The 110,218-nt window shown below is 66.0% G+C and carries 118 protein-coding genes and 1 pseudogene (1 of these 119 running past the window's edge); 63 read left to right on the top strand and 56 right to left on the bottom strand.

Going from position 1 to position 110,218, the window contains the following annotated elements; all coding sequences use genetic code 11:
- Positions 1–134 precede the first annotated feature (134 nt).
- Genes K9B35_RS09485 through K9B35_RS09475 form a run of 3 tightly spaced genes read left to right on the top strand, consistent with a single transcriptional unit; the run spans position 135 to position 2,036 of the window.
- Complete coding sequence (locus tag K9B35_RS09485) at positions 135–584, top strand: tRNA (cytidine(34)-2'-O)-methyltransferase (RefSeq protein ID WP_224921706.1); 450 nt, start codon at positions 135–137, stop codon at positions 582–584.
- Positions 581–1,435 carry an oxygen-dependent coproporphyrinogen oxidase gene (gene hemF / locus K9B35_RS09480; RefSeq protein WP_224921579.1) on the top strand — a complete coding sequence of 285 codons (855 nt, stop codon included), beginning with the start codon at positions 581–583 and terminating at the stop codon, positions 1,433–1,435. Before K9B35_RS09485 ends, hemF begins: the two co-directional genes overlap by 4 nt.
- Before the next feature lies 1 nt (position 1,436).
- Positions 1,437–2,036: a GNAT family N-acetyltransferase gene (locus K9B35_RS09475; RefSeq protein WP_224921578.1), complete on the top strand. Its 600-nt coding sequence runs from the start codon at positions 1,437–1,439 to the stop codon at positions 2,034–2,036.
- On the opposite strand, the gene K9B35_RS09470 is transcribed toward K9B35_RS09475, so the two are convergent.
- Both K9B35_RS09470 and K9B35_RS09465 read right to left on the bottom strand, forming a co-directional pair.
- Entirely contained in the window at positions 2,000–2,734 is a 735-nt protein-coding gene (locus K9B35_RS09470) for a hypothetical protein (RefSeq protein WP_224921577.1), read from the bottom strand. The genes K9B35_RS09475 and K9B35_RS09470 overlap by 37 nt on opposite strands.
- Positions 2,731–3,546 carry a hypothetical protein gene (locus K9B35_RS09465; RefSeq protein WP_224921576.1) on the bottom strand — a complete coding sequence of 272 codons (816 nt, stop codon included), beginning with the start codon at positions 3,544–3,546 and terminating at the stop codon, positions 2,731–2,733. Before K9B35_RS09465 ends, K9B35_RS09470 begins: the two co-directional genes overlap by 4 nt.
- 101 nt (positions 3,547–3,647) lie before the next feature.
- Between K9B35_RS09465 and lipB the strand changes: the two genes are divergently transcribed.
- From lipB to K9B35_RS09450, 3 genes are all read left to right on the top strand, one after another.
- Complete coding sequence (lipB, locus tag K9B35_RS09460) at positions 3,648–4,322, top strand: lipoyl(octanoyl) transferase LipB (protein WP_224921575.1); 675 nt, start codon at positions 3,648–3,650, stop codon at positions 4,320–4,322.
- Between the two features lie 88 nt (positions 4,323–4,410).
- Positions 4,411–4,662 carry a hypothetical protein gene (locus K9B35_RS09455; protein ID WP_224921574.1) on the top strand — a complete coding sequence of 84 codons (252 nt, stop codon included), beginning with the start codon at positions 4,411–4,413 and terminating at the stop codon, positions 4,660–4,662.
- Positions 4,663–5,051: 389 nt separating this feature from the next.
- Positions 5,052–5,555 carry a hypothetical protein gene (locus K9B35_RS09450; RefSeq protein ID WP_224921573.1) on the top strand — a complete coding sequence of 168 codons (504 nt, stop codon included), beginning with the start codon at positions 5,052–5,054 and terminating at the stop codon, positions 5,553–5,555.
- A gap of 10 nt (positions 5,556–5,565) precedes the next feature.
- Here K9B35_RS09450 and queE read toward each other — a convergent pair whose 3' ends face one another.
- From queE to K9B35_RS09420, 6 genes are all read right to left on the bottom strand, one after another.
- A complete protein-coding gene (gene queE / locus K9B35_RS09445) occupies positions 5,566–6,198 on the bottom strand; it encodes a 7-carboxy-7-deazaguanine synthase (RefSeq protein WP_224921572.1) in 633 nt (210 codons plus the stop codon).
- 10 nt (positions 6,199–6,208) lie between these two features.
- Entirely contained in the window at positions 6,209–6,895 is a 687-nt protein-coding gene (queC, locus tag K9B35_RS09440; RefSeq protein WP_224921571.1) for a 7-cyano-7-deazaguanine synthase QueC, read from the bottom strand.
- A 54-nt stretch (positions 6,896–6,949) separates the two neighbouring features.
- Positions 6,950–7,351, bottom strand: a complete 402-nt coding sequence (locus tag K9B35_RS09435) for a DUF3617 domain-containing protein (RefSeq protein ID WP_224921570.1) — start codon at positions 7,349–7,351, stop codon at positions 6,950–6,952.
- Between the two features lie 50 nt (positions 7,352–7,401).
- Entirely contained in the window at positions 7,402–8,292 is an 891-nt protein-coding gene (locus tag K9B35_RS09430; RefSeq protein ID WP_224921569.1) for an Hsp33 family molecular chaperone HslO, read from the bottom strand.
- 159 nt (positions 8,293–8,451) lie between these two features.
- Positions 8,452–9,387, bottom strand: coding sequence for an ornithine carbamoyltransferase (gene argF, locus K9B35_RS09425; protein WP_224921568.1), 936 nt, complete (start codon positions 9,385–9,387; stop codon positions 8,452–8,454).
- Positions 9,388–9,443: 56 nt separating this feature from the next.
- Complete coding sequence (locus K9B35_RS09420) at positions 9,444–10,640, bottom strand: aspartate aminotransferase family protein (RefSeq protein WP_224921567.1); 1,197 nt, start codon at positions 10,638–10,640, stop codon at positions 9,444–9,446.
- 302 nt (positions 10,641–10,942) lie between these two features.
- On the opposite strand from K9B35_RS09420, the gene K9B35_RS09415 reads away from it, so the two are divergent.
- Positions 10,943–12,862: a sensor histidine kinase gene (locus K9B35_RS09415; RefSeq protein ID WP_224921566.1), complete on the top strand. Its 1,920-nt coding sequence runs from the start codon at positions 10,943–10,945 to the stop codon at positions 12,860–12,862.
- A 3-nt stretch (positions 12,863–12,865) separates the two neighbouring features.
- Here the strand turns inward: K9B35_RS09415 and K9B35_RS09410 are convergent, their stop codons facing one another.
- Complete coding sequence (locus tag K9B35_RS09410; protein ID WP_224921565.1) at positions 12,866–13,711, bottom strand: ABC transporter permease; 846 nt, start codon at positions 13,709–13,711, stop codon at positions 12,866–12,868.
- 63 nt (positions 13,712–13,774) lie between these two features.
- On the opposite strand from K9B35_RS09410, the gene K9B35_RS09405 reads away from it, so the two are divergent.
- The 3 genes from K9B35_RS09405 (at position 13,775) to K9B35_RS09395 (ending at position 16,398) form a co-directional block, all read left to right on the top strand.
- Complete coding sequence (locus tag K9B35_RS09405; RefSeq protein ID WP_224921564.1) at positions 13,775–14,467, top strand: GcrA family cell cycle regulator; 693 nt, start codon at positions 13,775–13,777, stop codon at positions 14,465–14,467.
- A gap of 72 nt (positions 14,468–14,539) precedes the next feature.
- Entirely contained in the window at positions 14,540–14,851 is a 312-nt protein-coding gene (locus tag K9B35_RS09400) for a hypothetical protein (protein WP_224921563.1), read from the top strand.
- Positions 14,848–16,398, top strand: coding sequence for a methyl-accepting chemotaxis protein (locus tag K9B35_RS09395; RefSeq protein ID WP_224921562.1), 1,551 nt, complete (start codon positions 14,848–14,850; stop codon positions 16,396–16,398). Before K9B35_RS09400 ends, K9B35_RS09395 begins: the two co-directional genes overlap by 4 nt.
- Before the next feature lie 67 nt (positions 16,399–16,465).
- On the opposite strand, the gene K9B35_RS09390 is transcribed toward K9B35_RS09395, so the two are convergent.
- Entirely contained in the window at positions 16,466–17,296 is an 831-nt protein-coding gene (locus K9B35_RS09390; RefSeq protein WP_224921561.1) for an outer membrane protein, read from the bottom strand.
- Between the two features lie 147 nt (positions 17,297–17,443).
- Between K9B35_RS09390 and parE the strand changes: the two genes are divergently transcribed.
- The 3 genes from parE to K9B35_RS09375 are packed head-to-tail and all read left to right on the top strand — an operon-like array spanning position 17,444 to position 22,676.
- The gene (gene parE, locus K9B35_RS09385; RefSeq protein ID WP_224921560.1) at positions 17,444–19,426 is read left to right on the top strand and encodes a DNA topoisomerase IV subunit B; all 1,983 of its coding nucleotides are present in this window, start codon (positions 17,444–17,446) and stop codon (positions 19,424–19,426) included.
- A gap of 54 nt (positions 19,427–19,480) precedes the next feature.
- The gene (locus K9B35_RS09380; protein WP_224921559.1) at positions 19,481–20,398 is read left to right on the top strand and encodes a hypothetical protein; all 918 of its coding nucleotides are present in this window, start codon (positions 19,481–19,483) and stop codon (positions 20,396–20,398) included.
- The gene (locus K9B35_RS09375; RefSeq protein ID WP_224921558.1) at positions 20,373–22,676 is read left to right on the top strand and encodes a hypothetical protein; all 2,304 of its coding nucleotides are present in this window, start codon (positions 20,373–20,375) and stop codon (positions 22,674–22,676) included. Before K9B35_RS09380 ends, K9B35_RS09375 begins: the two co-directional genes overlap by 26 nt.
- A 3-nt stretch (positions 22,677–22,679) precedes the next feature.
- Here the strand turns inward: K9B35_RS09375 and K9B35_RS09370 are convergent, their stop codons facing one another.
- From K9B35_RS09370 to K9B35_RS09355, 4 genes are read right to left on the bottom strand one after another with little or no spacing between them, the layout of a single operon-like run.
- Positions 22,680–23,216: a GNAT family N-acetyltransferase gene (locus K9B35_RS09370; protein ID WP_224921557.1), complete on the bottom strand. Its 537-nt coding sequence runs from the start codon at positions 23,214–23,216 to the stop codon at positions 22,680–22,682.
- On the bottom strand, positions 23,213–24,007 hold the full coding sequence (locus K9B35_RS09365) for a LysR family transcriptional regulator (protein ID WP_224921556.1): 795 nt from the start codon (positions 24,005–24,007) through the stop codon (positions 23,213–23,215). The genes K9B35_RS09370 and K9B35_RS09365 overlap by 4 nt, the downstream gene beginning before the upstream one ends.
- Positions 24,008–24,010: 3 nt before the next feature.
- The gene (gene apaG, locus K9B35_RS09360) at positions 24,011–24,409 is read right to left on the bottom strand and encodes a Co2+/Mg2+ efflux protein ApaG (RefSeq protein WP_224921555.1); all 399 of its coding nucleotides are present in this window, start codon (positions 24,407–24,409) and stop codon (positions 24,011–24,013) included.
- Complete coding sequence (locus tag K9B35_RS09355) at positions 24,406–25,614, bottom strand: trans-sulfuration enzyme family protein (protein WP_224921554.1); 1,209 nt, start codon at positions 25,612–25,614, stop codon at positions 24,406–24,408. The genes apaG and K9B35_RS09355 overlap by 4 nt, the downstream gene beginning before the upstream one ends.
- An 82-nt stretch (positions 25,615–25,696) precedes the next feature.
- On the opposite strand from K9B35_RS09355, the gene K9B35_RS09350 reads away from it, so the two are divergent.
- On the top strand, positions 25,697–26,935 hold the full coding sequence (locus K9B35_RS09350) for a glycosyltransferase family 39 protein (RefSeq protein WP_224921553.1): 1,239 nt from the start codon (positions 25,697–25,699) through the stop codon (positions 26,933–26,935).
- On the opposite strand, the gene K9B35_RS09345 is transcribed toward K9B35_RS09350, so the two are convergent.
- The 7 genes from K9B35_RS09345 to K9B35_RS09315 all read right to left on the bottom strand — a co-directional run bounded on the left by K9B35_RS09345 (position 26,932) and on the right by K9B35_RS09315 (position 33,305).
- A complete protein-coding gene (locus K9B35_RS09345) occupies positions 26,932–27,870 on the bottom strand; it encodes a TraB/GumN family protein (RefSeq protein ID WP_224921552.1) in 939 nt (312 codons plus the stop codon). The two genes, K9B35_RS09350 and K9B35_RS09345, sit on opposite strands and share 4 nt — an antisense overlap.
- Positions 27,871–27,912: 42 nt before the next feature.
- Positions 27,913–29,004: a glycosyltransferase family 2 protein gene (locus K9B35_RS09340; RefSeq protein WP_224921705.1), complete on the bottom strand. Its 1,092-nt coding sequence runs from the start codon at positions 29,002–29,004 to the stop codon at positions 27,913–27,915.
- An 8-nt stretch (positions 29,005–29,012) separates the two neighbouring features.
- A complete protein-coding gene (gene leuB / locus K9B35_RS09335; protein WP_224921551.1) occupies positions 29,013–30,059 on the bottom strand; it encodes a 3-isopropylmalate dehydrogenase in 1,047 nt (348 codons plus the stop codon).
- Between the two features lie 49 nt (positions 30,060–30,108).
- On the bottom strand, positions 30,109–30,840 hold the full coding sequence (gene recO, locus K9B35_RS09330; RefSeq protein WP_224921550.1) for a DNA repair protein RecO: 732 nt from the start codon (positions 30,838–30,840) through the stop codon (positions 30,109–30,111).
- Between the two features lie 9 nt (positions 30,841–30,849).
- Complete coding sequence (locus tag K9B35_RS09325) at positions 30,850–31,770, bottom strand: GNAT family N-acetyltransferase (protein ID WP_224921549.1); 921 nt, start codon at positions 31,768–31,770, stop codon at positions 30,850–30,852.
- Positions 31,767–32,720 (bottom strand): polysaccharide deacetylase, encoded by a 954-nt coding sequence (locus tag K9B35_RS09320; protein ID WP_224921548.1) that lies wholly within the window; start codon positions 32,718–32,720, stop codon positions 31,767–31,769. Before K9B35_RS09320 ends, K9B35_RS09325 begins: the two co-directional genes overlap by 4 nt.
- A 264-nt stretch (positions 32,721–32,984) precedes the next feature.
- Positions 32,985–33,305 carry a hypothetical protein gene (locus K9B35_RS09315; protein ID WP_224921704.1) on the bottom strand — a complete coding sequence of 107 codons (321 nt, stop codon included), beginning with the start codon at positions 33,303–33,305 and terminating at the stop codon, positions 32,985–32,987.
- Positions 33,306–33,481: 176 nt separating this feature from the next.
- Here K9B35_RS09315 and K9B35_RS09310 point away from each other — a divergent pair, with 176 nt between their 5' ends.
- The gene (locus tag K9B35_RS09310) at positions 33,482–34,321 is read left to right on the top strand and encodes a 23S rRNA (adenine(2030)-N(6))-methyltransferase RlmJ (protein ID WP_224921547.1); all 840 of its coding nucleotides are present in this window, start codon (positions 33,482–33,484) and stop codon (positions 34,319–34,321) included.
- A gap of 127 nt (positions 34,322–34,448) precedes the next feature.
- Here K9B35_RS09310 and K9B35_RS09305 read toward each other — a convergent pair whose 3' ends face one another.
- Complete coding sequence (locus K9B35_RS09305; RefSeq protein ID WP_224921546.1) at positions 34,449–37,247, bottom strand: DUF3857 domain-containing protein; 2,799 nt, start codon at positions 37,245–37,247, stop codon at positions 34,449–34,451.
- A gap of 169 nt (positions 37,248–37,416) precedes the next feature.
- On the opposite strand from K9B35_RS09305, the gene K9B35_RS09300 reads away from it, so the two are divergent.
- Positions 37,417–38,646 carry a DUF2254 domain-containing protein gene (locus tag K9B35_RS09300; protein ID WP_263622445.1) on the top strand — a complete coding sequence of 410 codons (1,230 nt, stop codon included), beginning with the start codon at positions 37,417–37,419 and terminating at the stop codon, positions 38,644–38,646.
- Between the two features lie 49 nt (positions 38,647–38,695).
- On the opposite strand, the pseudogene K9B35_RS09290 reads toward K9B35_RS09300, so the two are convergent.
- The 3 genes and pseudogenes from K9B35_RS09290 to uvrC form a co-directional block, all read right to left on the bottom strand.
- Positions 38,696–38,772 (bottom strand): annotated as a pseudogene (locus tag K9B35_RS09290).
- A 50-nt stretch (positions 38,773–38,822) separates the two neighbouring features.
- Positions 38,823–39,167 carry a hypothetical protein gene (locus K9B35_RS09285; protein ID WP_224921545.1) on the bottom strand — a complete coding sequence of 115 codons (345 nt, stop codon included), beginning with the start codon at positions 39,165–39,167 and terminating at the stop codon, positions 38,823–38,825.
- A gap of 115 nt (positions 39,168–39,282) precedes the next feature.
- Positions 39,283–41,202, bottom strand: a complete 1,920-nt coding sequence (gene uvrC, locus K9B35_RS09280; RefSeq protein WP_224921544.1) for an excinuclease ABC subunit UvrC — start codon at positions 41,200–41,202, stop codon at positions 39,283–39,285.
- Positions 41,203–41,285: 83 nt separating this feature from the next.
- On the opposite strand from uvrC, the gene K9B35_RS09275 reads away from it, so the two are divergent.
- Both K9B35_RS09275 and K9B35_RS09270 read left to right on the top strand, forming a co-directional pair.
- The gene (locus tag K9B35_RS09275; protein WP_224921543.1) at positions 41,286–42,458 is read left to right on the top strand and encodes a rhomboid family intramembrane serine protease; all 1,173 of its coding nucleotides are present in this window, start codon (positions 41,286–41,288) and stop codon (positions 42,456–42,458) included.
- 66 nt (positions 42,459–42,524) lie between these two features.
- On the top strand, positions 42,525–43,844 hold the full coding sequence (locus tag K9B35_RS09270) for an amidohydrolase (RefSeq protein WP_224921542.1): 1,320 nt from the start codon (positions 42,525–42,527) through the stop codon (positions 43,842–43,844).
- Between the two features lie 179 nt (positions 43,845–44,023).
- On the opposite strand, the gene K9B35_RS09265 is transcribed toward K9B35_RS09270, so the two are convergent.
- The 5 genes from K9B35_RS09265 to K9B35_RS09245 form a co-directional block, all read right to left on the bottom strand.
- Entirely contained in the window at positions 44,024–44,560 is a 537-nt protein-coding gene (locus tag K9B35_RS09265; RefSeq protein ID WP_412103454.1) for a hypothetical protein, read from the bottom strand.
- A 10-nt stretch (positions 44,561–44,570) separates the two neighbouring features.
- A complete protein-coding gene (locus tag K9B35_RS09260) occupies positions 44,571–45,062 on the bottom strand; it encodes an ATPase (RefSeq protein ID WP_224921540.1) in 492 nt (163 codons plus the stop codon).
- A gap of 64 nt (positions 45,063–45,126) precedes the next feature.
- The gene (locus K9B35_RS09255) at positions 45,127–45,354 is read right to left on the bottom strand and encodes a F0F1 ATP synthase subunit C (protein ID WP_224921539.1); all 228 of its coding nucleotides are present in this window, start codon (positions 45,352–45,354) and stop codon (positions 45,127–45,129) included.
- Between the two features lie 45 nt (positions 45,355–45,399).
- The gene (locus K9B35_RS09250; protein ID WP_224921703.1) at positions 45,400–46,164 is read right to left on the bottom strand and encodes a F0F1 ATP synthase subunit A; all 765 of its coding nucleotides are present in this window, start codon (positions 46,162–46,164) and stop codon (positions 45,400–45,402) included.
- 63 nt (positions 46,165–46,227) lie between these two features.
- Positions 46,228–46,545 (bottom strand): AtpZ/AtpI family protein, encoded by a 318-nt coding sequence (locus K9B35_RS09245; RefSeq protein ID WP_224921538.1) that lies wholly within the window; start codon positions 46,543–46,545, stop codon positions 46,228–46,230.
- Positions 46,546–46,749: 204 nt separating this feature from the next.
- Between K9B35_RS09245 and radC the strand changes: the two genes are divergently transcribed.
- A complete protein-coding gene (radC, locus tag K9B35_RS09240; RefSeq protein WP_224921537.1) occupies positions 46,750–47,439 on the top strand; it encodes a RadC family protein in 690 nt (229 codons plus the stop codon).
- Between the two features lie 238 nt (positions 47,440–47,677).
- Here the strand turns inward: radC and K9B35_RS09235 are convergent, their stop codons facing one another.
- Complete coding sequence (locus K9B35_RS09235; RefSeq protein WP_224921536.1) at positions 47,678–48,181, bottom strand: EF-hand domain-containing protein; 504 nt, start codon at positions 48,179–48,181, stop codon at positions 47,678–47,680.
- 296 nt (positions 48,182–48,477) lie between these two features.
- Between K9B35_RS09235 and purB the strand changes: the two genes are divergently transcribed.
- Genes purB through K9B35_RS09220 form a run of 3 tightly spaced genes read left to right on the top strand, consistent with a single transcriptional unit; the run spans position 48,478 to position 51,040 of the window.
- Positions 48,478–49,791: an adenylosuccinate lyase gene (gene purB, locus K9B35_RS09230; protein WP_224921535.1), complete on the top strand. Its 1,314-nt coding sequence runs from the start codon at positions 48,478–48,480 to the stop codon at positions 49,789–49,791.
- 27 nt (positions 49,792–49,818) lie between these two features.
- Positions 49,819–50,421 carry a hypothetical protein gene (locus K9B35_RS09225; protein WP_224921534.1) on the top strand — a complete coding sequence of 201 codons (603 nt, stop codon included), beginning with the start codon at positions 49,819–49,821 and terminating at the stop codon, positions 50,419–50,421.
- 16 nt (positions 50,422–50,437) lie between these two features.
- Positions 50,438–51,040, top strand: coding sequence for a DUF4126 domain-containing protein (locus tag K9B35_RS09220; RefSeq protein WP_224921533.1), 603 nt, complete (start codon positions 50,438–50,440; stop codon positions 51,038–51,040).
- A 142-nt stretch (positions 51,041–51,182) separates the two neighbouring features.
- Here the strand turns inward: K9B35_RS09220 and K9B35_RS09215 are convergent, their stop codons facing one another.
- Entirely contained in the window at positions 51,183–51,908 is a 726-nt protein-coding gene (locus K9B35_RS09215; RefSeq protein ID WP_224921532.1) for a dienelactone hydrolase family protein, read from the bottom strand.
- Between the two features lie 68 nt (positions 51,909–51,976).
- On the opposite strand from K9B35_RS09215, the gene gpmA reads away from it, so the two are divergent.
- On the top strand, positions 51,977–52,663 hold the full coding sequence (gpmA, locus tag K9B35_RS09210) for a 2,3-diphosphoglycerate-dependent phosphoglycerate mutase (RefSeq protein WP_224921531.1): 687 nt from the start codon (positions 51,977–51,979) through the stop codon (positions 52,661–52,663).
- 125 nt (positions 52,664–52,788) lie between these two features.
- Here gpmA and K9B35_RS09205 read toward each other — a convergent pair whose 3' ends face one another.
- Positions 52,789–53,214, bottom strand: coding sequence for an OsmC family protein (locus tag K9B35_RS09205; RefSeq protein ID WP_224921530.1), 426 nt, complete (start codon positions 53,212–53,214; stop codon positions 52,789–52,791).
- A gap of 142 nt (positions 53,215–53,356) precedes the next feature.
- Between K9B35_RS09205 and K9B35_RS09200 the strand changes: the two genes are divergently transcribed.
- The 3 genes from K9B35_RS09200 (at position 53,357) to K9B35_RS09190 (ending at position 56,312) form a co-directional block, all read left to right on the top strand.
- Positions 53,357–54,454: a sensor histidine kinase gene (locus K9B35_RS09200; RefSeq protein WP_224921529.1), complete on the top strand. Its 1,098-nt coding sequence runs from the start codon at positions 53,357–53,359 to the stop codon at positions 54,452–54,454.
- Between the two features lie 102 nt (positions 54,455–54,556).
- Positions 54,557–55,357 carry a LytR/AlgR family response regulator transcription factor gene (locus K9B35_RS09195; RefSeq protein ID WP_224921528.1) on the top strand — a complete coding sequence of 267 codons (801 nt, stop codon included), beginning with the start codon at positions 54,557–54,559 and terminating at the stop codon, positions 55,355–55,357.
- A 208-nt stretch (positions 55,358–55,565) separates the two neighbouring features.
- Complete coding sequence (locus tag K9B35_RS09190) at positions 55,566–56,312, top strand: isocitrate lyase/phosphoenolpyruvate mutase family protein (RefSeq protein ID WP_224921527.1); 747 nt, start codon at positions 55,566–55,568, stop codon at positions 56,310–56,312.
- Positions 56,313–56,434: 122 nt separating this feature from the next.
- On the opposite strand, the gene K9B35_RS09185 is transcribed toward K9B35_RS09190, so the two are convergent.
- On the bottom strand, positions 56,435–56,719 hold the full coding sequence (locus K9B35_RS09185) for a DUF3297 family protein (RefSeq protein ID WP_224921526.1): 285 nt from the start codon (positions 56,717–56,719) through the stop codon (positions 56,435–56,437).
- Positions 56,720–56,786: 67 nt separating this feature from the next.
- Positions 56,787–57,155, bottom strand: a complete 369-nt coding sequence (locus K9B35_RS09180; protein WP_224921525.1) for a hypothetical protein — start codon at positions 57,153–57,155, stop codon at positions 56,787–56,789.
- Between the two features lie 177 nt (positions 57,156–57,332).
- On the opposite strand from K9B35_RS09180, the gene K9B35_RS09175 reads away from it, so the two are divergent.
- From K9B35_RS09175 to K9B35_RS09115, 13 genes are all read left to right on the top strand, one after another.
- Positions 57,333–57,734 carry an EVE domain-containing protein gene (locus K9B35_RS09175; protein WP_224921524.1) on the top strand — a complete coding sequence of 134 codons (402 nt, stop codon included), beginning with the start codon at positions 57,333–57,335 and terminating at the stop codon, positions 57,732–57,734.
- Between the two features lie 232 nt (positions 57,735–57,966).
- The gene (gene ybgC, locus K9B35_RS09170; RefSeq protein ID WP_263622444.1) at positions 57,967–58,434 is read left to right on the top strand and encodes a tol-pal system-associated acyl-CoA thioesterase; all 468 of its coding nucleotides are present in this window, start codon (positions 57,967–57,969) and stop codon (positions 58,432–58,434) included.
- A gap of 7 nt (positions 58,435–58,441) precedes the next feature.
- Positions 58,442–59,155 carry a protein TolQ gene (gene tolQ / locus K9B35_RS09165; protein ID WP_224921523.1) on the top strand — a complete coding sequence of 238 codons (714 nt, stop codon included), beginning with the start codon at positions 58,442–58,444 and terminating at the stop codon, positions 59,153–59,155.
- Positions 59,155–59,589: a protein TolR gene (gene tolR, locus K9B35_RS09160; protein ID WP_224921522.1), complete on the top strand. Its 435-nt coding sequence runs from the start codon at positions 59,155–59,157 to the stop codon at positions 59,587–59,589. Before tolQ ends, tolR begins: the two co-directional genes overlap by 1 nt.
- A complete protein-coding gene (locus K9B35_RS09155) occupies positions 59,589–60,404 on the top strand; it encodes a cell envelope biogenesis protein TolA (protein WP_224921521.1) in 816 nt (271 codons plus the stop codon). Before tolR ends, K9B35_RS09155 begins: the two co-directional genes overlap by 1 nt.
- Entirely contained in the window at positions 60,405–61,778 is a 1,374-nt protein-coding gene (gene tolB, locus K9B35_RS09150) for a Tol-Pal system beta propeller repeat protein TolB (protein WP_224921520.1), read from the top strand.
- A gap of 86 nt (positions 61,779–61,864) precedes the next feature.
- Positions 61,865–62,380, top strand: a complete 516-nt coding sequence (pal, locus tag K9B35_RS09145) for a peptidoglycan-associated lipoprotein Pal (protein ID WP_224921519.1) — start codon at positions 61,865–61,867, stop codon at positions 62,378–62,380.
- Positions 62,381–62,494: 114 nt separating this feature from the next.
- A complete protein-coding gene (locus tag K9B35_RS09140; protein ID WP_224921518.1) occupies positions 62,495–62,893 on the top strand; it encodes a hypothetical protein in 399 nt (132 codons plus the stop codon).
- Between the two features lie 84 nt (positions 62,894–62,977).
- Positions 62,978–63,277 carry a hypothetical protein gene (locus tag K9B35_RS09135; RefSeq protein WP_224921517.1) on the top strand — a complete coding sequence of 100 codons (300 nt, stop codon included), beginning with the start codon at positions 62,978–62,980 and terminating at the stop codon, positions 63,275–63,277.
- Positions 63,278–63,379: 102 nt separating this feature from the next.
- Positions 63,380–64,273, top strand: a complete 894-nt coding sequence (locus K9B35_RS09130; RefSeq protein WP_224921516.1) for an SPFH domain-containing protein — start codon at positions 63,380–63,382, stop codon at positions 64,271–64,273.
- Positions 64,274–64,289: 16 nt separating this feature from the next.
- On the top strand, positions 64,290–64,496 hold the full coding sequence (locus K9B35_RS09125) for a toxin-antitoxin system HicB family antitoxin (RefSeq protein WP_224921515.1): 207 nt from the start codon (positions 64,290–64,292) through the stop codon (positions 64,494–64,496).
- 106 nt (positions 64,497–64,602) lie between these two features.
- A complete protein-coding gene (locus tag K9B35_RS09120) occupies positions 64,603–64,818 on the top strand; it encodes a PF20097 family protein (RefSeq protein ID WP_224921514.1) in 216 nt (71 codons plus the stop codon).
- Positions 64,819–64,933: 115 nt separating this feature from the next.
- Complete coding sequence (locus K9B35_RS09115) at positions 64,934–65,206, top strand: hypothetical protein (protein ID WP_224921513.1); 273 nt, start codon at positions 64,934–64,936, stop codon at positions 65,204–65,206.
- Positions 65,207–65,209: 3 nt separating this feature from the next.
- Here the strand turns inward: K9B35_RS09115 and K9B35_RS09110 are convergent, their stop codons facing one another.
- The 4 genes from K9B35_RS09110 to K9B35_RS09095 are packed head-to-tail and all read right to left on the bottom strand — an operon-like array spanning position 65,210 to position 69,483.
- A complete protein-coding gene (locus K9B35_RS09110) occupies positions 65,210–66,082 on the bottom strand; it encodes a S1/P1 nuclease (protein WP_224921512.1) in 873 nt (290 codons plus the stop codon).
- A 10-nt stretch (positions 66,083–66,092) separates the two neighbouring features.
- Complete coding sequence (locus K9B35_RS09105) at positions 66,093–67,079, bottom strand: isoaspartyl peptidase/L-asparaginase family protein (RefSeq protein WP_412103453.1); 987 nt, start codon at positions 67,077–67,079, stop codon at positions 66,093–66,095.
- Positions 67,076–68,275 carry an acyltransferase family protein gene (locus tag K9B35_RS09100; RefSeq protein WP_318245964.1) on the bottom strand — a complete coding sequence of 400 codons (1,200 nt, stop codon included), beginning with the start codon at positions 68,273–68,275 and terminating at the stop codon, positions 67,076–67,078. The genes K9B35_RS09105 and K9B35_RS09100 overlap by 4 nt, the downstream gene beginning before the upstream one ends.
- Positions 68,276–68,286: 11 nt before the next feature.
- Positions 68,287–69,483, bottom strand: a complete 1,197-nt coding sequence (locus K9B35_RS09095) for an acyltransferase family protein (RefSeq protein ID WP_224921511.1) — start codon at positions 69,481–69,483, stop codon at positions 68,287–68,289.
- Between the two features lie 51 nt (positions 69,484–69,534).
- Between K9B35_RS09095 and K9B35_RS09090 the strand changes: the two genes are divergently transcribed.
- The 8 genes from K9B35_RS09090 (at position 69,535) to K9B35_RS09055 (ending at position 74,389) form a co-directional block, all read left to right on the top strand.
- On the top strand, positions 69,535–70,584 hold the full coding sequence (locus K9B35_RS09090; RefSeq protein ID WP_224921510.1) for a DUF3089 domain-containing protein: 1,050 nt from the start codon (positions 69,535–69,537) through the stop codon (positions 70,582–70,584).
- Between the two features lie 32 nt (positions 70,585–70,616).
- A complete protein-coding gene (ispG, locus tag K9B35_RS09085; RefSeq protein WP_224921509.1) occupies positions 70,617–71,741 on the top strand; it encodes a flavodoxin-dependent (E)-4-hydroxy-3-methylbut-2-enyl-diphosphate synthase in 1,125 nt (374 codons plus the stop codon).
- A 26-nt stretch (positions 71,742–71,767) separates the two neighbouring features.
- Positions 71,768–72,121, top strand: a complete 354-nt coding sequence (locus K9B35_RS09080; protein ID WP_224921508.1) for a hypothetical protein — start codon at positions 71,768–71,770, stop codon at positions 72,119–72,121.
- A gap of 71 nt (positions 72,122–72,192) precedes the next feature.
- The gene (locus tag K9B35_RS09075) at positions 72,193–72,366 is read left to right on the top strand and encodes an antitoxin (RefSeq protein ID WP_224921507.1); all 174 of its coding nucleotides are present in this window, start codon (positions 72,193–72,195) and stop codon (positions 72,364–72,366) included.
- Positions 72,306–72,629, top strand: a complete 324-nt coding sequence (locus K9B35_RS09070; protein ID WP_224921506.1) for a type II toxin-antitoxin system RelE/ParE family toxin — start codon at positions 72,306–72,308, stop codon at positions 72,627–72,629. Before K9B35_RS09075 ends, K9B35_RS09070 begins: the two co-directional genes overlap by 61 nt.
- A gap of 47 nt (positions 72,630–72,676) precedes the next feature.
- Positions 72,677–73,573: a DMT family transporter gene (locus K9B35_RS09065; RefSeq protein ID WP_224921505.1), complete on the top strand. Its 897-nt coding sequence runs from the start codon at positions 72,677–72,679 to the stop codon at positions 73,571–73,573.
- Complete coding sequence (locus K9B35_RS09060) at positions 73,570–74,049, top strand: GNAT family N-acetyltransferase (RefSeq protein WP_224921504.1); 480 nt, start codon at positions 73,570–73,572, stop codon at positions 74,047–74,049. The genes K9B35_RS09065 and K9B35_RS09060 overlap by 4 nt, the downstream gene beginning before the upstream one ends.
- A complete protein-coding gene (locus K9B35_RS09055) occupies positions 74,039–74,389 on the top strand; it encodes a TfoX/Sxy family protein (RefSeq protein ID WP_224921503.1) in 351 nt (116 codons plus the stop codon). Before K9B35_RS09060 ends, K9B35_RS09055 begins: the two co-directional genes overlap by 11 nt.
- A 6-nt stretch (positions 74,390–74,395) precedes the next feature.
- Here the strand turns inward: K9B35_RS09055 and K9B35_RS09050 are convergent, their stop codons facing one another.
- Positions 74,396–75,283, bottom strand: a complete 888-nt coding sequence (locus K9B35_RS09050) for an AraC family transcriptional regulator (RefSeq protein WP_224921502.1) — start codon at positions 75,281–75,283, stop codon at positions 74,396–74,398.
- A 151-nt stretch (positions 75,284–75,434) separates the two neighbouring features.
- Between K9B35_RS09050 and K9B35_RS09045 the strand changes: the two genes are divergently transcribed.
- Positions 75,435–76,163 carry an SDR family oxidoreductase gene (locus tag K9B35_RS09045; RefSeq protein WP_224921501.1) on the top strand — a complete coding sequence of 243 codons (729 nt, stop codon included), beginning with the start codon at positions 75,435–75,437 and terminating at the stop codon, positions 76,161–76,163.
- Between the two features lie 66 nt (positions 76,164–76,229).
- Here the strand turns inward: K9B35_RS09045 and ppa are convergent, their stop codons facing one another.
- Both ppa and K9B35_RS09035 read right to left on the bottom strand, forming a co-directional pair.
- Positions 76,230–76,781, bottom strand: a complete 552-nt coding sequence (ppa, locus tag K9B35_RS09040) for an inorganic diphosphatase (protein ID WP_224921500.1) — start codon at positions 76,779–76,781, stop codon at positions 76,230–76,232.
- A gap of 41 nt (positions 76,782–76,822) precedes the next feature.
- Entirely contained in the window at positions 76,823–78,727 is a 1,905-nt protein-coding gene (locus K9B35_RS09035) for a M61 family metallopeptidase (protein WP_224921499.1), read from the bottom strand.
- 124 nt (positions 78,728–78,851) lie between these two features.
- On the opposite strand from K9B35_RS09035, the gene K9B35_RS09030 reads away from it, so the two are divergent.
- Positions 78,852–80,180, top strand: coding sequence for a methyltransferase family protein (locus tag K9B35_RS09030; protein WP_224921498.1), 1,329 nt, complete (start codon positions 78,852–78,854; stop codon positions 80,178–80,180).
- Here the strand turns inward: K9B35_RS09030 and K9B35_RS09025 are convergent.
- Complete coding sequence (locus K9B35_RS09025) at positions 80,177–80,650, bottom strand: hypothetical protein (protein ID WP_224921497.1); 474 nt, start codon at positions 80,648–80,650, stop codon at positions 80,177–80,179. The two genes, K9B35_RS09030 and K9B35_RS09025, sit on opposite strands and share 4 nt — an antisense overlap.
- 93 nt (positions 80,651–80,743) lie before the next feature.
- Positions 80,744–81,793 (bottom strand): DUF2332 domain-containing protein, encoded by a 1,050-nt coding sequence (locus tag K9B35_RS09020; protein WP_224921496.1) that lies wholly within the window; start codon positions 81,791–81,793, stop codon positions 80,744–80,746.
- Positions 81,794–81,852: 59 nt separating this feature from the next.
- Here K9B35_RS09020 and hisG point away from each other — a divergent pair, with 59 nt between their 5' ends.
- From hisG to nusB, 3 genes are all read left to right on the top strand, one after another.
- Positions 81,853–82,527, top strand: a complete 675-nt coding sequence (hisG, locus tag K9B35_RS09015) for an ATP phosphoribosyltransferase (RefSeq protein WP_224921495.1) — start codon at positions 81,853–81,855, stop codon at positions 82,525–82,527.
- Entirely contained in the window at positions 82,524–83,807 is a 1,284-nt protein-coding gene (hisD, locus tag K9B35_RS09010; RefSeq protein WP_224921494.1) for a histidinol dehydrogenase, read from the top strand. The genes hisG and hisD overlap by 4 nt, the downstream gene beginning before the upstream one ends.
- 90 nt (positions 83,808–83,897) lie before the next feature.
- Entirely contained in the window at positions 83,898–84,359 is a 462-nt protein-coding gene (gene nusB / locus K9B35_RS09005) for a transcription antitermination factor NusB (protein ID WP_224921493.1), read from the top strand.
- A 121-nt stretch (positions 84,360–84,480) separates the two neighbouring features.
- Here nusB and K9B35_RS09000 read toward each other — a convergent pair whose 3' ends face one another.
- Positions 84,481–86,214 carry a bifunctional metallophosphatase/5'-nucleotidase gene (locus tag K9B35_RS09000; protein WP_224921492.1) on the bottom strand — a complete coding sequence of 578 codons (1,734 nt, stop codon included), beginning with the start codon at positions 86,212–86,214 and terminating at the stop codon, positions 84,481–84,483.
- Positions 86,215–86,405: 191 nt separating this feature from the next.
- On the bottom strand, positions 86,406–87,689 hold the full coding sequence (gene murA, locus K9B35_RS08995) for a UDP-N-acetylglucosamine 1-carboxyvinyltransferase (protein WP_224921491.1): 1,284 nt from the start codon (positions 87,687–87,689) through the stop codon (positions 86,406–86,408).
- A 124-nt stretch (positions 87,690–87,813) separates the two neighbouring features.
- On the opposite strand from murA, the gene K9B35_RS08990 reads away from it, so the two are divergent.
- The gene (locus K9B35_RS08990; protein WP_224921490.1) at positions 87,814–88,548 is read left to right on the top strand and encodes a Crp/Fnr family transcriptional regulator; all 735 of its coding nucleotides are present in this window, start codon (positions 87,814–87,816) and stop codon (positions 88,546–88,548) included.
- A gap of 153 nt (positions 88,549–88,701) precedes the next feature.
- Positions 88,702–89,172 carry a protein tyrosine phosphatase family protein gene (locus tag K9B35_RS08985; protein WP_224921489.1) on the top strand — a complete coding sequence of 157 codons (471 nt, stop codon included), beginning with the start codon at positions 88,702–88,704 and terminating at the stop codon, positions 89,170–89,172.
- A gap of 41 nt (positions 89,173–89,213) precedes the next feature.
- Here the strand turns inward: K9B35_RS08985 and clpS are convergent, their stop codons facing one another.
- From clpS to K9B35_RS08970, 3 genes are all read right to left on the bottom strand, one after another.
- Positions 89,214–89,540, bottom strand: coding sequence for an ATP-dependent Clp protease adapter ClpS (gene clpS / locus K9B35_RS08980; RefSeq protein ID WP_224921699.1), 327 nt, complete (start codon positions 89,538–89,540; stop codon positions 89,214–89,216).
- Between the two features lie 288 nt (positions 89,541–89,828).
- The gene (locus K9B35_RS08975) at positions 89,829–90,563 is read right to left on the bottom strand and encodes a phasin family protein (RefSeq protein WP_224921488.1); all 735 of its coding nucleotides are present in this window, start codon (positions 90,561–90,563) and stop codon (positions 89,829–89,831) included.
- Between the two features lie 90 nt (positions 90,564–90,653).
- Entirely contained in the window at positions 90,654–92,330 is a 1,677-nt protein-coding gene (locus K9B35_RS08970; protein WP_412103460.1) for a PHA/PHB synthase family protein, read from the bottom strand.
- Between the two features lie 284 nt (positions 92,331–92,614).
- Between K9B35_RS08970 and K9B35_RS08965 the strand changes: the two genes are divergently transcribed.
- Positions 92,615–93,820 carry an LL-diaminopimelate aminotransferase gene (locus tag K9B35_RS08965; RefSeq protein ID WP_224921487.1) on the top strand — a complete coding sequence of 402 codons (1,206 nt, stop codon included), beginning with the start codon at positions 92,615–92,617 and terminating at the stop codon, positions 93,818–93,820.
- A gap of 57 nt (positions 93,821–93,877) precedes the next feature.
- Here the strand turns inward: K9B35_RS08965 and K9B35_RS08960 are convergent, their stop codons facing one another.
- Positions 93,878–94,462: an outer membrane beta-barrel protein gene (locus tag K9B35_RS08960; RefSeq protein WP_224921486.1), complete on the bottom strand. Its 585-nt coding sequence runs from the start codon at positions 94,460–94,462 to the stop codon at positions 93,878–93,880.
- A 169-nt stretch (positions 94,463–94,631) separates the two neighbouring features.
- Here K9B35_RS08960 and K9B35_RS08955 point away from each other — a divergent pair, with 169 nt between their 5' ends.
- Together K9B35_RS08955 and K9B35_RS08950 are read left to right on the top strand one after the other, a co-directional pair.
- The gene (locus K9B35_RS08955) at positions 94,632–95,048 is read left to right on the top strand and encodes an acyl-CoA thioesterase (protein WP_224921485.1); all 417 of its coding nucleotides are present in this window, start codon (positions 94,632–94,634) and stop codon (positions 95,046–95,048) included.
- Positions 95,049–95,109: 61 nt separating this feature from the next.
- The gene (locus tag K9B35_RS08950) at positions 95,110–96,885 is read left to right on the top strand and encodes a sensor domain-containing diguanylate cyclase (RefSeq protein WP_224921484.1); all 1,776 of its coding nucleotides are present in this window, start codon (positions 95,110–95,112) and stop codon (positions 96,883–96,885) included.
- Here K9B35_RS08950 and K9B35_RS08945 read toward each other — a convergent pair whose 3' ends face one another.
- The gene (locus K9B35_RS08945) at positions 96,886–97,380 is read right to left on the bottom strand and encodes a winged helix-turn-helix transcriptional regulator (RefSeq protein WP_224921483.1); all 495 of its coding nucleotides are present in this window, start codon (positions 97,378–97,380) and stop codon (positions 96,886–96,888) included.
- A 145-nt stretch (positions 97,381–97,525) separates the two neighbouring features.
- Here K9B35_RS08945 and K9B35_RS08940 point away from each other — a divergent pair, with 145 nt between their 5' ends.
- The 5 genes from K9B35_RS08940 to K9B35_RS08920 all read left to right on the top strand — a co-directional run bounded on the left by K9B35_RS08940 (position 97,526) and on the right by K9B35_RS08920 (position 103,739).
- Positions 97,526–97,831: a CC_3452 family protein gene (locus K9B35_RS08940; RefSeq protein ID WP_224921482.1), complete on the top strand. Its 306-nt coding sequence runs from the start codon at positions 97,526–97,528 to the stop codon at positions 97,829–97,831.
- 111 nt (positions 97,832–97,942) lie between these two features.
- Positions 97,943–100,030 (top strand): RelA/SpoT family protein, encoded by a 2,088-nt coding sequence (locus K9B35_RS08935; protein WP_224921481.1) that lies wholly within the window; start codon positions 97,943–97,945, stop codon positions 100,028–100,030.
- Positions 100,031–100,095: 65 nt separating this feature from the next.
- Positions 100,096–101,175, top strand: coding sequence for a glycosyltransferase family 2 protein (locus K9B35_RS08930; RefSeq protein WP_224921480.1), 1,080 nt, complete (start codon positions 100,096–100,098; stop codon positions 101,173–101,175).
- Positions 101,176–101,240: 65 nt separating this feature from the next.
- Entirely contained in the window at positions 101,241–102,608 is a 1,368-nt protein-coding gene (gene dacB, locus K9B35_RS08925; protein ID WP_224921479.1) for a D-alanyl-D-alanine carboxypeptidase/D-alanyl-D-alanine-endopeptidase, read from the top strand.
- A gap of 30 nt (positions 102,609–102,638) precedes the next feature.
- A complete protein-coding gene (locus K9B35_RS08920) occupies positions 102,639–103,739 on the top strand; it encodes a tetratricopeptide repeat protein (RefSeq protein WP_224921478.1) in 1,101 nt (366 codons plus the stop codon).
- On the opposite strand, the gene K9B35_RS08915 is transcribed toward K9B35_RS08920, so the two are convergent.
- Both K9B35_RS08915 and K9B35_RS08910 read right to left on the bottom strand, forming a co-directional pair.
- A complete protein-coding gene (locus K9B35_RS08915; RefSeq protein ID WP_224921477.1) occupies positions 103,714–104,442 on the bottom strand; it encodes a class I SAM-dependent methyltransferase in 729 nt (242 codons plus the stop codon). The two genes, K9B35_RS08920 and K9B35_RS08915, sit on opposite strands and share 26 nt — an antisense overlap.
- A gap of 3 nt (positions 104,443–104,445) precedes the next feature.
- A complete protein-coding gene (locus K9B35_RS08910) occupies positions 104,446–104,826 on the bottom strand; it encodes a GtrA family protein (RefSeq protein WP_224921476.1) in 381 nt (126 codons plus the stop codon).
- Positions 104,827–104,933: 107 nt separating this feature from the next.
- On the opposite strand from K9B35_RS08910, the gene K9B35_RS08905 reads away from it, so the two are divergent.
- Positions 104,934–106,736 (top strand): AcrB/AcrD/AcrF family protein, encoded by a 1,803-nt coding sequence (locus tag K9B35_RS08905; protein ID WP_224921475.1) that lies wholly within the window; start codon positions 104,934–104,936, stop codon positions 106,734–106,736.
- A gap of 60 nt (positions 106,737–106,796) precedes the next feature.
- Here the strand turns inward: K9B35_RS08905 and K9B35_RS08900 are convergent, their stop codons facing one another.
- The 3 genes from K9B35_RS08900 to galE all read right to left on the bottom strand — a co-directional run.
- Positions 106,797–109,304, bottom strand: coding sequence for a TonB-dependent receptor domain-containing protein (locus K9B35_RS08900; protein ID WP_224921474.1), 2,508 nt, complete (start codon positions 109,302–109,304; stop codon positions 106,797–106,799).
- 207 nt (positions 109,305–109,511) lie between these two features.
- On the bottom strand, positions 109,512–110,135 hold the full coding sequence (locus K9B35_RS08895; protein WP_224921473.1) for a MarC family protein: 624 nt from the start codon (positions 110,133–110,135) through the stop codon (positions 109,512–109,514).
- On the bottom strand, positions 110,132–110,218 hold the end of the coding sequence (gene galE, locus K9B35_RS08890; RefSeq protein ID WP_224921472.1) for a UDP-glucose 4-epimerase GalE. 915 nt of this gene lie beyond the right edge of the window; only the last 87 of its 1,002 coding nucleotides appear in the window; the start codon falls outside the window, past its right edge — the gene reads right to left on this strand; its stop codon occupies positions 110,132–110,134. The genes K9B35_RS08895 and galE overlap by 4 nt, the downstream gene beginning before the upstream one ends.

Genomic DNA, 110,218 nt, shown 5'->3' with positions numbered 1-110,218 from the left:
GCGCGAACGCCACGCCCAGCCCCCCGGATTGCCCCCGGTGGCTGGCGGGCCTGATAGACGGCGCGGGGCGACTTTGCCAACCGCCTTTTTGACTGGGTTGTGACGGGCGCATGCCCTGCACTATCGGGGACATCATGCGCATCGCTCTGTTCCAACCCTGTATCGCCGGAAATGTCGGCGCAGTCCTGCGCATCGGCGCGTGTTTCGATACCGCGATCGACCTGATCGAGCCGATGGGATTCGCGTGGGACGACAAGCGCGTCGCGCGCGCCGGCATGGACTATATCGACCATGTCCGCGTCACCCGGCACCGCGGCTGGGACGCGTTCCTGACCACCGTGACCAGCCGCATCGTGCTGTTCACGACAAAAGGCGCGGGCCGGTTCGACGAGGCCAAGTTCCGCTCGGACGACATCCTGCTGTTCGGGTCGGAGGATGCCGGCGTTCCGGATCACGTCCATGACCGTGCCGACCTGCGCGTCAAAATCCCGATGAAGCCGGCGATGCGGTCCTTGAACCTGTCCGTATCCGCGGGCATCGCGCTGTCCGAAGCGCTCCGGCAAACCAAAGGTTATCCGCAATGATCGAACTCGACACCCAGCAGCAGCGCGCCCGCGCGTGGTTCGAACAGCTGCGCGACGCGATCTGCGCCGAGTTCGAGGCGATCGAGCGTGAGGCCGGGTCGGATGCGGCGTTCGACTATATCGCGTGGGACCGCACCGATCCGTCGGGCGAGCCGGGCGGTGGCGGTGTGCGCGGGGTGATGAAGGGGAAGGTGTTCGAAAAGGTCGGCGTCAACGTCTCGACCGTCGGCGGCACGTTCGAGGGCGATTTCGCCAAGTCGATCCACGGCGCGGGCGAGGACCCCCGCTTCTTCGCCACCGGGATCAGTCTGGTCGCGCACATGGCCAACCCGCATGTCCCCGCCGTCCACATGAACACACGCTTCCTGGTGACGACGAAGCGCTGGTTTGGCGGCGGCGCAGATTTGAACCCGCCGCTCCCCTATGATGAAGACACAGTGGACTTCCATGCACGTTTGAAGGCGGCATGTGACGCGCATGACCCACAGCATTATCCGCGATTCAAGGCGTGGGCCGACGACTATTTCTACATCCCCCACCGCAATGTCCATCGCGGCGTCGGCGGCATCTTCTACGACCACCTGGAAAGCGAAGACAGTTCGGCATGGGAGGCGAATTTCGCCTTCACCCAGGATGTCGGGCGCGCGTTCCTCGACATCTTCCCCGCGATCGTCCGGCGGCGGATGGCAACGCCGTTCACCGATGCCGACAAGGCCCAGATGCTCGAATGGCGCGGGCGCTACGCCGAATTCAATCTGGTCTATGACCGGGGCACGCTGTTCGGCCTTAAGACCGGCGGCAATATCGACGCAATCCTGATGAGCCTCCCCCCGCTGGCAACCTGGAGCTGAAATGGGCCTCCTCCCAGTAAAGCCCGGCGAGGTGGCGGCAATCGTCACCAGCCTCGAAATGCGCGAGCGGCCCCGGCCCCGGCCGATGCCCGAATCGCCGCTGCGGCTGGTGCGGTGGGAGGCACCCAGCCCCGACAAGTACCGAACCTTGTTCGCGCGGGTGGGCTCGCCCTGGCTGTGGTTCTCGCGGCTGGTGATGGAGGAGGCGCGGCTGACCGCGATCATCCATGACCCGCGACTCGAGATTTTCGCGGTGGTCGATCGTCAGGGGATCGAGGTCGGCATGCTCGAACTCGATTTCCGTGAGGCCGCGACGTGCGAGCTATCGTTCGTGGGGCTGGTGCCCGAACTGACCGGCGCAGGGCATGGCCGCTGGCTGATGGCGCAGGCGCTGATGCGGGCATGGCGCCCCGATGTGACGCGGGTGTGGGTGCACACCTGCACGCTCGACCATCCCAAGGCGCTGGGCTTTTATCGCGCGTCGGGCTTCGTGCCGTTTACCCGGGCGATCGAGACCTTTGCCGATCCGCGCGTCACCGGGCATCTGCCCCGCGACGCCGCCCCTCACATCCCGCTGATCGACCCGCCCAACCGCCGATAGGCGGCGATCCGTACCAACGTGAAGAAGGCGTAGGCCGCCGCCCCCGCCGCCGCGACCGGCACGAGCAGAACGGCATAGATCAGCGTCCCGCCGCCGAACGCGGCCGCCAGTAGTTGGATCAGAATCACCAGCGCGAAGATTGCGGCGAAGATCACGATCCCGACGCCAAAGCCGAGCAGCGCCAGCCACCAGCCATGACCAGCACTGAGGCGAAACCCGCGCTCAATCGCGCCAAGCACGCCGCGCTCCGGCTCCGCAACATAGGCAGGTCCCATCATCCAGGTGCGCCCGAAAATATAGACGCCGGGCAGGATGAACAGCGCGAAGCCCAGCTGAAGGATCGCGCCATTAGCCATGGCGAGAAGCACCCAGGGGAGCAGCCGAAGCCCGCTCGCGCGCAGCAACTCGCCCACGCTCTTTCCGCGCTGGAGATAGAGGTTGAGCAGCATCAGCGTGCCGAATTCGAGCGTCAGCGAGATCGCGACGACGGCAATGATGTTCGCGCGATAGAATGCCGTGACCGCTCCACGAATATCTTCGGGCGCAGCGTCAGGGGCGATCACGATCGTCGTCGACAGATACGCGATGGCGAGGATCGGGAGCAGCAGGAACATCCCGACGATCGGCACCATCAGGTCGCGATCGGTACGCCACAATATCGCGGCGTCCGCCAAAACGCCGCGGAATGAGAAGCTCATGCCGCCGCAGCCGCCTCATGCCGCGCCAGCAGCGCGATGTAGAGCTTGGCGAGGAACGCGGTGCCGAGCACCGTGAAGCCTGTCGAGACCGCGCCGCCGACGATGGTCGTCAGGACCGAGGCGAGCGAGATGCCCTCCTCGCCGCGCCCGGCGACCAGATACATGACCGCGCCGAACGCGGTGGTCGCGGCGAGGTTGGCGACGATCGAGACGATTGCGTACAGGATCAGTACTCCGACGATCTTGAGCGCGACGCCGCGCGTCAGCCGCCACGACCGCGCGATGGCACCGATCGCCAGCCGGTCCCCGACAACCGACGGAATGACCACCGCCAGGCGTGCAAAGACCCAGATCGCGAGGACAAGGATCACCATGAAGTAGAGGAACACCCACACGGCGACACTGGGGGGGATATCGGGCATCGCGCTGCCCTGCAGCGAGGTCATATCGACCCCGCCGACCGCCAGCATGACGCCGACGGGGATCATCAGCGCGACCACGACGACGACCATGACGATCATCAGCAGCAGCGCGGCGGGGAAGCGGCGGGTGGCTACCCGGCTCGCCTGATGTCCCTGCGCAGGGTCGATCGCAAGCGCGGTCACGGCCAACTGCCCCCAGAAGCTGATCATCGCGAGGACGAACACGCCAAGGCCAAGCACCATGGCGGTTCCAGGCGTGGCGTTCTGCTGCAGCCCCGAAAGGTTGGCCGAGATGGTGGAGGGAACGAAGATCGCCAGCAGCGCGATCGGCAGCAAGCTGCCGAGATTGTCGCTCAGAAACTCTGCCGTCCGATCCCAGACGCTACCCATACTGACCATAGACACTGTCCCCCTCGGCCGCAGCGTTAGCCGATCCACGCGCGTGATGCCACATGCTTGCGCTGGGGCGCGCGGCATCGCATCTGGCGGCAATGGAACTGGTCGAAGGCATCGAATGGCGCGTGTCCGAAGGGCGCGTCCCCTACCCGCAAGCGTTGGCGGAAATGGAGGCGCGCGTCGCCGCGATTCAGGCGGGTGAGGCGCGCGAGCAGATCTGGCTGCTGGAGCATCCGCCGGTGTACACTGCGGGCACCAGCGCCGACCCGGCGGAGCTGATCGACCCACGTTTTCCGGTGTTCGCCACCGGGCGTGGCGGGCGCTACACCTATCACGGGCCGGGGCAGCGCATCGGCTATGCGATGCTAGACCTGTCGCGGCGCAACAAGGACGTGCGCTGCTACGTCCACGCGGTCGAAGGCTGGGTGATCGCGGCGCTAGGCGAACTGGGCATCAACGCGTTCCGCGCCGAGGGACGAATCGGCATCTGGACGCGCGATGGCGGCGAAGATGCAAAGATCGGCGCGATCGGCGTGCGCGTGCGGCGCTGGGTGACGATGCATGGTTTTGCGGTGAACCTTGACCCCGACCTGGCCGATTTCGGCGGGATCGTCCCCTGCGGCCTGCCGGAATTTCCGGTGACGAGCGCGGCGCAGCTTGGAAAATCCATCTCGCCTGCAACCTTTGACGCGGCCCTGGCGTTTGGGTTTCCTGCCTTTCTTAATTCCGTGGGAGGAGCGTGCGCGCGCTTGCCCAACAGCGGGGCTTGAGGGCGTGGCGCGAAGCGTTTAGTATCTGACGTGGCGCGGGGATTTTGCGGTATGCCGCCCCCGCTTTTTATCTAGGGAGCCCAATTTTATGCGTGCACTTTTCACCAAGGCCGTTTCCGTTTCGATGGTCGCCAGCGCAGCGCTGCTCGTTTCGGCGTGCGGCGGCACCACTGAGAACACCACCGACAACACGACGGTCATGGACGCGAACACCACCGATGCAGGCATGATCGACGGCACCGTCAGCGACAACATGACCATGGTCGATGGCGCCACCGGCAACGACACCGGCATGGCCGGCGACATGATGGCGAACGACACCATGGGCAACGGCATGTAATCTGCCGATCGGCAATTGCGTGTTTGAAGGGGCCGTCCGGGCGACCGGGCGGCCCTTTTGCATAGGTTGCAGCACATGGCGTCCCGCCTGTCCCACGGCAGGGCGCGGCCCCTTGCGCCGCCGCAACGACTCCGTGCCAAAAACCACTTGGGCGCGGCGGCAAAACTCCGTAACCCAACCCGGACAGGGTTCGAGAGGGTTGGTTGATGTTCGTTTCGCGTCTGGTTTTCTCGGCTGCCTTGGGTGGCGCGATGTTCGCAGCGGCACCGGCATCCGCACAATTTTATTTTAAGGCCCCGGAAATCGGCGCGCCGCGGATCACGGGTGCGGAAACCGGCATGCTCGCCTCGCCATTGCCAGGCGCGACGCCAGCTGAATTGCGGGCGGCGATGGTTTGGAACCTGCGCGCCGCGCTCAACGTCGCCGCGCTGCAGTGCCAGTTTGGCCCAACGCTGCTGACCCTGCCGAATTACAACACGATCCTGCGCGACCATAAGGTCGAGCTGAACAACTCCTACACCGTGCTGACCAAATATTTTGCGCGGACGCACAAGACGCCCAGGGCAGCCCAGACCGCGCTCGATCAATACGGCACGCGCGTCTATTCGAGCTATTCGGCGGTGCATGCGCAGCTGACCTTCTGCCAGACCGCCGACACGGTCTCGAACGCAGCGGTGTTCACCCCGCGCGGCAATTTTGGCGAACTCGCGGCCGACCAGCTGCCGGTAATCCGCAACAGCCTGGTGCGCTGGGGCGAGCAGCAATTCCCGATGCGCTACCCGCTCGCGGCGCAGTTCACCTATCCGGAGTTCGCGAACGAGGATTGCTGGGACAAGGGCGGCTACGTTCCTGCACGCTGCGCACCCGGTGCGAAGAAGAGGAAGCGGCGCTAAGCCGAATCGGTTAGCGAAGCCCCAGCGTCTTGTGCGCCTGAAGCGTCAGGCGCCAGCGTGGGCGCTCCAGCGCGAAATCGACCGCCGCCTGAATGTTGGCGGCGGCACTGGCATCGTCCATCGGCTGGATCAGAAAATGGGCAAAGTCCCATTGCTCGATCTCCGCGACATCGTTCCCCGGCTGCGGCCACACCAGCTTGAGTTCGTCGCCGTGGCGCTGGACCACTTCGCTGCCCGCCTTGGGGCTGATGCAGATCCAGTCGATGCCGGGATGCACCGGCAGCGTGCCATTGCTCTCGATCGCGATGCGAAAGCCGCGCGCGTGCAATGCTTCGACCAGCGCGTCGTCGACCTGAAGCATCGGCTCGCCCCCGGTCAGCACGACGAAGCGCCGCTCCGCCCCTGCCCCCCAGAAACCGACCACTGCATCCGCCAGCGCATCGGCATCGGCGAATTTACCGCCGCCCAGACCATCGGTGCCCACAAACTGGGTGTCACAAAATTTGCAGATCGCCGTCGCACGATCCTGCTCGCGGCCCGACCATAAATTGCACCCGGCGAAGCGGACGAACACTGCGCGCGCGCCAGCATTCACCCCCTCCCCCTGGAGGGTCAGGAACATTTCCTTGACCGCATAGCTCATGACGATGCCCTCAGACCGCTACCGCATAGCGGGTCGGATCGGGGATCCCCGCCTCCTCAAAGCCCTTGGCGCGCAGGCGACAGCTGTCGCAGCGACCACAATGCACCCCACCCGGCGCGGGGTCGTAGCACGACCAACTGAGCCCGAGGTTGAGACCAAGCTCGGTGCCCTTGCGCACGATGTCGGCCTTGCTCATCGCGACGAGCGGCGCCTGAATGCGGAACGGATGCCCCTCGACCCCCGCCTTGGTGGCGAGTTCGGCAAGCTTTTCGAACCCGTCGATAAATTCCGGGCGGCAATCGGGATAGCCCGAATAATCGAGCGCATTGACGCCGAGATACAGGTCGCGCGCGCCCATCGCCTCGGCCCAGCCGAGCGCGAGGCTGAGGAAAATCGTGTTGCGCGCGGGGACATAGGTGACCGGGATGTCCGGCCCGACGCCGTCCTTGGGCACGTCGATATCGGCGGTCAGCGCCGACCCACCGAACAGCGAGAGGTCAAGCGGCAGGACGATGTGCCGCTCCGCCCCCAAAACGGCAGCGATCCGCCGCGCCGCGGCCAGTTCGACCTGATGGCGCTGGTTATAGTCGATCGAGAGTGCAAGCAGGCGGTGCCCGTCGGCACGCGCACAGGCAGCAGAAACATAGGAGTCGAGTCCGCCCGACACGAGGGCGACGGCATAGCTGGCTTCGGTCATCCGCTCTGCGCTACCGCCTTTGCCGCGGTGCGGCAAGGAAGCGGAATGCCCCGATCAGCGGCAGGGGCCGGTCCGGCGCCCCTCATATTCGAACGAGAAGGGCAAGCCACGGCTGATCCCCTGGCTTTCCAGCCGGATCAGACGGGGTGTCTCGACCACGACGCGGGTCGCGCCGTTGCCGATCCCGGGACAGCTATAGGTGATCCGCCCGCCCAGCGATCCATCCTCGACCACGAAGCGCGTGCACGCCGCGCCGCGATGGTGCAGCTGGAGCAGCATCTGAGGGTCGGTGACGCAGATGCTGCGCGACGATCCGTCGGCGGCCCGCAGCGTCCACTCGCCACGCTCGATCTTGCCCAGCGCGGTAAGACCGTTGTCGGCACGCATCGCTGCGCTCCCGGCAGCGAGGGGAGAAAGCAGCGCGACGGTAGTCGCAAGGGCGCGAAGCATTTTCATTTCATCGCTCCTCTAGCACGTTTCACCTGTCAATTCGCTGACGATTTCGGTCACGCAAAGCTGTCGAGCGCGATCGGGAATTTCTTTGCACAAAATGCGCAATCGACCGTGATGAACCCGTCTTCAGCCATGTCGGCGCGATCCTCGACCGGGAATTTGGCCAGCACCGATCCGATATAGTCGGGATCACAGCGACAGCCGCGGGCAAGATCGCCGCCGGACTGGACGCGCACCTCATCCTCGTTGAACAGCCGCCACAACAGGGTCTCGAGCGACGTCGCCGCATCGGCCAGTTCATCCTCGCCCAGCGTGCTCGCCAGCGCCTCGACATGCTCCCATTCGGCATGAACCTCGCGCGCGTGGAGCCGTTCGCCGCCTTCCTCGCCCTCGGGAAGGTGCTGGAGGAACAGGCCGCCGCCGATGCACTTGCCCGCCGCATCGTGGCCGACGCCGAGCCGCACCAAGGTCGGGATCTGCTCCGACTGGTCGAAATAATTCTCCGCCGCCTCGGCCAGCGAGCCGCCGTCGAGCGGGACAATGCCCTGATAGCGCTCGCCAGTCGTCGCCTGGTCGAAGGTCATCGCCAGATAGCCCTGGTTGAACAGCGCGTAGAGCGAGGGGCTGCTGCCGAGTTCCGCGAGCCGGTCGGCATCGTACTGGACATAGCCGCGCAGCTCACCGCCCTTATAGTCGCACACCATCAGGCTGACGATTCCGCCCTGTGCCTGCGCCTGCAGCGTCAGCTGCCCGCCGGCGTCCTTGAGCGTCGAGCCGAGCAATGCGGTAAGGGTCAGCGCCTCCGCCAGCAGGCGCTCGATCGGCGCGGGATAAGCGTGCGCGGCGAGGATTTCGCCCAGCACCGGACCCAGCCGCGCGATCCGCCCGCGCGCATGGCGCTGGGGAATCGTGAAGTTGAGCGTGCGGTCGAGGTCGGTGGTCATGGCAAAACATCCGTTTGGCCCCGGACCTGATCCGGGGTTGTCGAAGCCCATCGCCCCTTCGCGCCCGTTCGGAAGAAGAGGGAACCGCCCTTCGACAAGCTCAGGGCAAACGGGGTTCGGGGAGCAGCGCAGATAGGGATTCGCGATCCTCCCTTCAACTCACCCGATCGGGCTGCCGATCTGCCCGAAGCACCAGCGCAGCACCGCTTTCTGCCCGTGCAGGCGGTTCTCCGCCTCCGGCCAGATCAGCGATTGCGGGCCGTCGATGACCTCCGGCGTCACCTCCTCACCGCGATGCGCGGGGAGGCAGTGGAGGAACTTCGCGTCGGGCTTGGCCTTCGCCATCAGCGCGGCATCGACCTGATAGGGGGCGAGCGCGGCGAGCTTTGCCTCGGCGTGAAGCTGGCCCATCGAGATCCAGGTGTCGGTGACGATGATATCGGCCCCCGCCACCGCTTCGGCGGGATCGTTGACGCAGGTTGCGCGCCCCTTGCCCAGCGCCATTGCCGCGTCGGGGAGCGAAAAGCTCTGCGGGCATGCAGCGACGACGTCGAAGTGCATCAGCCCCGCCGCCTCGACGATCGAGGCAAGGACGTTGTTGCCATCACCAAGCCAGGCAACCTTGAGGCCGGGCAGCGCCTTGCCATTCTCCAGGATCGTCTGGAGATCGGCGACGATCTGGCACGGATGGCTGTCGTCGGTCAGGCCGTTGATCACCGGAACGGTCGCGTATTCGGCCATTTCGAGCAGCTTGGCGTGGTCGTCGGTGCGGACCATGATCGCGTCGCAATAGCCCGACAGGACGCGCGCGGTGTCGGCCACCGTCTCACCGCGGCCGAGCTGGCTGGTCGCGGCGTCGAGCACGATCGCGCTGCCACCCAGCTGACGAATCGCCATTTCGAAGCTGACGCGGGTGCGGGTCGAGCTTTTCTCGAACACCATCGCCAGCGTGTGGCCGGCGAGCGGGGCGTCGCGATCGACCATCCCCTTGGGCAGCCCGGCGCGGGCCGCCTTGCGCTCGATCGCTTCGGACAGGATCGCTGCGAGGCCGTCAGGACCAGCATCACTCAGCGACAGGAAATTGCGGTAGGTCATTTCAGTTTCCCCCTACGGCCAGGGTTGCTCCCCCAGCGCGCCGGGGGAGCAATTGGCTACGCCGCCTCCGGCATCTTGTAGCTGTGCGCGCCCGCGCTCAGCTTCTCGACCGCCTCGGCGACATGGCTGTCGTCGATAATCAGCGGCGGCAGGACGCGGAACACATTCTCACCCGCCGCGACGGTCAGCAGGCCGTGATGGTCGCGCAGATGCGCCACGAAGTCGCGCGCAACCGCCGGTTCCTTCATCTTGATGCCGAGCATCAGACCCTTGCCGCGAATTTCCTCGAATAGATGGTCGTGGTTGGGGATCATCTGCTCGAACGCCGCGCGCAGCCGATCGCCCATCGCGGTGACATGATCGAGGAAGCCAGGCTCCAGCATCACGTCGAGCACCGCCATGCCCGCCGCCATCGCCAGCGGATTGCCGCCATAGGTCGAGCCATGCGTGCCGAACACCATGCCCTTCGCCGCTTCCTCGGTGGCGAGGCACGCGCCGAGCGGGAAGCCGTTCCCGATCCCCTTGGCGACGGTCATGATGTCGGGGGTAATGCCGTAATGTTCATACGCCCACATCTTGCCAGTGCGGCCATAGCCGCACTGGATTTCGTCGAGGATCAGCAACAGACCGTGTTCGTCGCACGCATTGCGCAGGCCTTGGATGAACTCGGTCTTGCCCGCGGTCATCCCGCCCTCACCCTGCACGGTTTCGACCATGAACCCGGCGGTGGTGTCGTCGATCAGGGCGAGTGCCGCGTCGAGGTCGTTGAACGGGGCATAGTCAAAGCCGGGCAGCAAAGGCTCAAAGCCGTCGCGCATCTTTGCCTGATTGGTCGCCGAAATCGCGCCCATCGTCCGCCCGTGAAAGGCATTGTGGAACGTGATGATCTTGGTCCGCTGCGGGTTGCCGCTGACATAGTGGTAGCGGCGCGCGGTCTTGATCGCGCACTCGATCGCCTCGGCGCCCGAATTGGTGAAGAACAGCGTGTCGGCAAAGCTCGTTTCGACGATGCGTGCGGCAAGCGCCTCGCCCTGCGGCGATCCGTAGAGGTTGGACACGTGCATCAGCGTCGCGACCTGATCCTGCACCGACTTGATGAAGGTCGGGTGGCTGTGCCCCAGCGCGTTCACCGCGATCCCGGCGGCGAAATCGAGATATCGCTCGCCACGTTCGCCAATCAGGTAGCAGCCTTCGCCTCGCACCGGACGCACACCGCACCGTGGGTAAACGGGCATGAGCGGGGTGATCGACACGGGCAGCCTCCTTCAGAAAAGAAAAGGGCGGCCCATCTGCGAACCGCCCTCCCCGAACCCTAGGATTTCGTCCCCGGGGCGTCAACATCATGACGCGACCCGGCGTACTCGCCCCGCCCTTGGCGCAAACCGCTAATGACTTGTCTCGCCACGCGCCGTAAATGAACAGAAACGCGCGACGCAAGCGCGCCGGTAGCGGGCGAAATGCGTCGGGCGAATGGAGAGAAGGGCGGACGCCCGGTCGCGTCCGGCCAAACGCGTGAGGTGTCGATGCGCAGGATCGTCCGGGAATACAGCGCCTGATGCAGCAGCGCCCCCGGATTTCATTGGCACTCGCCTTCGCGATCGGGGCAACGCTGCTTCCGTTCGCGATCCTGGTCGGGTGGTCGTTCGATATCGCGCTCCTCCGCGGGCTCGGCGCGCCGTCGCGTCCGATCCATCCGATGACCGCCTTTTGCTTTCTTTTGATGGCGAGCGCGGGAATTCTCAGTTTGATCGGCTTGCGCCGGCAGGCTCAGGCACTTTTGATTTTTCCGCTTGTTTACCTCCTACTGATCCTGCTTCAGCATCTCAGCGGGCTGGATAGCGGAATCTCGCGCATGCTGTTCGCCGAGACGATGGCGTCGTCAACCGCGCTTCAGCGACCGATCACCCCACTGGGCGCAGTCGCAGTACTTGCCGCGCTGCTGGCCGCGCTTTTCCTGCGAACTTCCAGCTCTTCGATGGCACGCGCGTGGGTCGGACAGGTTACCGGAATCGCGGTCGCGGCGACTCTCCTCCTCCTGACCTTCACCGTTGCCACGCAGTTCAGCGCGGGCGCGCGCTTCATCGGCGTGGCGGCGGCATCGGCCGTCCCCATTCTGCTGTTGTGCGCGTCCATCCTCGCTTCGCTTGAGATGGTGCGGAGCATTCCACACCAGCATACACCGTGGGACACCCTGCAGCGGATCCAGCCACTGATCATTGTGTGCTCGGTCGTACCGGCGCTTGTCCTGATCGGTCTGCGTCAGCGCGCGGTGCTGTCGGATGCCGAACTGTATTTTCTGATCGCCATGGCCAATCTGGTGGTGCTCGCCGCATTGCTTTCCTACGTCACCCACCGGGCGAGCCGTCAGAACCGGATGCTCGCAGGGGGGGAGGCCAAGCTGCACTCGATCCTCGGCACCGCGCCCGACGCGCTGATCATCACCGGCGACGATCTCGTGATCCGCACCTACAGCGCATCGACGCCGTTGATGTGGCGGTGCGGCGACATCCAGCTGGCGGGCAAATCGCTTCACACCCTGTTCGAGGCGCCGATCGACACGTTCGAGACGCTGGTTCGCACCCCGAGCGGCACGCATGGCGGCGCGACCATTACCACCGGCCGACGCTCTGACGACACCAGCTTTCCGGCCGAGCTGAGACTTGGCATCGCCGAACAGGAGGGCGAGCGCGTCTGCGTTGCCTTCGTACGTGATCTGTCGGAGCGGATGTCGATGGAGGACCAGCTCAACGGCCTGAGCTTCCAGCTGATGCACCTGTCGCGGCAGAACGCGATGGGCGAGCTGGCAGGCGATATCGCGCACGAGATCAACCAGCCGCTGACCGCCGCCACCAACTATGCCTCGACCGCCGCCTATGTGCTCGAGCAGCGCGGCGACACCGACAAGGCGCGGGAGCACCTCAAGGAAGTCAGCACCCAGCTGCTCCGCGCCGGGGGGATCATCAGCCGACTGCGCGCTTTCCTGGCCAATCGCGAGATCGAATTGCGGCGCGAGCCGTTGGAAGCAGTGGTGCAGGACGCCGTCAATCTGGTGCGGATCGGTTCGCGCCGGGTGGCGGGACGGCTGACGGTCGACATCCCGCACGATACCCCACCAGTCTATGTCGATCGCATCCAGATCCAGCAGGTGCTGGTCAATCTGCTGCGCAATTCGTTCGAGGCGTGCGACGAATCGGGGCGCGACGCCCGGATCGACATCGCCGCGCGACCGGCGGGGGATCACCTGATCGAAATCGAGGTTTCCGACAATGGCGCGGGCCTGCCCGAGGGCTTTGCCGAGCGGCTGGGCCAGCGTTTTTCATCGACCAAGGGCGAGACGGGCCTTGGCATCGGACTCAACATATCGAAGCGGATTGTCGAGGCGCATGGCGGCACGCTGGTCGCCGAAAACCGCCAGCCGCATGGCGCAGTGTTCCGCTTTACCGTCCCGGCGCTTGGCGACCTTCCCCAGCTTTAGGGTCTAGCTTTTGATCTTCCAGCCCGAACGCAGCAGCGCGTAGCAGGCGAGCGCCAGAGCGATGTCGAGCGCGAGGATCACCGCGCTGCCCACCAAGATCGGCGAGTCGGCGACGCCGAGGAAGCCGTAGCGAAAGCCGGAGATGATGTAGAAGAACGGGTTGGCGTGGCTGATCGCCTGAAACAGCGGCGACAACCGATCGACCGAATAGAAGGTGCCCGAAAGCAGGGCGAGCGGGGCGACCACAAAATTGGTCACTGCGGCAGCATGATCGAACTTCTCCGCCCAGATCGACGTGAGCACGCCCATCAGCGCCAGGAACAGCGATCCCAAGAACCCGAACCACAGGATCGCCCAGAAATGCGCCGGAGTGACGCTGACGCCGGGCCACAGCGCCATCGCCAGCCACACTGCAGCGCCGACGCAAAAGGCACGGGTCACTGCGCCGCCGCACAACGCCGCGAGCAATTCGCCCGTCGAAAGCGGCGGCATCAGATAATCGACGATCGTCCCCTGAATCTTGCCGACCAGCAGCGAGAAGCTGGCATTGGCGAACGCATTCTGGAGCATGCCCATCACAATCAGCCCCGGCGCGAGGAAGTTGGCAAAGGGAATCGCTGTGTCGCCGAGCGTCACGGTGCGCCCGCCACCACCCAAAGCGACGGTAAATACCACGAGGAATAACAGCGTCGTAACCGCCGGCGCCCACACCGTCTGGAGCTGCACCTTGAAGAAACGGCGCACCTCCTTCACATAGAGGGTCCACAGCCCGCCCCAATTCACGTTACGGATTACCGGAACGCCGGGGCCGGCGATCATGCTTTCGGGCGGCGGGGACTGGTCGGTCATGCAAAGGCCGGTTAATCGCTGCGGCCACACCCGGCAACGGGATTGATTCTTTAGGGACGACAAATGAGCTGGACCGACGAACGGATCGAGACGCTGCGCAAGATGTGGGACAGCGGCCTGACCGCGACGCAGATTGCCGAGGAATTGGGCGGAGTGAGCCGCAATGCCGTGATTGGCAAGGCGCATCGCCTGGGCCTCGCCTCGCGCCCGTCGCCGGTCAAGGCGAACACGGCTGAGGCCAAGGCGGCCCCGGCTCCGGTCGCAGCGCCAGCGCCAAAGCCCGCTCCGGCAGCGCCCGCACCCGCGCCGCGCGCTGCTGCACCCGTCGCCGCCCCGCCGCCAGCCCCCGCCCCGGTCGTCGACGACGAGGACGCGGACGAGGATGAGGCGCCCGCCCCTACCCCGGCTCCGCGCGAAGGCCCGGTGCTGCGTTCGGTCGGTCCCGGCGGCTTCATCCGTCAGAATCCCGGCGAACAGGCCCCGCCGATCGCCCCTGCCCCGCCGCGCCGCCTGGTTCCCGCCAAGCCGAGCAAGGAGATCGAGGGCAAGACCACGTTGCTCGACCTCAACGATCGCATCTGCAAATGGCCGCTGGGCCATCCGGGCGAGCCTGATTTCCACTTCTGTGGCGAGAAGGTGAACCCCGGTTTTCCCTATTGCGTCGGCCATTGCGGTCACGCCTATCAGGCACAGCTGCCGCGTCGTGATCGTCGCCCGCCGCCGCCGATGCCCTATGGTGGCCCGCGCGTCCGTTAAGGCGCGAAAGCGGCTGAACCCTCAATCCGGGTAAACGGTCGCTTAACCACAAAGGCGTAGGTCGGATGCATCATGTATGCTTCCCCCCTGCACCGTCATGGCGCCATCATCAGTCAAGCCAGCCTGGTTCTGGCTGGCGTCGCCACCCTCGCGCTGTGGCCGCCGCGTGAGGGGCCGATGGTCCTGATCGCGCTGGATGGTCGCGATGCCGGTCGGCTGGTCGGGCCGGCGCTGGACGCGGGCGCAGTGCTGGCCGGACGTGGTCCGATGCCCAACATGATCATCGTCGATGGCGTTCGCGCGCGACTCGCGCCGCTTGCCTGGCGCGGCGTCATCGCGCTCGCCGCTCCGCGCGGCCTGTGCGGCCCGGTGAGCGCGGCATGACCCTCAGCGATATCACTTTGCTGCGTCAGCGCGGCGCGACCGTTCTGGTCACCGCCAGCTGGATCAACACCGCCGCCGTCCTGCTGATCAGCCTGATCGCGTCGAGTGACCGGCTGTTCCCGCTCGCCCTGATCGGCATCGCCGCAAACGTGCTTCCGACGCTGGTGGTGCGCCGCCATCGCGTCGATGCGCAGGCGCGACTCGTGATCGCCTCGCTCGCCGCAGTTCAGCCCGCGCTCGTGGTCTATGCGCTGAGCGGTCATGCCTGGCAGATGGACGGGCACATGTATTTCTTCGTCGCACTCGCCGCGCTGACGGTTCTGTGTGACGCGCGCGCGATCCTGTTCGCCTCCGCGCTGATCGCCGTCCATCACCTCGTTCTGCAATATGCCGCCCCGGCCTGGGTCTTCACCGGCGCGGGCGATCTGGGGCGGGTGCTGTTCCATGCGTTGGCGGTGGTGCTGCAGGCGTCGGTGCTGGTCTATCTGACGCAGACCATCCGCACGCTGCTGACCCGCAATGCAGAGGCCCGCGCGCTGAGCGAACAGGCCGCCGCCACCGCCGAGCAGCGGCGCGTTGAGGCCGAAGCCGCGATGCGCGCGGCGGCCGATGCGGCGCGCCGCGAAAGCCAGGAACGCGCCGCACGCGAATCGCTGGCGCGCGAGGCCGAGGCGCAGCGACGCGAGGCCGAAGCCGCGCGGCGCGAAGACCATCGCCGCCTCGCCGAAAGCTTTCAGCAGTCGATGAGCGGGATCATCGCGACGGTCGGTACTGCGGCCACCGAACTCGATCACCTCGCGGGATCGCTCAACGGCGTCGCCCGCCGCGCAAGCCGCGAATCGGGCGAGACGGCGGCAAGCGCCAGCCAGACCTCTGGCGCTGCAGAGACGCTGGCGATCCGCCTGCACGACCTATCCACATCGATCACCGCGATCGCCGCCAGCGCGGATCAGCAGGCACAGCGCAGCGACGACGCCAGCAGCATCTCCGATGGTGGCCGCGGCGCGGTGGTCGCGCTGACGCAGCGTTCGCAAACCATCACCAGCTTTGCCGAATCGATCCACGAGATCGCGACGCGCACCAATTTGCTGGCGCTCAACGCCACGATCGAGGCCTCGCGCGCGGGCGAAGCGGGGCGCGGCTTTGCGGTCGTCGCGCATGAAGTGAAGCAGCTGGCCGGGGAAGCCGCGCGCGCGACCGGCGAAATCCGCCATCTCGCCGATTCGATGCATGGCGGCGCAGAAGTCGCGCAGGACGCACTGTCGGAGATTACCGCGATGGTCGGTGATCTCGCCACTGCGGCCGAGGCGATCCGCGCCGCAGTGGATGCCCAGCGCGAAACAGCAACGGCGATCGATCGGTCGGCGCGCGATACCGCGACGGGTGCGGCCTTCATGGCCGAGCGGGTGCGGGGTGTCGCGGCGATGGCCGGCGAGACCGAGCAGCTGTCCGACCGCGTCGCTGCGGCCGCTGGCGCCTTGTCGCGCACGGCGCGCGCGCTCGATGACTCGACCCGGGGGTTCCTGACGAAGCTGGACGCCGCTTAGATCCCGACGCGAAAAGGGCCGGCGGATTGCTCCGCCGACCCTTCGCTCGCCCGCTCGGGACGCGCTATTAGAAGCGGAACGCCGCCGTTGCGCGCAGCGCGTGGAAGTCGAACTTCTCGCTGCGGCGGAAATCCACGCCGCCCGCCAGCACGAACGGGTTGGTCGCACCCGCCGTGCCGGTACCGACTTCGACACGCGAGTCGCTGTCGTCGTAGCGGCTGTAGAGATACTCCAGGCCGATCGAGAAGTTGCGGCCGAGCTTCTGCTCGACGCCGCCGCCCGCCTGCCAGCCCCAGACCATGTCATCGTCGGTCAGCGTGAAGCTGTTCGCGGTGTTGCTGCTGCTGAAGCTGTTGTCGATCTTGGCATAAGCGCCACCGCCGGTCGCGTAGAACAGCGTGCTCTCGCCCGCGACCATACCGGCGCGCAGACGAAGCGCCGCGTTCCAGTCGAGCTCACGGGTCATAGTGTAAAAGGCCGGGGTGGTGCTGAACGCGCTGACGCTATCGCGCGCTTCGGTCTTGCCGAATTCAGCGACCGCACCGAGCACGAACTTGCCCATCTGCTTGTCGAAGCCGATGCGACCGTAATATTCGATGTCGTCCTTGTCGTTCGCGCATGCGATGTTCGCGCTCGACGTCGCGGCGCCATTGCAGAAGCCCGGCGAAAATGCGTCGGCGCTCGCCGGCGGTGCAGTGGTGACCGTGTCGCCGAACGTCCCGTTGCGGCCCGCGTCGAACTCGATCCGCTCCCCGATATCGTTGTTCTGAACGGTGTAACCAAACGATCCGCCGACATAGACGCCGTCAAAGGCAGGCTCGCCGTCCTGGGCCATGGCCGGGGCAGCAATCAGGGTCAGGGCGGCCGCACCGGCCCCCAGCAGGGTACGCATACGCATCTACAGGATACTCCATTTGTGAACTTGCCGGGGCTTAACGAGGCAAACCGCGCTTCTTTCCCGACCCGTTCCAAATTTCCGGGATCATGTTGCCGTGCAGCAACACCCGCGCTTGCCCCGGAGCATGGGGAGGACTAGCCAGAACAAATGTCATCCGATCTTTTCCAGTCCGGTTCAGCCACTCCCTCCAACAGCTACGACGCCGCCTCGATCGAGGTGCTGGAGGGGCTCGAACCCGTCCGCCGCCGGCCGGGCATGTATATCGGCGGCACCGACGAGCGCGCGCTGCACCACCTCGCCGCGGAGATCATCGACAATGCGATGGATGAGGCGGTCGCGGGCCATGCCAGCCGGATCGAAGTGACGCTGGACGCCGGCAACCGGCTGACCGTCGTCGACAATGGTCGCGGCATCCCGACCGATCCGCATCCCAAATTCCCCGACAAGTCGGCGCTCGAGGTGATCTTCTCGACGCTGCACGCGGGCGGCAAGTTTTCGGGCAAGGCCTATGCGACCTCGGGCGGGTTGCACGGCGTGGGCAGCAGCGTGGTCAATGCGCTGTCGACCGACATGGTGGTTGAGGTGGCGCGCGACCGCCAGCTCTATCGCCAGCGCTTTAGCCAGGGGCAGACGCTGGGACCGATCGAGGCGGTCGGCGCGGCGCCCAACCGGCGCGGCACCAGCGTTGCGTTTACGCCGGATACCGAGATTTTCGGCGAGATGCAGTTCAAGCCCGCGCGGCTCTACAAGCTCGCCCGGTCCAAGGCCTATCTGTTCGCGGGCGTCGAAATCCGCTGGAAATGCGCGCCTGAGCTGATTTCCGACGACACCCCGGCGGAGGCGGTGTTCCAGTTCCCCGGCGGGCTTGCCGACCACCTCAAGGAACAGCTCGGCGCGCGCGAGGGCGCGACGGCGGAGTTCTTCGCGGGGCGGCAGGACTTTCCCGGCGAAGCGCAGGGCAGCGTCGAATGGGCGGTCGCGTGGCCGTTGTGGAGCGATGGCAGCTATAGCTGGTACTGCAACACCATCCCGACCCCCGATGGCGGCAGCCACGAACAGGGGCTGCGGCAGGCGCTGGTGCGCGGCATCCGCGCGTTCGGCGAGCTGGTCGGGCAGAAAAAGGCCAAGGACATCACCGCCGACGACATCATGGTCGGGTCGGAGCTGATGCTGTCGGTGTTCATCCGCGACCCGCAATTCCAGAGCCAGACCAAGGATCGCCTGACCTCGCCCGAGGCGACGGGGATGGTCGAAAAGGCGGTCCGCGACCATTTCGATCACTTCCTCACCGACAAGATGGAGCGCGGCAAGGCGCTGCTCAACTACGTGCTGGAGCGGATGGACGACCGCCTGCGCCGCAAGCAGGAGCGCGAGGTCAAGCGCAAGACCGCGACTTCGGGCCGCAAGCTGCGTCTGCCGGGCAAGCTGACCGACTGTTCCGCCGACGATCCCGCCGGCACTGAATTGTTCATCGTCGAGGGCGACAGCGCAGGCGGCAGCGCCAAGCAGGCGCGCGACCGCAAGACGCAGGCGATCCTGCCGATCCGCGGCAAGATCCTCAACGTCGCGTCGGCGACCAGCGCCAAGATCGGCGCGAACAGCGAGATCGCCGACCTGACGCTCGCGTTAGGCTGTGGCACGCGCAAGGACTGCCAGCCGGACAATCTGCGCTACGAACGCATCGTCATCATGACCGACGCCGATGTCGACGGCGCGCATATCGCGACGCTGCTGATGACCTTCTTCTTCCAGGAGATGCCCGACATCGTGCGGCGCGGGCACCTCTATCTCGCCCAGCCGCCGCTCTACCGCCTGACCGCCGGTGCCAAGAGTCTCTATGCCCGCGACGACGCGCACCGCGCCGAGATCGAGGCGGGGCCGTTCAAGGGGCGCAAGGTCGAGGTGTCGCGCTTCAAGGGCCTCGGCGAAATGAACCCGGGCCAGCTGCGCGAGACGACGATGGACCCCAAGACGCGCAGCATGCTGCGCATCACCCTGCCGCAGGAATATGAGGAGCGCGCAGGCGTCAAGGATCTGGTCGATCGGCTGATGGGCACCAACCCGGCGCATCGCTTCGCCTTTATCCAGGAAAATGCCGCGCGGCTGGACGAGGAAGCGATCGACGCCTGACATGGGCCGGTCCTGCCATTGCGGGGCGGGGCGGCGCGTGACAAGAATGACGGCATGAGCCTGTCCACGCCCGTCGCCGATCTTTCATGGACCTGGGACGACGGGGTCCGCGTCAGCGCGACCAGCGACCCGCATTCGCCGGTGCTGCGCCGGTTTTTCGACGGCTATGACCGCGCCTTCATCTTGCCCGATGAGCGTGAGGAGTTTGACGGGTTCGTCCAGTGCCTCGCGCTCAATGAAACGCACCGCAACGCCTATGGCCGCCGCCATTGCGAAGTGGCCATGGCGTTCGAGGATGCCGACGGCGTGCTGCTCGGCGGTGCGAACTTCCTCGCCGCCACTACCGCAGGCGACGCCCCTGCCCCTGCGACAGTCGCGCTCAACTATGTCTATGTCGAAGCGGCCGCGCGCGGGCGCGGGCTGCTGCGCCGCATCCTCGCCGATGTCCGCCGCACCGCGCTGAGCGTGCTGGACCTCGATCCGGACGGCCCCGCGCCGGTGCTGTTCATCGAACAGAATGACCCGCTGCGCCTGACCGCTGAAGCCTATGCTGCGGACAGCGACCATTCGGGACTGGATCAGGTCGATCGTCTCGCCATCTGGGCGCGGATCGGGGCGCGGGTGGTCGATTTCCCCTATGTTCAGCCAGCGCTGTCGGCCGAGCAGCATCCCGATGACGGGCTGATCTACGCCGCGATCAGCTATCCGGGCGACGCCGTTCCCGCAGCGCTGCTGCGCGATCATTTGCAGAGCTTCTTCGGGATTTCGGTGCTCAAGGGCGAAGCGGAGGCCCCCGGCGGGCCAGCGGCGCAGCAGCTGGATGCACTCGCCGCCCGCGCCGATCCGGTCGCGCTGCTGCCGATGGCACCGGCGCTCGCCCGGCTGGCGGCGACGCCGCGCCCCGATTTCGACTTTTTCCGCGATCTCGCACGGGAGGCTTGCAGACATGGCGACCAGGGGACGGGAGCATAAGCCCGGCAGCTATGACGCCGCGGTTCCGGGGACGATCTACTGGACCCTGTCGCTCTATATCGAGCCCGACCGGGTCGCCCAGGCGCTCGGCCGCAAGGCTGTCGAGCACCTCCCGTCTTCGGTGTTCCGCCGCGCGCAGATGCGCCACCTCCCCTCGCTCGCTTTGCGCAATGCGATCGATCCGCTGTTCAACGACATCGCCGACCGTGAGACGCAGGGTGAGGTACAGGAATATCTGCTCGCCACCACCGCTGCGCAGTGCAACGACCTCGAAGACGCCGCCGCGCTGATCCGGCAGAGCGAGCCGCTCACATTCAAGGTCGAGAAGAGCACGACCTGGATGACCGAGGGGGTAACGTTCGAAGCGCATCCCCCCGCGCTCGACGATCCGCGCCGCGTCGGGCTGCGCACCTTCTGGGTCTCGCACAACAACGGTGCGCTCACCTATCACCTGTCGTTCAACCACCATTATGCGGAAGTTTTCGACGAGAACGGCGTCGCGCGGTCGGGCTATGATCCATCGACCTATTATTTCCTGTCGCTGCTGCAAAAGCTGGCCGCGCCCAAGGAATATGCGCTCAAGCCCGAACTGCTGACCGCGCTGATCGAGACCGCTGATCCCTATGTCGATGTGTTCAGCGACACGCCGCTCGGCATCGACCCGCTCGATACGCTCAAGGTCGAAGATGCGGACGGCAGCGCGGCACGCTTCTGGCCGTTCGTTCAGAAGCGCCTCACGCGCGACGCACGAGCCCTCTTTCCGCGACTCGCGCGCGAATTGGATATCCCTGCGCCGGCACACGGGTTCGAGACCGGCCTTGTCGACATGGTCCCGTTCATCGAGGTGCCGGGGCTGAAGGTGCCCAAGTCGCGCTTCATGTTCGTCGTGCACGACGAGCGGTTGTTCGACCGGTTGATGCCGCTCGACGCCGCCGGACTCGCCTCGGTCCCGCGCAAATCGATGGTCCGCGATGGATGCTATGCGCCCTACCAGAAGCAGATCAGCGACCTGACCGCGCCCGATGCCAAGGGATTGCCGCCCCGCCGCGTTCACCTTGGCGAACCGACGGAGGAACAGGAGAAGAAAGAGGTCGATCCGCGCGATCGCGTGGCGGCCGATTTCTGGAACTGGGCCACAAAGCGGGCCGAATATGACGCGATGCTCGCCGCCGGTGGATTTGCGCGCGCCCCAGCCGAAGGCGCGAAAAAGGTGCGGGGTGCGCCGCCCCATGTCTTGCTGAAGCCCAACGATCATGACGGCCTGAAAAAGGCGATGCGCGAAGGCACCTGTGTCCAGCTGCTCAATGCGAAACACGAACCGCTGGCGACCCCGATCCGCCACCATGTGCCGGCGTTCGAGCTGAATCGCGCCGACTGTCTCGACTATCTGTTTCTCGCCGGGTTCAACCAGAACATCATCGACTTCATGAACCAGGACACGTCGGAGATCCTGGACAGCATCGACCCGATCTATCCCGACAGCGACGAACAGTCGGACGAGCGCTTCTTCGTCCGCTACGCCAACCACCGCGCGATGATCACCTATGTCCCGCGCAGCCGCAGCCTTGAGATCGGCAACGATTACATCGGCACCTGCCCCTACGCGTTCCTGATCCACCTGCTGGCACTGCACAACGAGTTCCTTGCGCGCGCGCATGAGGAACGCAGCATGGCGCGGATCGAACGGATCACGGCAATGACCGCCGGACGCCCTCCGCGCAACAGCGCGGCCCTGGAGGCGTTACAGGACCGCGAGAAGATCGACCCCGACGATGCCGGCGACCCGACCGAATTGTTGATCAATCGGGCCAAGCTCGCCGAGTTCGAGGACTATGAGCGGTTCCGCTACGCCAACCCGTTCCGCTACGATACCGAGCGCGATGTCTTCGCCAAGCTGCAGGATCTGCGCGGTACCAATCGCAAACAGGCAGCGCTGACCACCGCGATCGCCAGCCTGGAGGATCACGCCAGCGACCTGCGCCGCCGCCGCCAGCAGCGCGCCGATCAGGAGAGCGCCCGCCGCGACCTGCGGATCAACCTGTTGCTGGGCGGCATGGGCATCTTTGGCGCGGGTCAGATGATCTATTGGATCGGGGAGAAGGCGGCTGGGGAGGACACTGCGCCCAAATCGCTGCTGTTTTCAACGGCGGCGGACAAGCAGGTCGGCACCGCGATCATGGGCAGCGTCGAGGTCGCGATGGCGATCGCGCTGGCACTGTTCGTGCCGCTGCTGATCTGGATTCTGGTGGACGCCATTCGCGCCTCAACCCGGCGCTGATCGTCAGCCGCGCGTCGCCCATTCGTCGCGCAACAGGCCGTAGATGATCGTGTCGCGGACGCCGATATGGGTTTCCCATTCGGCGCGCAGATGGCCTTCGACCTTGAAACCCAACCGCTCGAGCAAGCCCCGCGACGCGGCATTGTCCGGGTCGACATCCGCGAACACGCGGCGCTGGCCTTCGTCGTGGAAGAGCAGGTCGATCACCCGCGCTACGGCCTCATGCGCAATCCCGGACCCCCAATGATCACGCGCCAGAATATAGCCGATCTCGTTCACTCCGGGGCGACGTCGTATCACCGTCACCCAACCGATCGCCGGAGCGGCCTCGCCAAGCGTGATCGCCCAGCTGCGCATGTCATCGGGATCGGGCGCATAGGTCAGGTAAGCGCGGGTCTCGGCAACATCGCGATGGGGTGCGCTGGACCACCAGCGCATCAGCGGGGCGTCCGACAAAACCGGGAACATCGCCTCGGCATCATCGGGGACGATCCCCCGCAGCCTGAGCCGCGCGGTTTCAAGCACGGGAAGCGCAGTCACGCCTCCGCCAGCGCCTCGACCAGCGTCTTCACCTTTTTCTGCCGCCACTGCGGCAGCGGCGCGACCAGCCAATAGCCAAGGCGCGAGGGGATCGGATCGCCGACCACTGCGACCCGGCCCGCTTCGATATCGGCGCGCGCGAGCAGTTCGGGCACGGTCGCGCGACCCAGCCCTTCGGCTGCGGCGTCGAGCGCGAGTCCGGCATCGCCGACCTTGACCAACGCCGCGCCATCTTCCGCGACGCAGCCCGGCCAGCCGATCGGCGTTTCACCGCGTCCGCCGGGCTTGGCGACAGTGACCATCCCGTCACTCTCCAGCGCCTCGCCCTCATGCTCGCCGGGACCTTCGCCCCAGCGGATGGCGAGGTCGAGATTGGCCTCGGTAAAGTCGATCGCCTCGTCCGCTGCGATCAGCACGAAGCGCAGTTCGGGGTCGGCGCGCGCGATTTCGGCGAGGCGCGGCATCAGCCATTTTTCGGTCAGGTCGCGCGGCGCGGCGATGGTCAGCGACTTGGACGACTGCCCCGCCTGCATCGCGCGCACCGATTCCTCGAACTGAAGGAAACCGGCGCGCAGCGCATCGAGCCCGGCATGCGCCTCGGGCGTCAGCTCCAGCCCCTTGGTCGTGCGGCGGAACAGTACGACGCCCAGCGTATCCTCAAGCGCGCGAATCTGCTGGCCGACCGCCGCCGGGGTCACCGCCAGCTCGTCCGCCGCGCGGGTGAAGGACAGATGCCGCGCCGCCGCGTCGAGCACGCGCAGGCCGTTGAGGGGGAGATGGGTGCGCTTCATGCCTTACTCCGCCACCGCCGGCGCACGCAGCGCGAAGCGGGGGATCGCGACGTCGAATTCATGGCCGTCGGCGCCGACCATCACATAGCTGCCCTCCATCCAGCCGGTGGGCGTGGTCAACGGGCAGCCGGAGACATAGTCATAGCTCGATCCGGGTGCGATCATCGGCTGTTCGCCGACGACGCCCTCGCCCTCGACCATATGCTGGCTGCCGCGCCCGTCGGTGATCGTCCAGCGGCGCGAGAGCAGCTGCACCGCCTGGTGCGCGTCGTTTTCGATGCGGATATGATAGGCCCAGAACCAGCGGCCGCGGCCGGGTTCGGATTGATCGGACAGGTAGCTGACCGACACGCGCACCGTGATGTCGCGGGTGACCGCCTCCTGGCCGAACAGCGCCTTCATAGACCAACCGCCGCCAGCGCCTGATCGAGGTCGGCGATCACGTCGTCGGCATCCTCAAGCCCCACATTGAGCCGAAGCATCCCTTCGCGCACGCCCATCAGCAGCCGCTGTTCTTCGGCGACGCCGCTGTGCGTGGTGGAGGCGGGGTGAGTCATCAACGACCGGGAATCGCCGATATTGTTCGAAATGTCGATGAGGCCGAGCGCGTCGAGCAGCCCGTGCGCCTGAGTGCGCCCGCCATCGAGTTCGAACGAGAAGATCGGGCCGACCGCTGCCATCTGGCTCATCGCCAGCGCGTGCTGCGGATGGCTGGGCAGGCCGGGATAGTTGACCAGCGGCACGCGGCCTTCAAGGAAGCGCGCGACCTTCATCGCATTCTCGCTCTGGCGGCGGATGCGCAGGTCGAGCGTCTCCAGCCCCTTGAGCACCACCCAGGCATTGAACGCGCTCAGCGTCGGCCCGGTGTTGCGGTGGAAGGGCAGCAGCGTGTTGGTGATGAACTCCTCGGTGCCGCAGATCGCGCCCGCGAGCACGCGGCCCTGCCCGTCCATCATCTTGGTCGCGCTATAGGCGACCACGTCTGCGCCGAACTCCATCGGCCGCTGCAGCGCGGGTGTGGCGAAGGCGTTGTCGACCACGGTCGTGATGCCCCGTTCGCGTGCGATGTCACACACGGCTTTGAGGTCGACGATGTCCATCGTCGGGTTGGCCGGGGTTTCGAAGAAGAACACCTTGGTATTCGGGCGGATTGCGTCGACGAATTGCTGGGGATCACGCGCGTCGACCACCGTCGTCTCGATCCCGAAGCGCGGCATCAGCGTGTCGGTCAGCCAGCGGCACGATCCGAACGCAGCGCGCCCGCCGACGAGATGGTCGCCCGCCGACAGCTGGCACAGCAACGCCGCGGTCATGGCCGCCATGCCGGATGCGGTCGCGCGGCACGCCTCGGCCCCTTCGAGCAGCGCGATGCGATGTTCGAGCATCTCGACCGTCGGGTTCTGCAGCCGCGAATAGGTCATGCCCTGCTGCTCGCCGGCGAAGCGCGCGGCGGCGTCCCCGGCACAGTCATAGGCATAGCCCGAGGTGAGGAAGAGCGCTTCGCTCGTCTCCCCCCATTCGCTGCGCGCGGTCCCACCGCGCACCGCGAGCGTTGCGGGCTTCCAGTTGCGGGTGATGCTGCGATCTTGTCCGGTGCGGCGCTTCATGGCTTCCCTCTAGAAGCGGATGGCGCGCGGGCGCAAGCGCAACGGGTGACGCAGGCGCGAAGCTCAGCTATCGACTCGCCCAATGCTCGACCGTCTCGAACAGCGCCCCGTCCTGCTCGGCCTGCTTCTCGCGGTCGTTGCGCAGATCCTGTTCGCCATCGGCGTCGAGCGCCCGAGCATCCTGTTGTTCGACGAAGTGCACTACGTCACCGCCGCTCGGGTGCTGCTCGACTTCACGCACATCACCAATCCCGAACATCCGATGCTGGGCAAGTCGCTGATTGCGTTGGGCATTCATCTGATCGGCGATAATGCGCTGGGGTGGCGGCTGTTTTCGACGCTGTTCGGCAGCGCGACGATCGCCGGGGTCTATTCCTTTACGCTGTTGCTGACCCGCGCGACCCGGCCGGCGCTGTTCGCCGCGATCTTTGCGATGCTGGGGCAGATGGTGTTCGTGCAGGCGCGGATCGGGATGCTCGACATATTCATGGGCGGGTTTCTGGTCTGGGCCGGGGTCGCCTTCCTCGCCGCAATGCGCGCCGAGTCGAGGCGGGCTTGGGGCTATTGGCTCGGGTGCGCGGTGCTGTTCGGGGCGGCGGTCGGGGTGAAGTGGGCGGCGGTGCCCTATGTCGCACTGGCCGGAGTCGCCTTTCTCTGGCTGCGGCACCGTGACCGCGCACGCTTCGGGGGGATGCACTGGCTGCCCGCGCTTGCCGTGATGGGCGTGGTCAGCATCGCCACCTACTTCGCGACCTTCGCCCCCGCCTTTTTCTACGCCACCAACCCGATGACGCTGGCGCGGCTGATCCCGTTCCAGTTCGAGATGCTGGCGCTGCAGACGCAGGTGCTGGCGGCGCATAACTACCAGTCGAGCTGGTGGACCTGGCCGCTGATGCTGCGCCCGATCTGGTATTTCTATGAGCCGGATCAGGGGGCAATGCGCGGGGTGCTGCTGATCGGTAATCCGGCGATCCTGTGGACCGGCCTTGTAGCGGTCGCGGCGTGCTGGTGGGCGGGATTGCGGGACAAGGCGGGCGCGCCGCTTGCCGCCGCGATCCTGTGGACGTTCTCGCTCGGGGTGTGGGCGGTGATCCCCAAGTCGCTTGGGTTCTTTTATTACTATTATCTGCCCAGCATCATCCTGTGCGCGGTGCTGGCGGTCGCCTTCCACCATTGGCGCGACGTACTGAAGCGCCGCGACGAGTGGCTGCTGCTCCCCGCGGTCGGGCTATTCGCCTATTTCTACCCGATCATCGCGGCGCAGGATTTGACGAGCACGCGGGCGTTTACGCGCTGGATGTGGCTGCCCGGCTGGGCCTAACGCCAGCGCGGTCCGCTGATGTCCAGGCCGCGCGCCTTGAGCTGGTCGAGCACCCCGCCCTCCTCCGCCAGCACCCGGATCGGCACAACCGCAAGCGTCACGCCCGGCTGGGCGACCGCCTCATCGAGCGCGACGACCCACTGCCCGCGCAATTCCGCCCCGAGATTAGTGTCGGTCCAGGGCCAGCAGCGGCCCAACGCCGTCTCCAGCGGGTTCGCCATCACCGCAGGGACGTCGTAGCCGGTCCAGGCCTTGCCGCGCGCAAGCACGATCTCGGGGCCGACCTCTGCCGCTGTCATCGCAGCGTCGAGGCATGGGATATGCGTTTCCGGTGATGCGGCGAACAGATTGTCGAGCATGTCCTCGCCGCGCACTTCGCCGACCGGTCGGGTGGGGATGTCGCCGCGCCGCGCCGCCTTGCGCACGACATCGGTCGCATCGTCCCCCGTGTCCTTGCTGAACGCCAGCCGGCGCGAGAGCAGGTCGAACGACGTGATCAGGAAATTGCGCCGATCATAGTCCTGTTCGTAACGCGCCTCGATCGCGCGCAACCGCGCCAGCCGCTGCGCGTCGAGATAGTCGGCGGCGACGCGCCCGTCGGGCAACTTGGTCAGCTTTCCGCCCGAAAAGATCAGCCGCAGGATGTCGCCCGGCGACACCTTGGCCTTGGTACCGAGGATGATGCGCTGTGCGCCGCCGGCCGCTTTTTCCAGCCGGTCGGGATACCAGGGCGTTGCTTTGGGGACATTGCGCATCTCGCCTACGACCAGCACGACCCCGGCGGGAGTCCGAACGGTCCACATCGGCGCGCCGGAGTTGCGGGCGGTGACGACCACCTCCTCGGTCGCGTCAGGCGCAGCCTCCTGCGCGGCAACGGGACAGGCAATGCTCGCCGAGAGCGCGAGGGCGAAAAGAAGCAGGCGCGAACGGTTCATCACCGCAGCTTCACCGGCAATCAAAGCGTCAATAAGGCAGCGTCAGTACCGCCCCCATACGAAGCGCGAGGACAGCGCGAAGTTCCACACCGCCGCGACCGCGATTCCCGCGAGTGCGGAAGGTGCCCATTGCGCCTGCTGAACATCGTGCAGGAACGCCGCCACGCCGATATTCGCCACCGCGCCGACCGAGCAGACGATGCAGAAACCGATCCAGCCATCGAGCAGCGGCCTGAACCCCTTCAACCGCGCGTCGCGATAGGTGAGCGCGTTGTTGAGGAAGAAGTTGAACGTCATCGCGATCATCGTCGCGACGATCGTGCCCGTGAGGAAGCTGTACCCGAACAGGCGGAAGAGCAGCCACAAGGCCGCAAAATGGACCCCCGCGCCGATCGCGCCGATCGCGGAGAACATCACGAACCGCACCGGCACCACCCGCCCGAACATGCGGTCGTAGAGCGCGATCAGGAACTCCATCGCCACGACATGGTCGAGCTTGCTCTCCCCGATCTGGCGCGTGCGGAACACATAGGGAAGTTCGACGAACTTCAACGCGCGCGGGCTGGCGGTCAGGATGTCGAGCAGGATCTTGAACCCGATTGCTGACAAATGCGGGATGATGCCGCGCACCACATCGCTGCGGACCATGAAGAAGCCGCTCATCGGATCACTGAGATCGGCCTTGAGCACCTTGCGCGAGATGCGGGTTGCGAGTTCCGACTTGGCGACGCGGTCGCGGTCCCATTCGCCGGTGCCGCCACCCTCGACGAAGCGCGAACCAATCGCGACGTCGACGCTGTCGTCGGCCAGCAGCGCCTCAAGCATTTTGGGGAGCAGCGTCTCGTCATGCTGCATGTCGCCATCGATCACTGCGACAAACGGGGCAGCGGTGGCGCACATGCCCTCGATCGTCGCCGAGGACAGGCCGCGTCGGCCGATCCGCTGCACGACCCGGACGCGCGGGTCGCTGCGACCGATCGTGCGGGCAACGTCGGCGGTGCCATCGGGGCTGTTGTCGTCGACAAAGATCACTTCCCAGCGCCGCCCGGCCAGCGCCGTGTCGAGCGCCGCGACCATCACGGGCACGTTGCGTGCCTCATTGAAGGTCGGGACGACGACCGCCAGTTCGAGCATCGCCGCGTTCACGCCAGCGCCTGCACCACGGCATCGCCCATCGCTTGCGTGGACAGCATGCCGCCCAGATCCGCAGTACGCGCACCGCTGGTCAGCGCCGCAGTTACCGCCGCCTCGATCCGGTCAGCCGCCTCCGCGAGCCCAAGCGAATAGCGCAGCAGCATCGCGGCCGAGAGGATCGTCGCGCAGGGGTTGGCCTTGCCCTGCCCGGCGATGTCGGGCGCGCTGCCGTGGATCGGTTCGTACAGCCCCTTCCCGCTGCCATCGAGCGAGGCGGAGGGGAGCATGCCGATCGACCCGGCGCACATGCTCGCCTGATCCGAGAGGATGTCGCCGAACAGATTGCCGGTGACGATCACGTCGAACTGGCCGGGGTTGCGCACCAGCTGCATCGCGGCGTTGTCGACATACATGTGGCTGAGCGCGATGTCGGGATAGTCCGCGGCGACCTCGATCACCACGTCGCGCCACAGCTGCGAGGTTTCGAGAACATTGGCCTTGTCGACCGAGCAGAGCTTGCCACGGCGGGCGCGCGCGGTTTCGAACCCGACCCGGGCAATGCGGACGACCTCATCCTCATTATAAGACATGACGTCATAGCCTTCGCGGCGGCCCGATGCGGTGGTGCGCATCCCCTTTTCGCCGAAATAGACGTCGCCATTGAGTTCGCGGACGATCACCATGTCGATCGCACCGGCAACTTCGGGGCGCAGCGCGGAGGCGTCCTCAAGCCCTGGGAAGAGCGTCGCGGGGCGGAGATTGGCGAACAGGCCGAGTTCCTTGCGCAGCCCGAGGATCGCCTGTTCGGGGCGCAGATGCCGTTCCAGCGCGTCGCAGCGCGGATCGCCGACTGCGCCGAACAGGATCGCGTCGGCGCGCTTGGCCAGATCGAGCGTTGCGGGCGGCAGTGGATGGCCGCTGTCGAAATAGGCCGCGCCGCCGACCGGTGCTTCCTCAAAGGTCAGGCCGAGATCGAGGGCGTCGAGGACGCGGCGTGCCTCTGCGGTCACTTCAGGGCCGATCCCGTCGCCGGGAAGGATTGCGATCAACGGCATGACTACTCCACCTGCTCAGGGTGCAGGCCCCTTGCCGTGCTGCGCCGCGTCACGCAACCGCCCTGTTGATGCGGTCGACCAGCCGGGACCGGGCGGCGAGGATTTCGGCGGCGCGGCCGGACAGCAGGTCGCGGTCGAGGAAATGGCCGGTGAGGCGGAGGCCGTCGAGGATGTCGTCCCACTCCGCTGCGCCACCCTGTCGCAGGAAGGGGGGCAAGCGGAACAGCCGAGCTTCATAGCCGGCGGCGGCGGCGGTGCTGACGGCCATGCCGCTTTTCGGGCTGACGAACGCCAGATCCTCAGTCGCTCCGCTGGCGGCGCACTGGTCGAGGTCGAGGCCGAAACCGAGCAGGGCGAGCAGCAGCAATTCGTAGCGGACCATCGCCACCGCCCAGCCCCGCGCCGCCGGGGCGGCTTCGATGGCGTCGAGCAGGCCGCCCAATGCCGCATGGAGCTGCGGATAGGGCTGCCCCTCCGGCAGGGCCGCGGCGGTCAGCGCGGTGGCCCAGTCGATCGCGGCGGCGGGCAGCGGTTCGCGGAACAGGGGGGCACGGCTGTGCACCAGTTCCGCCACCAGAGCGGGCAGCTGATCCTCGGTCCGGGCGCGCCAGTCGCCGAGGATGATATTGCCCGGCTGGAGCACAGGGCGGTGTTGCCGCGACCTTCCACCCCGGACATAGCCGGCCAGCAACCCCGCTTCGGCGGTCAGCGCCCGGACGATCGCGCCGCTTTCGCCATGCGGGCGGATCGCGACGATGATGGCGGGGGCACGCAGATGCATGCCCTGCCCTTATCCCCGGCGCAGCTTCTTGGACAGCTTCTCCAGCCCCACCGCGTCCACCAGCGCCTTGCCGCCGGCCACCGTCTTGTTGAACCCGCCGAGTGCCGCTGTCGTCACGCGGTTCGTCAGGCTGGGGCGCAGCAGCAGCAGATCGACGCACGGCACCCCGCCGGTCGCGTATTGGCGCTTATGCTGGCCGTCGCCTTCGGTGAAATCGAACCGCGCAAACCGGCCCTCGTCGAACAGGTCGCGGAACGCTTCCACTTGCAGCACCGCGCCGGGGGACAAGTCGTTGAAGGCCGGATCATGGCCGACATATTCGTAAACCAATGTCTCGCCATGCGCGGGGCAGTAGAGATAGGCGGCGGGCTCTCCGGCGATGAACAGCAGCCAGGCGCGGACATTATCCGCCGCCGCCGCAGTCAGCATTCCCCGGATGAACTCGGGACTGGCAGGAAGCCCCTCCCCCATCAGCTTTTCCTGATAGGTGCGCAGCGCGATGCGGCGGGCGATGTCGTGGAACGCCTCCAGCTCCGTCGGCGTGCGATAGCTGCGAATGTCGAGATCGCCGCCGGAGACCTGTGCGATCTTCTTCGCCTTGCGCTTGGCCCCCTGTCGCGCATTGCCCGACAGGCTGGCCATATAGGCGTCGAACCCGCCGGTCAGGTCGGCATAGTAACGCGTATATTTCTGACGGACGAAGCCGATCATCTTGCCCGAGGCATAGACCATCGCCTCCAGCCGATCCTCGGGCAGCGAGGTCACGACATAGCCATGCGCCTCACGCGGCAAGGGCGGCAACACGGGGAGACGGCCTTCGCGCGCTTCATCGAGGCTGAGCGGCACGCGGACCATGTCGCGCTGCACCGCCATCAACGTCCGCGCGCCGATGCGGAAATTGAGCGGGGTGGGACGCGCGGTCGCGGTCATGCGGCGCGCTCCGCCACCAGATTCGACCAGAGCTGCTGCGCCTGGCGCATGCGGGTGCGGATCAGGCTGGGGCCGAGGGGCACATCGTCCTGCCCCAGCGGCAGATGATTGAGATCGGCGAAATGCACCGTCTCCATGCCGCCGCGCCGTTCGGCCAGCATCGCACAGAGCGCGTCGAAGCGGGCGACATGCACCGCATTGGGGCGGGTGCCGGCGCGGTTCGCCAGCTCGAACCCATGGCTGACGATCGTCACCGCCGCATGGCCCGCCGCCACCGCATGGTCGAGCGCGTCGCGCATCTCGGCGGTCGACAGCGCACAGATTTGGAAATGGCGGAGATGGCCGCGCACATCCTCAATCAGCGTCACCGGCACTTCGATCACGCCGCGATGTTCGACCGGGGCGATCTGACGCGGGGCGAGGCCGATCGCGCTGGGCCAGGGATGTTCGGAGCCATTATGGCTGCTGTCATAGCGGATGCCGAGTTCGGCCAATGCGGCGAGCGTGTCGTCGCTGGCGCTGTAGCTGCCCGAGCGGAAGGCGATTGGGCGCGGCGCGCCGGCGGCGACGAGCAGGTCGGACGCGGCGGCGATCAGGTCGCGCTGTTCGGCGAAGGTGAAGTCGATCAGCTCGAACGAGGCGGCGGCGCTGCGATCCTCGTCCCGCGCGGCGGCCCAATTGGGGTGGAGGTGCAGCTGAACCTCCTGCCCCGCCTCCAGAATCGCATCGACCACGCGGCGGATCGGATCGAGGCCATGCGCCACCGCCGGCATCGGATCGACGAAGAAGGTCGCTTTGAGCCCATGCTCGGCAAAGCGGCGCAACTGATAGCCAATGCCGACCCCGGCCGGCTCCAGCGACCGCTCCGCGATCTCACCAATCGGCAGCCCGGCGGCGTGGTGCCGCCACATCAATTCGGTATCGACCGTCAGGAAAACGCGCGTGGGCATGGCTGCGGCCTAACCGACGGGGGTGAAGAAATCGCAAAATGCGGGCGGCATTGGTGAACGGACGCGTTCAGTATGCTGACAATTCTGACAAAAAACGCCGTATGTGAGCGAGCCGCCTGACACTTCCGCGCGATGCTGGCGTGCGGGGGAGGCGGGGCGATGGGCATGACGGGAGTGTAATGAGTCGCGGGCTTGTAGGACAGCCCCCGGAGGTGGCGCTGCGTTTCGGACTCAGAAAGCCTTCACCTCGCAGCGCCAGCCACCTCAATTGCCTTCGGCGTCGACCATGAAGGTCACTGGTTTTCCCCGCGTCTCCGGCTCCCATCCCGCCGACAGCGCGGCGCGGACGCAGCGCGAAATCGTCGCGTCGTCGAGCTGGAGGCGACCGGGCGGCAACCCCTTCATCAGCCGCTTGGGTGGGGGAAATTCCACCAACGCCTCGCGCCGGGCATCGCGCTGTTGCAGGGAGATGGTCATGCCCCGCCACCCTTCGTCATCGGATAGATGCGGTTCGCGTTGCAGGTGCCAATCGTAGAGGGTGCCATCGACCTGAACGGCACCGCCTTTGTTTTGAGATTTCGACATAGGCGCGGCTCTTAGCATGACCGATCCGGCCAGGCCTAGCGGGCGGGCGAGAATGTGCAGCCGCTGGTTGCCGCCGAGCGCGAAAGCTGATTTGAGGCTGTGGTCAACCGGGCTGCGGCGGCTTTGGCTCGGTTGGTAGCGTGTACAGAGGCAACGCGGCAGGTTTTGGATTTTCAATGAATTATCGCCACTCCTTCCACGCCGGCAACAGCGCCGATGTGGTGAAGCACAGCCTGTTGATCGCGCTGGTCCGGGCCTTGCAGCTGAAAGAGGGCGCACTGACCCTGATCGACACCCATGCCGGGTGCGGGCTGTACGACCTTGGCGGCGATCAGGCGCAGCGCACCGGCGAGGCAGCGCAGGGGGTGGTGCGGGTCTTTGCCGATGCGAACCCGTTGCTGGACGATTACCGCGCGGCAGTGCGGGCGGTGAATGTCGGGGAGGAGCCGCAACTCTATCCCGGATCGCCGCAGTTCCTGGCGCAGCAGCTGCGCCCGCAGGACGCGCTGATCCTCAACGAAAAGCATCCCGAGGACGCCGGCGAACTGCGTCGCGTGATGCGCGGGTCGCCTGCGGCCGTGCATGAGCGCGATGCCTATGAATTGTGGCTGGCGATGCTGCCGACCCGAACGCCGCGCGGCGTGGTGGTGGTCGATCCGCCCTATGAGCAGACCGACGAGCGCGCCCGGATCACCGCCACCCTGGCGGCGGCGCACCGCAAATGGGCGCATGGCGTGACGGTCATCTGGTATCCGCTGAAGGACCGCGTGACGCATCAGCAGTGGAAGAACAAGCTGCGGAACCTGCGCATCCCGAAATTCCTGGTCGTCGAGCATTGGCTGTACGATGCCGACCAGCCGGGCATCTATAACGGGGCGGGCCTGTTCATCGTCAATCCGCCCTATGCCTTCACGCAGGAATTGCCGCCGCTGTTGGAAGCGCTCCGCGCGACACTCGCGCCGGACGGGCATCGGGGCGTGATCACAGCGGACTGGTTGGAAGCCGACGGTCGGTAGGCGACCGCAGCCATTTGCGGCGTCGCGCCCGCCTCACTGGCGGGGGGCGCTTGGGGATTGTGAGAGGCGGCGGAAGAAGAAGAAGACCCTCCCCAACCCCTCCCGCGAGCGGGAGGGGCTAGAAGCGTTACGGTTTGATCCCCCATTTGCCGAAGCGGGTATCGACCTGGGGGTCCATCATCCGCGCGGCGACGATGTCGGACTCCGATCCCGCCTCGCCGCGCGCCTTGCGGATCACCCCGCGCATGAACAGGCTGGCGGTCATTTCCGGCTGAGCGTCCAGCGCGGCGTTGAGGTCGCTCAGCGCCTCGTCGGTGCGGTCGAGGCGGAAATAGACCATCGCACGGCTGTCGAGCGCCGGAGCCGGACTGTCCATCAGCTCGATCGCGCGGGTGCAGTCGCGCAGTGCGGTGTCGAGCGCGACCTTGCGCGTACCCTTCAGCCAGCAGCGCTCGTTGAGCAATGCCGCGTTGCCGGGATGCGCCACGACCGCGGCGTCCAGCACCGCCAGCGCCTCGTCCACCTGCCCGCTTTGCGCCAGCAGGTCGGCCTGGATCGCCAGATAGCTTGGCTTTTCCTTGCCACCCGCGTCGATGTGGAGCTGGACCATTTCCAGCGCCTTGTCGTACTCGCCCTTCTCGCCGCGCAGGGTGATCGCGGTGCGGATCGCGTCGCCCGAACCGGGATCGAGTTCAGCGGCGGCATCGGCATCGGCAATCGCCTTGTCGAGCTGTCCCATCGCCTGATGCGCGCTTGCGCGCCGCAGATAGGAAACGACCGTCGGCGACAATGTGATCGCCTTGTCGAGGTCACGGACTGCAGCGGCGTTGTCGAAGACGCGCTCATGATACCAGGCGCGGTTGAAATAGCCGTCGGATTCGGACGGATCGGCGGCGACCGCCTGATCATAGACCGCCTGAATCTTCTTGAGCCCGCCAGACTTGCGCGCAGCAGCCACGTCCTGCCAGCGCTGCGGATAGGCGGCCGGCGCGACCGCGCGCAGCAGCCGGGTCTTGGCCTGCGCCAGTTCGCGCCGGGCCGCGCCGATCTCGGCGGGAGCAACCTCTTCGCCGGTGACGATGGTGCGATCCTCGACCGTGACGACATTCCCCGCCAGCGTGGCGCGGCGCGTGACCAGTCGGCCTGCCAGCTTTTCCGGCAATGTCTCGTCGCCTTCAAAGGTGAAACCCGCACCGCCCGCCGGGAGGCGATAGCTGGTGCGGATCCGCGCGTGCATCGCATCGCCGGTGGCGACTGGCAGCTCCCGCCATGCCGGACGACTGCGATCGGGTTCGAACCCGATTGCCGCCACCGCATTGTCGATTCCGGTTTTGTAACGCTCGCTCTCGCGTTCCCATCCCGGATAGGCGACCCCCGATGCGGTCACCACCACGGTCCCGGCCGCGTCGTCGAAGCTGAGGTCGCGCCGGGTATAGGTGCCGGTGTTGACATATTCGCCGACCAGGCGGGAGATCATCTTCTCCGTTTCCGCCTTGCCCAGCGCGGCTGAGGCACCGCGGACGATCTGCACCACCTGTCCGCGCATCGTCACCTTCAGCGTGAACGGCGCGGGCAGGTGGATGCTGGCGGTCTGGTCGATATCCAGTTCGGCATCGACATCGGGCCGCGCGCGGGGACGCAGCGGAAGCGCGATCAGCCCCGCCCCTTCCGTCCGCAGCGGGAGCACATGGCGGAAGGGCGGCGTGTTGCCGAGATCGGCCATCCGGTCGCCGCTCGACGTTCCATCGAGCCACAGGCTCTCGGTGCCGATCTGCACGCGCACGATGACATGGTCGAACGCCGCCGGCATTGGCAGGCGCGTGGGGACCAGATCGCCGAGCCGGCTGTGCACCAGCACCGCCTCTGCCTCGACCCCCAGTTCATGCAGGATCGCGAGCAGGATCAGCGTCTTGGCCTTGCAGTCGCCATAGCGCAGCGACCAGGTTTCGGCGGGTGATTGCGGGACATAATTGCCCTGCGCCATGCCGTTGAACAGGTACCGGACCTTGTCCTGCACCAGTTGCAGCGCGGCGGCGGTGCGGGCGCGGGGATCAGCCGAGGCGGACGCAATCGCCGCGACTTCCTTCGCCAGCGCGCTGCCCGGCGCGATCAGCCCCTTGGTCGCATAGAGCGGGGCCATGGTCTTCGCGACCGCACCCCAATCGGCATAGCTGGTTGCGTCGAGAAAGGTCATCGGCTGGAACCGCGCGGGCGCATCGCGCGGCATTTCGGGCGGCTTGGCGATCGGCAGCGCGATCTCAAGCTCGCGGTCGCCCCCGGCCGTCGCCACCGGGCCGGGCTTCACCCAGTCGGCATAAGCGCGCCAGTTGACCTTGGCCGCTGCGGGCCAGACCAGCCGGGCGCGACCGAAGCGCACCTGCATCGGCTGGGCGAACAGCGGCAGGCTGCCTTGCACCTTTCCGCCCAATGTCGGATCCTTGCGCGTGGTCGAATAGCGCAGCCGCAGGACATCGCCCACCCGCAGCCCTTCGACCGGCATGGTCGCGGTGAGCATGCCGTCGAGCTGCATCTGCTCCAGCTTCTGCTCGCGGCGCAGCACCGACAGTTCCTTGCCCCCCGCGAGGAGGTCGATCGTCTCGCCGCCACGCAGAATCTGGGCGCTATGGACGATCAGGTCGCCATGATCGGGGTTCCACGGCATCTGGACGGTTCCCGCCTGAGCCAGGATCTGGGCCGAGGCGATGCGCGTCGCGGTCTCGACATAATGCCATACCTGTCCGTCGGCGAGCCGCTGCTGGTGATCCATGACCAGGAATATCGGCGCGTCATCCGCAAGCTTCGCCATGTCGATCGGCGGGGCTGGCTTCACCCAGCCCGGCGCGGCGGCGTAGAGCGGCTTGTCACCCGCCCAGGCAGGCGCGGCGCTGGCGAGCAAAATGCCCAGGAACACGGACTTACGGAACATGGACAACCCCCGGTGTTTCCAAGCGAACCTAACGGCTCGCGATCCGGGGGCAAGCGCGATCACCTGAAATGATAAAATGCCTGCACCCGCCGCCGCCTTCCCCGGAACCTCCCCCGCCCCGACGGGTTGGTCGCCCCATGATCGTTACGAATCCGGTTCGGTCCGCGCAATGAGTCGCTGGGCGTGGGTGTGGCGCGTGGTGTCGCGGCGGCTGTGGTTTCGCGCGGCGGCGTTTTCGCTGGCGGCGGTGGTGCTGGCGTTGCTGGCGCCGCTGGTTGCGCCGCTGGTCCCGGTTACGCTGGGGGCGAAGATCGGGGCGGATGCGGTCGACAATATTCTGGGCATCATCGCGTCTAGCATGTTGGCGGTGACGACCTTTTCGTTGACCGCGATGGTGTCGGCCTATGGCGCGGCGACGTCGAGCGTCACGCCGCGCGCGGTGGCGTTGCTGGTCGAGGATTCGACGTCGCAGAATGCGCTGTCGACCTTTCTGGGCGCGTTTCTGTTCGCGATTGTCGGGATCATCGCGCTGTCGACCGGATTTTACGGCCAGCAGGGGCGCGTGCTGTTGTTCGTGGGCACGATCGCGCTGATCGGGGTGATCGTCGTCACGCTGCTGCGGTGGATCCAGCATATCGCGCTGCTCGGGCGGGTGCATGACACGATCATGCGGGTCGAGCGCGCCGGGGTCGCGGCGGTGGAGCGGATGCAGCATCGGCCGCGCATTGCCGGGCTGGCGGTGCCGCCGCTGCCGGACGGGGCGCGGGCGGTGCGCTGTGCCGGGCGGATCGGCTATGTCACCAATATCGATGCCGCCGAGCTGGGCGAGGTGATGGCGGGGTGCGGCGGGACGGTGCAGCTGGCGGTGCTGCCCGGGAGCTTTGTCGATTCCGGCCGGGTGGTCGCATGGGTGGTCGGCGGCGATGCGGGGGTGGACGCGCGCATCGCCGAGGCGATCACGGTCGAGCGCGACCGCAGTTACGACGATGACCCCCGCTTTGGCCTGATCGTGCTGTCGGAGATTGCGTCGCGGGCGCTGTCGCCGGCGGTCAATGATCCGGGGACGGCGATTGCGGTGCTGGGCGCGCAGTTGCGGGTGTTCGACAAGATGGCGCGGGTCGAGGGGCAGCCGGCCGATGACCGCGTGGTGTTCCCGGCGCTGGAGATCGAGAAGCTGGTGGTCGATGCGTGCCGCGCGATCGGACGCGACGGTGCGGGGACGGTAGAGGTCGCAGTGAAGCTGCAAAAGACGCTGGCGGCGCTGGCGGCGGTTGCGCCCGACTGGGCGGCGGCGGCGCGGCATGCGGCGGAGGACGCGAAGGCGCGGGCACGCGCGGCGCTGACGACGGATGAAGAGCGGCTGGCGGTGGTGCGGGCGTTTGAGGATTGGCCGGATTAGGGGGTGGTTGGGGGAGCGGTGTGGACGCCTTCGAAGTCAGTTCAGTCATCGCCAGCGGCGGGGCTTGAACCCGCACCTGCGAGAGGATCGCTGTAGCGATACGTCTACCAATTCCGTCACGCTGGCGAGGCGACGAGTAGCATCTTGCCCGTGTTATAACGACCCCTTGCTCACCTTCAGTTCTCGACCACTCTGTAGTTCGGATGGCCGTCAAACCGCGAGACAAACGCTTCGAAGTCGAGATCGCTTGTTTTTAGAACTGTGAGGTTTTGTAGTGCCGCATGGATGGTCGCGTAGACATAATGCTCTGCCGAGCCGATCACTTGATCGAGCATTCCCTCAAAGTGGCTCGAACTCACCCATTCCTCAACGCGGCTGCGAGCGTCATTCAAACCCCGCATGTTGCAACCGCCGCCGATGTGAAACGACTTCACTCCCGGGGTGATCTCATTCGGCCACTGAGCAACTACAACGTCAAAAGCTTCGCGGAGCACGCTTCGAGGCACATCTAGGACACGCATTCTTCGTTCTCCTTTGGAAGCGGATAGCATACACCGGAACGGCAGCTAAGCACCCAGCAACCAACACCAAGTTCGCCGCTCCGAAAGCGGCCCCTTGCCCATTCACGACCCAATCTCACCGCGAATGATAGAAATCATACACCTGCTGCGCCACCGCCGCGCTCACGCCGGGGGCCTTCTGTAGATCCTCCAAACTCGCCCCGCGCACCGCCTTGGCCGTACCGAAGTGCATCAGCAGCGCTTTCTTGCGCGCCGGGCCGATGCCGGGGACGTCGTCGAGCGGGCTGGCGCCGATCGCCTTGGCGCGCTTGGCGCGGTGCGCGCCGATGGCGAAGCGGTGGACTTCGTCGCGGAGCTTCTGGATGTGGAACAATGCCGGCGCGTTGGTCGGGAGCATGCGTTCGCTGCCGTCCATCAGGTGGAAGACTTCGCGGCCTTCGCGGCCGTGGTGCGGGCCTTTGGCGACGCCGACCATGCACACATCCTCGATCCCCAATTCCTCGAGCACGGCGCGGGCGGCGCTGAGCTGGCCCTTGCCGCCGTCGATCAGTACGAGGTCGGGCCAGATGCCCTTGTCGCGGTCGGGGTCTTCCTCCTGCGCGCGGGCGAAGCGGCGGGTGAAGACTTCGCGCATCATCGCGAAATCGTCGTTGGTGGCGGCGCTCTTGATGTTGAACTTGCGATACTGGCCGGTGCGGAACCCCTCTGGCCCGGCAACGATCATCGCGCCGACGGCGTGCGCACCCTGAATATGGCTGTTGTCATAGACTTCGATGCGGTCGGGCGGTTCGGGCAGGGCGAAGAGGTCGGCGATGTCGCGCAGGATCTTTGCCTGCGTCGTCGATTCGGCCATGCGGCGGTCGAGCGCCTCGATCGCGTTGCGCTTCGCCTGATCGAGCAGGCGGCGGCGCGTCCCACGCTGCGGCATGCCGATCGCGACCTTGCGCCCGGCGCGTTCGGCGAGCGCTTCGGAGAGCAATTTGAGATCGTCGAGGTTGCGGTCGACGAAGATGGTGCGCGGCGGGGGCACTTCCTCATAGAATTGCATGAGGAACTGGGTGAACACCTCATCCTCCGGCACATCGGCGGTGTGCGCGGGGAAGAAGGCGCGGTGGCCCCAATTCTGGCCGCCGCGGATAAAGAAGGCCTGGATGCCGATCTGGCCCTGTTTGGCGGCCATGGCGAAGATGTCGGCGTCGCCGATCCCCTCGGCATTGATCGCCTGTGACCCCTGGATGAAGGTGAGCGCCTTCAATCGGTCGCGCAGGATCGCGGCGAGTTCGAAGTCGAGATTTTCGGCGGCGGCCTGCATCTGCTCGCCCAGTTTCGCCTGAACCTTGGTCGATTTGCCCATGAGGAAGTCGCGGGAATCGGACACGAGTTCGGCATAGCCGGCCTTGTCGATGCGATCGACGCACGGGGCCGAGCAGCGGCGGATCTGGTAGAGCAGGCACGGGCGGTCGCGGGTGTTGAAGAAGCTGTCGGTGCAGCTGCGCAGGAGGAAGAGTTTCTGGAGCGCGTTGAGCGTCTTGCGCACCTGACCCGCGCCCGCAAACGGGCCGAAATAGTCGCCCTTGGCCCGGCGCGCACCGCGATGCAGCTGGACGCGGGGGAAGGCGTGGTCGCCGCGCAGGAGAATATAGGGGAACGACTTATCGTCGCGCAGCAGGACATTGTAGGGCGGACGGAAGCGCTTGATCAGCTGCGCTTCGAGGAGGAGCGCCTCGGCCTCGTTATTGGTGGTGACGACGGTCATCGACCGCGTCTGCGCGATCATGCGGCGCAGGCGATTGGATAGCTTGGCCGGTTGCGTGTAGTTGGCGACGCGGTTTTTGAGCGCGCGGGCCTTGCCGACATAGAGCACGTCGCCGCGCGCATCCTGCATGCGATAGACGCCGGGGCGGACCGGCAGCGTCGCGAGCACGTTGCGGATCGCGGCGACACCGGCGTCGAGGTCAGGCGTCTCCGACCCGCGCACGGCATAGGTGGCGGAGTCTTCGTTGAAGCGGTTGGGGGAATTGGGGTCGCTGGTCACCGGGGGGATGTAGGGAGTCCGGCGCTCCGGTCAAAGCGGAACCACGCTTGCCAAGCCCTCAGCGGCGCGACACACCATAGGCTATGCAGGGGCCGCATACCGAGCTGACAATTCGTTCCCGCTATGGATGGCTGCGGGATCTGATCCCGATCTACAGCCTGTTTCAGCTGGTCCCCAATCTCGCTGCGATCATCCTGATCCTGTGGCTGTATGACTGGCAGGCGCTGGTCACGAAGGACACGGTGCTGCCGCTGGTGGTCGGCTGGGTGCTGCAGTTCATGGCTCGACCGAGCGAGATGACCGTTTCGCATGCCGAAGCGGCGTGGGTCGAAGCGGCGCTTGATGACCAGGAGTTTTACGAGAAATCCGACACGGACGGGCGCTGGTGGCGCACCGGGCAGGATTGGTGGCAGCGCTGGCCGCACCAGTTTGTCACGCTGATACCGGGCGACCGGGTGACACTGGTCGCCCCGCGCGACGTGATGGAAGCGATCCGAAACGCGCTTGAGCTTATGGAGGAGCAGGGCGATTCATGGTTCCAGGGCGATCGTCCGTTCGCTCTGCAGCCGCCCGAGCCCGCGCCGCTGCACTGGACCGCACATGTTCCGGCCTTTGCGATCGGCGCAGCGAGCGTGCTCACGGCGGTCTGGCTGATCGCGACCCGCGGCCTGGACGGCATTGTCGATTGGGGGCTGTCCGCCGCCGCGCTGTCACAAGGTCGGTTCGAGACCATCTTTCTGCACATGTTCACGCATGGAGGCCTCTTGCATCTGGTGATGAACCTGTCGGTATTGGCGGCGATCGGCGGCATGCTGACGGTGCGGCTGGGGCCACCGCCTTTGGCTTGGCTGCGCTTTTTGCTGCTGTTCGTGTTCAGCGCTCTGGCCGGGGCAGCCCTGTTTCTGACGCTTCATCCGACGGGGACCGTGCCGATGGTGGGTGCGTCGGGGGGCATTTACGGCCTTGTTGCGCTATTGTTGCGCACACGCCCTGAGGGGGGACCGGTGCTCGCCATCCGATCGCGGACGATCCGGCGCAGCGGCTGGGCATTGGTCAAGGAGAATGCGTTCCTGTTCCTGCTGCTGGCGTTGATGTCATGGGTTGGCGATGCCACGATCGGATTGGCGTGGGAGGCGCATTTGGGCGGATTTCTGTTCGGACTGCTCGTCGGACCGTGGTTCCTGCCACGCGAAACCGGTGCCGAGGGCGATGGGGCCGCTGAACCGATGCCGCAGTCGCTATCCGCAGCCGGGTGAGCACGGCCCTTTCCAACGAATGCGCGTCTGACTACCCTCTGCTCAAACGCCTTTGGGGGATCCATCATGCGCCTGCTCACCGCCCTGCTCGCTTCGTCGCTGATCGCCGCGCCTGTGCTGGCGGAGCCGGACTTCGCGCCGGCGGTGGAGGCGGATTATGCGGCGCATCTGGAGGCGCTGTTCGTCGATTTCCACAAGAATCCCGAGCTGTCGTACAAGGAGAGCCGGACCGCTGCGATCATGGCGAAGGAGCTGCGTGCGGTCGGTGGGATCGTGGTGACCGAGAAGGTTGGCGGGACTGGCGTCGTGGGCGTGATGAAGAATGGCGATGGGCCGACCATCCTGCTGCGCGCCGATATGGACGGGTTGCCGCTGAAGGAGGATAGCGGGCTGGCCTATGCCTCAACCGTGACGCAGGAGGATATCGACGGCGTGGTGAAGCCGGTGATGCATGCATGCGGGCATGACGTGCACATCACGTCGCTGATCGGCACCGCGCGGCAGCTGGCGAAGCTCAAGAACCGGTGGAAGGGCACGGTGGTGTTCGTGGTGCAGCCGGCCGAGGAGCGGATCGGCGGCGCGCGCAAGATGATGGAGGACGGGCTCTATACCCGATTCCCCAAGCCCGATTATGCGGTGGCGTTCCATGTCACATCGGGCTTTCCGACCGGCAAGATCGGGCTGGAGCCGGGGATCAGCTCATCCTCCTCGGACAGCGTCGACATCACCGTGCACGGCATCGGCACCCATGGCGCTGCGCCGCATATGGGCAAGGACCCGATCGTGATGGGATCGCAGATCGTGATGGCGCTGCAGACGCTGGTGAGCCGCGAGATCGCGCCGTTGAAGCCCGGCGTGGTCACCGTTGGCGCGTTCCATTCGGGGTTCAAGCACAACATCATCAGCGATAAGGCCGAGCTGCAGCTGACGGTGCGGTCGGATGACGAGGATACGCGCAAGAAGCTGCTCGACGGGATCAAGCGGATCGCGACCAATGTCGGGCGGATGAACGGGCTGCCCGAGGATAAATTGCCGGTGGTGCGGGTCGGGTTCGAGTCGACCCCGGTGACGCTGAACGACCCGGCGCTGACGACGCGGGTGCGCGGGGCGTTTACCAAGGCGTTCGGCGCGGACATCCTCAAGACCGAACCGCGCGAGAGCATGGGGGCGGAGGATTTCGCCTATTTCATCGAGCAGAAGCTGGGCGTGCCGGGAGCCTATTTCGTGGTCGGCGGAACACCGCAGGCCGAGCTGGATGCGGCCAAGCGCGGTGAGAAGACGCTGCCCGCGCACCATTCGCCGTTCTTTAAGGTCGAGGCGAAGCCGGCGGTGACGCTGGGGACGACGGCGATGACGGTGGCGGTGCTGGATTTGTTGGGGAAGTAGCCAATCTCGTCCCCCGGACGTGTTCCGGGGTCCACTCCGACGCACCCGCGACGTGCGCGCCTCGTGCGCCGCGCTTGCCGCACAGTGGACCCCGGCACGGGGGCCGGGGTGACGATGAACAAGAAAAGGGGCGCCGGTCTTGTGACCGACGCCCCTTTTTCTTGTCCGGAACCCGCAGCTCAGTTGAGGCGCGAGAGGCCGGCGATCGTCTGGTTGACCAGTGCCTTGTCGGCGCTGGCGTCGTGCTTTTGCGCGATGATCGCACCGGCGGCCTTGGTCGCGGCTTCGGCGGCCGTGGCGCGGACCTGGTCGAGGGCGGTGCGCTCGGCAGCGGCGATCTTGTCCTCCGCCATCTTGGTGCGGCGGCGGATCAGGTCTTCGGCATCGGCCTTGGCCTTGACCAGCAGCGCCTGCGCCTCCTCGTCGGCATGGGCAACCATGGCGGCCGCCTCCTGCTCGACATTGGCAAGCTTGCGCGCATATTCCTCACGCAGCGCCTCAGCCTCGGCGCGAAGCTGGTTGGCTTCGTCCAGACGCGTGCGGATCGCCGCGATCTGCTTGTCGAGCATGCCGCCGATCGCCGACGGCACCTTCTTCCACACCACGATCAGGATCAGGCCGAGCATCGCCAGGCCGACCCACATCGTCGCGTCGATCCCGAACACCGCCGGCTTGGCGTGGTATACCTCGGCCGGGGCCGCGGTTCCTGCGGTCACTTGTGCTACCTCAGCCATTGAGCGCTGCCTTCACTGCCTGGCCGGCTTCCGCCGACGTGACGCTGACGCCCGACAGGCGGGCGACGATGTCGCGGGCGGCATCGGTCGCAACCGATTCGATCTCGCCGGCAGCGGCGGCACTGGCCTCCGCGATCCGGGCTTCGGCCGCGGTGACACGACCCTCGATCTCGGCATTGGCCGATGCCAGTGCGGCGTCGGTCTGGGCCTGCCCCTGCGCACGTGCCTCAGCGAGGCGCTTGCGCGCGGCTTCACGCGCAGCATTTTCCTGCGCGCGCCAGGTCTCTTCGGCCTGATCGGCCGCCGAGCGCGCCGCTTCCGCAGCGGCAAGGTCGTCCGCAACCGACTTGTCGCGCGCATCCATCGTGCCGGAAACCTTGGGCAAGATGCCCAGGCCGACGATCACGAAGGTGAGCCCGAAGGTCAGCAGCAGCCAAAAGATCTGCGACGCATAGGTCGCCGCGACTTGTTCGATCTGGGGCATTGGTCCGTCCTCTCGCGGTCCGTCCTCAAGTCCGCCCCGCGCGACGCGCAGGGCGGGAGAGACTTCAGGCGACGAAGATCAGCAGCACCGCCACGACGAACGCGAGCAGGCCGAGAAGCTCGGCAGCCGCGAAGCCGATGAACATGTTGCCCTGCTGGCTGGCAGCCGCACCCGGATTGCGCAGTGCGCCCTGAAGGAACGCCGAGAAGACGTTGCCCACGCCAAGCGCTGCAAGGCCAGCACCGATCGCCGCGAGACCGGCGCCGAGCAGCTTGATCGAATCTGCTTCCATTTGAATTACTCCTTCGAAAAATCAGTCGTTGGTTGGAAAGAATTCTCAGTGATGATCGTGCAGATGCACCGCGTCGTTGATGTACAGCGACGTGAGCAGCGCGAACACATAGGCCTGGACGCCAGCGACCAGGATCTCGAGCGCCGAGACGCCGAGCATCAGCGCGAAGCTGGGCACGCCGACCAGCAGGCCGAGACCCGCGCCGGCATTGGCCGAATTGATGATGAAGCCCGCCAGCACCTTGAGCAGGATATGGCCGGCGGTCATCGCGACGAACAGTCGCAGCGCAAGGCTGAACGGGCGGACCATGAACGAGACGAACTCGATCGGCGCCACGAGGAACAGCACGGGCAGCGGCGTACCCTTGGGCACGAACAGCGAGAAGAAGCGCAGGCCATGCCGGGCAAAGCCGACGACGAGGACGATCGAGAAGGACAGGATCGCCAGCACGCCGGTCACGGTGAAGTGGCTGGTCGCGGTGAACGGATGCACGCCGGGGACGACGCCAAACGGCAGCAGGCCGATGACGTTGGCGAACAAGATGAACATGAACAGCGAGAAGACATAAGGCAGGAACTTGCGCCCCTCATGCCCGATATTCGCCTTGAGCAGGTTGTCGATGAAGCCGGTGAAGCCTTCAACCGCCATCTGCCAGCGGCCCGGAACCACCTCACGCTTCATGCCGCCGAGCATGAACACCCACAGCGCGACGGCGGCGATCGCCATCCACAGCGCACTGTTGGTGAAGGCGATCGTCTGATTGCCGATGGTGAACATGTCGGCAATCGACGTCACCTCGAACTGGTGCATCGGATCGATCTTGCCTGCTTCTTCAGCCACGCCCGTTTCCCATGTAACGCAAGCGCCCGAAAGTCACTTCGAGCGCTGGTTCGAAATCCTGATGATGTTCCTGAACGCGCTGACGATGCCTAGGGCAAGCAGCGTGAGCAGGAGCCATGGCGAGGTTCCCAGGAACCGATCGAGCACCCACCCGATCAGCGCCCCCCCAACCATTCCTCCGATCAGCTCGGCGAGGACGCGGTTGCCCATGCGATAATCACGATCGCCGGCCTGTTGCCCCTCGCCCCGCCGATCCGCCTCTTCGGATTTCGCCCGCGCCAGCCGCTCATTGAGCGAAGTGATGCGGGCATCCTCCTTGAGGGGGTCCGGTCCGGGCTCGTTCTCGGTCATTTCGCTTCCTCCGCCAGTCAGATACCAGGGCGAAACGCATGGGCCGAGCGGCGAGCCCGCCAAGGCACGCGCGCTTTAGAAAGGGGGGTGCCCCGAGTCAACCGCGGTGCAACATTGTTGCAATCCTCACATTGACCCTTCCCGCCACGGGGAGGATTATTTGCGCCCCTTCCCCGCCCTGGCCTCTGCCGCTAGGCTCCTCTTATGGGGGACGGCGGCGAAGCGATTACCGATGGAACCGGGCATCGCGCGCGGTTGCGGTCGCGGCTGCTCGCCGATGCCGACGGGCTGCTTGACCATGAGCTGGTCGAGTATCTGCTGACGCTCGCGATTCCGCGGCGGGATACCAAGCCGCTGGCCAAGGCGTTGCTGCACCAGTTCGGTGGCATTGCCGGGCTGCTGACCGCCGACGCAGCGGCGATCGCACGCGTGCCGGGGATGGGTGAGACCTCGGCCGCCGCGCTCAAGATCGCGCATGCCGCCGCGTTGCGGCTGTTAAAGAGTGAGGTGGCGGCGCGACCGATCCTGTCGAACTGGCAGGCGCTGCTGGATTATCTGCGCGCGGACATGGCGCATCATGTGATCGAGCGCGTGCGGGTGCTGCATCTTAATAGCCGCAACATGCTGATCCGCGACGAATTGATGCAGGAAGGGTCGGTGGACGAGGCGCCGGTCTATGTCCGCGAAGTCATCCGCCGCGCGATCGACCTTGGATCGACCGCGATCATTCTGGTGCACAATCATCCAAGCGGTGATCCGAGCCCGAGCCGGGCGGATATCGAGCTGACGCGCAATATTGTCGAGGCGGGCAAGCGGCTGGGGATTGCGGTGCATGACCATATTGTCATCGGCACCGGTGGGCATGTCAGCCTGCGTGCGCAGGGGTTGATGTAGGTCCGACCGGATTTTGCCTACCATCGTCACCCCCGCGAAAGCGGGCGCCCATCTCCGGGACTGTCCACTCGCCTCACCGGTGCGTTGCGCCGATCGTGCAGGAGATGGGCCCCCGCTTTCGCGGGGGGTGACGGCTTTGGTCGCTTCTACCCACGCCAGAACCAAAACGGCCGCCGAAGCGTACTCCGGCGGCCGGGGGACGGGCGTGATGCGGAACGCCCGTCCGGGGAGACCTTGTTTACGAAGCCGCAGCGGGCGTCAGGAAAGTCTTGAGCTCGTCCTTGCTCACGCCGCCCGACTTGTCGCCGTCCGCCGAGGCGAGTGCCTTGGCGATCCACTCCTGATCAGCCGTCGATTCGCCGGTGAAGGCGGGTTCGCTCGCCGAACGCAGTGCGACCATCCACGCGCCGAACTCCTCCTGCTTCAGGCTGCCATCGGCGTCCGCGTCATAAGTCGGGAAGCCCTGATCGACGATCTGCGCGATCTGGACCGCATTTGCGGGCTGCTGCGCGGGCTGGGTGGCCTGCGCCTGCTCCATGGCCTGCGGCTCAGGAGTCGGCGTGGGTGTGGGGGTCGGAGCCGGGGTCGGGGTTGCTTCCGGCATCGGCTGAGTATCCGGCTGCGGCGCGGGTGCGGGCACTTCCTGCGGCACCGGTTCAGTGCTTTCAGTCGGAGCCGGCTGCTCCTGTGCCGGCGGGGTCTGCTGTCCCGGCATGTCCTGCGCAAGTGCAGGAGCAGACATTGCAACAGCGCTGGCGAGAAGGATAGATTTCAACATAATCATTCTCCAATCATCTCGAGTAAAACTACTAATGCAGCGAACCACTTCATTCGATGCGTGTGATGATTGAACGCGTTGTATATTTATCACGTTCCCTGATAAAATTCTTAGACAATCGACTTGTCGGCAAAGTTCATCATTTCACCCCTGTTCGGTGCCGTTAGTGCGACGAAACGAGTGGAACAGCGCCGCGTAGCCGGGTTTGCCGCGCCGCCGGGGCTTTGCTAGGGGCGCCGCGTCCCACGAAAGGCTTCTCTATGGTCCCCCGCTATTCCCGCCCCGCCATGACCGCGATCTGGTCGCCCGAAACCCGCTTTGGCATCTGGTTCGAGATCGAGGCGCACGCGACGGAGAAGCTGGGCGAGCTGGGCGTGGTGCCCGAATCGGCGGCGAAGGCGCTGTGGGACTGGTGGGCGACCAACCCGACCATCGACGTCGCCGCGATCGACGCGATCGAGGCGGTGACCAAGCATGACGTGATCGCGTTCCTGACCTGGGTCGCGGAGAATATCGGCGACGAAGCGCGCTTCATGCATCAGGGGATGACGTCGAGCGACGTGCTCGACACCTGCCTCGCGGTGCAGCTGACGCGTGCGTCGGACATCCTGCTGGACGATCTCGACCAGTTGCTCGCGGTGCTCAAGCGTCGCGCCTATGAGCACAAGTTGACCCCGACGATCGGGCGCAGCCATGGCATTCATGCCGAGCCGGTGACGTTCGGGCTGAAGCTTGCCGAAGCCTATGCCGAGTTCAAGCGCTGCAAGGCGCGGCTGATCGCCGCGCGGGCGGACATTGCGACCTGTGCGATTTCGGGCGCGGTCGGCACCTTTGCCAATATCGATCCGCGCGTCGAGCAGCATGTCGCCGACAAGCTCGGTCTCGCGGTCGAACCGGTGTCCACGCAGGTGATCCCGCGCGACCGCCATGCGATGTTCTTTGCGACGCTGGGTGTCATCGCCAGCTCGATCGAGCGACTCGCGGTCGAGGTGCGCCATCTGCAGCGCACGGAAGTGCTGGAGGCGGAGGAATATTTCTCGCCGGGGCAGAAGGGTTCGTCGGCGATGCCGCACAAGCGCAACCCGGTGCTGACCGAAAACCTCACCGGCCTCGCCCGCATGGTCCGCGCAGCGGTGATCCCGGCGATGGAAAATGTCGCCTTGTGGCACGAGCGCGACATCAGCCACTCGTCGGTCGAGCGCTATATCGGCCCGGACGCGACGATCACGCTGGACTTCGCGCTCGCGCGGCTGACCGGGGTGATCGACAAGCTTCTGGTGTACCCGGCGCGGATGCAGAAGAATCTCGATCGCATGGGCGGGCTCGTCCACTCGCAGCGCGTGCTGCTCGCGCTGACCCAGGCGGGAGTGAGCCGCGAGGACAGCTATCGGCTGGTCCAGCGCAACGCGATGAAGGTGTGGGAAAGCGACGGCGAGCTGTCGCTGCTCGAACTGCTCAAGGGTGATGAAGAGGTTACCGCCGCACTGTCGCCGCAGCAGATCGAGGAGAAGTTCGACCTCGACTATCATTTCAAGTCGGTCGATACCATTTTCGAACGGGTATTCGCGGATTGACGGCACGCCTCCGGGTGTGTCAGTCGAATGACACACCATGGAGGCGTGAAGATGGCCAAGGCGAAGGACGCGACGAAGGCGAAGAAGAGCAAGGCCGCCAAGGCGCCGAAGACGGGCAAGGCAGCCAAGCTGCCCAAGACCGTCGCCGGGATCGAACTGCCCAAGGAGCTGCGTGAGCAGGGCGCCAAGCTGCTCGAGCTGACCAAGCATCCGCTGGTCGCCGACATCGTCGCGGCCGGACTGGTCGCGCTGGCTGGCAATGTGCGGAAAAAGGCGGCGGATGCGCAGGCGGCTGCGGCCCCTGCTCCTGCTGCGGCGGATGCGCCGAAGTCTTCGGGGATGGACGATTTCGCGAAGACGGCATCCTCGCTCGCCAGCCTGATCGCGGCGCGCGCGGCGGAGAAGATTACGGCGAAGCTGACGGGGGAGAAGGCGCCGGAGGCTCCGGCGGCCCCGGTCGCGGAGGCGGCGCCTGCACCGGCGAAGAAGCCCGCTGCGCCGAAGAAAGCGGCGACGGTGAAGAAACCGACCGCCGCCAAGCCGGCCGCTGCCAAGAAGCCTGCCGCCGCGAAAGCGCCCGCCAAGCCGCGCGCACCCCGCGCCGCGAAGCCCAAGACTCCGCCGGCCTGACGCCGGACGCGCTGCGATGGGGGCAGTCGAGATCATCGGGCTGGCGGCGTCGGTCAGCCTGCTCGCGGGCTGGCGGCTGTATCTCTGCGTCTTCGCGGTCGGGCTGGCGATGCAGACCGGCTGGGTCGAATTGCCGCACCAGCTCAAGGCACTCGACGTCCTCGCCAACCCGTGGCTGATCGGCATCGCGGGAGTGGGCGCGGTTGCGGAGTTCTTCGCGGACAAGGTGATGTGGGTCGATTCGGTGTGGGACACGATCCACACCGCGATCCGCCCGATCGGCGGCGCGCTGCTCGCGCTCGCCATCGTCGATCCGACCGATCCGGCATGGCAGATCGCGGCGCTGCTGCTCGGCGGCGGCGGCGCGTTACTGACGCACGGCGCGAAGGCTGGCGCGCGGGCTGCGGTGAATGTCAGTCCCGAGCCGGTGAGCAACGTCGTCGTCTCGACCGGCGAGGATATCCTGACCGGCGGGCTGCTGTTCCTTGCGCTGGCCAATCCGGTGGCGGCCGTGGTGATTGCGGTGCTGATCGTGTGCGCGACGGTGGTGACGCTGGTGCTGCTGCGGCGAGTGTTGCGGAGGCTGGTCGGGCGGAAAGCGCGCGCCGCGTCGAGCTGAATTATCCTCCCCCGCAAGGGGGAGGTGGCGCCGGAGGCGACGGAGGGGGCGGATGGCTGTGTCCTCTCGGCTCAGGCCGATACCCTTCCTCCCCCTCCGTCAGCTGCGCTGACACCTCCCCCTTGCGGGGGAGGATGATTGGTCAGTCGAACACCTCTTCCAAAAACGCCGTCATCGCCGCCCAGCTGCGACGGTCGGCGGTGGCGTTATAGCCGAAACCGGGGCGGGTTGAGCCTTTCTGGCTCGGGTCGGTGAAGCCGTGCCCTGCCCCGCCATATCCGTGCAGCTGCCAGTCCGCCCCCGCTGCGGTCAGCTCGGCGGCGAGCGCGGTCACTGCCGCGGGCGGGGCGAGTGGGTCGTCCCAGCCGTGGCAGATCAGCAGCTTTGCCCGGATCGGCGTCGGGTAATCATAGCCGGGCAGGTCGAAGATGCCGTGGAAAGCGACGACGCCGCGCACGCCGCCGTCCGCGCGGGCGAGGTCGATGACCGACTTGCCGCCGAAGCAATAGCCGATCGCGGCGGTCCGGGCCGCGTCGACCTGGGGCAGCGCGTGGAGCGCGGCGAGGCTGGCGAGCAGGCGGTCGCGCAGCAGCGGGCGATCGGCGTTGAGCGCGTTCATGTAGACCGCCGGATCGGGCGATTCGCGGGTGGTGCGCTTGCCCTCGCCATAGAGGTCGGCGACGAGCGCGACATAGCCGAGCGCCGCGATCCGTTCGGCGGTGACGCGATCCTGTTCCTTTTCGCCCAACACATTGGGGACGATCAGCACGCCGGGACGCGGGCCGGGCGCGGTGCTGTCGAACGCGGCGACGCCCTCGAACGGGCCGCCGGGGCCGTCATAGATGATGGTCTGTCTTTCGATTGCCATGGCCATCCTCCGTTGCCCTGTCAGCCCTATCCGCTAAGGACGCGGACAAAGTCCTGCAAGGAGGTCCCATGCCCACGCTCGTCCTGATCCGCCACGGCCAGTCGTCCTGGAATCTGGAAAACCGTTTCACCGGATGGTGGGACGTCGATCTGACCGAACAGGGCGTCAAGGAAGCCTGGGCGGCCGGCGAGCTGATGCGCGACAAGGGTCTCGACTTCGACATGACCTATACCAGCTTTCAGAGCCGGGCGATCAAGACGCTCAACCTGGCGCTGGAGGCGATGGGGCGGCTGTGGCTGCCGACCGAGAAGAGCTGGAAGCTCAACGAGCGCCACTATGGCGGGCTGACCGGGCTCGACAAGGCGGAGACCGCGGCGCTGCACGGCGACGATCAGGTCAAGATCTGGCGCCGCAGCTTCGACATTCCGCCCCCGCTGCCCGAGGAAGGGTCGCCATGGGATCTCGCCAAGGACCTGCGGTACAAGGGTATCCCGATCCCGCAGACCGAGAGCCTGAAGGACACGATCGCGCGGGTGCTGCCCTATTGGGAAGAGCGGATCGCGCCGGACCTGCGTGCGGGCAAGCGCGTGCTGATCGCCGCGCACGGCAATTCGCTGCGTGCGCTGGTCAAGCATCTGTCGGGGATTTCGGATGCGGATATTGCATCGCTGGAGATTCCGACGGGGCAGCCGATCGTGTATGAGCTGGCGGATGATCTGACGGCGACGGATCGGTATTATTTGAGCGAGCGGTGAAACGAAAAAATCGTCACCCCGGACTTGTTCCGGGGTCCACCGAGACGCAAGCGCGGCGCTAGAGCCTCTTGCTTCGCGCACGCCGCACAGTGGCCCCCGGCACAAGGCCGGGGTGACGATGGTAATCAGTTCAGCTTGTGCGCCAGGCTGACTTCGGCGGTCATCAGCTTGGACACCGGGCAGTTCTTCTTCGCTTCGTCGGCGAGGTCGGCGAACTGGTCGGGGTCGATGCCGGGTACGGTGGCCTCCAGCGTCAGGTCGGAGCGGGTGATGGTGAAGCCGCCATCCTTCTGCTCCAGCTTGATCGCAGCCTTGGTCTCGAGCGTGCCTTCGCTGAAGCCTGCCTTGGCCAGCGCGAAGCTGAGCGCCATGGTGAAGCAGCCGGCATGGGCGGCGGCGATCAGCTCCTCGGGATTGGTGCCCGGTTCATCCTCGAACCGCGTGTTGAAGCCGTAAAACTGGTCGGTGAGCACGCCGGACTGGGTCGTGATCGCGCCCTTCCCTTCCTTGCCGAAGCCGGAATAGCGGGCGGTAGCGGTGCGGGTCGTCATCAGCGTTTCTCCTGTGGTGGACCAGGGCCCGGATGCGGGACACCGGTTTGCATGTGAACCAGCAGTGCAACGATATCGTGACGGGCGTGTTCCGGCATTCTTCCCACCGGGCGACGTGCGATGTAGAGAAGCCGCCAACACGATGACCAACCCCACCATCTTCTCCCGCCCCTTTTTCGAACAGAAGAGCCGTGCGTTCTGGATGCTGCAGGGCGCGGGCTGGGGCGGCTACCTGTTGCTGCGTGCGGTTTCCAACTTCTCGAACCGGACATTCAGCTTCGAGGATCTGATCCGCGTGACGATCGAGGCGATCGTCGGATATTGCCTAACGCTGCTGCTGTCGGCGCTGTATGGCTATTATCGGCGAGTCCCGCGCATCACCGGCATCCTTGCCTCGATCGCGACGCTGGCGGCGGCGACGTTGGTCTATGCCGTGCTCAACGCGCTGACGGTTTCGGTGATGCGTGGCGATCCGGGGATCGAGCTGCCGCTGATTCTGGGCAGCCTGTTCCTCAACTTCACCGTGCTCGCGGGGTGGTCGGCGCTGTATTTCGGGATCAACTTCTATCTGATCGTCGAGGATCAGATCGACCGGATGCAGGTGCTGGAGAGTCAGGCGAGTTCGGCGCAGCTGGCGATGCTGCGTTATCAGCTAAACCCGCATTTCCTGTTCAACACGCTCAATTCGATTTCGACGCTAGTGCTGCTCAAGCAGACCGACCGGGCGAATGCGATGCTGGCGCGGCTGGCGAATTTCCTGCGCTACACGCTGGCCAATGAGCCGACTGCGCATGTGACGCTGGCGCAGGAGGTGGAGACGCTGAAACTGTATCTCGAGATCGAGAAGATGCGGTTCGATGCGCGGTTGAAGCCCGAATTCGATATCGACCCGCGCACGGCGAAGGCGCGCCTGCCCTCGTTGCTGCTGCAGCCGCTGGTCGAGAATGCGATCAAATATGCCGTCACGCCGCAGGAAGAAGGCGCCGAAATTCGTGTCGCGGCTCGACTCACCGGCGAGCGGGTGCAGATCACCGTATCCGACACAGGTCCGGGATTGATCGAAGGCAAGAACCGGCCAAGCCTGTCCACGGGGGTTGGCCTCACCAATATACGCGAACGGCTGGCGCAGGCGTTCGGGGCGGAGCATCGCTTTTCGACGCATTCGGACCCCGGCGGCGGTTTCCGCGTTGAGATCGAAATTCCGTTCCAGTTCGAGGAGCCCGCCAAGGAAGCGGCGTGATCGGAACCGGACCGTAATCATATTGTTGAAGGATCAAAGGCAGGGGTTGTGGGGCGTCGGACCGGGGGCATCGGAACGACGCGTTTATGAGTAGAGAGAGATATGACGATCCGCACCATCCTGGTCGATGACGAACCCCTGGCCATCCAGGGCCTCGAACTGCGCCTCGCCGCGCATGAGGATGTCGAGATCATCGACAAATGCCAGAACGGCCGCGAGGCGATTCGGTCGATCAAGACGCACAAGCCCGATCTGGTGTTCCTCGACATCCAGATGCCCGGATTTGACGGGTTTTCGGTCGTGCAGGGGATGATGGAGGTCGAACCGCCGCTGTTCGTGTTCGTCACCGCCTATTCCGACCATGCGATCCGCGCGTTCGAGGCGAATGCGATGGATTATCTGATGAAGCCGGTCGACGAGGCGCGCCTTGCCGACACGCTGGAGCGCGTGCGCCAGCGGCTGACCGAAAAGCGCGGCGTTGAAGAGGTCGAGAAGCTCAAGGAAGTGCTGGCCGAGGTCGCGCCCGAAGCGGCTGAGGAGTTGGCCGCCAGCGATGGCGACGTGTCGGCGAGCCGCTATGAGAAGCTGATCAATATCAAGGATCGCGGCCAGATTTTCCGCGTCGATGTCGACACGATCGAGGTGGTCGAGGCCGCTGGCGATTATATGTGCATCAAGACCGCCGACAACACGCTGGTGCTGCGCGAGACGATGAAGGATCTGGAAAAGCGGCTCGACCCGCGCCGGTTCCAGCGCGTCCACCGCTCGACCATCGTCAACCTCGACCAGGTCAAGCAGGTCAAGCCGCACACCAATGGCGAGTGTTTCCTGGTGCTCGATTCGGGCTCGCAGGTGAAGGTGAGCCGCAGCTATCGCGACGTGGTAGCGCGGTTCGTTCACTGACCACCTGAAATCCTCCCCCGCCAGGGGGAGGTGGCGCCGAAGGCGACGGAGGGGGAGGACGGCTGTGCCCTCTCGAGCGGCGTGCTTCCTCCCCCTCCGTCAGCTGCGCTGACACCTCCCCCTGGCGGGGGAGGATTGATAGCCGCGAGAAATGGATTGTTCCACTTTCGTTCCACCCTTATCAAGGGCGGAACGAGAGAGGATGTTCATGAGCCGATTCGCTGAATTCGCCGCGTTGCACGTACCGGGCGCGCCGCTGGTGCTGGTCAATGTGTGGGACGCGGGTTCGGCCAGGGCGGTTGCGGCAGCTGGGGCGAAGGCGATTGCGACCGGCAGCGCGTCGGTCGCGGCGGCGAACGGGTATAGCGACGCCGAGGCGCTGCCGCTCGACCTGGCGTTGGGCAACGCGGCACGGATCGTCGGCGCGGTAGACCTGCCGGTGTCGATCGATTTCGAGGGTGGCTATGCCGTCGCGCCCGATGCGCTGGCGTCAAACGTCGCGCTGCTTGCGGCGACCGGGGCGATCGGGTGCAACTTCGAGGATCAGGTGGTCGGCGGGTCGGGGATGCATGCGCCGGAGGTGCAGGCCGCGCGCATCGCCGCGATTCGCGCTGCGACTGGCCCTGCGTTTTTTATTAACGCCCGCACTGACATCTTCCTGCAGGCAGCACCCGACACGCATGACGCGGCGAAGGTCGATGCTGCGATCGCCCGCGCGCATGCCTATGCGGCGGCGGGGGCGAGCGGGTTCTTTGTGCCCGGGCTGGCCGATCTCGACCTGCTGGCGCGCGTGGGTCGCGAATCGCCGCTGCCGGTGAATTTCATGGCGTTTCCCGGCGCGCCGGATGCTGCCGCAGTGGCTGCGGCGGGTGTGGCGCGGATCAGCCATGGGCCGTTCCCGTATCGCGCGGCGATGCAGGCGGTGGAGGATGCGGCGCGGGGGTTGCTGGGCTAAGTCGCGCTCACGTCCCCCAGCCTCGCGCAGGGTCAACCGGGAGGTGGGCGCGAAGCACGAGGCTCGAGCGCAGGATGCGGGGAGCCGTGGACCCCGGCACAAGGCCGGGGTGACGAAAGGCTTTAGGCTTCCGCCTCGGGATCGGCCTCAGCGTCGCCCTCGCCAGCAGCGGACGATTCGAACCACGCCTCAACCTGGCCGGCGAGCTTGATCGTCAGGGGGTTGCCCTTGCGGTCCATGGTCTTGCCGACCTGCACGCGGATCCAGTTTTCCGAGACGCAATATTCCTCGACATCGCGGCGCTCGACGCCCTTGAAGCGGATGCCGATGCCGCGCTGGAGCAGCGCCTGGTCGAAAAAGGGGCTCTTTGGATTGACCGAGAGGCGGTCGGGAGGAGTGTCGCTCATGCCGCGCCTCTAAACAAAAGCGGCGCGGGAATAAACCCGCGCCGCCGATGTTATCGCGCCGTCCCGATTAGCGGCAGTAGCGCACCTTCACGCGGTGCCCGAGATAGGGATCGTACACGCGGCGGATGGTGCAGCCGCGCCAGTTGCGGCGCTCATAATCGCGATAGTGATAGCTCTGACGCGGGTAATAGCCGCGCTGACGGTAATAGCCGTCGTACCGGTCATAGCCGCGATAGCCACGATCGTCATAGCGGTCGCGGCTCGATCCGGCGATCGCGGCGCCGATCACGACACCGGCGATGCCGGCGGCAATGGCGGTGCCGGTGTTGTCTCGGTCGCGATGGCGATACCGCTGGGCCTCTGCCGGCGCGGCCGCGGTGAGCGCGGTGGCGCCGAGGGTGAGACCGAGCACCGCCTTGGTGATCATCGTCTTCATGTCGTCCTCCTCGTGCATCTGCACATTCCGACGTCTCAACGCGTTGAGGTCCGTCTGGATGCCTTTTTGGGCGAGTCGGCCTGAACGGCTGCGGAATCGCGCATTCACTTGGCGTTTAGCTGGCACTTGCGGTTTGGGTGGAGGAACGCGATGGGGGCGGCAGAAGGAGATCGCGTGATGGCCCTGTGGCTGATGAAATCCGAACCCGATGTGTTCAGCTGGGACGATCTGGTGCGCGACGGCAGCACCGAATGGGACGGCGTGCGCAACCACACCGCTGCGGGGAATTTGCGCGCGATGAAGGTCGGCGACCGCGCATTTTTCTATCACAGCAATATCGGGCTGCAGATCGTCGGCATCATGGAAGTCAGCCGCGAGGCGAAGCCCGATGGCGAGGGCAAGCATTGGGTGTCGGTCGAGATGAAGCCGGTCGAACCGCTGCCCAACCCGGTGACGCTCAAGCAGGTGAAGGCCGAACCCCGGCTGGAGGCGATGGAGCTGGTCAAGTATTCGCGGCTGTCAGTGGGGAAAGTCAGCGCGGCGGAATGGGACGTGGTGCTGGAGATGGCGAAGGGGTGATGATCTGATCCTCCCCTGCGAGGGGAGGTGTCGCCGTATGGCGACGGAGGGGGAGGACGGCTGCGCCCTCGAACCTCTTGCCGATACCCTTCTGCCCCCTCCGTCATGCTTCGCATGCCACCTCCCCCTGGCGGGGGAGGATTGAGGATCCGGAACACCGCCGCGCGCTCCGTTCATCGCGCGTGCGCCCCATCCTGCCCGTGACAGTTGAACTTCGATTCCCCCCGCCGCTATGGGCGGTGCGGTGAGCGAATTCGACCTTCCCCCGGCGTCGGGCCGTTTCGACGGCATCGAGCATGTCTTCCCGGTGCGTGTCTATTTTGAGGACACTGACCTGTCGGGGGTGGTGTATCACGCCAATTACCTGCGGTTCATGGAACGCGCGCGATCGGATATGCTGCGCTGTGCCGGGATCGATCAGCGGGCGGCGCATGAGGCGGGTGAAGGCGTTTATGTCGTGCGCAACATCGCCATCCGCTATGTCGCACCCGCACGGCTCGACGATGCGTTGGTGGTCGTCAGCCGGGTCCTGCGCGTGCGGGCGGCGGCGGTGGATATTCAGCAACGAGTCATGCGGAACGGGGAATTGCTGACCCAGGCGGATGTGGAAGCGGCGTTCGTGACCCCGGCGGGTCGCGCGCGGCGGCAACCGCGGGAGTGGGTCGAAGCGTTCGTGCCGCTGGTCTGGAAGGGAAACTAAGCGACACATGGACTGGTTCGCGAATCTGAAATTCGATGGTGCCTCCTATCTGGGCCTGTTCATGCAGGCCGAATGGGACGTGAAGGCGATCATGATCGGGCTGGTGCTTGCCAGCATCTGGACATGGGCGATCATCCTGTCGCTGCGCGGGCGTATCGCCGCCGCGCGCAAGGCGGCCGACCGGTTCGAAGGCGATTATCGCAAGACCGACGATATCGACGCCTTTTACAAGCTGCATGGCGACGAGGATCACCCGACCGCGCGCGTGTTTGCAGCCGGCGTGACCGAATGGCGGCGCTCCACGGGCGGACGCGCGCTCGACAAGGACGGCACGCGCGAGCGGCTGGCGACGACGATGGGCGCGGCGGTCGCGCTGGAGGTCGACCGGCTGTCGGACCGGCTCAACATTCTCGCTACGATCGGGTCGACCGCGCCGTTCGTCGGGCTGCTCGGCACGGTGCTCGGCATCATGCGCAGCTTTACCGCGATTGCGGGCGCGCAGAGCACGTCGCTCGCGGTGGTCGCGCCGGGCATTGCCGAGGCGCTGTTCGCCACCGCGATCGGGCTGTTCGCGGCCATCCCTGCCGTGATCGCGTATAACCGCTTCAGCCATGGCATCGACAAGGTCGAAGCGCGGCTGAACCGCTTCGCCGATGGCTTCCACGCAACCCTCAGCCGCCAGCTCGACAGCGCGCCTGCGAGCGGCAAGCCGCTGCTCTGATGGGCGCGAAGCTCCCCTCTTCGCGCGGCAAGGGGCGGCGCGCGCCGATGGCGGACATCAATGTCACGCCGCTGGTCGACGTGATGCTGGTGCTGCTGATCATCTTCATGGTCACCGCGCCGCTGTTGACTGCAGGCGTGCCGGTGAACCTGCCCGAAAGCCGCGCCAAGCCGCTGGAGCAGGACCAGAAGCCGATCCAGATTTCGATCGACGAGCGCGGCACCGTCTTCCTCGACGATAGCGAGGTCGCTGATGACCAGCTTCCGAGCCTGCTCGCCGACATCGCAAGCGCGCGTGGCGAGGAGAAGCCGCAGGTGTTCCTGCGCGCCGACACTCGGCTGGACTATGGCAAGGTCATGCGCGTGATGGGTGAGCTCAACCGCGCGGGGCTGAACAAGGTGTCGCTCGTCACCACGGGTGAGGGCAAGAACTGATGGTAGTGGCGATCGACCGCAGGGAAGGCATCGGCATCGGCGTGGCGGTTGTCGCCCATGCCGCGCTGTTCGCCCTGTTGTCGCTCAGCATCTTTCCCAAGGTCGATCCGCTCGAGATCAAGCCGACCCCGATCGAGGTGTCGCTGACCGATGAGGTCGGGCTGGTCAGCGAAGCGCCGGTGATCGAGACCGAAGCGCCCGCCGAACGGCTTGCCGAAGTCCCCGCCCCGCCCGAACCCGATTCGCCGCCGCCAGTGCCGGAGACTCAGCCCGAACCGGTGGCTAGGCCCGACCCGACCCCGGCCAAGGCCGCCCCTGCCCCGGCGCCGCGACCACAGCCGAAGGCGGAGGCGAAGAAGTCGAACCCGGCCCCGGCCAAGGCGCAGCCGAAAACCGAGCGCGCGGCGGTGCGACCGACCGGTCGCCTCACCGGCATCACCGACGGGCTGACGGACCAAGCGAGCAAGGGCAAGGCGACACGCCCGCAGGCGGCGCAGATGGGGGCCGCAGTGCGCTCATCCGTATTCGGCCTGATCCGGCGACAGGTAAAACCGCATTGGCGCGCGCCGACCGGCGCCGATGTGAGTTTGCTCGCCACGATTGTCGAAGTGCGGCTGAACCGCGACGGATCGCTCGCCGGGACGCCGCGTGTCGTCGATCAGACCGGCCTGACCGCGAGCAACCGACCGCAGCAGGAACTCCACAAGGAACGCGCCCTCGCCGCGATCCGGCTCGCCGCGCCCTTTGAAGGGTTGCCCGAGGAATATTATGACGGCTGGAAAGCCTTCCGACTGTCCTTCGACAGGAGACTGTAAATGAAATTGCGCACCACCCTCGCCGCATCTGCCGCGCTTGTGCTAGCCGCGCCCGCCTTCGCGCAAGAGCAGCCCGCACCGTCCCCCGCTGCTCCGGCGGGTGAGGCTCAGGAGCTCCCGACGATCGACGTGACCGACGAGAGCGCCCAAGACCTGACCATCATCATCCCGCCGATGCCGACGCAGCAGGTCGTTAGCACCCCGGCCGGCAGCACCGACGCGCTCGGCCGCCAGATCGCGCAGGTCATCACCGACAATCTGCGCAACTCCGGCCTGTTCAAGCCGCTCGGCCCCACCGGCGTGCGCGCGGTGCCGGTCAGTGAGGTGAGCGCGCCCGATTTCGGTTACTGGCGCGGTGCGACTGCGCAGGCGCTGGTGCAAGGGTTCGTGCGGGCCAATGGCGACGGCAATCTGACGGTCGGCTGCTACCTCTATGATGTCGCGCTGGGCAGTGAGCTGGCGCGTGAAGGCTTTGTCGTCAGCCCCTCCGACTGGCGCCGCGCCGCGCATAAATGCGCCGACACGATCTACACCCGCCTGACCGGCGAAGGGCCGTATTTCGACAGCCGGGTGATCTATGTCAGCGAGACCGGCCCGAAGAATCGCCGGATCAAGCGGCTGGCGATCATGGATCAGGATGGGGCAAACCACCGCTTTCTGACCAATGGCCAGTCGATCGTGCTGACCCCGCGCTTCTCGCCTGACGAGCGGCGCATCGCCTATATGAGCTACCAGAACGACAAGCCGTCGCTCTATGTCTATGACCTTGCCGCCGGCACGCAGCGGCTGCTCGTCACCAATGTCAGCATGGCCTTCGCGCCGCGCTTCTCGCCGGATGGGCGGTGGATCCTGTTCACCATGTCCACCGCGGGCAATGCCGACATCTATCGCATTTCGGCCAATGGCGGCACGCCCCAGCGGCTGACCACCGCGCCTGGCATCGACACCGGCGGCAGCTATTCGCCTGATGGCAGCAAGATCGTGTTCGAGAGCGATCGATCGGGCACGCAGCAGCTGTATGTGATGAACGCCGATGGCACGAACCAGCAGCGGATCAGCTTTGGCGGCGGGCGCTATGCGACCCCGGCATGGAGCCCGCGCGGCGATCTGATCGCGTTCACCCGCATGGGTGGCGGTTTTCGCATCGGCGTGATGAACCCGTCGGGCGGGGGCGAGAAATTGCTGACCGACGCATGGGGTGATGAAGGGCCGAGCTGGTCGCCCAATGGCCGCGTGCTGCTGTTCTCACGCGGGGCGCAGGGCGCATCGGGCAAGTCCGACATCTGGTCGGTCGACCTGACCGGCAGCAATGCGCGCCGCATTCCGACGCAACTCGACGGTTCCGATCCCTCATGGGGACCCCTGCGCCCGTAAGAGGGTTGACCCTGGGGGAACACACCCGCACCCTGTCCGTTACGCAGGGGTATCGATTTTCACGAAAGCCAAGGGAGACAAGACCAATGGCGAAGCTCAAAACCGCCCTGATCATCGCGACGATGGCCGTCGCCGTAGCCGGTTGCCAGAAGAAGCGCCCGGACACCCTTCCCCCCGGCCCCGGCGGCCCGGTCGAGCCCGGCCCTGGTCCCGGACCCGGCGGCGACGGCGTGGCACAGCCCGGTAGCGCCGAGCATTTCCGCCAGAATGTGGTCAGCGACACGATCAACTTCGATCTCGACCAGTATGACATCGACGCGCGTGCGCGGCAGATCCTGGACAGCCAAGCACAGTGGCTGACGCAATATCAGAACACGCGGATCACGCTGGAGGGTCATGCCGACGAGCGTGGCACGCGTGAATACAACCTCGCGCTGGGCGACCGTCGTGCCAATGCGGCGAAGAACTATTTGGCCGCGCGGGGCGTGTCGCCGTCGCGCATTACCACGATCAGCTATGGCAAGGAGCGCCCGATCGCGCTGGGTTCAGACGAAGCCAGCTGGGCGCAAAACCGCCGTGCGGTGACCATCGTCATCAATTGATTGGCGTCATCAACTGATCGGTCCAAGTTACCGAAATGAAGGGGTGCGGCGATGGTCGCGCCCCTTTTGTTTGCGCGGGCATCTCGCGCGATCCACCCTATATCGACCGGCAGCATGACGCCCGAACTTCCCTCCAGCCCATTCCCGACTCGCGCGCCGCGCGGGGTGTGGCTGTGGCTGGCGAGCCTGTTGCTGGCGTTCAATGCGCTCACCGCACTTCCGCAGGCACCCCGGCTCGACATCGCCGATCTGCGCGCGGCGGCGCTTACCGCGCCGGTCCCGGTCAATGCCCAGTTCCGCGACCCGGCTGCCGCGATCAAGGCGGCGGCGCACCGCGCGCTCAAGGCACAGGATCGCCCCGACGGTGATCCGCCAACCCCGGCGCACCACGCCGCAGTCACCCCTCCCCATGCCGCGCCCTCGCAGACCGTCGCCGCAATGCACGCGGATGCCGCGCCGGCTACGCGCCCGGCATCGCGCTATCGCGCCCGCGCTCCACCGCTCTCCGCCTGAACCCCGAAACCTAATCGATCAAACAGCCGCCCCTGTGGCGGCCGGCGTGTGCGTGCGCGTGCGCGCCGCAACGGGAGTTTCAGCATGAACGAGACTGTCACCGATACCAGCCTGCGCGACCGCATCGCCGGGCTCCTCAACCGCTACCCCGCGCTCGACCCGATCGAGCGCGACGAACTGATCGCCTTCATCAAGACCGGCCCTGCGGTCGACCGCGGAATGCTCAAGGGCGACCCCGTCGCCGCCGCCGCGATCCGGCGGGTCGAGGCGGATCATCCCGAGCATTTCCGCCTGGGGCTCGGCCGCCAGCTGTTCGTCGCTGCGGCGATCCTCCTGCCCTTTCTGGCGATCTGCTGGCTGGCATGGGAGGTCGGCGCGAAGTGATGACACCACCCCCGCCGCGCCCTTGCGGCGGGGGCCTTACGATTCCGCTTGCACGCCGCCCGATTCGATATAATGATGATATCATATTTCAGGGAGGCAAAAATGTCGGACTTCAATTCCAGCGCGCTGCGGTCGAGCGCCGAGCGCCCCGCCGCTACTGCCAGCGGCTATGCCATGCTGCTTGTCGCGCTCGCCGCGCTGACCGGAATCATCGCGTCGGCGTCGCAGATCGGCGAAGCGCCTTGGGCACCGTTCGCGCTGGTGCTGGGCGTGTTGATCCTCGCGTTTGTCGCACCGGGATTTTACCTGCTTCAGCCGAATCAGGCAGCGGCGATCCTGTTGTTTGGCGCGTATAGAGGCACCGATCGCACCACCGGGCTGCGCTGGACCTGGCCGTGGATGACCAAGTCCAAGGTTTCGGTGCGCATCCACAACATCACGTCGGAGCGGCTGAAGGTGAACGACCTGCGCGGCAACCCGATCGAGATCGCGTCGAACGTGGTGTGGCGCGTCGCCGATACCGCACAGGCGCTGTTCGACGTCGATGACTATCGCGAGTTCGTGCACATCCAGATCGAGAGCGCGGTGCGCGCAATCGGATCGCGCTACCCCTATGACGACTTCACGCATGAGGAGATGACGCTGCGCGGCAATGCCGAGCATGTCAGCGAGGAGCTGCGCGTCGAGTTGCAGGAGCGCGTGCTGGCCGCGGGCGTGCATATCGACGAGTGCCGCCTCACCCACCTCGCCTATGCGCAGGAGATTGCCCAGGCGATGCTGCGCCGGCAACAGGCCGAGGCGGTGGTCGCCGCGCGCAAGACATTGGTCGAGGGCGCGGTCGGCATGGTCGAAATGGCGCTGGAGCAGCTGTCGGCGAAGAATGTCGTCGAGCTGGACGACGAGCGCCGCGCGGCGATGGTGTCGAACCTGATGGTCGTGCTCTGCTCCGAACGCGACACGCAGCCGGTGGTGAACGCCGGGTCGCTGTACCAGTAATCGGAGAGGAAGGCCCATGGCCGCTCCACCCAAAAAGGCGTTCCCGCTCCGCCTCGATCCAGCGCTCTACGGCGCAATCGAGCGGAGCGCGGCGACCGACCTGCGCAGCGTCAACGCGCAGGTCGAATGCCTGCTGCGCGAGGCGCTGGCCAAACGCGGCGTGAAACTGGCCGACCCGGTACGCGCCAAGCGCGGGCGGCCGCCGAAGGAAGGAGAAGCGTGATGCTGATCGTCATCGTCACCCGCCGGTCGCATGTGATCTGGCTGTTCGCGCTATCGCTGCTGATGCTGGCTGTCGCCGTATCGGTGCTCTGAAGAAGGATCCCGTCATGCGTTCACACAGCTGCCCCAAATGCCAGAGCCAGATGGTTGAGGGCTTCGTCGCTGACGAGGGCTATGGCACCAAACATGTCAGCAAATGGATCGAGGGCGCGCCGGAAAAGAGCTTCTGGACCGGCCTGAAGATCGGCAAGCGCCGCAAGCTCGAGATCCGCAGCTGGCGCTGCCGCAATTGCGGGTTTCTGGAACATTACGCCCCCGCCTGAGCCAACGCAGGAGACTCATGATGCTGACCGCCCTGTTTGCCCCGCGCCGTCATCTTCCCTTGCTGATTGCCGCCTCCGCGCTCGCGTTGGGCATTGGCGTGTTGGGAACGCTGGCATGAGCCTGAAACGTTATCGCGACGCACTCCGGGTGCGGCAAGGTTACTGGTTCGCGCCCAAGCTGTTCGGCTGGGGCGCGACGCCGGTGACGTGGCAGGGGTGGCTGACGATGTTGGTCTTCATCCTTGCCATTGTCGCGGTGCTGTACTGGGCGCCCACCCAGTTCATCCGGCTTGGCGTCGCGCTGCCGATGCTCGCGGTCTTCGTCTGGTTTGTCTGGACAAAAACCGATGGCGGCTTTCGCTGGCGCTGGGGTCCGGACCAGGACTGAGGATCAGCGGCGCGGCTGAACCGGCGGTGGCGGGCCGAAGGCTTCGTCGAGCAGCCGGGCGAGGCGCAGGCCGCCGCGCTTGATCTGCGCCTGCATCATCGGGACCAGCTTTTCGATATCGGCATCGTCGAGCTTGCCGCGCGCTGGCAGGTCGGCGCGGCACGGATCGCCGTCGAACGCGGCCTCATAGGCCATATGCGACGCCTGCCAGTTCTCGCGGCTCCAGTCCTCGACGGTGCCGGCGCTTTCCTTCGCACGCTCCTCGGCGGAATAGACCTGCACCACCGGCGGGGGTGAGGTGATCGCGCGCTCGGCCAGCCAGCCATCGGTGATGCTGTGCAGGTTCAGCCGCTCCGGGGCGTAGATGCCGTAATCGGTGCGGGCGCGGTTGCCGCCAAGGTCGCCCTTGTCGCCAGCGTGCAGCGGCTGGTGGAGATCGCCGACGAAGTGCGTGAGGAAGGCGAGCGCCATCACCTTTTCGCGGACCGGGACATCCTTGTCCTGCAACAGCTTCACGCCGCGATCGATCTGCGCCGAGACGCAATTGCCGTCGGGGCAATTGCCCTTGAGCGTGAACGGCTTGCAGATGTTCACATTCTGATAGTGCCAGTTGTAGGCATAGCTGAACCGCGCGCCGAGCGGCTTGATGCAGTCGGCCCAGACGCTCGCCTCTTCCAGCGTCTTCGCGGGACAGGTCGGGGTTTCGAGCAGGCCCTGCTGGCGCAACAGCCGATCGATCGCGCGGCGCGTTTCGGGCTTCACATTCTTGTAGGCGATGGTCGCGACGGTCTGATGCCCGAACTCCCAATAGGCGAGCGCGGGAGTGGCAGCAAAGCTGGCGGCGAGCGCGAACAGCGCGATGAGGGAGCGAATCATGCCGCTGTCCTTACTGTTCGTCGCCATAGATCGCGACCGTCTTCGCGCTGCCGGCGGAAACCTTGCCGCGATACATGCCAGGCGTGTTGAAGCTCCACGCCATCTCGCCGGTCGGGCCAGTGACGATGACGCCGCCGGTGCCGCCGAGCGCGCGGGTTTCGGCCATGACGGTGTCGGCGGCGGCCTGGAGGCTTTCGCCCTTGAAGCGGATGCGGGCGCAGATTTCATGGGCGACGCCTTCGCGGATGAAGAACTCCCCTGCCCCGGTCGCGGAGACGGCGCAGGCGCGGTTGTCGGCGTAGGTGCCGGCGCCGATCAGCGGCGAATCGCCGACCCGGCCCCAGCGCTTGCCGGTGACGCCGCCGGTCGAGGTCGCGGCGGCGACGTTGCCCGCCTTATCCCGCGCCACTGCGCCGACCGTGCCGTACTTCATGTCGACATCGAACCAGCTGGTCTTCTGCGCCTTCATCTTCTCAAGCTGCTGGCGGCGTTCGTCGGTGGCAAACCATTCTGGGCCGACCTGCTCCAGCCCCTTTTCGGCGCTGAACACGTCCGCGCCCTTGCCCGCGAGCATGACGTGCGGGCTGTCCTCCATCACCTTGCGCGCGAGCGCGATCGGGTTCTTGGTCCTGGTGACACCGGCAACCGCGCCGGCCTTGCGGTCCGCGCCGTCCATGATCGCGGCGTCGAGTTCGTTGGTGCCTTCATAGGTGAACACCGCGCCGCGCCCGGCGTTGAAGTGCGGATCGTCCTCCAGCACCTTTACCGCCGCCTCGACCGCGTCGAGCGCGCTGCCGCCTCCGGCGAGCACCTTTGATCCCGCCTCCAGCGCTGCGTCCAGGCCCTTGCGCGCGGCTGCCTCACGCTCCGGCGTCATCTTGTCGCGTTCGAGCACGCCGGCACCGCCATGGATGACGAGCGTCCAGTCGGGTTGCGTCTGGGCGGTGGCGGGGGCGGACATCAGCAGGGCTCCGATCAGAAGGGAAAGGCGGTTCATACGGCCTCCGGGGTCATTTTAGGCGGCGCGGCGGCGCGGCGGGCATAGCGCAGGCCGATCAGCGGCCGCAGCCACGGCACTTCGCGTCCGTAGCGGTAGAAGAGCCAGCAGCCCAGCGCGGTCACCGGCACCAATATGACAAACTCGACTGCGGCGGGAAGCGACAGCTTCAGCAGCCAGTACATCGCGACGACGATGATCGTCTGGTGGATCAGGTAGAAGGGGAACACCGCTTCGGTCAGCATCGGGCGCCAGCGATGATCGCGGTTGAGGTACACCTCGGCAATCCCGATCAGCGCGGCGATCATCATCCACGCCTGAATGTAGCGCGAGGCGAGCATGATACGGCTGGGCAGCCAGGGGGTGCGCGCGGGATAAGCGATGTCGATCGCGGCGGTGACGGCATATCCAGCGAGGCCGATCGCCAGCGCCGGCTTCCACAGCCGCGCGATCCACCCCATCACCGGCTTTGACCCCGCCAGTGCGAAGCCGAACAGGAAGGCGGGAAAATAGGCGAGGTGCGCGACGCCATCGCCGATCACATCATGGGTGTCGCTCCACCGCTGAAACACCACCACTTGCGTCATCAGCAGCCAGGCGGCGGGGAGCCACAGCACGCGTGTTCCCGCGAAGAGCTGGTCGAAGATCCGCTGCACCGCCGCGCCGCCGGGCAGGCTCGCGACGAGCACCAGGCCAAGCGTGTAGAGATAGAGATAGCCGACAAACCACAGATGGTTCCAGGTCGGCAGGACGATCGGGCCGAAGTCGCCAAAATGCCAGTAATGCCGGGTCCAGAAGGTCCAGTAATCGAATGGATAGGGCCATTGCGTGCACAGCTCGACCCAGCTTTGCGGGGGGACGATCACCGCGATGCCGAACAGCAACGGCAGGATCAGCCGCCAGCTGCGATCGGCGACGAAGCGCCCCGGCCCGCGCGACTTGAGCCACAAGGCCCGGCTGGCATAGCCCGACACGACGAACAGCAGGGTAAGGCGCCACGGGTTGGTGAACAGCATCGGCACCGTCACCCATTGCGCGGGATCGGCCGTCTTCACATGGTAACCCCATGGCACAAAGACCATGCCGATATGGTAGAAGATCAGCAGGCCGAACGCCCCGATCCGCAGCCAGTCCATGCCATAATGCCGTTCCACTCGCGCGCCATAGCGACGGATCGGCGTGGGCGAAAGCAGCACCGAAGGGCAGTTCAGGCGATTTGCGGCGACCTTTGCTTGTCAGGCGCCGCCCCGCGCGGTCCAAGGCCGATCAAGGGGCGCAGCCAGCCGATCTCCCGTCCGATCAGGTAGGTCGCGATACAGACGAGCGCAGTCCCGCCGAGCAGAACGAGGAACTGCACGCCCGCCGACAACCGCAGCGGCAGCGTGTACCAGGCGATCAGCACAATCGCAGGCTGGTGGACGAGGTAGAAAGGGAACACCGCCTCCGCCGCCGTCTTGCGCCAGCGATGGTCGCGATTCCAGAAGCGGTCGGCGCACTGGATCAGCACCAGTGTCATCGCCCAGCCCATCGCCACCTGCCCCGCCCGCGCGACCGCCATCACCCAATGCGGGGGCACGGCATTGCCGGGATAGCTGGTCTCGACCAGCACCACGGCGACCCCGCTGATTGCGGCCAATGCCAGCGCACCGCCCCAGACACGGCGCAGCACCGGCCACAGCACCGGCGATCCGGCGAGCACGAACCCGAACAGAAACAGCGGGAGATAATTCGCATGCCCGGCCCAGTCGCGCAGCAACCCCTGTTCGTCCGCGACGATGAACTGCAGGCCCAGCCGCGCGATCACCAGCAGCACCGCAGGCACCCACACCAGCCGCCACCCCTGCGCCATCCACGGCACGACCCGATCGACCACTAGGTCATACAGGTATCGGCCGCGCCACAGGATCAGCGCGAGGACCACGGTGTACGCCCAGAGATAGACGACGAACCACAGATGCTCCCAGCTCGGGAAGCTGCGGCCCCAAAACGCGCCGACGCGCCAGTAATCGGTCGTCCAGAAGCGCAGATAGCCATGCGGATACCCCGCCTCGACCACCCGCACCCACATCTCGACCGGGATCAGCACCGCCATGCCGAACGCGAGCGGGATCAGCAGGCGCAGATTGCGCGCGTGCAGGAAGCTGCGCGCGTCACGGGACTTGGCGAAGAGGTGCCAGGAGGCAAAGCCCGAGACGGCGAACAGCAGCGGCAGCCGCCACGGCGTCAGCAGCGCCATCGGCGCGATCAATTCCGAAAACTTGTAGTCGGTATGGATCACCCACGGCCAGGGCGAGAAGACCATGGCGATGTGATACACGATCAGCAGCGCGAATGCGGCGATGCGCAGCCAGTCGAGGCCGTAATGCCGCCCGCCGCGCGCAAGACCATGGTTCGCTTCACTCACGCGTCGCGCTATAGGCGGGCGAGCCTCACCAATTGGTTAGCGGGAGCGTGAATGCGGCGGACGGGCATTTTATTCGGAGCGCTGTCGCTGCTCTGTGCGCTCACGGCCACTGTCGCCAGCGCGCGGCAGGCTGCAATCCCCGACACCGCGCCCGCCGGTCGCTTCGACCCCGCCAGCGTGCCGCCCGCCCCCGATTATGCCGGGCCGACCCACTGGGCCTCGCTGCCCTGGACCCGCGACGATGGCGACATGACGCCGCAGGGCGTGGCCGAGGCGCAACAGCTGCGCGCGCCAGCCGATGTCTTCTTCATCCATTCCGCCGTGCCGCTGCGCCGACCGGTGTGGAATGCCGACCCCCGCGATGTCTGGTATAATGGCGATGTCGGCCAGACGACGATCCGCAATCAGGCGAGCGCGTTCAACGGGTGCTGCGCAATCTATGCCCCGCGCTATCGCCAGATGAACCCGGCGGCGGACGACAGCGCGGCGCTGGAGCTGGCCTATTCGGATATTGCCCGCGCCTTTGCCGAGTTTCGCCGCCGGGTTGGCGACCGGCCGTTCATCCTTGCCGGACATGGGCAGGGATCGCAGCTCGGCCAGATGCTGATCGAACGCGCGATCGATGGCCAGCCGATCGCGGCGCGCATGGTCGCGGCCTATCTACCCGGTCACGCGATACGGCTCGACTGGCTCAAGGCGCGGCGGAGCGTCCGCCTCTGCGCCGACGCGACCGATACCGGCTGCGTCGCCACCTGGTCGAGCTGGGCGGAGGGCAGCAAGCGCTTGCGCGGGCGCACCGCCATCGCCTGTACCAACCCGATCAGCTGGTCGGCGGCACCCGCGCTCCCCGCCCAGCATCGCGGGGCGTGGATGCGCAACGGGCTCGCGCTGCCCGAGCCGCTGCGCGCGCCCGAACCCGGCCTGATCGGCGCCCGCTGTGGCAAGGATGGGCGCCTGTATGTCTCGTCGCCCGGCGTCCTCTATAGCAACTTCGCCAAGCCTGACGGCGACTATCGCGCGCTCGACATCCAGCTGGTGTGGATGGATGTGCGCGAGAATGCGGTTGGCCGCGTCGGCGCCTTTCTCGCCGCGCAGCGATAGGCTATAGGCCCCGCGAACTCTGAGGAAATCCGATGTCCTTGCGTCCCTGGCGCGATATTGCGCGCCGCCAAAGCCGTCAGATCATGGTCGGCAACGTCCCCGTCGGCGGCGATGCGCCGGTCACCGTCCAGACGATGACCAACACCCCGACCTCCGATCCCGTCGCGACGATCGACCAGATCCGCCGCTGCGAGGATGCGGGCGCGGACATCATCCGCGTCTCGTGCCCCGATGTCGAAAGCACCGCGGCGCTGCGCCAGATCGTCCGCGCCGCGCGCGTGCCGATCGTCGCCGACATCCATTTCCACTATAAGCGCGCACTCGAGGCCGCCGATGCGGGCGCGGCGTGTCTGCGCATCAATCCGGGCAATATCGGATCGGCCGATCGCGTGAACGAAGTGGTCAACGCGGCCAAGGCCAATGGCTGCGCGATCCGGATCGGCGTCAATGCCGGGTCGCTCGAAAAGGATTTGCTGGAGAAGTACGGCGAGCCCTGCCCCGAGGCGCTGGTCGAAAGCGCGCTCGATCATATCAAGCTGTTGCAGGACCGCGATTTCCACGAATTCAAGGTTGCGGTGAAGGCGAGCGACCTGTTCCTCGCCGCCGCCGCCTATCAACAGCTCGCCGAAGCGGTCGATTGCCCGCTGCACCTTGGCATCACTGAAGCCGGCGGATTTGTCGGCGGGACGGTGAAGAGCGCGATCGGGATGGGGTCGCTGCTGTGGTACGGCATCGGCGACACGATCCGCGTTTCGCTCTCGGCCGAGCCGGAAGAGGAAGTGCGCGTCGGATTCGAAATCCTGAAGGCGCTCGGCATCCGCAACCGCGGTGTCCGCGTGGTTTCTTGCCCAAGCTGCGCGCGTCAGGGCTTCGACGTGATCCGCACCGTCCAGGCGCTGGAGGAACGGCTCCAGCACATCCGCACCCCGCTGTCGCTCAGCGTGCTCGGCTGCGTCGTCAACGGCCCCGGCGAAGCGCGCGAGACCGATATCGGCCTGACCGGCGGCGGCAACGGCAAGCACATGGTCTATCTGTCGGGCGTGACCGATCACACGGTCGAGGACGCCGACATGCTGGAGCATATCGTCAAACTGGTCGAGGCCAAGGCGGCGGAGATCGAGGCGGCGAGTGAGGCAGCGGCGGTGGCGGCGGCTTGAGTTGGAGCCACCTTATTGCACAGGTCTTGCCGACCTATATCATCGCGGTCGCGGTGTTTGCGATAAGGCACGCGTTGAGTGCGCTGCTCTGGCCTAGGTTTGCGCGCCATGAGCGGTTTCACGCCAGCTTACCCTTGGGTTTTCAGATCGCTCGTCCGGCACCAGGCGGCATGTTCCTCGCTCTCCGAATTACGCTTTGGGGGATGGGACTAGGTGCCCTGTTCATACCGATCTTCCTCGCGGTCGTTTGGGAAGTGACCGATGACGGCGGTGACAACCGCTTGCGATTGCTCGCGCTCGCAAACGTGCTTCTGATCGTCTGCACCTACATGATCGACCGTCGCCTGATGCAGCGCTGGAAGGCCCGAGCCTTCGGCTGACCTGCTTACTTTCGTTCTTTCGCAGAGTTCGGCGGCTCGCATCCCGCCTTTGAAGCTGCTATTCTCAGAGCATGAAGCCCGAACGCGCCCTATACGAAGACCGCGATGCACCCGAACGCGCGCGTGAGCGAGCATTGGCGGATATTGCGGCGGGCCGGACTGTCCCGCATGAGCAGGTTGCGGAGTGGCTGAAGACCTGGGGCACGCCTGCCGAAAAGCCGATGCCATCGGAATGGCTCAAATAATCTGGACGCGCGAGGCGCTTGCCGACCTCGCCGCCATTCGCGCCTATATTGCGCAGTTCGACCCCGACGCAGCGGCCCGGTTCGCCGCACGGCTGATTGACGCTGGCGAGGGACTGGCGGATTTCCCCCGCAAAGGCCCGGAGATTGATGATGGTCTGCGCCGCTGGTCGCTCGTCCGGCCCTACTCGATCCGCTACCTGATCGACGGTGACGCGGTTTACATCATCGATATTGTCCACGGCGCCCGCGACGAACCCGCTTGAGAATCACTTGATTCCACAGGACGCGTAAATCCTCTAGGGCGCCCGCCATGCGCCCCGCCTCCCCGCTCATCGCCTTTACCGTCGCGTCGCTTGGTATCGCCATCTTCTCGTCGATGGATGCGGTGATGAAGGGGCTGGTGCTCGTGCTCGGTGCCTATAACGCGCTCACCTGGCGGACGATGGCGGGGATCGTCGCGAGTGGCATCCCCTATGCGCTGTCGCGTCCCCCGCGCCCCAGCCGCGCGGCGATGCGGCTCCATCTGATCCGCGCTGCCGTCTCCGCCGTGATGGCGTTCCTGTTCTTCTGGGGGCTCGGCAGGGTGCCGATGGCGCAGGCGATTGCGCTGGCGTTCATCGCGCCGATCATCGCGCTGTTCCTGGCCGCCTGGCTGCTCAAGGAGCGCATCACCCGCGTCACGATCATCGCCACCGCGCTCGCCTTTGCCGGCGTGCTGCTGATCCTGTGGGGACAGGCGCAGGCGGAGCTGGGCCGCGAGGCATTCTGGGGCGCGATCGCGATCCTGGTGTCGGCGGTCGCCTATGCGTGGAACATCATCCTGATGCGCCAGCAGTCGCTAGTCGCCGGGGCGATCGAGGTTGCCTTCTACCAGTCGCTGTTCATTTCGATCATCTTCCTGTTCGCCGCGCCGTGGCTGCTCGAACTGCCTGCGGTCGAGCATGTCCCGGCGCTGGCGCTGGCGGCGGTGTTGGCGACGATGTCGCTGTTCCTGCTCAGCTGGGCCTATGCCCGCGCCGAGGCCAATTATCTTGCGCCGACCGAATATACGGGCTTCCTGTGGGCGACCCTGTGGGGATGGGTGGTGTTCGACGAGGGCGTTTCGCTGTTCACCGTGGCCGGGGCGGCGCTGATCGTCGGCGGCTGCATCATCGCGGCGCGGCGGCGCGACCATGCACCGGTCGCCGATACGGAGGCACAGATTTGATCACGATTCGTCAGGCCGGCGAGGCCGATTTCGATCTTGTCGCGGAGTTCATCCGCAAGCTCGCCGAGTATGAGAAGCTCGCGCACGAAGTCCGCTTCGACGACGCGACGCTGCACCGCCATCTGTTCGGGCCGCGCCCCGCAGCCGAGGTGCTGATCGGCGAGGTCGACGGCGCGCCTGCGGGGTTTGCGCTGTTCTTCCAGACCTTTTCGACGTTTGAGGGCAAGCCCGGCATCTGGCTGGAGGATCTGTTCGTGGAGCCGAATGCGCGCGGCGCTGGGCTGGGCCGCGCGCTGCTGTCGCGCCTCGCCGCGTTGGTCATCGAGCGCGGCGGCGCGCGGCTGGAGTGGAATGTGCTCGACTGGAACGAGCTCGGCAAAAGCTTTTACCGCAGCATCGGCGCGGGCCATGTCGATGGCTGGGAGCGCTGGCGTATGCAGGACGACGCGCTGGAGGCACTCGCCAATGGCCTATGATGCAGGGCTGATCGACTGGGCGAAGGAGGCGCTGGAGCCGCTCGGCGCGATCACGCACCGCCCGATGATGGGCGCCGCGATGCTGTATTGCGACGGTCTGGTGGTCGCAGTGATCGACGAGGAAGCGATCTACTTCAAGATCGACAAGGTCAGCGCGCCGATGTGGGACGACGCGGGGTGTCCGCCGTTCACCTTCACCGGCAAGGACGGCGAGACCGTATCGATGAACTATCGCCGCGCGCCGGACGACGTTTATGACGATGCCGAGGCGATGCAGCGCTGGGCGGGACTGGCACTGGAGGCCAGCCGCCGCGCGCCAGTGAAGAAGAAGCGCGGCTGACGCGCGTCAGGCACTCGCCAGCGCCCCCTGCATCCGCGCGATATCCCGGCGCGGCGGCGCACCGAACAGACGGCGATATTCGCGGCTGAACTGCGACGGGCTGTCATAGCCGACGGCGAAGCCCGCGCTGCCCGCGCTTGCCCCCTCCGCCAGCATCAGGCGACGTGCCTCCTGCAACCGCAGCTGTTTTTGATATTCGAGCGGCGTCATCCGGGTCATCGCCTTGAAATGCGCGTGGAGTGAGGATTCGCTCATCCCCGCAGCGTCGGCGATCTCGCGGATGCGCAGCTGCTTGTCGAAGGCACTTCGGATCGTCGCGATGGCGCGGCTGACCTGCCGCAAATGGCTGTCCCCCGCCGCGATGTGACGCAGCATCGGCCCGTGCGGTCCGGCGAGCAGACGATAGAGAATCTCGCGCTCGATCAGCGGCGCGAGCATCGCGATGTCGCCGGGCGCGTCGAGCAGCCCCACCAGCCGGCACGCGGCGTCGACCAAACCGGGGTCGCTGGGACAGACGGCTAGCGCTGGCGTACCCGTGGGTGCGCCCGGCCCGCCTTGCGCCACCACCAGATCCGCCAGCGCCGTCATGTCGAGGCCGATCGCGCAGCAGAAATAGGGCCGCTCGGGACTGGCTTCCAGCACATGTCCGACCAGAGGCAGATCGACCGAGACAACCAGATAATTGGCGGCGTCGTAGATCAGGCTATCCCCGCCCACCGAAATGCGCTTTGCTCCCTGGGCTATCAGGCAAAGCGACGCTTCATAGACCGCCGGCGTCGGGTCGGTCGGCGCATGTCCCCGGATCAGTGATAGTCGCGGCACTTCGGATGCGAACATGCCGGGTGCGTGCGTGTGCCGAGCGATGATCGATGCGAGCTGTGCGACGCGTTCCATGCCCCGCGATGTCGCGCAGATAGGATCCGATCACAAGGCGCCGGGGACAATTCTGGAGAATCGTACAACTTCTTCGGGTTATCGCTCTACCGCTCCGGACGGCTCCGGGCCCACTTCACGGCCACGAACTCAAGCCGAAAGGAACGGACCCGTGACCACTGGAACCATCGACAAGACAATCCTGATTACCGGCGCATCGAGCGGCATCGGCGAAGCGACCGTCCGCGAACTCGCCGCCGCCGGAGCCCGCCTGTTCATTGGCGCGCGCCGCGCCGACCGCCTCGCCGCGCTGGCGCAGGAACTGGGCGACAACGTCGCTTGGCAGCAGCTCGACGTTGCCGACGGCGACAGCTTCGAGGCGTTCGTCGCAGCGGCAGACGCGCGCTTCGGTCGTGTTGATGTACTCGTCAACAATGCCGGCGTGATGCCGCTCTCCCGCCTCGATGCGCTCAAGCGTGATGAGTGGAAGCGGATGATCGACGTCAACGTGCACGGCGTGCTCAACGGCATCGCTGCGGTGCTGCCCCGCTTCACCGCGCGGGGCGGCGGACATGTCGTCAATGTCGCATCGGTCGCTGCGCACATGGTGGCGCCAACCGCAGCGGTATATTGCGGGACCAAATATGCTGTCTGGGCGATCACCGAAGGGCTGCGGATGGAACATGACGATATCCGCACGACGATCATCTCGCCCGGCGTGGTCGCGACGGAACTGGGCGACGACATCACCGTGCCGGAAATCGCCGCAGGGCTGAAGCAATGGCGCCAGAAGTCGCTGACGCCCGACGCGATCGCCCGCGCGATTCGCTACGCCATCGCCCAGCCCGATGGGGTCGATGTGAGCGAAATCATCGTTCGCCCGGCCGGCGGCGCATTCTGAACGAACAAGGCCCCGGATGCGCAAACATCCGGGGCCTTGGATATCTTCAAAAGCGTGGGAAGCGGGTCAGGCGACTGCCGCAGCAGCCTTGGCCTGCTTGGCCGCTTCGATCGCTTCGAGCACGATCCGCTTGGCTTCCTCGGCATCGCCCCATTCGCCGATGCGGACCCACTTTTCGGACTCGAGGTCCTTATAGTGTTTGAAGAAATGCTCGATCTGCTGAAGCACGATCGAGGGCAGATCGCCGCGCTCGCCAACATCGGTGTAGTAAGGGAAGGTCGTGTCGACCGGCACGCACACCAGCTTTTCGTCGCCGCCAGCCTCGTCTTCCAGCTTCAGCACGCCGATCGGACGCGCACGCACGACGCAGCCGGGGATGAAGGGCGAGCGCGAGATCACCAGCGCGTCGAGCGGGTCGCCATCGGGCGACAGCGTGTGCGGAACGAAGCCGTAGTTCGCCGGGTAGCGCATCGGCGTGTGCAGGATGCGGTCGACGAACAGCGCGCCCGAATCCTTGTCGAATTCATACTTCACCGGCTCGCCGCCGGTCGGCACTTCGATGATGACGTTGAGGCTGTGCGGCGCGTTGTCGCCGACAGGGATTTTGTCGATACGCATTGGTCTTCCTTATTTCTGGTTCGGCCGATGCCTTGCCCGCGTCAACGGGCCTGCAACAACCTATCCAGGCCACCCTCTCCGGTGCCGATTTTTTCGAGGCGCGGATAGCGCAGGCCACCGGTATAGTCGATGGCCGTTTCGCGATAGCGGGTGCCGCTTTTCACGAGCAGCTTGATCGGAGCCTTGCTCGTCTTCGCCTCGGTCACCGCCGCCTTCAACCGGTCGTCGCTATATTCGCGCCCCGCAACCGCGACGATCGTATCGCCGAGATCCAGCCCGGCGTTGAACGCGGGCGAGTCCCAGGTGACGCTCGACACCGCCCCGCCCTTGCCCACGGCAAGGCCAAGCGAATAGCTGAGATCGGTGCGGCTGGCGCGCTTTTCGGCATGTTTGAACGCTGCGGTCGGCTCGTCGGTGTAGATCAGACGGTAGCCGTTTTCGGTGAAGCCGGCGAGCGGCGCCTTGGGCGCGACGTCGTAGACGCGGGTCTTGAGGAACCCCGCCCAATCATAAGGCTGGATGGTGTTCAGCGTGGTCGCGACCTCGTTGAGGTCATAGGTCAGCACGCCCCAGTCGCCGTCGCGCATCCCGAAAAAGGCGCGGGCGAAATCGTCCATCGACTTCTTGCCGCGCGACAATTCGCGCAGCTTGGCGTCGGCCTCCAGCCAGATCAGCAGGCCTTCATTGTAATAATCCTCCGACCGCTGCCAGCTCAGCCAGCCCTTGGGGCGGCGCGCGGAGATGATCGGGTCGTTGGTGGTATCGACCAGCGCGCGCCATTGCCGCGCCGGGCGATTGTCGAGGCTCGCGGCGATGCTGGCGAGCATGTCGAGCGTATCCGCCTTCGACACGATGCCCGAGCGCGCCTGCAGGACATAGCCCCAGAACTGCGTCTGCCCTTCATACACCCACAGTAGCGAGTCGCGCATCGGGGTGCGGAAATCGGGGGTCCAGCTGTCATTGCCGCGGCGGAACTTGCCGTTCCAGCTGTGGACGAATTCGTGCGGCAAAAGGTTGCGCGAGCCGGGCCCCTCGCTCCACTTGGTGAAATAGCCGGGGGCGACGCCATTCTCCGAACTGCGGTGATGTTCGAGGCCGATGCCGCCCATCTCGTCGCTGATCGCCAGCAGGAATTCATACTGATCGTAGTGCTGCGCGCCGAACAGCTTGATCGATTGCTCGACCAGCTTCCTGTGGGCGTCGATCTGCTCGGGCTTGGCCTCCAGCTCCTCAGGCGCGTCGGCAAACACGTTGAGGTCGACACGGTCCGACAGTTTGAACTCGCGATAATGGCGCCCGGCGAACACCGGCGAGTCGATCAGCGTTTCGTAATCGGTGGTTTCATAGACGTAAGATCCCCCCTGCTTCTTCGCGGGCAGGCCCGACACAGCGGTCCAGCCCGTAGGATAGGTCACGGTCGCGGCGACCGGGATGCGGCGCGCGAAATAGCCCGCGGGATAGAGGCTGACCTGTTCGAACTGCAGGTTGAGCATGTTGGGCGCGATCGACACGCGGCCCTGATCGCGGTCGGTCGCACCGAGGAACTGGAATTCAATATCGAGCTGCTTCGCGCCAGCCGGAACGTCGACATGGAACGCCCACACATCGACCGTGTCGCGCGTCCAGGCGACCGGCTTGCCATTGGCGCTGATCTTGAGGCCCGCCAGCTTCTCGATCTCGCCGCGCGCGGCGTGCTTGCCGGGCAGCCAGGCGGGCATCATCAGCACCATCGGCCCGGCATCAGCGACAGGGATCACCTGCTTCACGCGATAGATCGCCTGCTGGATATTGGTCGCATCAACCGTGACCGTCATCGTGCCGGGATAGGCGACGTCCCTGGCGACCGGGATGCGGTTTTCGAACGGCAGCGGCTGGGGCGTGCTGTTCTGGGCAGTGGCAGCGGAAGTAGCGAGCAACAGGGCGGTGAGCGCAAGGGCGCGACGCATGAACGAACCTTTCGGGAGGGGTCGGGTTATTTTGTTACCCTAATCAGTCCGGGGCGGCGAGGTAAAGCCTTGCCACAAACAGGCTTCACGGCTTGCTTACCATTATCGCGCTAAGCCGTGCGCCATGTATCACGACCCTGCCCTTGCCCGCAGCGCCAAGGCCGATCCGCGGCCCAAATCCGCCGTCAGCACCGGATGCGGCCTTGCCGGGCTGATCGGCATGGCCGCGTGGCTGACGGTTGCGCGCACCTATGGGCTGGACGGCCCGTTCGCGGCGCTGGTGAACCTCGCGGCGGGCGGCATCCCGATGGTATTGTGGGCGGTGTTCGTCGACAAGGTGCATCGTAACCCGACGACGGGCGTGAAGTGGAGCGACCCGCGCCCGCTCAGTGAAACGCGCGACATTTCGATCACCAAGCTGGCCGGGCTGTGGCTGACCTGGGGCGGGATCGCGGGCATCTATGCCGTGTGCCGCTTTTATTGGGAGGGCAATTTCGCCTTTGCCATGTGGTGTTTCCAGATGGCGGCGCCGGCGCTGTTCGTGCTGTCGATCCCGTATGTGCTTTGGATCGACCGGTATCTGGAGAAGCCCAAGGATGGCGCGTTCATGCTGGGCGCGTGGCTGATCGGGTCGAAGGAGCCGGTGGACGAGGCTGCGATCCACAACCACCTGCGCAGCTGGGCGGTGAAGGCGTTCTTCCTCGCCTTCATGCTCGCGATCGTGCCGCCGGGGTTCGGCGCGTTCGTGCGCGCGGATGCGAGCGGCATCCTGACCAACCCGATCGCGCTCGCCAACTGGCTGATCACCGGCATGTTCATGCTCGACGTCGCCTTTGCAACAGTCGGCTATGTCCTCACGTTCCGCCCGCTCGACAGCCATATCCGCACCGCCAACCCCTATGCCGGGGCGTGGGCGGTGGCGCTGATCTGCTACCCACCGTTCATCCTGATGGGCAATGGCGGGCCGCTCGACTATCATCCCGGCACGTCGGACTGGACGCACTGGCTGGCGGGGCATGACGTGCTGCTGTGGATCGTCGGCGCGGTGCTGGTGGCGCTGACCGCCATCTATGCCTGGGCGACGATGGCGTTCGGCTTCCGCTTTTCCAACCTCACGCATCGCGGGATCATCACGCATGGGCCGTATGCGTTCACGCGGCACCCGGCGTATCTGTCGAAGAACCTGTTCTGGTGGATCGCGACCTGTCCGTTGCTGGTCACCACCGGCAGCCTGGCCGACGCGGCGCGCGCGAGCCTGCTGCTCGGGCTGGTCAGCTTGATCTACTACGTCCGCGCGAAGACCGAGGAAAAGCATCTCGGCGAAGACCCGGAATACCGGGCGTATAGCGCGTGGATGGAGCGCAATGCGCCGATCCCGCGGCTTTTTGCTTGGGTGATGGGGAAGACGGGAAAAGGTGAGATGACTGCGAAGGCGGAGACCTCACGGGATTAATCGCGCCATCCGCCGCGTGAGTAATCGAGCAGCTTTCGGACGACAGCCGCCGGCATCGTCACCATCCTACCATTTACGCGCGCGCGTACTGGCGCGGGGCTGTCACCCCAGTCCGGATACTCGATCAGGATCGGCTCCCGGTCTTCTTCGCCCGCGACAAAGACGACGATCCGCGGTGAGAACTCCCCGGACGCGATGTCAGCATCTGGCAAGCGCGGGTCACAGATAGCGCTCATCATTGCCTGCCAGAACGCACGGACCATCGCGGCGTCGCCACCCTTTTCCATGATTTCGTTCGTAGAGGGGAAGACACGACGCACGAACCCGATTGGAAACACGCGGACCTGCACCAAGTCTTGCGGTTCACCAGCAGCGCAAGCCGACGATGGCTGCGGCGATGCCCCTTTCGGCAGATCGGCTGACATCGGAACGTCCGCCGCCATCAGCGCCATCATCAAGCTCGCCAGCATTTCACTACCTTTCGCTCTGTCTTGCTCAACATAGCTGCGCGCCTGCCTTCCGGTGGACCCCGGAACAAGTCCGGGGTGACCGTTGGGGTTTGGTCAGCCCATCCACTCCACCCATGCGCCATGGGCATGCGCCGCCGCCAGCAGCTGCGGCTCCCCGCTCCCCGGCCACGTCCGCACGGTCAGTTCATGGCGGAAGGTCTGCCGGTTCGCCTCGACCGCAATCCAGGCCAGCGGGCGCTCGGGCGTAGCCTTCGCCCCCGCCGCCTCCATCGCCGCAGTGATCGCCGCCTGTCGCTCGGCTCCGAGATATTGCCAGACGATCGAGTGCATCAGCACGCGGGTCGTCCCCGCCGCCTGTGGCCGGGCGAGCGCTTCGACAACAAACGCCGCAGCATCCGCCTCGACCAGATCGGGCGCGCGCCGGGCCGCCTCCGCTGCCGCGATCTCCAGCCGGTGCGCCCGCACACGATGTTCGGGCCAGGCATAGGCGCGCAGCCGCAAGAGCGCGTCGGGATCAGTGAGGTCGATCGGCGCGACGTCGCAGCCGCGTAGCGCCACGATCTCGACCCCGGCCTCGGGCGGTGGCGGGCCGCGCCAGTCGGGGGCGATGCGCATCGCCGCATCTTCCGGCCCGACTGCGACTCCGCCAAGGTCGTAGCGGTAGCGGTCCATCATCAGGTTGATCCCGGCGCTCGATCCGATCTCGATACATTCGAACCGTCCTGAAAGCCCCTGCGCCGCCAGCCACAGCATCGCCGCGGCATAGTTGCTCGACCGCGCCGCCTCGTTCGTCTGCGGCGGGCCGTCGAGCCACGGCAGCAGCGCCGCGTCGTGCGCGTCGATCCCAGCGTTGACCAGCGGCCCGGCATCCACCGCTTCCCCGGCATAAAGGCCCTCAAGCGACGGCGCCGCCCCGGTCAGATACAGCGCATGCAGCCCGCCCGCCGCGCGCAGCGGCAGCGCGTCGGCCATCGGCTTGCCCGGCCAGTCGCGCAGCCTTGCACGGAATGCTCCCGGCCCGTCGATCCCGTCGAGGATCGCCTGCACCACGCTGGCGGTCAGGCCGGCGTCGTTCGCGCGGCAATAGTCCACCTGATTGGCGAACGCGGTCCGCACATCCTCCAGCGCCATCCAGTCGGCCATATGCACCTCCGTACCTCTTGTTGCGCCGCAACGCCCCCCCAAGTAAAGGCGCGCAACCCATGACCGACACCAGCACCGATCCGATCATCCTTGCCGTACCCAAGGGCCGCATCCTCGAAGAGGCGTTGCCGCTGCTGGCGCATGCCGGAATCGTGCCCGAACCGGCCTTCTCGGATGAAGGCAGCCGTGCGCTGCGCTTCAAGACCAACCGCCCCGATATCGACCTGATCCGGGTGCGCGCGTTCGACGTCGCGACCTTTGTCGCGCATGGCGCGGCGCAGTTGGGCATCGTCGGGTCAGACGTGCTGGCCGAATTCGCCTATTCGGAGCTGTATGCGCCGGTTGACCTTGGCATCGGGCATTGCCGCCTGTCGGTGGCCGAGCCAGCCGCGCTCGCCGCGACGGACGATCCGCGCGGGTGGAGCCATGTCCGCGTTGCGACCAAGTACCCGCATCTCACGCGCAAGCATTTCGAGGCGCGCGGCGTGCAGGCCGAGTGCATCAAGCTCAACGGCGCGATGGAGCTGGCCCCGCTGCTCGACCTTGCCCCGCGCATCGTTGATCTGGTGTCGTCGGGCCGCACGCTCAAGGAAAACGGGCTGGTCGAGGTCGAGACGATCATGGAGGTGTCGAGCCGCCTGATCGCCAACCGCGCCGCGTTCAAGACGCGCCCTGAAATCGTGCCGCTGGTCGACGCTTTCCGGCGCGCCGTGGAAAGCGAGGCTGCCGCATGATCCGCCTGTCCACGTCCGAGCCGGGCTTTGCCCAGGCGTTCCGCGAACTGGTCGATGCGCGGCGCGAAGCCGATGCCGATGTTGCGCGCGACGTGCGCACCATCGTCGCATCGGTGCGCGACGAGGGCGATGCCGCGCTGCACGCCTTTACCCGCAAGTTCGACCGCCATGACCTCAACGAAACCGGCTGGCGGATCGAGAAGAGCGACTGGATCGCGGCCTATGAGGCGCTCGCCCCCGATCTGCGCGCCGCGCTCGAACTCGCCGCCAAGCGGATCACCGCCTATCACGAAAAGCAGAAGCCGGCGGACAGCGACACGACCGACGCCGATGGCGTGCGCACCGGCGCGCGCTGGGGCGCGGTCGAGGCGGCGGGGGTCTATGTCCCGGGCGGTCGCGCGGCCTATCCGAGCTCAGTGCTGATGAACGCGATTCCGGCCAAGGTCGCGGGCGTCGATCGCGTCGTGATGGTCACGCCGACCCCGGATGGCGAGATCAACCCGCTCGTCCTCGCCGCCGCGCACATCGCCGGGGTGGACGAAATCTGGCGCGTCGGCGGGGCGCAGGCGATTGCTGCGCTCGCCTATGGCACCGGGCGGATCGCCGCGGTCGATGTCATCACCGGCCCCGGCAATGCCTGGGTCGCGGAGGCCAAGCGCCAGCTGTACGGCGTGGTCGGCATCGACATGGTCGCGGGGCCGAGCGAGATCGTCGTCGTTGCGGACGGCAAGAACGATCCCGAATGGATCGCCGCCGACCTGCTCAGCCAGTCCGAACATGACCCGACCAGCCAGTCGATCCTGCTGACCGATGACGCGATCCTCGCGGGCAAGGTGGCCGAGGCGGTCGATCGCCAGATCGGCGAGCTCTCGACCCGCAAGGTCGCGCGGCAGAGCTGGGACGCCAATGGCGCGATCATCCTGACCGCGACGCTCGACGAGGCGATCCCGCTGGTCAACAAGCTCGCGCCCGAGCATCTCGAACTGGCGGTGGACGATCCCGATGCGCTGTTCGCCCGCGTGCGCCATGCCGGTTCCGTGTTCCTCGGCCGGATGACGCCGGAAGCGATCGGCGATTATGTCGCTGGCCCCAACCATGTCCTGCCCACCGGCCGCCGTGCGCGCTTTGCCAGCGGGCTGTCGGTGCTCGACTTCATGAAGCGCACCAGCTTCCTGGCGCTCGACGCACAGGGGTTGGCAGCGATTGGCCCTGCGGCGGTGGCGCTGGCCGAGGCCGAAGGGCTGCCCGCGCATGCCAAGTCGGTGGCGCTTCGCCTATAATATTCGCGACCTTGCCGAATGGCGGTCACGGTCCCTACAGACCTTCATATGGAGGGCCGCGCGCCGCGTGGCCCGAACGGAAATTGATCTATGCCCAGTCCCTCTGCCAAATCCCGATCCAAGGCCCGCGCCGCTGCGCGGCTTGCCGCCGTGCAGGCGCTGTATCAGCAGGAGATGGAGAAGACCCCCCTCGCCCAGCTGCTCACCGAATTTCACCAGCACCGGCTGGGCGCGACGATCGATGATGCGGAGTATATCGATGCCGACGCGACGTTCTTCGACGATATCGTCAAGGGCGTCGATGCGCGGCGCGACGAGATCGACGCGCTGATCGCATCGAAGCTGGCGGTGGACTGGAGCTTCGACCGGCTCGACCGCCCGATGCGCCAGATCCTGCGCGCGGGGACGTACGAGCTGCTGGCGCGCAAGGACGTGCCGGTTGGTGCGGCGATCAGCGAGTATCTCGATGTGACCGATGCCTTTTACGACCGGCGCGAGAAGGGGTTCGTCAACGGGCTGCTCGACGCGATTGCGAAGGTGGTGCGGGCTTAACCTGCATCGTCACCCCCGCGAAAGCGGGGGCCCATCTCCTCGGCCATCCACATCTACGCCGGTGCGGTTTGCCGCGCTTCCGGGAGATGGGCCCCCGCTTTCGCGGGGGTGACGATTCAGTTCACTGCGGCCCGACATTCTTCACCCGGCCCAGCGCAGGCGGCTCCACCACCTGCCCCCGCGCAAACCACGCCTCAAGCGCGTCGAGATCAAGCACCCCGCCCGCGACGATCCGCCCAACCTTCAGAGTCGTGAAGCTATCCCCGCCGCCAGCGAGGAACCCGTTCATCGCCACGCGATAGCTCGCTGCCGTGTCTAGCGGCTTGCCCTGGACCAGCGGAGCGATGATCCGCTGCCCCTCCGGCCGCGACCGGTCGTAGCTGTAGGTCAGGCCCGCCGGGAACAGCAGCTTCGGCCCGTCTTCATTGGTGAATTGCTGCTCCAGCACCGCCAGCAATTGCGCACCACTATATTCGCGGACCTGCAGGTTGTTGCCGAAGGGCTGGGTGGTGAAAAGGTCACCGAACGTCACGGTGCCGTCCGCTGCTGGCGTGATCGACGCGCGCACGCCGCCGGGGTTCATCAGCGCGATCTGTGCCCCGTCCTTCTGCGTTGCCGCCAGCTGGGCATCGGCGATCAGCAGGCCGAGGGGAGATTCGACCATCTCGCTGTCCTCGTCGCGCAGGATCGGCGCCGACGCCTTGCCCACCGGGCGGCGAGCGAGCGGCGCGGCGGCGGCGGCGTAGCGCGCGACATGCGCCGCGACCGCCGGATCGGCGGGGTAGGTCGGGAAAGCCGGGTTCGCCTTGACCGGCCCGCCAGCGCTGACCGCGCCATCGCCCTGCACGATTACCTGCCGCGCCGAGCGTGCCGACACCTTGCGCGTGACGGGATCGAAACTGAGGTCGATGCCGGTCAGCATCACGCCATTATTGCCCGCGCTGGTCAGCAGCACTGGCTTGGCCGGGTTGGTCGCGGAATAATCGCAGACATAAGCGCGGTGGGTGTGGCCCGAAACGATCACGTCGATACCGGGGTTCAGCCGCTCCATGATGTCGAGGATCGGCCCCGACAGCCCCTCGCACTGGTTCGGCTGGTCCGAGCGGGCGGGATAGCCGCCCTCATGCACCATCATCACGATTGCGTCGGCACCCTGCGCCTTCAATTGCGGGATCAGCTTGTTCGCCGTCTCCGCCTCATCGGCGAAGCGATAACCGACGATCCCCGCCGGATCGACATAGGTGCCGGTCATCCGCGTGGTCAGGCCGATAAAGCCGATGGTGATCTTGCTGCGCCCCGTACCGAACGTCTTGAGGCCGGTGGCGGGCGTTAGGCTCTTGCCCGATGCGTCGAGCGTGTTCCCGGCGAGATAGGTGTAGGACGCGCCCTTGAAGGGTTCGAGCTGGCACGGCTGTGCGACCGCATTCTTGTCGCACCCGCCCTTTTGCAGGCGGAGGAGTTCGGTCGTCCCGCGATCGAATTCGTGGTTGCCGGCGGCGTTATACTCAAGGCCTGCCATGCTCAGCGCCTTGACCGTCGGTTCGTCGAGGAACAGCGACGACACGAGCGGACTGGCGCTGGTCAGGTCGCCCGCCGCGACGACGACATTGTTGGGGTTGCCTGCCTTGAGCGCCTTCACCGCCGAGGCGAAATAGGCCGCGCCGCCCGCGGGTACCTTCACCGTCGTGCCGTCCGCCGCCTGCACGTCGATCGGCCGCGCGGGGGTTTCGAGCGCGCCGTGGAAATCGTTGAACGCGATGATCCGCACGCTCACCGGTGCGGCGGGAGTCGCCGCCCGCTGCGACGCGCAGCCAGCGAGGGAGAGCCCTGCAAGCAGTCCAACGATCAGGCGCATGTCATTCTCCCGACGAGTCGTTCGCCGGTCAGGTACCAGCGCGCGTGGCCAGCGTGTATCGCGATTTGGTTCAGGCGGAGGCGAAAAACGTGATTGTCGAGCACCGAAGCGCAGCGTGCTTATGGCACGTGAGCATCGGAGCGCAGAGAATCGCGTTTTGCAGCCCCGCATGGGCCAAATCGCGATACACGCTAGCCGTCACCGACGCGTTCGATGTCTGCGCCGACGCCCTGCAGTTTCTCCTCGAGCCGCTCATAGCCGCGGTCGAGGTGATAGATGCGGCTGACCTGGGTCTCGCCCTCGGCGACCAGGCCGGCGAGGATCAGGCTCATTGATGCGCGCAGGTCGGTTGCCATTACCGGCGCACCGACCATGCGATCGACGCCGCGCACCACCGCGGTACGCCCGCTGACGGTGATGTCCGCGCCCATCCGCGCCAGTTCGGGCACGTGCATGTAGCGGTTTTCGAAGATCGTCTCGGTCAGCACGCTCGCGCCGTCGGCCTTGCACAGCATCGCCATGAACTGTGCCTGCATGTCGGTGGCGAAGCCCGGATAGGGCGCGGTCGACAGAGTGATCGGCTTGAGCGGGCCGTCAGCGGCGACGCGGATGCCGTTGGGCTTTTCCTCGATCGTCACACCCGCCTCGACCAGCGCATCGAGAGTCGCGCGCATGTCGTCGGCCTTGGCCCCTTCCAGCACCACGTCGCCGCCGGTGATCGCGGCGGCGCAGGCATAGCTGCCCGCTTCGATCCGGTCGGGCATCACGGCATAGGTCGCGCCATGCAGCCGCTCGCGGCCCTCGATCGTCAGCGTCTCGCTGCCGATGCCGTGGATCGACGCACCCATTGCGACCAGCAGGTTGCACAGATCGACGATTTCCGGCTCACGCGCGGCATTCTCCAGCACCGTGGTGCCGCGCGCGGTGGCAGCGGCCATCAGCGCATTTTCCGTCGCGCCGACCGACACGACCGGGAAGCGGTAGCGCCCACCAGGCAAACGCCCGCCCGGCGCCGTTGCCTTTACATAGCCTGCGGCCAGCTCGATCTCCGCGCCCATCGCTTCCAGCGCCTTAAGGTGCAGGTCGATCGGGCGGTTGCCGATCGCGCAGCCGCCGGGCAGCGACACCGTCGCCTCGCCCTCACGCCCCAGCAGCGGGCCGAGCACCAGGATCGACGCGCGCATCTTGCGCACGATGTCGTAGGGCGCGACCGTCGAGGTCAGGCGCGAGGCGCGCACGGTGAGCACGCGGCCGAAATCGCTGGGCCGTGTCCCCTCGATCGCGGTCGATGCGCCAAGCTCATTGAGCAGATGGCCGAAGCTGTCGGCATCGGCGAGACGCGGCAGATTGCGCAGCGTCAGCGGCTCGTCGGTTAACAGCGCGCACGGCATCAGCGTCAACGCGGCGTTCTTCGCGCCGGATATAGCAATATTACCGGATAGGCGGTTTCCGCCACGAATGAGAATACGGTCCATTAACGGGCTTCTATCGCGTGAAAGGGCGCGCGCAAGTGCGGCAGATCGTTCCGCGCCTTGATCGACTTTAATGCGCTGATTTTGCAGCGATGCTTTGCAGGAGGAAGTTGGGGGAAGGGACAGAGTGTCAGGGAGTTGTTTCGCGGAAATCCTGGGCGAGCTGGTTACGCTCGTGCCGGGAGAACGGGCCGCGCTCGAACGGCTGGAGGAACGTCAGCGCCATATCCGGCGCGGCGCGATCCTGCTGCGCGAGAATGAGCCGGCGGATGAGCTGTACATTCTGCGCAAGGGACTGGTGATGAGCTACGTCCTGCTGGATGATGGCAGCCGCCAGATCCTGCGCTTTCACTTCCCCGGCGATGTCATGGGCATTTCCAGCATCGTCTATCGCGAATCTCCCGAAACCCTGTGCGCGCTGTCGGATTGCGTGGTGTGCCCGTTCGATCGCCAATCGTTCAGCGCACTCAGCGTCGCGCATCCGCGCTTGTCGGCACTGTTTCTGGTGCTCTGCCAAATCGAGCGGGTGGCACTCACCGATCGACTCGCCGCGCTCGGCCGCACGTCGGCCAAGGCGCGCGTCGCCGCGCTGCTGCTCGAGATGCGCAACCGCCTGCGCGGCACCGACAAGACGATCGACAAGGCGTTCAACCTCGGCCTGACGCAGGAAGAGATTGGCGATGCGACCGGCCTGACCTCGGTCCATGTCAACCGCATGCTGCGCCAGCTGGAGGAAGAGGGGATGATCGGCCGCGAATCGGGGCGGGTCACGCTGATCGACGAAGCGGCCCTCGCCCGCGCGGCGAATTATGTGAACCGGTATGAAGGGCTGGACCTGAGCTGGTTGCCGGAAGCGCGGTGAGACAACTCCCTTCGTCGTCCCGGCGTTGAGCCGGGACCAGGCTTCTTTTTGCTCATCCGATCCAAAGAACAGCCCAGCCCCGGCGCAAGGCCGCGGCGACGGGAAAGGTTCGAGCGCGTCGCGCAATCCGCATCGGCATGCTAAGCTGATCGCGTGAGCGACCCTGCGATCCTCAACTGGCGACGCCTGTCCCCGAGGCTGACGAGCTCGGGCCAGCCATCAGAGGAGCAGCTTGGCGAGATCGCTGCGCTCGGCGTGACGGATGTCATCAATCTTGGACCGCATGAGCATGTGAAGGCGTTGCCCGATGAAGCGGCCAGCGTCGCCGCGCTCGGCATGCGCTATACCTATATTCCCGTCGATTTCGCCGCGCCCACCGAAGCCGATTATGCAGCCTTTGCCGCCGCGATGACCGAGGCGGACGGGCGGACGATCCATGTCCACTGCATCGTCAACGCCCGCGTCTCCGCGTTTTTCTACCGCTACCGCCGTGATGCGATCGGCGAAAATGCGGCGCGCGCGGAGATGGATTCGGTGTGGCAACCCGCCGGGGTCTGGGCGGAGTTCATCGGGGACACGCCGGTGGACGGCACTGACCACCGCTATCGTGGGCGCGATTACTAACCGGCTCTGCCTCGTCCGAGCCTTGTTCGCTTTGCCTGAAGCTACGCCTTTTCCAGCGTGCATTGCAGCGGGTGCTGGTTCTGCCGGGCGAAGTCCATCACCTGCGCGACCTTGGTCTCGGCGACTTCGTAGCTGAACACGCCGCACACGCCGACGCCGCGCTGATGCACCGCGAGCATCACGCGGGTGGCCTCTTCCATGTCCATTTTGAAGAAGCGCTGGAGCACCAGCACGACGAACTCCATCGGAGTGTAATCGTCGTTGAGCATCAGCACGCGGTAGGGCGTCGGCTTCTTCGTCTTGGCGCGGGTGCGCGTCGCGACGCCGGTATGGGCGCCCTCATCGTCGTCGCGATCGGAATCGCCCATCGCGAACGGGGCCATCGGGGTGGAGCTGCGCAGCACTATCATGAGACCCGAGAAAATATGGCACCGCGGAGTCGAGGGCAAGGGGGCGGGATTCGATTTGCGGGATTTGAGCTGCACTCAAATCCTGCGGCACCGGCCCGCTCCCCCACCCGGCCACCCAACGCCAGTATCCCATGGGTGGCCGGGTGGGGGAGCGGGCCGGTGCCGTGACCAAAACGAAGAGCACGAAAAAGGGCGGCCGCGCATGGCGACCGCCCCAAATTCATCCGATCAGGACCGGTGGCCGGTTCAGGCCGCGGTCTTGACCTTCTCCATCGCGACCGCGACGCGGTTCGAGACGGGCTGCGCGGCGTCGCCAGCGAGCTTGATGAACGCTTCGGTGTTCTTCGAGGTCTCAGCGACCATCGAGTCGAACGCGGTGCGGACATAGTCGCTCTGCAGCTTGAAGAAGTCGGCCGGCGACTTGACGGCGGCCATGCTCTTCATCGCGGCGGTCGCCTGCTCGAACTGCTTGCGGCTATATTCCGCAGCGTCCTGGCCCAGCGTCTCGAGGCCCTTGGCGGCGATCTTGCCGCTCTCGACCATCGCTTCGACATTGCCCTTGGCCAGCTCGGTCATTTCGCCGACCAGCTTGGTGTTCTTTTCGACCGCAGCCTTGGCGCGCTCGTTCATCTCGGCGAACATCGCCTGGCTCTTTTCCATCGTGGCTTCCATGATTGCAGTTCCCTTGCTTGCGGTTTCCGCCATCTGGGGGGCGGCATCTTCGATCAACTCGATTACAGGTGCGGCGGCCGTTTCGGCGGCTTCCGCGACAGGTTCAACGACCGTCTCGATCACGGCCGGCGCGGCTTCCGCGACGGTCTCGACGGTTTCAACGACCGGAGCCGCAACCGCCTCAACGATGGGCGCGGGCTTCGCTTCGACCACCGGAGCGGCGGCTGCGACAGGCTTTGGCGCGGCCTTGGCGACCGGTGGCTTGTTTGCCGGTTTCTTCGCGCCGGTACGCGGACCCTTGCTGGCCATATCGACGTCCTCGCTGCGATTATTGCAATGCAGCATATACGACGTCGGAAGGGTCAATTCAAGAGGTTTATTGTGCAGTGCACAAAACTGTCATCTTGTGCGGACATAGCGCCCCGGTGCTAGACCAAGATCCTCATCGGAAACGGGAATTCTCTTCCCTTTGGCTGCGACGCGCGCGCTGTCCAGGCCGTCGATCCACCGGATCCAGTCCGGCCACCAGCTGCCCTTGGTCTCGACCGCGCCTGCAACAAAATCGTCAAGATTGGTCGCGCCGCCCTCGTTGATCCAATACTGATACTTCCCCGATGACGGCGGGTTGACCACGCCTGCAATATGCCCCGATCCGGCAAGCACGAAGCGGATCGGCCCGGCGAGATGCCCGGTCAGCTTCCACACGCTGCGCGGCGGGGCGATATGATCCTCACGCCCCGCCTGGACATAGGCGGGTGTCATCACGCGGGTCAGGTCGATCGGCGTTCCCCCGATCGCCAGCGCGCCCGGCTGGATCAGCAGATTGTCGCGATACAGGTCGGACAGATAGCTGGCATGCCATTTGGCCGGCAGGTTGGTGACGTCCGAATTCCAGTGGAGCAGGTCGAACGGGGTATAATCCTCCCCCAGCAAATAGTTGCTCGTGACATAATTCCAGATCAGGTCGCGCCCACGCAGCAGGTTGAAGGTCGCGGCCATATAGCGCCCGTCGAGGAAACCGTCGGTGGTCAGCGACTGGATCGCCGCCAACTGCTCGTCATCGACGAACACATTGAGGTCGCCCGCCTCGCTGAAATCGACCTGCGCGGTGAAGAACGTCGCGCTCTTGACCTTCGCCGCTTCGCCCCGCGCAGCGAGCACCGCCAGCGTGGCGGCGAGCGTCGTGCCGGCGACGCAATAGCCGATCGTATGGACGCTCTCGACGCCCAGCAAGTCGCGGATCGTGTTGATCGCGTCGATCTGGCCGCGCTCGACATAATCGTCCCACATGACATCGGCCATGCTGGCATCGGCCGATTTCCACGACACGACGAACACGGTCAGCCCCTGCTCTACCGCCCAGCGGATGAAGCTCTTCTCCGGCGTCAGGTCGAGAATGTAGAAGCGGTTGATCCACGGCGGGAAGATCACCAGCGGGGTTTCGAAAACGCTCTCGGTGGTCGGTGAATATTGGATCAGCTCATACAGCGGAGTGCGCTTGACCACCCGGCCCGGCGTGGTCGCGATATTCTCGCCGACCGCGAATGCGCCCTCGACCGTCTGGGTCATCTGCCCCTTGCCCATGTCGGCGAGCATGTGCGCGAGGCCCTTGAGCAGATTCTCGCCCTTGGTCTCGATCGTCCGTTCGACCACCAGCGGGTTGGTCGCGGGGAAGTTGCTCGGGCTCATCGCGTCGATAAAGCCCTGCGTGGCGAAGCGCAGCTGCTCCTTCTGCTTCGGGGTCAGCCCCTCGATCTGGTCGACGCCCTTCAGCAAATGGCCCGACAGCGTGAGATAGCTCTGGCGGATGAAGTCGAACACCGGCTGTTCGCGCCATTGCGGCGCCTTGAAGCGCTTGTCGCGGGCCTGTTCGGGGGTTTCCTCGAATTTCGGCGCCTTGGCCGGGTCGAGGAAGCGCTGCCACAGCGTCATCGTATCGGCCCAGAACTCCGCGCCTGCGCGCATCGCAGCGGCGGGATCGACCGGCGGCATCGTCGGCATGGCCGGCATCTGCGGCATCGCGGGCATGTGGGCCGGCATCTGCCCGGCCAGGTCCAGCCCCTGCTCCATCATCATCTGCTGCGCGCGGCCGAACACCCAGGTCCAGTGCTGAAGGTCCTCCAGCGCAGGCTTGGGATCGGCAGCAGCCTCAGCGGCGGGCTTGGGATCGGGCTTCGGTTTTGCCGCGCGCTTCGCCCTGGGCTTTGCCGTGGTTGGGGTTGGCTCAGGCTTCGTCTTTGCGGTCGTCGTCTTTTTCTTTGCCGTCGCCACGCGCCTCTCCTCTGGCTTGCCGCCTCGCCCCCTGTATAACGAGGCATCGCGCGTTGCGCGACCACCCCGAGGAGCCGGAACCCAATACGATGTCCGAAGAATTCTACCGCATGAAGCGCCTGCCCCCTTATGTCATCGCCGAAGTCAACGCGATGCGGGCAGCGGCGCGCGCGGCGGGGGAGGACATTATCGACCTCGGCATGGGCAATCCCGACCTGCCGCCGCCCGACCACGTCATCGAAAAACTGATCGAAGTCGCGCGCAAGCCTGATGCGCATGGCTATTCGCAATCCAAGGGCATTCCTGGCCTGCGCCGCGCCCAGGCCAATTATTATGGCCGCCGCTTTGGCGTCGATATCGACCCGGATACCGAAGTTGTGGTGACGATGGGGTCGAAGGAGGGGCTGGCCAGCCTCGCCACCGCGATCACCGCGCCGGGCGATGTCGTGCTCGCGCCGAACCCGAGCTATCCGATCCACACCTTCGGCTTCATCCTCGCCGGCGCGACGATCCGCGCGGTGCCGACGACGCCGGACGAGGCCTATTTCGAGAGCCTTGAGCGCGCGATCGCCTTCACCGTGCCGCGCCCGAGCATCCTGGTCGTGAACTATCCGTCCAACCCGACTGCGGAGACGGTCGACCTCGCCTTCTACGAACGGCTGGTGGCGTGGGCGAAGGAGAACAAGGTCTGGATCCTGTCCGACCTTGCCTATTCGGAGCTGTATTTCGACGGCAAGCCGACCGTCTCGATCCTGCAGGTGCCGGGCGCGAAGGATATCGCGATCGAGTTCACCTCGCTGTCCAAGACCTATTCGATGGCGGGCTGGCGCATGGGTTTTGCGGTCGGCAACAAGCAGCTGATTGCAGCGATGACGCGGGTCAAATCCTATCTGGATTACGGCGCCTTCACCCCGATCCAGGCCGCGGCCTGCGCCGCGCTCAACGGGCCGCAGGATATCGTCGAGAAGAACCGCGTTCTCTATCACAAGCGCCGCGACGTGCTGGTCGAGAGCTTCGGCCGTGCCGGCTGGGACATCCCGCCCCCGCCCGCCAGCATGTTCGCCTGGGCCCCGCTCCCGCCGGCGCTGGCGCATCTGGGCAGCCTTGAATTCTCCAAGCAGTTGCTGACCCATGCCAAGGTCGCGGTCGCGCCGGGCGTCGGCTATGGAGAAAATGGCGAAGGGTTCGTGCGCATCGCGATGGTCGAGAATGAACAGCGGCTGCGGCAGGCGGCACGCAACGTGAAGCGTTACCTTCAGTCGATGGGCGTCAACACCGGCGCGAAATCGGCCTGAGACAAAAAAGGGGCGCTCCGGGTGGAGCGCCCCTTTTCCGTTACCGATCCGCAGGGATCAGAAGCGGAAGCCGAAGCCCAGCGACGCCTGACGGCGCTGCAGGTTGAAGCCGGTACCGTAAAAGTCACCGAAATCGGCATAGGCCGCTTCGAGATTGACGTAGGCGTTCTTCGACACCGACAGCTCGACGCCGAGCGCGCCATAGACGCCACCCTTGCTGTCGCTGGCGCTGGCCGCACCGCTCGACGCCTCGATGGTCAGCGAGGCATAGCCGAGCTTGCCATAGATCGCGGCGGTCGGGCTCAGCGCGACGCCTACGCGCGCGCCAGCGGCAAGGTTGCTCTTCACATCGAGGCAGTCGGCTGCTTCGCACAGTTCGACGCCAGAGAATTCATAATTCACGAACGGGCCGACGGTGACCTTGTTGCTGACCGCGAGATCATAGCCGAGCTCGGCGCCATAGGAGACCGCGCTGCCGATCTTGTACACGTCGCCGTCGCCACTGACGGTCGGGGTCTCGTAGCCAAGACGCGCCTCGATGCGGACGCCGTCGAACAGGTTCGCGCCCTGATCTTCGTCCTGCGCAAACGCGACGCCGGGCACGCACGACAATGCCGCCGCGGCGACCAGAAACTTCTTCATGATATCCCCCAGTATAGAGTGGCCACAAAGGCCTGAGAAACCCGCCGCAACTTCTTGATTCGGCAGGCGCGGTGCGGATAGTTCAGGATCGTTTCGGGGTCCACCTCGATTTTATTGTCCCGCGCGCACGATGATTGAATTCGGGACGACGTTGCGCCAGTGCGGCGACATGACCCGTCCCGGCTTCACCTTTTCCCATCGGCTGCGCGTGCGCTACGCCGAGATTGACGGCCAGAAGGTCGTGTTCAACTCGCGCTACCTTGAATATGCCGATGTCGCGCTCAGCGAATATTGGCGCTGGCTGCAACTCGCCGACCTGCCCGAATGGGGCGTGATGGAGTTCCACGTCGCGCGCGCCAGCGTCGATTACAAAGCGCCGTTCCGCTACGATGATGAATTCGACGCCTGGGTCCGCACCGAGCGTGTGGGAACGTCGAGCGTCACCAGCCAGATCGAACTGGTCCATGCGCAAACAGGCGCGCTTCACACTATGATCGAACTGGTCCACGTCAATGTCGACCTGGCGGCCGGTCGCTCCGCACCGGTGCCTGCGGCGATCCGCGAACGGATGCTCGAACCGCGCTGATTCGCGGTCGAATTCAGCGGCGTGCAACGCGCTGTTAACCGGGACGGCCTAGCGTCCGCGCATGCGTCCCAACCGCCTGTTTAGAAACGACCTGCTGGTGGTCGCTGCGGTTGCGTTCACCTATTTTCTGTGCGCCGCCGGGGCGGTCGCCTTTACCCGGCTGAGCGGCAATGTTGCGCTGCTGTGGATCGCCAACGGGCCGTTGATCGCAGCATTGCTCACCCGTCCGGCCACCGAGCGGCCGCTGCATATCGCGGGCTGTTTTGCCGCATCGGTCGCAGCGTCGCTGGTGGCCTCTCCCTATACGGCGTTGGCACCGATGTTCGCCGTCGCCAATATGGGCGAGGCGTTACTCACCTGGGTCTTGCTGCACCGGTTCCGCGCCGATGCGCGCGTATTCCTGTCGCTTCGCGCGCTCGCGGTCTTTGTTGCCGCAGCGGGCATCGTTGCGCCGCTGGTCGCGGGGATTCTGCCTGCTGCGACCCTATCCTTCTATCAGGTGGGCGACCCCTGGATGATGTGGATGAACTGGGGCATCGGCCACAGCCTGGGCACGCTGATCGGCACGCCGATTGCGCTGCTGGTGATGGCGCGATCGACCTATTGGGACAGGGCGCCACAGCCGGGCACGATCCCGCGCCTCTTGACCATCACCGGATTGCTCATCGTGGTCACCGCGGTGAGTTTCGCGCAGACCCGCCTGCCGCTGCTGTTCGTGCCGATCCTGCCGCTGATCGCCGCGACGATGGCGTTTCGCGTCGCCGGGGCCACGCTCGGCGTGTTCCTGATCGCGCTGATCGGCGCGGCGTTCACCGTTTCCGACATCGGCCCGGTCGAGTTGATCGGGGGCAGCCACGCCTTCCGGCTGCAGTTTTTCCAATTCTACCTCGCCGTGCTGTTCCTGATCGCGGTCCCCTTCGCGACGATGATCGCACAGAATCAGCGCCTCGCCGCTGCGGTTGCCGCGAGCGAGGCGCGCTACCGGCTGATCTCCGACCATGTCTCCGACGTGGTGCTGACGCTGAACCCGCAGGGCGAGGTGCAGTTCGCCTCACCCTCGATGCGCGATGTGACCGGGCACACCCCCGAATCGGTCATCGGCAAGAGCCCCGCAGCGCTGGTCCATGAAGTCGATCGCGAGCGGGTGCGCGAAGCCTATCGCCAGGTGATCGCCGAGGCCGACTCGGTCCATCGCTTCGAATTTCGCGGCCAGACCGCGACCGGCGGAATCCGCTGGTTTGAGACGACCGCCCGCGCCGTCCGCAACGCGGATCAGGAGGTGCAGAGCGTCGTCACCGTCGTGCGCGAGGTCAGCCAGCGCAAGGCGCGTGAGGCCGATCTGGTGCGTCAGGCCAGTACCGATCCGATGACCGGCGTACTCAACCGTCGCGCCTTTCAGGACCGGATTGATCAACTGCGCGACCACACCCCCGACCGCCCCGGCACGCTCGCTTTGTTCGACCTCGACCATTTCAAGCAGGTCAATGATGGCCATGGCCATGATGCGGGCGATGCCGCGTTGCTGCACTTTGCCGATGTGCTGCGCGCCAGCGTGCGGGTCGAAGATGTCATCGGGCGGCTGGGCGGCGAGGAGTTCGCCGTGCTATTCCCCGGCCTGTCGACCACCGCCGCGCTGGCGGCGTGCGAGCGGGTGCGCAACACGCTTCAGGATGGGCGCATCCATGCTGGCGGCGCGATCTTCACGATCACGGTCAGCGCCGGGGTCGCGCCGATCCGCCCTGATTTGTCGTCGGACGAGGTGTTCCGTATCGCCGATGCTGCGCTGTATCGTGCCAAGTCGCGCGGCCGCAACCGCAGCGAGCTCGCGGCCGCCTGATTATTCGGCGGCCTCTGCCGCAGCCTCACCCACTACATCCTCAGGCAGCGACCACAGCAGGTCATGCTTGCCCAGTACGCGTCCGTCATGGCTGCGCACCTGAACCGGTGCGATGCGGCGATGGTCGCGCGCATCGACCAGCACCGGCGTGGCGGGCATGCAGGTCTCCCAACGCTCGCCCCATTGCCGCAGTGCAACCATGGTCGGCAGCAGCGCAAAGCCCTTTTCGGTCAGGCGATATTCGACCTTGCGCCGGTCATCATCGCACGTCTGGCGCGCCAGGATGCCGTGATCGACCAGCCGCGCGAGCCGGTTGGCGAGAATGTTACGCGCGATGCCGAGTTCCGACTGGAACTCCTCGAAATGATAGAGGCCGTTGAACGACGCGCGCAGGATCAGGAACGACCAGCGCTCTCCCATCGCCTCCAGCGCCGCCGGAAGGCTGCAGTTGGTGGCGAGCTGTCGAAGCGGCTCTCGCAGTCCGTTTTGGCCCATGACCGCCAAATCTACCTTATTTTGACCATTGCACAACGCGATAAGTTCCTTGCGGTGCAGCAACGGTTTCTAGTTGCAACTGAAAATCTATCCGAGTAAGTGGCGTTTCGCAACCTTTGTTGCAGTGCACCCCAGGGAGAGTATCATGATCCGCTTCGCCCCGATCGCCGCTGCCGCGCTCTGCCTCGCCAGCGCCGCGACCCCCGCTTTCGCCCAGTCGGGCCACTATACCGCCACTCCGGCAGAGGCGCCGAAGAAGGCCAGCTTCATCACCCAGACCACGGTCTGGAAGTGCAAGGATGGCACCTGCGCCGCGCCGAAGTCGACGATGAGCGAGAAGGTGATGTGCGAGCGCGTCGTGCAGCGCGTCGGCGCGCTGACCACCTTCACCGTCGGCGGCACCGCGTTCGACGCAGAGGCACTCGCCGCCTGCAACGCGCGCGCCAAGTAAGCCACACACCCGTCACTTCGACGCAACAGTAAAACGGGCATCGGCCGACGCCGGTGCCCGTTTTGCGTGAATCCTGTTGCAAAGCAGCAGCATCAAACCCAGTTTCGACCTGTGCTGCGTCAATATGAACTCGTCGACCGGGTCCTGTCCTACGACCCCGAAGCCAATGAGGCGCTCCTCAACCGCGCCTATGTGTTTTCCATGCACGCGCATGGCAGTCAGAAACGCGCGAATGGCGACCCTTATTTCAGCCACCCGATCGAGGTGGCCGGCATCCTGACCGACCTGCACCTCGACGACGAGACGATCGCGACCGCGATCCTGCACGATACGATTGAGGATACGGTCGCCACGCCGGAAGAGATCCTGGCGAAGTTCGGGCCGAGCGTCGCGCGGCTGGTCGATGGTGTGACCAAGCTGTCCAAGATCGAGGCGCAGACCGAGAGCGAGCGCGCGGCGGAAAATCTGCGTAAATTCCTGCTCGCCATGTCGGACGACATCCGCGTGCTGCTGGTCAAGCTCGCCGACCGGCTGCACAATATGCGCACGCTGCATCATATTCCAAAGCCCGAGAAGCGGCGTCGGATCGCGCGCGAGACGATGGACATCTATGCCCCGCTCGCCGAGCGGATCGGCATGTACGAGTTCATGAAGGAGATGCAGACGCTCGCCTTCCAGCAGCTCGAACCCGAAGCCTATGAATCGATCACCAAGCGGCTTGAGGCGCTGACCGTCGAGGGCGAGGATCGCATCGCCAAGATCGGGTCGGGCCTCAAATTGCTGCTGTCGCGTGGTGGGGTCGAGACGGAGATTTCGGGGCGCGAGAAGCACCCCTATTCGATCTGGAAGAAGATGTCGGAGCGGCACGTCAGCTTCGAACAGCTGTCCGACATCATGGCGTTCCGTGCGATCGTCGGCACCGAAGAGGAATGCTATCGCGCGCTCGGCATCATCCATCGCCGCTGGCCGATGGTGCCGGGGCGGTTCAAGGATTACATCTCGACGCCCAAGCGCAACGGCTATCGCTCGCTGCACACCAGCATCATCCATGCCGGCGACACCCGCGTCGAAATCCAGATCCGCACCCGCGAAATGCACAGCCAGGCCGAACACGGCCTCGCCGCTCACTGGTCGTACAAGCAGAATGCGGTGCGCCCGGATACGCAGGTCAGCTGGATCCGCGATCTGGTCGACATCCTCGAACAGGCCGAAAGCCCCGAGGAACTGCTCGAACACACCAAGATGGCGATGTACCAGGATCGCATCTTCGCCTTCACGCCCAAAGGTGAATTGATCCAGTTGCCCAAGGGCGCGACGCCGATCGACTTTGCCTATGCCGTCCACACCGACCTTGGCGATCAGGCGGTCGGCGCGAAGGTCAATGGCCGCGTCGTCCCGCTGCGTACCGAAATCGCGCAGGGCGATCAGGTCGCGATCCTGCGCTCAAAGGCACAGCGGCCGCAGGACAATTGGCTCAACTTCGCGATCACCGGCAAGGCGCGCGCGGCGATCCGCCGCCATTTGCGGCACAAGGAGCGCGACGAGTCGATCGCGCTCGGCCGCAAACTCTATGACGACATCGTCGGTCGCCTGCCCGTGCCGATCGGCGAGGAGGCGCTGGGCGCCGCGCTGACCCGGCTCAAGCTTGACGATGCCGACGCGCTGATGGAGGCGATTGCCCGCCAGAAGGTCACCGACGCGCAGGTGATGGAAGCGCTGATGCCCGGATCGACCGAGGACGAATCCGCGCTGCAGCCGGTGCAGCGCATGCCGATCTCGATCAAAGGCCTCACCCCCGGCGTTGCCTTTACCCTCGCCGCCTGCTGCCATCCCATCCCCGGCGACCGCATCGTCGGGGTGCGCCAGCCCGATGCGCCGATCGAGATCCACCAGATCAGCTGCCCGAAACTCGACGCGGTCGAGGATCAGGACTGGGTTGATATCGGCTGGGGCGACAAGGCCGAGGGCGGGACCGCGCGCCTTGCCGTGACACTGAAGAACGAACCCGGCGCGCTCGGTATGGTTGCGACCCTGCTTGGCCAGCACAAGGCGAACATCCTCAACATCCGCTTCGACACCCGCGACACGACCTTCCACACCAACATGATCGACGTGGAAGTGCGCGACGCCGCGCATCTGATGAAGCTGATCGCGGCACTGCGCGCGGCGGACGCGGTGAGTTCTGCAGAGCGGGTTTAGTGGAACGAACGTTGCGCCTGCAAATCCTACATGACGCGGCCCGCGTGGCGCGCTAGACCGCGCGCATGCAACGTCTAAAGCTCTCGGTCGTCGTGCCATGCTACAATGAAGAAGGCTGCCTCGAGCTGCTGCATGGACGCGTCTCCGCGGCTGCACGCGCGGCGGTCGGCGACGATTATGAGATCGTACTGGTCAATGATGGATCGCGCGACGGCAGCTGGTCGGTGATGCAGCGGCTGTCGGCCGCCGATCCGCATCTCGTCGCGGTCAATCTGTCGCGCAATCACGGGCATCAGCTTGCGCTGACCGCAGGGCTCGACCTGTGCGCGGGCGACGAGATTCTGGTGATCGACGCGGACCTGCAGGACCCGCCGGAGCTGCTGTCCGACATGCGCGCGACGATGCGCGAGCAGGGCGCAGACGTGGTCTATGCCGTGCGGCGCAAGCGCGATGGCGAGACGTTTTTCAAGAAGGCGACCGCCGCGCTGTTCTATCGCATGCTCGACCGGATCACCGACACGCCGATCCCGCTCGACACCGGCGATTTCCGCCTGATGAGCCGCCGCGCGCTCGACGCCTTCCTGTCGTTGCCCGAACAGGCGCGCTTCATCCGTGGAATGGTTGCCTGGGTCGGCTTCCGGCAGGTGCCGTTCGTCTATGACCGGCATGAGCGGCACGCGGGCGAGACGAAGTATCCGCTGGCCAAGATGGTCCGCTTCGCGCTCGACGCAGTCACCGGCTTCTCGACCGCGCCGCTGCGCTTTGCCAGCCATGTCGGCCTTGCGCTGACCGGCCTGTCGGTGCTGCTGTTCCTCTACATCGTCGTCGGCTGGCTGTTTGGTAATGCTGTGCAGGGGTGGACCTCGACCATGCTGGTCGTCGTGTTTCTGGGCGCGGTGCAAATGTTCGTGCTCGGCATGATCGGCGAGTATCTCGGCCGACTCTATGTCGAATCGAAGCGGCGGCCGCTGTACCTCGTCGCCGATGTCGCGGGGCCGGTGAAGGGCCACGCCTCGCTCGGCTATCGCTTTCAGGATTCGGGCGAGGTGACCGTGTCCCCCTTCGCGCCGCCGCGCGCGGACGCGGACGAACCCGCCCCCGCCAAGGCGCCCAAGCGCAAGTCCGAGCCCCCCACGCTGCTGTGAAGGGCTTACTCGCCCTCGTCGCACTTGCGCTGGCGTCGCCGGTTCTGGCGCAGGACACGCCGGCGTTGCGCGACAGAGTCGAGGCCGAGTTCGCCAAAGCCCCGACCGGGACCCGCTTCGGACTGGTGGTCGGCGACGGTGCGGGGCGGGAGATTGTTTCGATCCGCCCCGACGAGCGTTTCATCCCGGCATCGAATACCAAGATCGTGACCACCGCCGCCGCTTGGTGGGCGATGCCCGACGCGATGACGGCACCCGACGCCAGCGGCGGTGCGGCGGTGCGGATCGAGGGCAGGGACCTGATCCTCACCGGGCGCGGCGACGCGCGGCTGTCGAGCGCGGCGGACTGCGTCACCAACTGCCTGAGCCAGCTCGCCAACGCGATCGCGGCGGGCATTCGGCGGGTGCGCAACATCACCGGCGACGCGACCCTGTTCCCCGACGAGCGGTGGAGCGCGGGGATGAGCTGGAACAACATCCCGTCGCGCTCCGGCACCGCCAATTCGGCGCTGAGCCTCGACGACAATGAGCTGGTCGCGACCGTCACTCCGGGCAAGCCGGGCGAGGCACCGCGCTTCGAGCATTTGGGCTATGTCACGATCGACAATCGCGTCGTTACCGTTGCGGGGGGCAAGACCGACATCAATTTCGATCGCCTGCCGTTCGACCGCGCGATCCGCGTCACCGGCACGATCGCAGCCGATGCCAAGCCGCAGACGCTGCGCTTCGGCATCGATGATCCGGCGCATTACGCCGCGTGGCGGTTCGCCGCCTTGCTGCACGAGCGTGGCGTGAAGGTGAGCGGCACGGTGACGTCACGCTATCGCGCTGCCGACCGGTCGGACGATCCCAAGCAGCGCGGAACGCTCGCCACGCGCCCGCCCGAGCCGGTGTGGGTCGCCGCGCTCACCCCGCCCCCGCTGGCGGAGGATGTGCGCACGATCAACAAGGTCAGCCAGAACCTCCACGCCGAACTGCTGCTGCGCCGGACCGGCCTGATCGACGGCACCGGATCGGTCGCCGACGGGCAACAGCGCGTCGCGGCCATATTCGCCGCCGCCGGGGTGCCGCGAACCGCGTTCGACTTTTCCGATGGGTCGGGCATGTCGACCTATAATCGTATCGCCCCGCGCGGGATGGTGACGCTGCTCGACTGGATCGCGCGCCAGCCCTGGGGCACGGCGTGGCGCGAGACGCTTCCGGTGGGCGGCGTCGACGGCACGCTGGCGCGGCGGTTCAAGGGCACGTCGCTGGAAGGCCGCATCTTCGCCAAGACCGGATCGCTCAAAGCGACCAATGCGCTCGCCGGCTATATGGTGGCCAAGAGCGGGAAATTGCTCAGCTTCGCCGCTTATGCCAATGATGTGCCGGGGGATGCGTCGGGGACACCAATGATCGACGCGGCGCTGGTGGCGGTCGCCGAGGCGAATTAAGGCCACGCCGCTCCCACCGGGGGATAGGCCATGCTGCTCGCCGCGATGATGCTGGTTCAGGATGCGGCTTCGCTGGAGGCCGCCGGGCGGTATGCCGACGCCGAACGCGCGCGCCGATCCAGCTACGAACAGGCACAGCGGCGCAGCGCTGGCACCGTGGCGACGGCGGACGCGGCGGAGAAGCTGGCGGACAATCTCGCGATGCAGTTGCGCCTCGCCGATGCCGAACCCTTTTACCGGCGCGCATTTGAAATCCGGCTTGCAAAGCGCGGCGAAAAGCATGGCGACACCGCGCGTAGCCTGCGCCAACTCGCCTCGCTGTCGATGGCGCGCGGCGCACTGGGCGAGGCGGAAGCGTTCGCGCGGCGGTCGCTGGACATCCAGCGCGGGCTGGTCCCGGCGGGGGGTATGGAATTGGCGTGGGCGCTCAATACGCTGGCCGAGGTGCTGGCGGCGCAGGGCAAGGCGTTCGATGCCGACCCGTTGTTCGGCGAGGCAGTGACGATCGCGCGGGCGCAGGGCGATGCCGACCTTGCCATCCTGCTCAACAATCGCGGCAATAATTTCTACCGCATGGCCACCGCCACGGTGATCCCGCCGATGTTCCGGCGCCGCGCCGGGGCAACCCGTTCGGTGGTCGCGCCCAGCGATCAGGACGCGAACGGCGGACTCGATCCACTGCGCAAGCGCGCCCTTCTGGCGCAGGGTCGCGACCTGTTGAATGAGGCGATGCGGATGTTCACCGCCGCGTCGGGGGCCGACCATCCCGATGTCGCCAACCTCCTCAACGGCCTCGCCGCCAATTACCGCGCCGCCGGAATGCCGGTCGAGGCCGAGGCGCGCTATCGTCAGGCGGTCGCGATCAAGGCGCGCTTCCTGCCGCCCGACAATCGCGACCGCATCGTCGGCGAGTGGAGCCTGGGCGACCTGCTCGCCACCCGACCGGGCCGCGAGGCCGAGGCGCGGAGCCGGCTGCGCGCGGCGATGGCGGGGGCAATGGCATCACAGGCGCGCTTCCGCACCTTCGACGCGGCGGCGAGCAATGAGCTGCGCAGCTATGCCCCCGTCTTCGCGACGAGCATCCGCGTTGCGTGGCGGCTGTCCGCTACTTCGGCTGGGCCAGCACGATGATCGACAGACCCGGCGGCATGGGGAGGCGGCCGAGCAGGTGGCGCTCCAGCCCGAAGATCTTCTCGAACGCCCAGTTGAGCGGCCCCGGCGGCGGCGAATCGTCGCTGTCGTCCTTGCCACGCAGCTTGCCGGCGAGCCGCGCCGCGACGGCCGCAGGGAACAGCAGGGAGTTGAACCAGCGCAGCTTGCGCCATTTGAGGCCAGCCTTGTCCAGCGCGGCGGTCAGGCTCGCCTTGGAGTAGCGGCGCTTGTGGTGGTTCACCACGTCGTGCGCGCTCCACATCCATTGATGCGCGGGGACGGTGATCAGGATCGTCCCGCCCGGCTTCAGGCGCTTCGCCATCCCCGCGAGCGCGGCGACATCGTCCTCGACATGCTCGACCACATCGAGCACCGCGATCAGGTCATATTGTCCCTCGGCGACGCCGCTCAACTCGGGCAGCGGCGCGGTGCCGACTTCCTTGCCCAACCGCGCGCTGGCGACGGTTCGTGCGGCCTCGTCGATCTCGATCGCGTCGACCGTGCCGAACGCACCGAGCATCGGCAGGTTATGCCCGGTACCGCATCCGATCTCGAGGATCCGCGCGCCCGCAGGCGGCTGAACATAGCGCGCGATATAATCGGCGAGGATGTCGCGGCGCGCCACATACCACCAATGGGTGGAATCATGCTCAGCCATGCGGTCGTAAACGATGCGGTCCATGAATTATCCAAACACCCATTGGCGGTTGAGTGCAAATGTCGCGACGGGCGTAACCGTGACAATCGGGATCAGCGGCACCCATTCGGGATAGTGCATCAGGTCAGCGAGCACCCAGGTGAACAGCGCGTTGAGCAGCAGCCCGAAGCCCTGAACGATCAGGAACTTGAAATGCTGACGCCCGCTATTGTCGCGGCTGCCATGCCCCTTGAAGCTCCAGAAACTGTGCAGGAAAAAGCCGCAGGTGACTGCTACCGCAAAGGCGAACGGCACCGCCGCAACGGCAAGGTTCGGGAACACCCACCACACCAATGGCAGATACACGGCCGAATAGATCACGGTGGAGATGCCCCCCGCGATACCGAAGCGGATCAACTGGCCAAGCATCCCGCTCCGCCGCAAATCGCCTAGTCGTTGAATGAGTGAAGCCACGCCCGCCTTGCCCTGAAGTCGCGCGCCGCCCTAATGCTCGCGCTGCATAAGGGGAAGCGGTTTTGAGTTCGACACGATTCGCGGGGTTCGACCTCGAACGGGAACTGCGGACGCATTGGGTGCGCTGGACGCTGCTCGCCTGGGCGGTCATCGGCGGCTGGTATCTGTGGCAGCGCTGGGGGTTGGTCAACGCGCTGGCGCTGAGCGACACCGACGACAATATGCGGCTGATGCAGGTGCGCGGCCTGCTCGCCGGACAGGATTGGTATGACCTGCGGCAGTACCGGCTGAGCCCGCCGGGGGGCCTCGACATCCACTGGTCGCGCCTGGTCGACCTGCCGATCGCGGCGCTGATCCTGTTGTTCCAGCCCTTCACCGGCACGGCGATGGCCGAGCGGCTGGCGGTGGGGATCGCCCCGCTGTTCCCGCTCGCGGTGACGATGCTGGCGATGGGTGCAGCGGTGCGCCGCCTGATCGCGCCCGCCGCCTGGCCGCTGTCGATCCTGATCCTGCTCGGCTGTACCGCGACGATCGTCCAGTTCGTGCCGCTGCGCATCGACCATCATGGCTGGCAGCTCGCCTTTCTCGCGCTCGCCGTCATGGGCATCGCCGACACGCAGCGGATGCGCGGGGGCCTGACCGTCGGTCTTGCCAGCGCGGGATCGCTGACGATTGGCCTCGAACTGCTGCCCTTTTGCGCGATGGCCGGCGCGATCGTCGCGCTGCGTTGGGTGTGGGATCGCGATGAAGTGTCGCGGATGCGCGCTTATGGTCTGAGCCTTGCGGGCGGGAGCAGCGCGGGGTTCGTGCTGTTCGCGTCCAACGCAAATTACGCGATGCGCTGCGACGCGCTGACGCCGGTATGGCTGTCGGTAATGGTCGTCGCGGGCGCCCTGCTGTTTGGGCTGAGCCTGCTCAACCCCGTCAATCGCGTCGCCCGACTCGGCCTTGCCGTAGTCGCGGGCGGTATCGTCGCGGGCGGGTTCGCCGGGCTGTTCCCCAACTGCCTCCAGCGCCCCGAAGGCGTGTCGGACGAGCTGGCGAACACCTGGCTCAACAATGTCCGCGAGGCGCGGCCGATCTACAAGCACAGCTTCACCATGGCCTTCCCGATGGCGGTGCTGCCGGTGATCGGCATCATCGGCGCGGGCTTTGCGGCGTGGCGCGCCAAGACTGCCGACCAGCTGGTTGCATGGGTGGCGATCGGGCTGTTCACCGCCTTCGCCGGCGCAATGCTGCTGTGGCAGGTGCGCGCGGGACCGGCTGCGCAGCTGCTGGCGGTGCCGGGCGCGAGCTGGCTCGCCTGGACGATCGTCCCGTGGTTCCTGGGGCAGCGCTGGATGCTGGTGCGCGTGCTGGGGTCGGTCGCGGCGTTCCTGCTGGTGTCGGGACTGTTCGCCGGCTTCGTGGTCAAATATCTGCCGGTCAGCGCGCCGCCGACCAAGTATCGCGCGACGGTGAGCAAGGCCAACAGCCGCTGCGCCAGCGCTCCGGCGATGCGGACGCTCGACCGCACCCTGCCCCCCTCGACCCTGTTCACCCATGTCGACCTAGGCCCGCGCCTGATCGTGATGACGCGGCACAAGGGCATCGCCGGGCCATACCACCGCAACGAGCGCGCGATCCTCGACGTTCACCATGCCTTTACCGGCAAACCGGAAGCATTTCGCGGCATCGCAAAGCGCTATGGCGCGCAATATCTGCTGGTCTGCCCCAACATGGCCGAGACCACCGTCTATCGCGCGCGGGAGAAGGATGGCTTTTACGGGCAACTCGCCAAGGGCAAGGTTCCGGAGTGGCTGGAGCCGGTGACGCTGCCCAAGGGTGCGCCATACCGGCTCTGGCGGATCCGCTACGAGCGCTGAGCGGAGAATCGCATGGTCATTCGCAAGGGGCGACGCGCTGCGTCCCCCCTTGGGAAGGGTTCAGAAGCTGAAGCGGACCGAGCCGGTGATGGTCCGCCCGTTGAGCGTCTGGGCATTGACGATGCCGGATGCCGGGATCGCCGCCGAGCCGACCTGCACCAGCGCCAGCTTGTCGAACACGTTGTACGCATTGAGGCTCAGTTCGACGCGCGCGGTCGGCCGGACCTGCAGGAACGGGCTGACGATCACATAACTCGGCTGTTTCAGCAGGTTGCTGTCTTGCGCATAGCTGCTGGTCGTGCCGAGAATATTGGCGCCCACCGAGAACAGCCCGGTCTGATATTGCGGCATCGCCTGGAAAATCAGGTCGGGCTGATGCCGCGGGGTGTTGCCCACGGCGGTCGGATCGGTCCGGTCGCTGTCGATCTTTGCCTTGGTATAGGTCGCGCCGACGCGCAGGCTGAGCGGGCCGCGCTCGAACAGGCCTTCGACCTCGACCCCCTTGGCGCTGTACGACCGGTCGATCGTGATCAGCGCAACCGCACCGGTAGCGTCCGCGCCGATCTGCAGGTTCTTGTCCTTGGTCGATGCCCAGAAGCCGGTGACGAACAGGGTCATGCCCGGCTTGCGGAACTTGATGCCACCCTCGGCCTGCTTGACCGGGGCATAGGCCGCGCTCTCATCGGTCAGCTTGCCCGAAGCGGGATTTACCGTTGGCGAGAAGAACAGGCGGTCGGCGCTGGCACGCGCACCACGGCTGTAGCGTGCGAACAGCGATACCGGCTCGGCCAGGCGATAGTTAACGCCGACCGAATAGGACGCATAACCATAGTCGTAGTCAGCGAAGCCCGGCTGGGCGAGCGGGAGGACCGCCACCGCCGACTCGGGTCCTGAAATCACGCCGTCGCGATTGAGGTCGATCGCGGCAAGGCCGACGCGGTTCCCGCCGAGATCCGCGCCATAGAGCGTGCCGCTCACCTTCCCGAAATCATAGCGCAGGCTGGCGCCCACGGCGAGCGGGCCTTGCTGATAGTTGACCGACCCATAGGGAGCATAGACGCGATAGTTCAGGTCGTAGCGCCGATGATAGCCGCTGCCGCCAAAGATGCCGTAGCTGAGCACGCCGCCCTGGCTGGCCGGGGTGCCATTGGCCGCGATCACATCGATGAACGCGCTGTTGCCACCAGAGGCCAGATCATAGGCGCTGTTGCCGAAGTCATAATAGAGATCGACGTCCTGCGACGATGCGTAAAAGCCGGCCGTCGTCGTCAGCTTGCCATTCCCCAGCTCCCAGACGCGGCTGCCGCGCAGATCGTTGGTGAAATTGTCCATGCTGTTGATCCGGGCGTTGAGATCGAGCGCATTCGCGACCAGTCCGTTGCCATTGATCGCGCTGGCAGGCGAAATCGTGGCACCCGCATTCGGCCCGGTGGCGTAGCGGAGCGAGGCGCCGGGTCCGCCAAATGCCATCGCAAAGGCCGGCACGGGCAGCGTCGCGCTGGGCAGGGTTTCGTTGTAGCTGCCCGAAATCCGCGCATAGCGCACGCGGTTGCTCAGCGACCAGCCGGCGACATCGAACTGTGCCTCCACCCCGAGCGACGCGACCTTGCTGCGGTTCCCCTCGCGCCGGTCCAGCGTTGCAGGATTATTGTCCTGATCGACGGTCGGCGTCGCACCGCGATAACGCGATGCGGTCAGCGTATCGCGGCGCGGGTCGAAACCCGGCAGCGGCGCATAATCTGGATCGGAATTGGTGCCGCTCACGCGCACCGGGACCAACCCGTAATTGGGCTCACGATCGTCGAGATACTTGGCGTAGAGCCGCACGAAGCCACTGCCCAGCGTCTTGGTGATGTTGAACTTCACCTGCCCGCCGCGGAATGCGTTGTAGCCCGAGGCACGCGGCCCTTCGCCCTGGCGATAGAAGCCGCCGATGTTGAACCGCATGCTTTCGCTCAGCCGCCCGCCATAGTTGAAGTCGGCGCGGCCCAGTTCATGGTCGAGACCCGAGGACAGCTGGATCATGCCGCCCTCTTCCTCACCGGTCTTGGAAATGAAGTTGACGATGCCGCCCGGCGAATTCGACGAAAAGGTCGATGCCGAACCGCCACGGATCGCCTGCACTTGCGACAGGCTGAGATCAGTTCGCAGAAACGCGGTCGTCGCGGCGAAGTGGACGTCGCCGAACTCCAGGACCGGCAAGCCGTCTTCCTGAATCTGGAGGAACTTCGATCCGTCCGCCGCCAGCGGCAGGCCGCGGATGGTGATCGCCGTAAGCCCATCGGTACCGCCGGTCTCGGCGCGGATACCCGGGATGTTGCTGAGCACTTCGGCGATCGAGCGCGTGCCGATCTTCTGGATTTCAGCCTCGTCGAGCGTGCTCGCGGAGATGGCGGTGTCGAGCAGATCGCGCCCCTTGGCGACGCCGGTAGTGAACGATTGCTTTTTGGCCGGTGCCTCTGCCGCGCCACCGGAGGTGCGGTCCGATGCATCGGTCTCCTCACTGGCATAAGCAGGCAGCGCGAACAGCGCCGCAGATACAAGGAGGAATGCTTTCGTCTTAGTCACCACAGGCCCCATCTCTAGAAAAGGAGGCGGGGCCATGGTGTTCAAGCGATTAAGGCACGACCCTTGTCAGACTATGTAAAAATACGCCATCGACCGATTTCAAATCGAAATGACTATACTGCAGCGTTACTCTGAAAATAAATCCATCGCAGGCGACCGAAAACGAAAACTCGTTCTACCGGCATCCGTGCACCTTAAGACCTTCCGTCACACCCCGAAGCTCTGCTTCACCCCGTCGATCACGAACTGGATCGCCAGCGCGGCGAGCAGCACGCCGAGCAGGCGGGTAATGACGGATTCGATCTTTGCCCCCAGCACCCGCATCAACGGCCCGGCGGCGAGCAGGGCAGCCAGCGTCAGCGCAAGCACCAGCGCCAGCGCGCCAAATACCGCCGCCGTCTGGCCCGGCCCGTCGGCGCGCGAGACCAACAGCATGATCGTCGCGATCGAGCCGGGGCCCGCGATCATCGGCATCGCCATCGGGAAGACCGAGACATCCTCGACCTCGGGCGTCTGCATCACCTTTTCGGCGCGGTCCTCGCGGCGTTCCTGGCGCTTCTCGAACACCATTTCGAGCGCGATGATGAACAGCATGATCCCGCCCGCGATGCGGAACGCGCTGAGGCTGATGCCGAGTGTGCGCAGCAGCGCTTCGCCCACCAGCGCGAACACCAGCAGGATAGCGGTCGCGATCATCACCGCGCGGATCGCCATTGCGCGCTGCTGATTGGGGCCCGCGCCCTTGGTCAGGCCCGCATAGATCGGCGCGCAGCCGGGCGGGTCGATCACGACGAACAGCATCGCAAAGGCGGACAGGAACAGCTCGATCATTGCACTTGCCTCTCTGCCAGCGTACGTTCCCAGGCGAGCGCATCGCGGACGATGCGGTCGAGATCGTCATATTGCGGCCGCCA

Source organism: Sphingomonas sp. R647 (genome assembly GCF_020177055.1).
Classification (GTDB): Bacteria; Pseudomonadota; Alphaproteobacteria; order Sphingomonadales; family Sphingomonadaceae; genus Sphingomonas.
The sequence above is the reverse complement of the archived record's forward strand: the minus strand, read 5'-3'. Positions and strand labels throughout refer to the sequence as shown.

Coding starts and splice junctions, on each gene's coding strand:
- K9B35_RS09220 (WP_224921533.1), top strand. CDS start 50,438: ATGGGGGCAGTCGAGATCATCGGGCTGGCGGCGTCGGTCAGCCTGCTC.
- K9B35_RS09000 (WP_224921492.1), bottom strand. CDS start 86,214: ATGCGCCTGATCGTTGGACTGCTTGCAGGGCTCTCCCTCGCTGGCTGC.
- queC (WP_224921571.1), bottom strand. CDS start 6,895: ATGACCGAAGCCAGCTATGCCGTCGCCCTCGTGTCGGGCGGACTCGAC.
- K9B35_RS09415 (WP_224921566.1), top strand. CDS start 10,943: ATGCAGCAGCGCCCCCGGATTTCATTGGCACTCGCCTTCGCGATCGGG.
- K9B35_RS09380 (WP_224921559.1), top strand. CDS start 19,481: ATGAGCCTGTCCACGCCCGTCGCCGATCTTTCATGGACCTGGGACGAC.
- nusB (WP_224921493.1), top strand. CDS start 83,898: ATGCCCAGTCCCTCTGCCAAATCCCGATCCAAGGCCCGCGCCGCTGCG.
- K9B35_RS09355 (WP_224921554.1), bottom strand. CDS start 25,614: ATGAAGCGCCGCACCGGACAAGATCGCAGCATCACCCGCAACTGGAAG.
- hisG (WP_224921495.1), top strand. CDS start 81,853: ATGACCGACACCAGCACCGATCCGATCATCCTTGCCGTACCCAAGGGC.
- K9B35_RS08955 (WP_224921485.1), top strand. CDS start 94,632: ATGACCCGTCCCGGCTTCACCTTTTCCCATCGGCTGCGCGTGCGCTAC.
- K9B35_RS09395 (WP_224921562.1), top strand. CDS start 14,848: ATGACCCTCAGCGATATCACTTTGCTGCGTCAGCGCGGCGCGACCGTT.
- K9B35_RS09455 (WP_224921574.1), top strand. CDS start 4,411: ATGCGTGCACTTTTCACCAAGGCCGTTTCCGTTTCGATGGTCGCCAGC.
- K9B35_RS09110 (WP_224921512.1), bottom strand. CDS start 66,082: ATGATTCGCTCCCTCATCGCGCTGTTCGCGCTCGCCGCCAGCTTTGCT.
- K9B35_RS08915 (WP_224921477.1), bottom strand. CDS start 104,442: ATGGACCGCATCGTTTACGACCGCATGGCTGAGCATGATTCCACCCAT.
- tolR (WP_224921522.1), top strand. CDS start 59,155: ATGGGCGCGAAGCTCCCCTCTTCGCGCGGCAAGGGGCGGCGCGCGCCG.
- K9B35_RS09270 (WP_224921542.1), top strand. CDS start 42,525: ATGCGCCTGCTCACCGCCCTGCTCGCTTCGTCGCTGATCGCCGCGCCT.
- K9B35_RS09485 (WP_224921706.1), top strand. CDS start 135: ATGCGCATCGCTCTGTTCCAACCCTGTATCGCCGGAAATGTCGGCGCA.
- K9B35_RS09305 (WP_224921546.1), bottom strand. CDS start 37,247: ATGTTCCGTAAGTCCGTGTTCCTGGGCATTTTGCTCGCCAGCGCCGCG.
- K9B35_RS09030 (WP_224921498.1), top strand. CDS start 78,852: ATGTATCACGACCCTGCCCTTGCCCGCAGCGCCAAGGCCGATCCGCGG.
- K9B35_RS08965 (WP_224921487.1), top strand. CDS start 92,615: ATGTCCGAAGAATTCTACCGCATGAAGCGCCTGCCCCCTTATGTCATC.
- ispG (WP_224921509.1), top strand. CDS start 70,617: ATGTCCTTGCGTCCCTGGCGCGATATTGCGCGCCGCCAAAGCCGTCAG.
- K9B35_RS09310 (WP_224921547.1), top strand. CDS start 33,482: ATGAATTATCGCCACTCCTTCCACGCCGGCAACAGCGCCGATGTGGTG.
- K9B35_RS08940 (WP_224921482.1), top strand. CDS start 97,526: ATGATCCGCTTCGCCCCGATCGCCGCTGCCGCGCTCTGCCTCGCCAGC.
- recO (WP_224921550.1), bottom strand. CDS start 30,840: ATGCATCTGCGTGCCCCCGCCATCATCGTCGCGATCCGCCCGCATGGC.
- K9B35_RS09225 (WP_224921534.1), top strand. CDS start 49,819: ATGACACACCATGGAGGCGTGAAGATGGCCAAGGCGAAGGACGCGACG.
- pal (WP_224921519.1), top strand. CDS start 61,865: ATGGCGAAGCTCAAAACCGCCCTGATCATCGCGACGATGGCCGTCGCC.
- tolQ (WP_224921523.1), top strand. CDS start 58,442: ATGGACTGGTTCGCGAATCTGAAATTCGATGGTGCCTCCTATCTGGGC.
- K9B35_RS09245 (WP_224921538.1), bottom strand. CDS start 46,545: ATGACCGAGAACGAGCCCGGACCGGACCCCCTCAAGGAGGATGCCCGC.
- K9B35_RS09450 (WP_224921573.1), top strand. CDS start 5,052: ATGGTTTGGAACCTGCGCGCCGCGCTCAACGTCGCCGCGCTGCAGTGC.
- K9B35_RS09350 (WP_224921553.1), top strand. CDS start 25,697: ATGCTCGACCGTCTCGAACAGCGCCCCGTCCTGCTCGGCCTGCTTCTC.
- queE (WP_224921572.1), bottom strand. CDS start 6,198: ATGAGCTATGCGGTCAAGGAAATGTTCCTGACCCTCCAGGGGGAGGGG.
- K9B35_RS09430 (WP_224921569.1), bottom strand. CDS start 8,292: ATGACCACCGACCTCGACCGCACGCTCAACTTCACGATTCCCCAGCGC.
- hemF (WP_224921579.1), top strand. CDS start 581: ATGATCGAACTCGACACCCAGCAGCAGCGCGCCCGCGCGTGGTTCGAA.
- K9B35_RS09275 (WP_224921543.1), top strand. CDS start 41,286: ATGCAGGGGCCGCATACCGAGCTGACAATTCGTTCCCGCTATGGATGG.
- gpmA (WP_224921531.1), top strand. CDS start 51,977: ATGCCCACGCTCGTCCTGATCCGCCACGGCCAGTCGTCCTGGAATCTG.
- radC (WP_224921537.1), top strand. CDS start 46,750: ATGGGGGACGGCGGCGAAGCGATTACCGATGGAACCGGGCATCGCGCG.
- K9B35_RS09470 (WP_224921577.1), bottom strand. CDS start 2,734: ATGAGCTTCTCATTCCGCGGCGTTTTGGCGGACGCCGCGATATTGTGG.
- K9B35_RS08960 (WP_224921486.1), bottom strand. CDS start 94,462: ATGAAGAAGTTTCTGGTCGCCGCGGCGGCATTGTCGTGCGTGCCCGGC.
- K9B35_RS09235 (WP_224921536.1), bottom strand. CDS start 48,181: ATGTCTGCTCCTGCACTTGCGCAGGACATGCCGGGACAGCAGACCCCG.
- K9B35_RS09375 (WP_224921558.1), top strand. CDS start 20,373: ATGGCGACCAGGGGACGGGAGCATAAGCCCGGCAGCTATGACGCCGCG.
- K9B35_RS09125 (WP_224921515.1), top strand. CDS start 64,290: ATGGCCGCTCCACCCAAAAAGGCGTTCCCGCTCCGCCTCGATCCAGCG.
- K9B35_RS09390 (WP_224921561.1), bottom strand. CDS start 17,296: ATGCGTATGCGTACCCTGCTGGGGGCCGGTGCGGCCGCCCTGACCCTG.
- K9B35_RS09345 (WP_224921552.1), bottom strand. CDS start 27,870: ATGAACCGTTCGCGCCTGCTTCTTTTCGCCCTCGCGCTCTCGGCGAGC.
- K9B35_RS09135 (WP_224921517.1), top strand. CDS start 62,978: ATGAACGAGACTGTCACCGATACCAGCCTGCGCGACCGCATCGCCGGG.
- K9B35_RS09410 (WP_224921565.1), bottom strand. CDS start 13,711: ATGACCGACCAGTCCCCGCCGCCCGAAAGCATGATCGCCGGCCCCGGC.
- K9B35_RS09250 (WP_224921703.1), bottom strand. CDS start 46,164: ATGCACCAGTTCGAGGTGACGTCGATTGCCGACATGTTCACCATCGGC.
- K9B35_RS09090 (WP_224921510.1), top strand. CDS start 69,535: ATGCGGCGGACGGGCATTTTATTCGGAGCGCTGTCGCTGCTCTGTGCG.
- K9B35_RS09105 (WP_412103453.1), bottom strand. CDS start 67,079: ATGAACCGCCTTTCCCTTCTGATCGGAGCCCTGCTGATGTCCGCCCCC.
- K9B35_RS09475 (WP_224921578.1), top strand. CDS start 1,437: ATGGGCCTCCTCCCAGTAAAGCCCGGCGAGGTGGCGGCAATCGTCACC.
- apaG (WP_224921555.1), bottom strand. CDS start 24,409: ATGAAGGCGCTGTTCGGCCAGGAGGCGGTCACCCGCGACATCACGGTG.
- K9B35_RS09325 (WP_224921549.1), bottom strand. CDS start 31,770: ATGACCGCGACCGCGCGTCCCACCCCGCTCAATTTCCGCATCGGCGCG.
- K9B35_RS08970 (WP_412103460.1), bottom strand. CDS start 92,330: ATGATGATGGAGCAGGGGCTGGACCTGGCCGGGCAGATGCCGGCCCAC.
- K9B35_RS09115 (WP_224921513.1), top strand. CDS start 64,934: ATGAGCCTGAAACGTTATCGCGACGCACTCCGGGTGCGGCAAGGTTAC.
- K9B35_RS09215 (WP_224921532.1), bottom strand. CDS start 51,908: ATGGCAATCGAAAGACAGACCATCATCTATGACGGCCCCGGCGGCCCG.
- K9B35_RS09340 (WP_224921705.1), bottom strand. CDS start 29,004: ATGCTCGAACTGGCGGTCGTCGTCCCGACCTTCAATGAGGCACGCAAC.
- K9B35_RS08950 (WP_224921484.1), top strand. CDS start 95,110: ATGCGTCCCAACCGCCTGTTTAGAAACGACCTGCTGGTGGTCGCTGCG.
- K9B35_RS09130 (WP_224921516.1), top strand. CDS start 63,380: ATGTCGGACTTCAATTCCAGCGCGCTGCGGTCGAGCGCCGAGCGCCCC.
- K9B35_RS09075 (WP_224921507.1), top strand. CDS start 72,193: ATGAAGCCCGAACGCGCCCTATACGAAGACCGCGATGCACCCGAACGC.
- K9B35_RS09405 (WP_224921564.1), top strand. CDS start 13,775: ATGAGCTGGACCGACGAACGGATCGAGACGCTGCGCAAGATGTGGGAC.
- K9B35_RS09200 (WP_224921529.1), top strand. CDS start 53,357: ATGACCAACCCCACCATCTTCTCCCGCCCCTTTTTCGAACAGAAGAGC.
- K9B35_RS09175 (WP_224921524.1), top strand. CDS start 57,333: ATGGCCCTGTGGCTGATGAAATCCGAACCCGATGTGTTCAGCTGGGAC.
- K9B35_RS09020 (WP_224921496.1), bottom strand. CDS start 81,793: ATGGCCGACTGGATGGCGCTGGAGGATGTGCGGACCGCGTTCGCCAAT.
- K9B35_RS08910 (WP_224921476.1), bottom strand. CDS start 104,826: ATGCTTGGCCAGTTGATCCGCTTCGGTATCGCGGGGGGCATCTCCACC.
- K9B35_RS09260 (WP_224921540.1), bottom strand. CDS start 45,062: ATGCCCCAGATCGAACAAGTCGCGGCGACCTATGCGTCGCAGATCTTT.
- K9B35_RS09035 (WP_224921499.1), bottom strand. CDS start 78,727: ATGCGTCGCGCCCTTGCGCTCACCGCCCTGTTGCTCGCTACTTCCGCT.
- clpS (WP_224921699.1), bottom strand. CDS start 89,540: ATGGGCGATTCCGATCGCGACGACGATGAGGGCGCCCATACCGGCGTC.
- K9B35_RS09195 (WP_224921528.1), top strand. CDS start 54,557: ATGACGATCCGCACCATCCTGGTCGATGACGAACCCCTGGCCATCCAG.
- parE (WP_224921560.1), top strand. CDS start 17,444: ATGTCATCCGATCTTTTCCAGTCCGGTTCAGCCACTCCCTCCAACAGC.
- K9B35_RS08930 (WP_224921480.1), top strand. CDS start 100,096: ATGCAACGTCTAAAGCTCTCGGTCGTCGTGCCATGCTACAATGAAGAA.
- K9B35_RS09435 (WP_224921570.1), bottom strand. CDS start 7,351: ATGAAAATGCTTCGCGCCCTTGCGACTACCGTCGCGCTGCTTTCTCCC.
- leuB (WP_224921551.1), bottom strand. CDS start 30,059: ATGCCGTTGATCGCAATCCTTCCCGGCGACGGGATCGGCCCTGAAGTG.
- K9B35_RS09155 (WP_224921521.1), top strand. CDS start 59,589: ATGGTAGTGGCGATCGACCGCAGGGAAGGCATCGGCATCGGCGTGGCG.
- tolB (WP_224921520.1), top strand. CDS start 60,405: ATGAAATTGCGCACCACCCTCGCCGCATCTGCCGCGCTTGTGCTAGCC.
- murA (WP_224921491.1), bottom strand. CDS start 87,689: ATGGACCGTATTCTCATTCGTGGCGGAAACCGCCTATCCGGTAATATT.
- K9B35_RS09365 (WP_224921556.1), bottom strand. CDS start 24,007: ATGAAGCGCACCCATCTCCCCCTCAACGGCCTGCGCGTGCTCGACGCG.
- K9B35_RS09285 (WP_224921545.1), bottom strand. CDS start 39,167: ATGCGTGTCCTAGATGTGCCTCGAAGCGTGCTCCGCGAAGCTTTTGAC.
- K9B35_RS09185 (WP_224921526.1), bottom strand. CDS start 56,719: ATGAGCGACACTCCTCCCGACCGCCTCTCGGTCAATCCAAAGAGCCCC.
- ybgC (WP_263622444.1), top strand. CDS start 57,967: ATGGGCGGTGCGGTGAGCGAATTCGACCTTCCCCCGGCGTCGGGCCGT.
- K9B35_RS09205 (WP_224921530.1), bottom strand. CDS start 53,214: ATGACGACCCGCACCGCTACCGCCCGCTATTCCGGCTTCGGCAAGGAA.
- argF (WP_224921568.1), bottom strand. CDS start 9,387: ATGACCTACCGCAATTTCCTGTCGCTGAGTGATGCTGGTCCTGACGGC.
- K9B35_RS09025 (WP_224921497.1), bottom strand. CDS start 80,650: ATGCTGGCGAGCTTGATGATGGCGCTGATGGCGGCGGACGTTCCGATG.
- K9B35_RS09190 (WP_224921527.1), top strand. CDS start 55,566: ATGAGCCGATTCGCTGAATTCGCCGCGTTGCACGTACCGGGCGCGCCG.
- K9B35_RS08895 (WP_224921473.1), bottom strand. CDS start 110,135: ATGATCGAGCTGTTCCTGTCCGCCTTTGCGATGCTGTTCGTCGTGATC.
- K9B35_RS09320 (WP_224921548.1), bottom strand. CDS start 32,720: ATGCCCACGCGCGTTTTCCTGACGGTCGATACCGAATTGATGTGGCGG.
- K9B35_RS09120 (WP_224921514.1), top strand. CDS start 64,603: ATGCGTTCACACAGCTGCCCCAAATGCCAGAGCCAGATGGTTGAGGGC.
- K9B35_RS09065 (WP_224921505.1), top strand. CDS start 72,677: ATGCGCCCCGCCTCCCCGCTCATCGCCTTTACCGTCGCGTCGCTTGGT.
- K9B35_RS09180 (WP_224921525.1), bottom strand. CDS start 57,155: ATGAAGACGATGATCACCAAGGCGGTGCTCGGTCTCACCCTCGGCGCC.
- K9B35_RS09055 (WP_224921503.1), top strand. CDS start 74,039: ATGGCCTATGATGCAGGGCTGATCGACTGGGCGAAGGAGGCGCTGGAG.
- hisD (WP_224921494.1), top strand. CDS start 82,524: ATGATCCGCCTGTCCACGTCCGAGCCGGGCTTTGCCCAGGCGTTCCGC.
- K9B35_RS09050 (WP_224921502.1), bottom strand. CDS start 75,283: ATGGAACGCGTCGCACAGCTCGCATCGATCATCGCTCGGCACACGCAC.
- K9B35_RS09400 (WP_224921563.1), top strand. CDS start 14,540: ATGTATGCTTCCCCCCTGCACCGTCATGGCGCCATCATCAGTCAAGCC.
- K9B35_RS09255 (WP_224921539.1), bottom strand. CDS start 45,354: ATGGAAGCAGATTCGATCAAGCTGCTCGGCGCCGGTCTCGCGGCGATC.
- K9B35_RS09300 (WP_263622445.1), top strand. CDS start 37,417: ATGAGTCGCTGGGCGTGGGTGTGGCGCGTGGTGTCGCGGCGGCTGTGG.
- ppa (WP_224921500.1), bottom strand. CDS start 76,781: ATGCGTATCGACAAAATCCCTGTCGGCGACAACGCGCCGCACAGCCTC.
- purB (WP_224921535.1), top strand. CDS start 48,478: ATGGTCCCCCGCTATTCCCGCCCCGCCATGACCGCGATCTGGTCGCCC.
- K9B35_RS09315 (WP_224921704.1), bottom strand. CDS start 33,305: ATGTCGAAATCTCAAAACAAAGGCGGTGCCGTTCAGGTCGATGGCACC.
- K9B35_RS08920 (WP_224921478.1), top strand. CDS start 102,639: ATGCTGCTCGCCGCGATGATGCTGGTTCAGGATGCGGCTTCGCTGGAG.
- lipB (WP_224921575.1), top strand. CDS start 3,648: ATGGAACTGGTCGAAGGCATCGAATGGCGCGTGTCCGAAGGGCGCGTC.
- K9B35_RS08945 (WP_224921483.1), bottom strand. CDS start 97,380: ATGGGCCAAAACGGACTGCGAGAGCCGCTTCGACAGCTCGCCACCAAC.
- K9B35_RS09465 (WP_224921576.1), bottom strand. CDS start 3,546: ATGGGTAGCGTCTGGGATCGGACGGCAGAGTTTCTGAGCGACAATCTC.
- K9B35_RS08975 (WP_224921488.1), bottom strand. CDS start 90,563: ATGGCCAGCAAGGGTCCGCGTACCGGCGCGAAGAAACCGGCAAACAAG.
- K9B35_RS09140 (WP_224921518.1), top strand. CDS start 62,495: ATGACGCCCGAACTTCCCTCCAGCCCATTCCCGACTCGCGCGCCGCGC.